General features: G+C 62.4%; 104 protein-coding genes and 4 pseudogenes. 77 read left to right on the top strand and 31 right to left on the bottom strand.

The features are described from left to right. Window positions 1–79: 79 nt before the first annotated feature. Window positions 80–589 (top strand): annotated as a pseudogene (locus tag CRO48_RS02900) (ABC transporter permease subunit); the annotation flags it as partial. 69 nt (window positions 590–658) lie between these two features. Further along, window positions 659–1,342: an ABC transporter ATP-binding protein gene (locus tag CRO48_RS02895; RefSeq protein WP_342588231.1), complete on the top strand. Its 684-nt coding sequence runs from the start codon at window positions 659–661 to the stop codon at window positions 1,340–1,342. Window positions 1,343–1,401: 59 nt separating this feature from the next. On the opposite strand, the gene CRO48_RS02890 is transcribed toward CRO48_RS02895, so the two are convergent. Next, on the bottom strand, window positions 1,402–3,204 hold the full coding sequence (locus tag CRO48_RS02890) for a monovalent cation:proton antiporter-2 (CPA2) family protein (protein WP_097136236.1): 1,803 nt from the start codon (window positions 3,202–3,204) through the stop codon (window positions 1,402–1,404). Between the two features lie 3 nt (window positions 3,205–3,207). Beyond that, window positions 3,208–3,477 (bottom strand): hypothetical protein, encoded by a 270-nt coding sequence (locus CRO48_RS02885; RefSeq protein WP_097136235.1) that lies wholly within the window; start codon window positions 3,475–3,477, stop codon window positions 3,208–3,210. Window positions 3,478–3,721: 244 nt separating this feature from the next. Here CRO48_RS02885 and CRO48_RS02880 point away from each other — a divergent pair, with 244 nt between their 5' ends. After that, window positions 3,722–4,195, top strand: a complete 474-nt coding sequence (locus CRO48_RS02880) for a MarR family winged helix-turn-helix transcriptional regulator (RefSeq protein ID WP_097136234.1) — start codon at window positions 3,722–3,724, stop codon at window positions 4,193–4,195. 107 nt (window positions 4,196–4,302) lie between these two features. Further along, on the top strand, window positions 4,303–5,367 hold the full coding sequence (locus CRO48_RS02875) for an FUSC family protein (RefSeq protein ID WP_245423402.1): 1,065 nt from the start codon (window positions 4,303–4,305) through the stop codon (window positions 5,365–5,367). Here CRO48_RS02875 and CRO48_RS02870 read toward each other — a convergent pair. The 3 genes from CRO48_RS02870 to CRO48_RS02860 form a co-directional block, all read right to left on the bottom strand. After that, window positions 5,360–6,415, bottom strand: a complete 1,056-nt coding sequence (locus tag CRO48_RS02870) for an aldo/keto reductase (RefSeq protein WP_097136232.1) — start codon at window positions 6,413–6,415, stop codon at window positions 5,360–5,362. The two genes, CRO48_RS02875 and CRO48_RS02870, sit on opposite strands and share 8 nt — an antisense overlap. A 134-nt stretch (window positions 6,416–6,549) precedes the next feature. Continuing rightward, window positions 6,550–7,272 carry a GntR family transcriptional regulator gene (locus tag CRO48_RS02865; RefSeq protein ID WP_176526638.1) on the bottom strand — a complete coding sequence of 241 codons (723 nt, stop codon included), beginning with the start codon at window positions 7,270–7,272 and terminating at the stop codon, window positions 6,550–6,552. A 93-nt stretch (window positions 7,273–7,365) separates the two neighbouring features. Next, on the bottom strand, window positions 7,366–8,403 hold the full coding sequence (locus tag CRO48_RS02860) for a zinc-dependent alcohol dehydrogenase (RefSeq protein WP_245423401.1): 1,038 nt from the start codon (window positions 8,401–8,403) through the stop codon (window positions 7,366–7,368). A 166-nt stretch (window positions 8,404–8,569) separates the two neighbouring features. Between CRO48_RS02860 and CRO48_RS02855 the strand changes: the two genes are divergently transcribed. Beyond that, window positions 8,570–9,748 (top strand): M24 family metallopeptidase, encoded by a 1,179-nt coding sequence (locus CRO48_RS02855; RefSeq protein WP_097136228.1) that lies wholly within the window; start codon window positions 8,570–8,572, stop codon window positions 9,746–9,748. 21 nt (window positions 9,749–9,769) lie between these two features. Here the strand turns inward: CRO48_RS02855 and CRO48_RS02850 are convergent, their stop codons facing one another. The 3 genes from CRO48_RS02850 to CRO48_RS02840 all read right to left on the bottom strand — a co-directional run bounded on the left by CRO48_RS02850 (window position 9,770) and on the right by CRO48_RS02840 (window position 12,205). Next, entirely contained in the window at window positions 9,770–10,492 is a 723-nt protein-coding gene (locus CRO48_RS02850) for a GntR family transcriptional regulator (RefSeq protein ID WP_176526637.1), read from the bottom strand. A gap of 138 nt (window positions 10,493–10,630) precedes the next feature. Then, window positions 10,631–11,455: a sugar phosphate isomerase/epimerase family protein gene (locus CRO48_RS02845; protein ID WP_097136226.1), complete on the bottom strand. Its 825-nt coding sequence runs from the start codon at window positions 11,453–11,455 to the stop codon at window positions 10,631–10,633. Window positions 11,456–11,464: 9 nt separating this feature from the next. After that, window positions 11,465–12,205 carry an SDR family NAD(P)-dependent oxidoreductase gene (locus CRO48_RS02840; protein WP_097136225.1) on the bottom strand — a complete coding sequence of 247 codons (741 nt, stop codon included), beginning with the start codon at window positions 12,203–12,205 and terminating at the stop codon, window positions 11,465–11,467. Window positions 12,206–12,359: 154 nt separating this feature from the next. Here CRO48_RS02840 and CRO48_RS02835 point away from each other — a divergent pair, with 154 nt between their 5' ends. After that, a complete protein-coding gene (locus CRO48_RS02835) occupies window positions 12,360–13,058 on the top strand; it encodes a hypothetical protein (protein ID WP_097136224.1) in 699 nt (232 codons plus the stop codon). Beyond that, window positions 13,055–13,960 (top strand): NAD-dependent epimerase/dehydratase family protein, encoded by a 906-nt coding sequence (locus CRO48_RS02830; protein ID WP_097136222.1) that lies wholly within the window; start codon window positions 13,055–13,057, stop codon window positions 13,958–13,960. The genes CRO48_RS02835 and CRO48_RS02830 overlap by 4 nt, the downstream gene beginning before the upstream one ends. Here CRO48_RS02830 and CRO48_RS02825 read toward each other — a convergent pair. Then, window positions 13,933–14,625, bottom strand: a complete 693-nt coding sequence (locus tag CRO48_RS02825; protein ID WP_176526636.1) for a TetR/AcrR family transcriptional regulator — start codon at window positions 14,623–14,625, stop codon at window positions 13,933–13,935. The genes CRO48_RS02830 and CRO48_RS02825 overlap by 28 nt on opposite strands. A 233-nt stretch (window positions 14,626–14,858) precedes the next feature. Between CRO48_RS02825 and CRO48_RS02820 the strand changes: the two genes are divergently transcribed. The 12 genes from CRO48_RS02820 (at window position 14,859) to CRO48_RS02765 (ending at window position 25,317) form a co-directional block, all read left to right on the top strand. After that, on the top strand, window positions 14,859–15,680 hold the full coding sequence (locus CRO48_RS02820; protein WP_176526635.1) for a transporter substrate-binding domain-containing protein: 822 nt from the start codon (window positions 14,859–14,861) through the stop codon (window positions 15,678–15,680). Window positions 15,681–15,770: 90 nt separating this feature from the next. Continuing rightward, window positions 15,771–16,205: a type II 3-dehydroquinate dehydratase gene (aroQ, locus tag CRO48_RS02815; protein WP_097136219.1), complete on the top strand. Its 435-nt coding sequence runs from the start codon at window positions 15,771–15,773 to the stop codon at window positions 16,203–16,205. Continuing rightward, window positions 16,202–17,263 (top strand): Gfo/Idh/MocA family protein, encoded by a 1,062-nt coding sequence (locus CRO48_RS02810; protein ID WP_097136218.1) that lies wholly within the window; start codon window positions 16,202–16,204, stop codon window positions 17,261–17,263. Before aroQ ends, CRO48_RS02810 begins: the two co-directional genes overlap by 4 nt. After that, on the top strand, window positions 17,260–18,087 hold the full coding sequence (locus tag CRO48_RS02805; RefSeq protein ID WP_097136217.1) for a sugar phosphate isomerase/epimerase family protein: 828 nt from the start codon (window positions 17,260–17,262) through the stop codon (window positions 18,085–18,087). Before CRO48_RS02810 ends, CRO48_RS02805 begins: the two co-directional genes overlap by 4 nt. Further along, window positions 18,084–18,914: an aldo/keto reductase gene (locus tag CRO48_RS02800; protein WP_097136216.1), complete on the top strand. Its 831-nt coding sequence runs from the start codon at window positions 18,084–18,086 to the stop codon at window positions 18,912–18,914. The genes CRO48_RS02805 and CRO48_RS02800 overlap by 4 nt, the downstream gene beginning before the upstream one ends. 28 nt (window positions 18,915–18,942) lie before the next feature. Continuing rightward, a complete protein-coding gene (locus CRO48_RS02795) occupies window positions 18,943–19,605 on the top strand; it encodes an amino acid ABC transporter permease (protein ID WP_097136214.1) in 663 nt (220 codons plus the stop codon). Window positions 19,606–19,615: 10 nt separating this feature from the next. Continuing rightward, window positions 19,616–20,260 (top strand): amino acid ABC transporter permease, encoded by a 645-nt coding sequence (locus CRO48_RS02790; RefSeq protein WP_097136213.1) that lies wholly within the window; start codon window positions 19,616–19,618, stop codon window positions 20,258–20,260. A gap of 24 nt (window positions 20,261–20,284) precedes the next feature. After that, window positions 20,285–21,016: an amino acid ABC transporter ATP-binding protein gene (locus tag CRO48_RS02785; protein WP_097136212.1), complete on the top strand. Its 732-nt coding sequence runs from the start codon at window positions 20,285–20,287 to the stop codon at window positions 21,014–21,016. 268 nt (window positions 21,017–21,284) lie between these two features. After that, window positions 21,285–22,253 carry an NAD-dependent epimerase/dehydratase family protein gene (locus CRO48_RS02780; RefSeq protein WP_097136211.1) on the top strand — a complete coding sequence of 323 codons (969 nt, stop codon included), beginning with the start codon at window positions 21,285–21,287 and terminating at the stop codon, window positions 22,251–22,253. Next, complete coding sequence (locus tag CRO48_RS02775) at window positions 22,250–23,239, top strand: SDR family NAD(P)-dependent oxidoreductase (protein WP_097136209.1); 990 nt, start codon at window positions 22,250–22,252, stop codon at window positions 23,237–23,239. The genes CRO48_RS02780 and CRO48_RS02775 overlap by 4 nt, the downstream gene beginning before the upstream one ends. A gap of 14 nt (window positions 23,240–23,253) precedes the next feature. Then, window positions 23,254–23,976, top strand: a complete 723-nt coding sequence (locus CRO48_RS02770; protein WP_097136208.1) for a sugar phosphate nucleotidyltransferase — start codon at window positions 23,254–23,256, stop codon at window positions 23,974–23,976. A 312-nt stretch (window positions 23,977–24,288) separates the two neighbouring features. Then, window positions 24,289–25,317 carry an NAD-dependent epimerase/dehydratase family protein gene (locus CRO48_RS02765; protein ID WP_097136207.1) on the top strand — a complete coding sequence of 343 codons (1,029 nt, stop codon included), beginning with the start codon at window positions 24,289–24,291 and terminating at the stop codon, window positions 25,315–25,317. Window positions 25,318–25,384: 67 nt separating this feature from the next. Here the strand turns inward: CRO48_RS02765 and CRO48_RS02760 are convergent, their stop codons facing one another. Then, a complete protein-coding gene (locus CRO48_RS02760; protein ID WP_176526634.1) occupies window positions 25,385–26,371 on the bottom strand; it encodes a polysaccharide deacetylase family protein in 987 nt (328 codons plus the stop codon). A 91-nt stretch (window positions 26,372–26,462) separates the two neighbouring features. Between CRO48_RS02760 and CRO48_RS02755 the strand changes: the two genes are divergently transcribed. From CRO48_RS02755 to CRO48_RS02745, 3 genes are read left to right on the top strand one after another with little or no spacing between them, the layout of a single operon-like run. Further along, on the top strand, window positions 26,463–27,452 hold the full coding sequence (locus tag CRO48_RS02755) for a glycosyltransferase family 2 protein (protein WP_176526633.1): 990 nt from the start codon (window positions 26,463–26,465) through the stop codon (window positions 27,450–27,452). Next, window positions 27,449–28,726: a lipopolysaccharide biosynthesis protein gene (locus tag CRO48_RS02750; RefSeq protein WP_097136203.1), complete on the top strand. Its 1,278-nt coding sequence runs from the start codon at window positions 27,449–27,451 to the stop codon at window positions 28,724–28,726. Before CRO48_RS02755 ends, CRO48_RS02750 begins: the two co-directional genes overlap by 4 nt. A 4-nt stretch (window positions 28,727–28,730) precedes the next feature. Then, window positions 28,731–29,855, top strand: a complete 1,125-nt coding sequence (locus CRO48_RS02745) for a glycosyltransferase family 4 protein (protein WP_097136201.1) — start codon at window positions 28,731–28,733, stop codon at window positions 29,853–29,855. Here CRO48_RS02745 and CRO48_RS02740 read toward each other — a convergent pair. Then, window positions 29,821–31,002, bottom strand: coding sequence for a glycosyltransferase family 4 protein (locus CRO48_RS02740; protein WP_097136199.1), 1,182 nt, complete (start codon window positions 31,000–31,002; stop codon window positions 29,821–29,823). The two genes, CRO48_RS02745 and CRO48_RS02740, sit on opposite strands and share 35 nt — an antisense overlap. Further along, entirely contained in the window at window positions 30,999–32,504 is a 1,506-nt protein-coding gene (locus CRO48_RS02735) for an O-antigen ligase family protein (RefSeq protein ID WP_097136198.1), read from the bottom strand. Before CRO48_RS02735 ends, CRO48_RS02740 begins: the two co-directional genes overlap by 4 nt. 627 nt (window positions 32,505–33,131) lie before the next feature. On the opposite strand from CRO48_RS02735, the gene CRO48_RS02730 reads away from it, so the two are divergent. The 3 genes from CRO48_RS02730 to CRO48_RS02720 are packed head-to-tail and all read left to right on the top strand — an operon-like array spanning window position 33,132 to window position 36,534. After that, a complete protein-coding gene (locus tag CRO48_RS02730; protein WP_141402004.1) occupies window positions 33,132–34,256 on the top strand; it encodes a hypothetical protein in 1,125 nt (374 codons plus the stop codon). Further along, window positions 34,253–35,908: a GumC family protein gene (locus CRO48_RS02725; protein WP_097136196.1), complete on the top strand. Its 1,656-nt coding sequence runs from the start codon at window positions 34,253–34,255 to the stop codon at window positions 35,906–35,908. The genes CRO48_RS02730 and CRO48_RS02725 overlap by 4 nt, the downstream gene beginning before the upstream one ends. Continuing rightward, window positions 35,905–36,534 carry a cellulose synthase operon protein YhjQ/BcsQ gene (locus CRO48_RS02720; RefSeq protein ID WP_097136195.1) on the top strand — a complete coding sequence of 210 codons (630 nt, stop codon included), beginning with the start codon at window positions 35,905–35,907 and terminating at the stop codon, window positions 36,532–36,534. The genes CRO48_RS02725 and CRO48_RS02720 overlap by 4 nt, the downstream gene beginning before the upstream one ends. On the opposite strand, the gene rfbG is transcribed toward CRO48_RS02720, so the two are convergent. The 3 genes from rfbG to CRO48_RS02705 are packed head-to-tail and all read right to left on the bottom strand — an operon-like array spanning window position 36,518 to window position 39,383. Continuing rightward, the gene (gene rfbG, locus CRO48_RS02715) at window positions 36,518–37,642 is read right to left on the bottom strand and encodes a CDP-glucose 4,6-dehydratase (RefSeq protein WP_097136193.1); all 1,125 of its coding nucleotides are present in this window, start codon (window positions 37,640–37,642) and stop codon (window positions 36,518–36,520) included. The genes CRO48_RS02720 and rfbG overlap by 17 nt on opposite strands. A 2-nt stretch (window positions 37,643–37,644) precedes the next feature. Next, entirely contained in the window at window positions 37,645–38,574 is a 930-nt protein-coding gene (locus CRO48_RS02710) for an NAD-dependent epimerase/dehydratase family protein (RefSeq protein WP_097136192.1), read from the bottom strand. Continuing rightward, window positions 38,571–39,383 carry a sugar phosphate nucleotidyltransferase gene (locus CRO48_RS02705; RefSeq protein WP_097136191.1) on the bottom strand — a complete coding sequence of 271 codons (813 nt, stop codon included), beginning with the start codon at window positions 39,381–39,383 and terminating at the stop codon, window positions 38,571–38,573. The genes CRO48_RS02710 and CRO48_RS02705 overlap by 4 nt, the downstream gene beginning before the upstream one ends. Window positions 39,384–39,402: 19 nt before the next feature. Between CRO48_RS02705 and CRO48_RS02700 the strand changes: the two genes are divergently transcribed. The 12 genes and pseudogenes from CRO48_RS02700 (at window position 39,403) to CRO48_RS02645 (ending at window position 54,301) form a co-directional block, all read left to right on the top strand. Continuing rightward, window positions 39,403–40,635, top strand: coding sequence for a glycoside hydrolase family protein (locus CRO48_RS02700; RefSeq protein ID WP_176526632.1), 1,233 nt, complete (start codon window positions 39,403–39,405; stop codon window positions 40,633–40,635). A 152-nt stretch (window positions 40,636–40,787) separates the two neighbouring features. Then, complete coding sequence (locus CRO48_RS02695) at window positions 40,788–41,603, top strand: class I SAM-dependent methyltransferase (protein WP_176526631.1); 816 nt, start codon at window positions 40,788–40,790, stop codon at window positions 41,601–41,603. Then, entirely contained in the window at window positions 41,597–42,832 is a 1,236-nt protein-coding gene (locus CRO48_RS02690; protein ID WP_097136187.1) for a glycosyltransferase, read from the top strand. Before CRO48_RS02695 ends, CRO48_RS02690 begins: the two co-directional genes overlap by 7 nt. Next, the gene (locus CRO48_RS02685) at window positions 42,829–45,060 is read left to right on the top strand and encodes a sugar transferase (protein WP_097136186.1); all 2,232 of its coding nucleotides are present in this window, start codon (window positions 42,829–42,831) and stop codon (window positions 45,058–45,060) included. The genes CRO48_RS02690 and CRO48_RS02685 overlap by 4 nt, the downstream gene beginning before the upstream one ends. Window positions 45,061–45,555: 495 nt before the next feature. Further along, the gene (locus tag CRO48_RS02680) at window positions 45,556–46,701 is read left to right on the top strand and encodes an MHYT domain-containing protein (RefSeq protein ID WP_097136185.1); all 1,146 of its coding nucleotides are present in this window, start codon (window positions 45,556–45,558) and stop codon (window positions 46,699–46,701) included. A 164-nt stretch (window positions 46,702–46,865) separates the two neighbouring features. Then, entirely contained in the window at window positions 46,866–47,720 is an 855-nt protein-coding gene (locus tag CRO48_RS02675; protein ID WP_097136184.1) for an FAD binding domain-containing protein, read from the top strand. Window positions 47,721–47,732: 12 nt separating this feature from the next. Next, window positions 47,733–48,224 (top strand): (2Fe-2S)-binding protein, encoded by a 492-nt coding sequence (locus CRO48_RS02670; RefSeq protein ID WP_097136183.1) that lies wholly within the window; start codon window positions 47,733–47,735, stop codon window positions 48,222–48,224. Then, window positions 48,221–50,641, top strand: coding sequence for an aerobic carbon-monoxide dehydrogenase large subunit (locus tag CRO48_RS02665; protein ID WP_097136181.1), 2,421 nt, complete (start codon window positions 48,221–48,223; stop codon window positions 50,639–50,641). Before CRO48_RS02670 ends, CRO48_RS02665 begins: the two co-directional genes overlap by 4 nt. A 49-nt stretch (window positions 50,642–50,690) precedes the next feature. Next, window positions 50,691–51,575, top strand: a complete 885-nt coding sequence (locus CRO48_RS02660) for an AAA family ATPase (RefSeq protein WP_455363834.1) — start codon at window positions 50,691–50,693, stop codon at window positions 51,573–51,575. After that, complete coding sequence (locus CRO48_RS02655) at window positions 51,575–52,753, top strand: vWA domain-containing protein (protein ID WP_097136180.1); 1,179 nt, start codon at window positions 51,575–51,577, stop codon at window positions 52,751–52,753. Before CRO48_RS02660 ends, CRO48_RS02655 begins: the two co-directional genes overlap by 1 nt. Before the next feature lie 15 nt (window positions 52,754–52,768). After that, window positions 52,769–53,581 (top strand): annotated as a pseudogene (locus CRO48_RS02650) (XdhC family protein); the annotation flags it as partial. 264 nt (window positions 53,582–53,845) lie between these two features. Beyond that, window positions 53,846–54,301, top strand: coding sequence for a CoxG family protein (locus CRO48_RS02645; protein ID WP_097136179.1), 456 nt, complete (start codon window positions 53,846–53,848; stop codon window positions 54,299–54,301). A 308-nt stretch (window positions 54,302–54,609) separates the two neighbouring features. Here CRO48_RS02645 and CRO48_RS02640 read toward each other — a convergent pair whose 3' ends face one another. Next, the gene (locus CRO48_RS02640) at window positions 54,610–55,518 is read right to left on the bottom strand and encodes a GntR family transcriptional regulator (RefSeq protein WP_097136178.1); all 909 of its coding nucleotides are present in this window, start codon (window positions 55,516–55,518) and stop codon (window positions 54,610–54,612) included. A 178-nt stretch (window positions 55,519–55,696) separates the two neighbouring features. On the opposite strand from CRO48_RS02640, the gene CRO48_RS02635 reads away from it, so the two are divergent. Genes CRO48_RS02635 through CRO48_RS02595 form a run of 9 tightly spaced genes read left to right on the top strand, consistent with a single transcriptional unit; the run spans window position 55,697 to window position 65,758 of the window. Next, the gene (locus CRO48_RS02635; protein WP_097136177.1) at window positions 55,697–56,866 is read left to right on the top strand and encodes a C45 family autoproteolytic acyltransferase/hydolase; all 1,170 of its coding nucleotides are present in this window, start codon (window positions 55,697–55,699) and stop codon (window positions 56,864–56,866) included. 2 nt (window positions 56,867–56,868) lie between these two features. Continuing rightward, window positions 56,869–57,813: an ABC transporter permease gene (locus CRO48_RS02630; protein ID WP_097136176.1), complete on the top strand. Its 945-nt coding sequence runs from the start codon at window positions 56,869–56,871 to the stop codon at window positions 57,811–57,813. Beyond that, window positions 57,810–58,628: an ABC transporter permease gene (locus CRO48_RS02625; protein WP_097136175.1), complete on the top strand. Its 819-nt coding sequence runs from the start codon at window positions 57,810–57,812 to the stop codon at window positions 58,626–58,628. Before CRO48_RS02630 ends, CRO48_RS02625 begins: the two co-directional genes overlap by 4 nt. After that, window positions 58,625–60,286 (top strand): dipeptide ABC transporter ATP-binding protein, encoded by a 1,662-nt coding sequence (locus tag CRO48_RS02620; protein WP_097136173.1) that lies wholly within the window; start codon window positions 58,625–58,627, stop codon window positions 60,284–60,286. The genes CRO48_RS02625 and CRO48_RS02620 overlap by 4 nt, the downstream gene beginning before the upstream one ends. Window positions 60,287–60,300: 14 nt before the next feature. Next, entirely contained in the window at window positions 60,301–61,158 is an 858-nt protein-coding gene (locus CRO48_RS02615; protein ID WP_097136172.1) for a hydrolase, read from the top strand. Between the two features lie 30 nt (window positions 61,159–61,188). Next, window positions 61,189–62,748 (top strand): ABC transporter substrate-binding protein, encoded by a 1,560-nt coding sequence (locus tag CRO48_RS02610; RefSeq protein ID WP_097136171.1) that lies wholly within the window; start codon window positions 61,189–61,191, stop codon window positions 62,746–62,748. Window positions 62,749–62,766: 18 nt separating this feature from the next. Continuing rightward, window positions 62,767–64,203, top strand: a complete 1,437-nt coding sequence (locus tag CRO48_RS02605) for an amidase (protein ID WP_097136170.1) — start codon at window positions 62,767–62,769, stop codon at window positions 64,201–64,203. A gap of 11 nt (window positions 64,204–64,214) precedes the next feature. Continuing rightward, window positions 64,215–64,835, top strand: coding sequence for an FMN-binding negative transcriptional regulator (locus CRO48_RS02600; protein WP_097136168.1), 621 nt, complete (start codon window positions 64,215–64,217; stop codon window positions 64,833–64,835). Window positions 64,836–64,840: 5 nt separating this feature from the next. Next, window positions 64,841–65,758: a peptidoglycan DD-metalloendopeptidase family protein gene (locus tag CRO48_RS02595; RefSeq protein ID WP_097136167.1), complete on the top strand. Its 918-nt coding sequence runs from the start codon at window positions 64,841–64,843 to the stop codon at window positions 65,756–65,758. A gap of 163 nt (window positions 65,759–65,921) precedes the next feature. On the opposite strand, the pseudogene CRO48_RS02590 reads toward CRO48_RS02595, so the two are convergent. Further along, window positions 65,922–66,251, bottom strand: a pseudogene (locus CRO48_RS02590) (ATP-binding cassette domain-containing protein); the annotation flags it as partial. 18 nt (window positions 66,252–66,269) lie between these two features. Here CRO48_RS02590 and CRO48_RS32790 point away from each other — a divergent pair. The 10 genes and pseudogenes from CRO48_RS32790 to CRO48_RS02545 all read left to right on the top strand — a co-directional run. Continuing rightward, a pseudogene (locus CRO48_RS32790) lies at window positions 66,270–66,449 on the top strand (D-amino-acid oxidase); the annotation flags it as partial. Between the two features lie 152 nt (window positions 66,450–66,601). After that, window positions 66,602–67,594 carry a LacI family DNA-binding transcriptional regulator gene (locus CRO48_RS02580; protein WP_245423400.1) on the top strand — a complete coding sequence of 331 codons (993 nt, stop codon included), beginning with the start codon at window positions 66,602–66,604 and terminating at the stop codon, window positions 67,592–67,594. 169 nt (window positions 67,595–67,763) lie between these two features. Further along, a complete protein-coding gene (locus tag CRO48_RS02575) occupies window positions 67,764–68,777 on the top strand; it encodes an SIS domain-containing protein (RefSeq protein ID WP_097136165.1) in 1,014 nt (337 codons plus the stop codon). Window positions 68,778–68,865: 88 nt separating this feature from the next. Next, entirely contained in the window at window positions 68,866–70,191 is a 1,326-nt protein-coding gene (locus tag CRO48_RS02570; RefSeq protein ID WP_097136164.1) for an ABC transporter substrate-binding protein, read from the top strand. 10 nt (window positions 70,192–70,201) lie between these two features. Next, window positions 70,202–71,170 carry a carbohydrate ABC transporter permease gene (locus CRO48_RS02565; protein ID WP_245423399.1) on the top strand — a complete coding sequence of 323 codons (969 nt, stop codon included), beginning with the start codon at window positions 70,202–70,204 and terminating at the stop codon, window positions 71,168–71,170. Continuing rightward, window positions 71,167–72,027: a carbohydrate ABC transporter permease gene (locus CRO48_RS02560; RefSeq protein ID WP_097136162.1), complete on the top strand. Its 861-nt coding sequence runs from the start codon at window positions 71,167–71,169 to the stop codon at window positions 72,025–72,027. The genes CRO48_RS02565 and CRO48_RS02560 overlap by 4 nt, the downstream gene beginning before the upstream one ends. Before the next feature lie 14 nt (window positions 72,028–72,041). After that, entirely contained in the window at window positions 72,042–72,188 is a 147-nt protein-coding gene (locus CRO48_RS32040; protein ID WP_176526630.1) for a hypothetical protein, read from the top strand. Beyond that, window positions 72,185–73,048 carry a PfkB family carbohydrate kinase gene (locus CRO48_RS02555; protein ID WP_097136160.1) on the top strand — a complete coding sequence of 288 codons (864 nt, stop codon included), beginning with the start codon at window positions 72,185–72,187 and terminating at the stop codon, window positions 73,046–73,048. Before CRO48_RS32040 ends, CRO48_RS02555 begins: the two co-directional genes overlap by 4 nt. A gap of 2 nt (window positions 73,049–73,050) precedes the next feature. Then, a complete protein-coding gene (locus tag CRO48_RS02550; protein WP_097136157.1) occupies window positions 73,051–74,454 on the top strand; it encodes an NAD(P)/FAD-dependent oxidoreductase in 1,404 nt (467 codons plus the stop codon). 47 nt (window positions 74,455–74,501) lie between these two features. Beyond that, window positions 74,502–75,719, top strand: coding sequence for an ABC transporter ATP-binding protein (locus CRO48_RS02545; RefSeq protein WP_097136155.1), 1,218 nt, complete (start codon window positions 74,502–74,504; stop codon window positions 75,717–75,719). Window positions 75,720–75,774: 55 nt separating this feature from the next. On the opposite strand, the gene CRO48_RS02540 is transcribed toward CRO48_RS02545, so the two are convergent. Continuing rightward, entirely contained in the window at window positions 75,775–77,151 is a 1,377-nt protein-coding gene (locus tag CRO48_RS02540; RefSeq protein WP_097136153.1) for an NAD(P)-dependent oxidoreductase, read from the bottom strand. Window positions 77,152–77,240: 89 nt separating this feature from the next. Then, entirely contained in the window at window positions 77,241–78,155 is a 915-nt protein-coding gene (locus CRO48_RS02535) for a hydroxymethylglutaryl-CoA lyase (RefSeq protein WP_097136151.1), read from the bottom strand. Window positions 78,156–78,348: 193 nt separating this feature from the next. On the opposite strand from CRO48_RS02535, the gene CRO48_RS02530 reads away from it, so the two are divergent. The 6 genes from CRO48_RS02530 (at window position 78,349) to CRO48_RS02505 (ending at window position 84,671) form a co-directional block, all read left to right on the top strand. Continuing rightward, on the top strand, window positions 78,349–79,767 hold the full coding sequence (locus CRO48_RS02530; RefSeq protein WP_097136149.1) for an aldehyde dehydrogenase family protein: 1,419 nt from the start codon (window positions 78,349–78,351) through the stop codon (window positions 79,765–79,767). Between the two features lie 6 nt (window positions 79,768–79,773). After that, on the top strand, window positions 79,774–80,883 hold the full coding sequence (locus tag CRO48_RS02525; protein ID WP_097136147.1) for an iron-containing alcohol dehydrogenase: 1,110 nt from the start codon (window positions 79,774–79,776) through the stop codon (window positions 80,881–80,883). A 30-nt stretch (window positions 80,884–80,913) separates the two neighbouring features. Beyond that, a complete protein-coding gene (locus CRO48_RS02520; RefSeq protein WP_097136145.1) occupies window positions 80,914–81,573 on the top strand; it encodes a GntR family transcriptional regulator in 660 nt (219 codons plus the stop codon). 298 nt (window positions 81,574–81,871) lie between these two features. Further along, window positions 81,872–82,849 carry a TRAP transporter substrate-binding protein gene (locus tag CRO48_RS02515; protein ID WP_097136143.1) on the top strand — a complete coding sequence of 326 codons (978 nt, stop codon included), beginning with the start codon at window positions 81,872–81,874 and terminating at the stop codon, window positions 82,847–82,849. Next, window positions 82,849–83,415 (top strand): TRAP transporter small permease, encoded by a 567-nt coding sequence (locus tag CRO48_RS02510; RefSeq protein ID WP_097136141.1) that lies wholly within the window; start codon window positions 82,849–82,851, stop codon window positions 83,413–83,415. The genes CRO48_RS02515 and CRO48_RS02510 overlap by 1 nt, the downstream gene beginning before the upstream one ends. Then, window positions 83,412–84,671: a TRAP transporter large permease gene (locus CRO48_RS02505; RefSeq protein WP_097136139.1), complete on the top strand. Its 1,260-nt coding sequence runs from the start codon at window positions 83,412–83,414 to the stop codon at window positions 84,669–84,671. Before CRO48_RS02510 ends, CRO48_RS02505 begins: the two co-directional genes overlap by 4 nt. A gap of 51 nt (window positions 84,672–84,722) precedes the next feature. Here CRO48_RS02505 and CRO48_RS02500 read toward each other — a convergent pair whose 3' ends face one another. From CRO48_RS02500 to CRO48_RS02480, 5 genes are all read right to left on the bottom strand, one after another. Beyond that, entirely contained in the window at window positions 84,723–85,697 is a 975-nt protein-coding gene (locus CRO48_RS02500; RefSeq protein ID WP_097136707.1) for a LysR substrate-binding domain-containing protein, read from the bottom strand. An 80-nt stretch (window positions 85,698–85,777) separates the two neighbouring features. Next, window positions 85,778–86,659 (bottom strand): NAD(P)-dependent oxidoreductase, encoded by an 882-nt coding sequence (locus CRO48_RS02495; protein WP_097136137.1) that lies wholly within the window; start codon window positions 86,657–86,659, stop codon window positions 85,778–85,780. Between the two features lie 7 nt (window positions 86,660–86,666). Next, on the bottom strand, window positions 86,667–87,926 hold the full coding sequence (locus CRO48_RS02490) for a TRAP transporter large permease (RefSeq protein WP_097136134.1): 1,260 nt from the start codon (window positions 87,924–87,926) through the stop codon (window positions 86,667–86,669). Beyond that, entirely contained in the window at window positions 87,923–88,489 is a 567-nt protein-coding gene (locus CRO48_RS02485) for a TRAP transporter small permease (protein ID WP_097136133.1), read from the bottom strand. The genes CRO48_RS02490 and CRO48_RS02485 overlap by 4 nt, the downstream gene beginning before the upstream one ends. After that, window positions 88,489–89,463: a TRAP transporter substrate-binding protein gene (locus CRO48_RS02480; protein ID WP_097136131.1), complete on the bottom strand. Its 975-nt coding sequence runs from the start codon at window positions 89,461–89,463 to the stop codon at window positions 88,489–88,491. Before CRO48_RS02480 ends, CRO48_RS02485 begins: the two co-directional genes overlap by 1 nt. A 285-nt stretch (window positions 89,464–89,748) precedes the next feature. Between CRO48_RS02480 and CRO48_RS02475 the strand changes: the two genes are divergently transcribed. From CRO48_RS02475 to dhaL, 5 genes are all read left to right on the top strand, one after another. Continuing rightward, window positions 89,749–90,603: a transketolase gene (locus tag CRO48_RS02475; RefSeq protein WP_097136129.1), complete on the top strand. Its 855-nt coding sequence runs from the start codon at window positions 89,749–89,751 to the stop codon at window positions 90,601–90,603. A 14-nt stretch (window positions 90,604–90,617) separates the two neighbouring features. Beyond that, complete coding sequence (locus tag CRO48_RS02470) at window positions 90,618–91,664, top strand: transketolase family protein (RefSeq protein WP_097136127.1); 1,047 nt, start codon at window positions 90,618–90,620, stop codon at window positions 91,662–91,664. A gap of 63 nt (window positions 91,665–91,727) precedes the next feature. Then, on the top strand, window positions 91,728–92,486 hold the full coding sequence (locus CRO48_RS02465; RefSeq protein WP_097136125.1) for an SDR family NAD(P)-dependent oxidoreductase: 759 nt from the start codon (window positions 91,728–91,730) through the stop codon (window positions 92,484–92,486). 53 nt (window positions 92,487–92,539) lie between these two features. After that, complete coding sequence (locus CRO48_RS02460) at window positions 92,540–93,364, top strand: sugar phosphate isomerase/epimerase family protein (protein WP_097136123.1); 825 nt, start codon at window positions 92,540–92,542, stop codon at window positions 93,362–93,364. Window positions 93,365–93,444: 80 nt separating this feature from the next. Continuing rightward, on the top strand, window positions 93,445–95,181 hold the full coding sequence (dhaL, locus tag CRO48_RS02455) for a dihydroxyacetone kinase subunit DhaL (RefSeq protein ID WP_097136121.1): 1,737 nt from the start codon (window positions 93,445–93,447) through the stop codon (window positions 95,179–95,181). A 625-nt stretch (window positions 95,182–95,806) separates the two neighbouring features. On the opposite strand, the gene CRO48_RS02450 is transcribed toward dhaL, so the two are convergent. Then, the gene (locus CRO48_RS02450; protein ID WP_097136119.1) at window positions 95,807–96,847 is read right to left on the bottom strand and encodes a GlxA family transcriptional regulator; all 1,041 of its coding nucleotides are present in this window, start codon (window positions 96,845–96,847) and stop codon (window positions 95,807–95,809) included. 142 nt (window positions 96,848–96,989) lie between these two features. Between CRO48_RS02450 and CRO48_RS02445 the strand changes: the two genes are divergently transcribed. Genes CRO48_RS02445 through CRO48_RS02425 form a run of 5 tightly spaced genes read left to right on the top strand, consistent with a single transcriptional unit; the run spans window position 96,990 to window position 101,725 of the window. Next, window positions 96,990–98,030, top strand: coding sequence for an ABC transporter substrate-binding protein (locus tag CRO48_RS02445; RefSeq protein WP_097136117.1), 1,041 nt, complete (start codon window positions 96,990–96,992; stop codon window positions 98,028–98,030). Between the two features lie 4 nt (window positions 98,031–98,034). Further along, window positions 98,035–99,048, top strand: coding sequence for an ABC transporter ATP-binding protein (locus tag CRO48_RS02440; protein WP_097136115.1), 1,014 nt, complete (start codon window positions 98,035–98,037; stop codon window positions 99,046–99,048). Between the two features lie 3 nt (window positions 99,049–99,051). Next, window positions 99,052–99,900: an ABC transporter permease gene (locus CRO48_RS02435; protein WP_097136113.1), complete on the top strand. Its 849-nt coding sequence runs from the start codon at window positions 99,052–99,054 to the stop codon at window positions 99,898–99,900. 1 nt (window position 99,901) lies between these two features. Beyond that, window positions 99,902–100,675 (top strand): ABC transporter permease, encoded by a 774-nt coding sequence (locus CRO48_RS02430; protein ID WP_097136111.1) that lies wholly within the window; start codon window positions 99,902–99,904, stop codon window positions 100,673–100,675. Window positions 100,676–100,711: 36 nt separating this feature from the next. Continuing rightward, window positions 100,712–101,725: a proline racemase family protein gene (locus CRO48_RS02425; RefSeq protein ID WP_097136109.1), complete on the top strand. Its 1,014-nt coding sequence runs from the start codon at window positions 100,712–100,714 to the stop codon at window positions 101,723–101,725. A gap of 131 nt (window positions 101,726–101,856) precedes the next feature. Here CRO48_RS02425 and hydA read toward each other — a convergent pair whose 3' ends face one another. From hydA to CRO48_RS02395, 6 genes are all read right to left on the bottom strand, one after another. Then, on the bottom strand, window positions 101,857–103,311 hold the full coding sequence (gene hydA / locus CRO48_RS02420) for a dihydropyrimidinase (protein WP_176526629.1): 1,455 nt from the start codon (window positions 103,309–103,311) through the stop codon (window positions 101,857–101,859). A 13-nt stretch (window positions 103,312–103,324) separates the two neighbouring features. After that, window positions 103,325–103,993, bottom strand: a complete 669-nt coding sequence (locus tag CRO48_RS02415) for an aspartate/glutamate racemase family protein (protein WP_097136107.1) — start codon at window positions 103,991–103,993, stop codon at window positions 103,325–103,327. A gap of 17 nt (window positions 103,994–104,010) precedes the next feature. Continuing rightward, complete coding sequence (locus CRO48_RS02410; RefSeq protein ID WP_097136105.1) at window positions 104,011–104,802, bottom strand: aspartate/glutamate racemase family protein; 792 nt, start codon at window positions 104,800–104,802, stop codon at window positions 104,011–104,013. Window positions 104,803–105,317: 515 nt separating this feature from the next. Continuing rightward, on the bottom strand, window positions 105,318–108,503 hold the full coding sequence (locus tag CRO48_RS02405) for an efflux RND transporter permease subunit (RefSeq protein ID WP_097136103.1): 3,186 nt from the start codon (window positions 108,501–108,503) through the stop codon (window positions 105,318–105,320). 124 nt (window positions 108,504–108,627) lie between these two features. Continuing rightward, window positions 108,628–109,821: an efflux RND transporter periplasmic adaptor subunit gene (locus CRO48_RS02400; RefSeq protein WP_097136101.1), complete on the bottom strand. Its 1,194-nt coding sequence runs from the start codon at window positions 109,819–109,821 to the stop codon at window positions 108,628–108,630. 34 nt (window positions 109,822–109,855) lie between these two features. Continuing rightward, on the bottom strand, window positions 109,856–110,674 hold the full coding sequence (locus CRO48_RS02395; RefSeq protein WP_097136099.1) for an alpha/beta hydrolase fold domain-containing protein: 819 nt from the start codon (window positions 110,672–110,674) through the stop codon (window positions 109,856–109,858). A gap of 162 nt (window positions 110,675–110,836) precedes the next feature. Between CRO48_RS02395 and CRO48_RS02390 the strand changes: the two genes are divergently transcribed. The 5 genes from CRO48_RS02390 to CRO48_RS02370 all read left to right on the top strand — a co-directional run. After that, window positions 110,837–111,742: a LysR family transcriptional regulator gene (locus CRO48_RS02390; RefSeq protein ID WP_097136097.1), complete on the top strand. Its 906-nt coding sequence runs from the start codon at window positions 110,837–110,839 to the stop codon at window positions 111,740–111,742. Window positions 111,743–112,038: 296 nt separating this feature from the next. Beyond that, a complete protein-coding gene (locus CRO48_RS02385) occupies window positions 112,039–112,245 on the top strand; it encodes a helix-turn-helix domain-containing protein (protein WP_097136095.1) in 207 nt (68 codons plus the stop codon). 115 nt (window positions 112,246–112,360) lie between these two features. Next, on the top strand, window positions 112,361–113,005 hold the full coding sequence (locus CRO48_RS02380) for a DUF47 domain-containing protein (protein WP_097136093.1): 645 nt from the start codon (window positions 112,361–112,363) through the stop codon (window positions 113,003–113,005). Next, window positions 113,005–114,015: an inorganic phosphate transporter gene (locus CRO48_RS02375; RefSeq protein ID WP_097136091.1), complete on the top strand. Its 1,011-nt coding sequence runs from the start codon at window positions 113,005–113,007 to the stop codon at window positions 114,013–114,015. The genes CRO48_RS02380 and CRO48_RS02375 overlap by 1 nt, the downstream gene beginning before the upstream one ends. A gap of 110 nt (window positions 114,016–114,125) precedes the next feature. Further along, window positions 114,126–114,958: hypothetical protein (locus CRO48_RS02370; protein ID WP_245423397.1), on the top strand; the 833-nt coding region annotated here is incomplete at its 3' end.

Genomic DNA, 114,958 nt, shown 5'->3' with positions numbered 1-114,958 from the left:
CGGGCATTTCCCACTGATTTCTAGGAGAAAAATCTAATCATCGCAGAGAGGTTGAAAAGCGCGTTCTCGATTTTCTATAGTTACAATAGAAACGCTGCAGATGGTGCGGAACATTCCGCATCTTGCGCTGATCCCGCTGGTGATCCTGTGGTTCGGGATTGACGAGACGGCGAAGATCTTCCTCGTTGCGATCGGCGTGTTCTTCCCGATCTACATCAACACCTTCCACGGCGTGCGCACCATCGATCCGCAACTCGTTGAAATGGCTTCCGTCTTCGGGCTGGACCGCAAGGCTTTGATCCGGCGCATCATCCTGCCGGGTGCGCTTCCCCCGATCCTCGTCGGACTTCGTTACGCGCTCGGCTTCATGTGGCTGACGCTCATCGCTGCTGAGACGATTTTCGCCACCAGCGGCATCGGCTACATGACGATGAACGCGCGGGAGTTCCTGCAGACTGATGTTGTGCTGCTGGGCATCATCGTCTATGCGCTGCTCGGCAAGGCCGCTGACGTGGCCACCCGCGCGATCGAGAAGCGCATGCTCGTCTGGCACCCCGCCTACCAGGCAGATACAGGAGCAAGACGGTGAGCCTCGCTGAAATTTCCACGCTGCCCGATCAACAGGAAGGGAACGGCGGACTGCCGATCTCGCTCAACCGTGTCGAAAAATCCTTCGGCAAGCTCAGCGTTCTCAGCAGCTTCAACCCTGGAAGTTCCCACAGGACAGTTTTTCGCGGTCGATGGGCGCTCCGGGGGCGGCAAGTCGACGCTGATGCGGCTGATCGCCGGCCTCGATGCGGCGAGCGGCGGTCGCGTCTCCATCGCGGGAGAGACGGTCGAGCGCCTCCATCCCGCCGTCCGCCTGCTCTTTCAGGAAGCACGGCTGGTGCCCTGGCAGCGCGTCGTCGAAAATGTCGGCATCGCGCGCGGTTCGAACTGGCGGGAGACGGCGCAGCTTACCCTTGCGGATGTCGGGCTGGGAGGTCGCGAGCAGGATTGGCCGAGTGTCCTGTCCGGCGGCCAGCGTCAACGCGTGGCGCTCGCCCGCGCGCTTGTCAGTCGGCCGCAGATCCTGTTGCTCGACGAGCCCTTCGGTGCGCTTGACGCATTGACGCGCATCGAAATGCACCGCCTGCTCGAGCGCATCTGGGCCCAGCGTGGCTTTACGACGGTCCTGATCACCCACGACGTCGCCGAAGCCGTCGCCTTGGCCGACCGTGTGGTCGTCTTGCGCGAGGGGGCAATTGCGCTCGACATCGACATCGATCTCGATCGCCCGCGCCAGGAACTGGCCGATCCGCAGGCCGTCGATCTGCAACGCCGCATTCTCGACGCTGTATAGCATTGAAGGGGAGCCGCTGGTTCCCCTCAGATCATCCGCTGGAAATCGCCGCGCCGGGACTACGCGCTCCCGGGGCCTGCCGGCACCTTCTTCTGTGGGGCGTTTCCGTGGATCAGGTCGCGCCCGGCATAGATGCCCTCGGCTGTTTCGATGGCGAGGCGTTCGCTGTCGCGGCGGCGAACGTCCTCCATAACGCGCTGCCGCTCCGCGTCGTCGACATCCATCACCGCAAGCGCCTTCTCTCCCAGCGCCAGGGCGGATTCGAAGGTTTCGCGGATCTGCCATTCCACGCCGGCCTGGATGAGTTCCATGGCGTGCTCGCGGTCAAAGGACCGCGCGAGCACCGGAACCATGGGAAATTCTGAACGAAGAAGTTCGGCGATCTTCAGGCTCAGCGCCCGATCATTGACGGCGATGATGACCATGCGTGCGTCATGCGCTCCGGCCGCGTGGAGGATGTCGAGGCGGGAGCCGTCGCCGTAGTGGACCTTGAAGCCGAAGTCGCGCGCATTGCGGATCGCGTCCGTGTCCGTTTCGATGATCGAGATCGAGCAGCCGTTGGAGAGAAGCGGCTGGCTGACGATCTGGCCAAAACGGCCGAAGCCGATCAGAAGCACGCTTGCCGAGAGGCCGTCGGCGGTTTCGACCCCCTCCATCGACGGTCGGGTTTTAGGGACGAGGCGATCATGCAGGATCATCATGATGGGGGTAAGCGCCATGGAGACGATGATCGTCGCGGTCAGCATGGCGTTGGCCTGCCTGTCGATGATCCCCACCGCGGTGGCGGCGGCATAGAGCACGAAGGCGAACTCGCCCCCCTGGGCCATCAGCACCGCACGCTCGATCGCCTCCCGCCTGCCGGCTCTGAAGAGGCGGGCAACCGTATAGATGCCGAATATCTTCAATGCCATGTAGGCCACGACGGCAATGGCGATCAGGTGCCAGTTGGCGGCGATGGTCGCGAGGTCGAGCGACATCCCGACACCCAGGAAGAAGAGGCCCAGCAGGATGCCGCGGAAGGGCTCCACGTCGGCCTCGAGTTGATGCCGGAACGAGGATTCCGACAGAAGCACGCCGGCCAGAAAGGCGCCCATCGCCATCGAGAGGCCGCCGAGTTGCATGGCCAGCGCCGCGCCGAGCACGACGAACAGCGCGGCTGCCGTCATCACCTCGCGCGCCTTCGCCTTGCCGAGAAGACGAAACAGCGGATCGAGAAGATAGCGCCCGGCAAGGACCAGGCCGATGATGGAAGCAAGGCCGATCGCGACGCCGGTCATCCGGTCGGCGAGCGTGGCGTCTGCCCCTCCGGGTGCAAGGAACGCGACCAGCGCCAGCAGCGGCACGATAGCGAGATCCTCCAGCAACAGGATCGCTACGATCCTGCGTCCCTTGGGCAGGCCCATCGCCCGGCGCTCCTCGAGCATCTGCATGACGATGGCGGTCGAGGTCAGCACGAAACCGGTGCCCGCGACGAAACTCTGTGCCACCGGATAGCCAAGTGCCAGGCCGACGCAGGTGAGCAAGCCGATGCAGAGGGCAACCTGGGCGAGGCCAAGGCCGAAGATTTCTCCGCGCATCGACCACAGCCGCGATGGCTGCATCTCAAGGCCGATGACAAACAGAAACATCACGACGCCGAGTTCCGCGACGTGCAGGATCGATTGTGGATCGGAAAACAGCCCTATGCCGAACGGACCGATGACCAGTCCGGCGGCGAGATAGCCGAGCACGGAGCCGAGCCCCAGGCGCTTGAACAGCGGGACAGCGATGACGGCCGCCCCCAGCAGGATGACGATGGGTGCGAGAGCAAAGCCGTGATGGGAGGCCGCTTCGGCGGCATGAGCAAGGGGTTCCGTCGCCATGGATCAGTTCTTTTCCAGCTGCCAAGCCAGCGCCGCCGCAAGCGCTGCCGGAACCGCGAAGACCACGAGCAGGATCGGCAACTCCTGAGCGACCGTGTATCCGGCTTTCGTCACGCCCACCCACATGTTGGTTAAGGACACGGCCAGCCATGCGGGTACGAAGATCTTCGCCGCGGTTGCCGCTCCGACGGCGTCGCCGCCCCAGAGCTTTCCGAATAGAGCGAAGACGCAGAGCATTGCGGCGCCCCCGATGATGACAAGCAACATATGCATGGTCGTTCCCCTGATCTCTGCGTTCCCCGCGGCATGCCGTCGCCGGCAAGAATTGCCGGAGTGGCAGCCTCGCTCAACCGTCGTCGGCCGGAACGGTCTGGCGGTCCATTGTTCGTCCTCCGATAGCACAAAGCAAATGTCAGGGGCGATAGCTGCGAAGATCGCGAGAGCGGTAGCCGCGAAAGTCTCCGCCGGCAATTTAGTTTGAATTGCAAATCAAACTAAATTGTGCTTCACTGCTTTCATGATCAAAGATGACCCCTCTCTGCGGTCCCGCTTCGGGATACGGTTCTCACTGCTTGCCCGCCGCTGGCGGCGGGCCCTTGATGTACGCCTTGCCGAATCGGGTCTTTCGGACGCCACTTGGGCGCCTCTGATCCACCTGCAGGAAACCGGCGGCGGCGTTTCGCAGAAGGAACTGGCAGCGCTTGTCGGAATTGACGGTTCCAGCCTCGTGCGCCTGCTCGATATCCTCTGCAGGCAGGAACTGGCCGAGCGTCGCATCGATGATAACGACAGTCGTGCGCGGCTGATCTATCTCACGGCGAAGGGCGAGGAACGGGTTGCCGAAATCCGGCGGGAGCTGGCCAAAGGCGAGGAGGAGATGCTGGCGGATATCTCCGACAGCGAGATCGCCGAAATGCTCCAGCACTTCGACAAGATCGAACAACGGCTGTCCGACATACAGACGCGGCGCCGAAGAGAAGCTTCCGAATGAACACCAGAATATCTTTGGCCACCGAAGCTGAGTCATCTGCTGTGTCTAGGGCTCGCCGGGTAGATGCAGCGCGGCACGTTCTCCACACGCATCAGGTCCGCGAGAGCATGAGGCTGGCACAGCAGCCTTCCCTGCGCAATGCAGCGCTGGCCGGTTTCCAGGCGGCGGCGACCGCGGCGCTCGCACTGCCGATCGTCCTTCTCTCGCCCTGGCCGCATCTGATCGGCTTTGCTTCGCTCGGAGCGCTCGTCGCGCTGTTCGGTCGGTTCGCGCCGCGCGCGAGCCGGGGCAGGGTCCTTATTCTTTGTGCGTTCTGGCAGACCTTCGCGGTCGTCGTCATGTCGCTGGCGACCTGGCTCGGCGCATCTCCCGCCATCCAGTTGCTGGTGCTTGCCGTTTGCTCCGGCCTGTTTTCCTTCGTCTGTGTGTCCGGGCAGTTCGGCCCGCCGGGCCCGCTCATCTTTGTGTTCGCTGCCGGCGCGTCGATGGGGCCGGTGGCTTCCGGCTCGGCTGTCGTCGAGCGTGCGATTGCAACTGCGTCGGTCGCCCTCATTGCCTTTGCCGTCTGCGCATTGACGGAAGCCCTGCGCAAGCTTCCGGAGGAGGGCAATTCCCTTGTTGGCGAGCCGCGCCGGCCGGTCGCTCACCGGGTCATCGCGGCCATCCGTGTTGCTCTCGGGGCAGCGGTCGCAGCCCTTTCGGCGCATGCGCTGGGTGCGGCTCATCCCGCTTGGGCAGCCATCGGGGCAGTTGCCGTCATCCAGGGAACCCATCTGCACATCAGCATGAACCGCGCGTTGCAACGGACGGCCGGCACGATCATCGGTGCCGTCGTCGTATGGATGGTTCTGGTCCAGCAGCCGTCTGTCTGGACGATCGTCGCGTTACTTGCTGCCCTGCAATTCGCAACCGAAATCGTCATCGGTTTCAACTATGCGCTGGGCCAGATCTTCGTCACTCCGATGGCCTTGCTCATGAGCCAACTGGCGGCACCGCACGCTGCAGGCCCGGGGATGGTGCCCGAGCGCGTGCTGGACACCCTCCTCGGCGCCGCTATCGGCGTCGTGCTCGCCATCCTATGCTCGACGCTTGATGACAGACGGTATCTTGCCGAGCATCACGCCGCCCGTGCTTCAAGGAACTCCGTCGCGAGAGCCCCCACTTCTACTTGAGGTGTGGACCGAGGAGGACCCGATCCGCCTCGCCCAACCGGTCGCTGGCGGTATTGAGCTGGTGCCAGTAGGGGTACAGGACGGGCGGCGCGCTGACGGCATCAAGCCGACCACGCTCCTCATCCGACAGGGTCAGCTCGGCTGCTGCCAGATTGTCGCTGAACTGCTCGGGCGTGCGCCCGCCGATGATGACCGAGGTGACACCCGGCCGGCCCAACAGCCAAGATAGTGCGACGCGGGCCGCGGAGACGTTGCGCTCGTTGCCGATTGCCACCAGCGTGTCGACGATGTTCCACAGGCGGTCCTCGTCCCGGATCGGCGGCTCCGTCCACCCGGCGAACTGCCGTGTCCCTTCCGGCGCGGACTGGTTTCGGCGGTGCTTGCCCGAGAGCAGGCCGCCGGCGATCGGGCTCCAGACAAGGACGCCGAGGCCCTGATCGACGGAGATCGGAAGGAGCTCGTATTCTGCTTCGCGCGCTTCGAGCGTGTAATGGATCTGCTGGCTTACGAAGCGCGATCGCCGGTCTCTGTCGCTCACCCCCAGCGCCTTCATGATGTGCCAGCCGGAGAAGTTGGAGCAGCCGACATAACGCACCTTGCCCTGGCGGACGAGTTGATCCAGTGCCTCCATCGTTTCTTCAAGCGGGGTGACGCCGTCCCATTCGTGCAACTGGTAGAGGTCGATGACGTCGGTCTTCAATCGCCGCAGGCTTGCCTCGCAGGCACGGATGAGATGGTAGCGCGAGGAACCGACATCGTTGGGATCCGGCGACATCGCAAAGCGCGCCTTGGTGGCGATGAGCAGGCCATTGCGGCGCGGACCGCCGATGATTTCCCCCAACACTTCCTCGCAGGCGCCTTCGGAGTAGACATCCGCCGTGTCGATGAAATTGACGCCTGCATCGAGGCACATGTCGACCAGTCGCCGGGCGTCGGAGACGCCGAGGTCGCCAACCGTCTTTGCCCAACCCTTGCCACCAAAGGTCATGGTTCCCATCGTGATGGTCGAGACCTTCAGGCCCGAACGACCGAGGAGGCGGTATTCCATGTTTTCGTTCCTTGTGTTCGATTGCAGTGCGCTGGCTGCATATGTGCATCAGGGTGGCATAGAAACGTCAAGTCGAGATATTTCGCTTGTCGCAGTCGCTGAGCGACGCCCGGCCGGCCGGTGCCGGCCGGGCGTCAGCCGGATCGCATGTCCAACAGGGCCAACGCATTGGCGTAGTTGGGCTCCATCGCCTCTATATGCTGCTTCAGGAGAAGGCGCAGCTGATCGGCATCTCTTGCCTCAACGGCGCGGGCGATCTGGTGGTGTTCTTGCAGGGTCTTTTGCCGGTGCAGGCCCAGTTGTTCGGCAAGATGCGATCGGATCGCCGCCAGCCGGCCGGCGGCGATCCCGTAGGCTTCAATGACCAGCGGATTGCCGCAATGGGCGATGAATGCCTCATGGAACTGCGTGTCCGCCGTGGCATAGGCAAATGAATCGTCTTCGTCGCGCGCCTTTTCCATGAGCGCCAGCGCCTGTCGAAGCGCCGAATGCAGGGCTTCCGGCGCCCGCTGCGTCGCCCAGTCCGCAGCCAGCAGTTCGAGCTGGAGGCGATACTCGACCAGCGAATGCAAGGTCGCCTGATCCGGCTTGAAGACAAAGCTGCCTCGGCGCGGCAGGATGGTGATGAGCCCCTGCAATTGCAGCATGGTCAATGCTTCGCGCACGGGCGTGCGGCTGACTTCCATGGCGGCCGCGATCTTTTCCTCCGAAAGCGCCTCGCCCAGCGCCAGTTCCCGGCGAAGAATTGCGGCCTTCAAGCGATCGGCGACAATTTCCGCAAGGGACTGCGGCCTGATGGGACTTATTTTCATCGGATTGATGTTCCTGTCGGCTTTCAGGCTCTCATGTTCGTTCATGGGACGCGTCATTTCCTATGACCGGCTGGGACGGCCAATCGTTACAGACATTCCTTTGCAGCGATAAGGGGGAGGACCTGTTTACGGTGCAGGTCAATTGACCAGGACGAGCTTTGCCGCATCTGCGAGCCCCCGATCGAGAGCGGCGAACGCTGCTGCGCCATCGGACATTTTCCTTGTCTCGACCCAGTTCAACGGGCCCAGACCTCCGGATGCGAGCAGGGCCACGGTCTCGCGGAAATCGATCGTGGAATAACAGTAGGATCCGACGAAGGCGATTTCTGCGAGCGTCAGGCGGCGAACGTCGACGCCGTCGCCACCCGGCAAAAGGCCGAGATGTACGATGGTGCCGCCGCGCCGCGTCATGCGAAAGGCGGCCTCCCGCGTGGCCTGCGCGCCTACGGCGTCAAAGACAAGGTCCACGCTGGCGATGGCAGGTTCGTCCGCGCCGCCGGGCTCGTAGGCGACGATATCGCCATTTGCAGAGCGTGCGGTCGCTCGTCTGTTCGCGTTCGTCTCGCCCAGAAAAACTTGCCGCGCTCCCTGGGACAAGGCCACAAGGGCCGTGGCCAACCCGATGGCGCCGCCACCCAGAACCGCGATGCGCCGAGCAGAAAGAGGGCGGTCTGACAGGCGAGTTGCGATCCGGACGGCGTGGTAGGCGACCGCGACCGGTTCGCTGAGTGCGGCGGTAACGAAATCCATCTCATCGGGGATCGGCACCAGATTGGCTTCGCGGACCACCACCTTGTCGGCGAAAGCCCCCGCATGCGGAGGCAGTCCTATATTGCGCTGTTCCTCGCAAAGCTGCGGCGCACCAGAGATACAGGCGTTGCAGCGGCCGCAGGTCAGCAACGGATTTACCGTGACGCGCTTGCCCGTCATCGGCCCGGTTTCCACCACGCCGGCAAATTCGTGCCCCATAATCATCGGCGGTATGCGCCGCGGGTCGTAGCCGTGATAACCATGCATGTCGGAACCGCAGATGCCGCAGGCTGCCACGCGCACCACCGCTTCACCCGGACCAGGGCGAGGGTCGTCGAGCTCCCGGTACTCCATGTTTTCTTTCCCGAGATAGACGAGCGCCTGCATTCCTTTCTCCTCCCCTTTTTCATGGGCGTCGCCGCCCATTCCAGCCGCACGCCCTTGCCTCCGACGAAGCGTCAACTTGCAAGCTGAGGTACTGTATGTCAACAATCGCTTGCGGCATCCGGGCGGGAGGGGCGCGGCCAATCGGCCGGTGACCGTGTGGTGAGTGTGCCGAGACTGCTTGCATGGCGCAGGAGGAGGATTTGGAATGAAAGCCGAACATGGTGCTTCCGGTGTCGCGCCGTTTGATACCGGCCTGCTCGATCGGTTGATGGAGGAGCGGGGCCTCGATCTGCTCCTTGTGACATCCAAGCACAATGTGCAGCACCTGTTGGGCGGCTACCGCTTCTTCATGTTCGATTACATGGATGCAACGGGTCTAAGCCGCTACCTGCCCATCTTTATCTATCGGCGCGGCCATCCTGAGTTCACCGGCTATGTCGGCAATCCCAATGAGGCCTATGAACGGGATCTCGGAAGTCTCTGGCCCAGCCATCTCGATCTGCGCGCGCGCGGATCGGTCGATGCGATGCGTTATGCGATGGAATACGTCACCTCCGCCGGGATCGGACTATCGTCCATCGGCGTCGAGGCAGGGTTCCTCCCGGCGGATGCGATGAAGGCTCTGCAGGACGGCTTGCCCGCCGTGCGGCTTACGGATTGCGTCGAAGTGCTGGAGGAATTGCGGGCGATCAAGTCGCCTGCGGAACTGGAGTGTCTCAGGATTGCCTCCGAGGGGGTCGTCGATTCGATGCTGGCCACGTTTGCGCGTATCGAGCCCGGACTTGCCAAGCGCGATGTCGTCGAAATCCTGCGGCAGGAGGAGGTGCGGCGCGGACTCAACTTCGAATATTGCCTGATCACGGCGGGCAAAGATCTGAACCGCGCGCCCTCCGACCAGCGGATCCGGGAGGGCGATATCCTGTCGCTCGATTCCGGCGGAAATTATCGTGGCTATATCGGCGATCTCTGCCGCATGGGCATATTGGGGCGACCCTCGCCGGAGCTCGAAGACGCGCTTGCCGCGATCGAGGAGATACAACAGCTTGCGCGCCGGCCGATCCGGCAGGGTGCGATGGGCGCGGAGATCTTCGAGGCCGTTGCCGGGCGCATGTCGCGCCCATGCGAGGGAAAGCTGAGTTTCGTCGCGCACGGCATGGGGCTGATTTCCCACGAGGCACCGCGCCTTCTCGATGACGGCCCGATTCCCTACCCGGCGGCCCACCGCAATCGGCCGCTGCGTGCCGGCATGGTCCTGTCCATCGAGACGACACTGCAGCATCCGCATCTCGGTTTCATCAAGCTGGAGGACACCGTTGCCGTGACCGATGACGGGTGCATCGGCTTCGGCGATGCCGCGCGCGGCTGGAATTCGCTGGGGCGCTAGAGCATGCTCTAGAAGGCCGGCTCAGTCGGGGAGCGGGCCGATATGGTCGAACGAGGCGTTGCGCGTCGCCTTGCCCGATCGTCCGGTCGCGCCAGGCACCGCGATCGGTTCCAGGCTGTAGCGCTTGGCCATCATGAGAATGTGGGTTCCGAGTGCTTCCATGGCGCCGTTCATGTCGTTGGCCTCGAGCATCGACAGGATCGTGAAGTGCTCCTCGCTCGCCTGCCGGCGCGTAGGCAACGTCGACCGGTGCGATCTCAATGCGCCCACTTTTGCGGCCACGAGCCGGTAGGCGTTGATAAGGTAAGGGTTTCCGCAATTCTCGATCGCAACGCTATGGAAGCGCGTATCGGCGCTGGAACTGCGAAGATTGTCCTCGGCGAGGATGGCCTCCCGCATCTCTTCCGCCGCGGCCGTCATCGCCGCAAGCGTTTCGCTACGCTTTTTCTGCATGGCCAGCCGCATTGCCTCAAGCTCGATCATCCGGCGGAACTCGCAAAGGTTTTCCGTATCTTCCCTGCTTGGGAGGAACACGAAGCTGCCCCGCTGGGGCCGGATGTCGATCAAGCCCTCCTGCTCGAGCGCCGTGAACGCTTCGCGCACCGGGCTGCGGCTCACGCCGAGTATGGTTGCCAGCTTGTCCTCGGAAAGCGCGTCACCAAGCTCCAGTTCTCCGTCGAGAATGGCGCTGCGCAGGCGCTCCGTGACGCGGGCGGTCAATGAGCCACGTGTTCTACGTTCCACTTCGCGATGCCTCCCCGACCTCTCGCGTGCACACTCATCCAATTCGTCCACACCATCATTTCGAAACGGGCCACCCTGCCGGCGTTGGGGCCGCGGAGGACGTCCGTTCCTCGCGGTCGTTCAACTGGCGGCCGATGCTCATGATCGGCCCGGCAGTCCGTCGAGAAACGCGCGCGTGGCAGCCATGCCCCTGCGTGCCCTCTCAAGAAAGTCGAGTTCCGTATCGCCTTTGTGCGGCGTTTCCACGCTGATGGCAATGCTTGCCGGAAGCAGCGCCATCAATTCCTCAAGCCACAATCCGCCGTCGCCCGGCAGCATTCGCGCACTGCGCGCTTCCGCGATACAGGCCGCATTGTCGGCGGGCTGCTCGGCCGGTGCGTCGCAAAGCTGGAGATAGAGGATATGGTCCTGCGGCAGGGCGGCGACGGCGGCTGGATTGCCACCGGAGCGTGACAGATGCAGAGTATCGAGCAGGATGCCGACATTGCCGCGACCTGAAGCCAAGGCCAGTGCTTCCGCATCCTCGATGGTTGCCGCGTTGCGCCAGCGCATGAATTCGATGGCCATCTTCATCCCTTGATCGGCCGCAGCATCGGCGATGCGCGCCAGATTGTCCGCCGCGCGCGATAGCTCCGGGTCCTCGCAGGTGATCTGCATGATCGGCATGCCGAATTCGCCGGCGGTCTCGATGACGGGCAGCCATGCCTCCACGTCCGTGTCCGGCAGCAAGGTGAAAACTTCGCCGTCGAGGAAGGAGATGCCGAGATCGGCTGCGACGGTGCGGATCTCGCGGATCAACGGCCGATCGCCGACGATCGGGTGGGCGAGCGACAGGCCGTGCGGGGCGATGAGTCGCAGCCCCGCGGCGTCATAACCTGCGGCGGCTGCGCATTTTACGTGTTCGATCGGCGGGCATCCCTGGACGGTCAGGAAGGCGAGGGAAAGCAGGTGTTGTCCGTGCATCGGCCCGCCTCAATAGGTCGCGCGGCCGCCGGAAACGTCGAAAACAGCGCCGGTGGAGAACGAGCATTCTTCGGACGTGAGCCAGCACACGAGTGCGGCCACTTCTTCCGCGCGGCCGAGACGCCCGACGGGGATCTTGGATGTGACGTAAGCCTTGAATTCGGGGGTCAGCTGCTCGAGCATCTCCGTCTCGATCGCAGCCGGCGTCACGCAGTTAACGCGAATAGAGGTTGTCGCCAGCTCTCTGCCGATCGATTTGGTGAGGCCGATCACGCCCGCCTTCGAAGCCGAATAGGCCACCGCGTTCGGGTTGCCTTCCTTGCCCGCTATCGAGGCCATGTTGACGATGCGTCCGTATCCGGTCTTCAGCATTTCCCGGACGGCTGCCTGGCAGCAGTGGAAAACCGCGTCGAGGTTGAGCGACATGACGAAGCGCCAGCCGTCGAGGGGATACTCGGCGAATTCCCTGAGCGGCCCGTTATGGCCGGCGCAGGTGACCAGAATGCCGAGCGGCCCGAGATCGCTGACGACCCGTGCGGTTGCCTCGTGCACCGCGTCGGGGTCGGTCACGTCGACCTCGTAGCCCTTCGCATTGGGAAGCTTTGCTGCGGCCGCCTGCGCACGCTCGCCGTTGATGTCCCAGATCGCGACCTTGTGCCCCTGGGCTGCCAGCCGCTCGGCGATGGGATACCCAAGGCCGCCCGCGCCTCCGGTGATGATCGCAACCCGTGACGTCTCGCTCTGCTGCATACGTTCCTCCTCCCGTCAGCGCTCGCGCATCGAAAACTCGCGGCTTGACAATTGCAACATACTAACATTCTAGTAGTCTACATGAAGCGGAAGCGGCCTGATTGTCAAGTTGGTCGATCAAGCCGGCCGGTTGGAGGACTGGGAGGAGCATGAAATGGCATTGAAGGGGTCTGCCTTTCTGGCGATCTGGCACGATATTGCCGAAGGCGAGCATGGCGAATACATCGAGTGGCACACGCGTGAGCATATGCCCGAGCGGCTTTCGATACCCGGCTTCCGGACGGGAAAGCGGCTGCACGACCCCCAGGCCGTCCGCCACGTCTACGGCACCATCTATGCGGCCGATACGGTCGAGGTGTTCCGGTCGGCGGACTATCTCCAGCGGCTGAACAATCCCACGCCATGGACGGCCGCCGTGGCGCCGAGCTTCCAGAATTTTCTGCGCGTCGCCTGCGAGCGCATCGCTGAGGCCGGCCGAGGGAACGGCGGCAGCATGGCGACGATCCGTTTCGACTTGACCGATGCGGGTGCCCGCGCGGCGATAGAGGGGGAGGCGCAGGCTCTGGCCGATGCGATACTGGCTCTTCCCGGCATCTGCTGTGTTCACGTGGGGCTGGCGCGCAGCGAAGTCTCCGGGGTGCGCACTCGCGAGACGGAACTTCGCAGCACCATGTCCGAGCGGGAGTTCGATGTCGTCATTCTCGCCGAGGGGGCTTCGCGGGCCGGTCTGGAGGCTGCGGTCCCGGCGATCGAGGGTCTGGCCGCGACGACCGGGCTGCTGGTCGCGCCGGTCACGACGATTTATGAAACGGCCTATACGCTGACCGACGACGACATGCGGGTGAAGCCATGAAGCCGGTTCTGATCACCGGCGGCGGCGGCTTCCTTGGCGGCTGGATCGTCCGGGCGCTTGCGCAGTCGGGTCATCCGGCGCGGATATTCGACCGCTCTTCGGACCGGCGCGTCCTGCGCGAAATCGCCGGTGACGAAGCGGACCGGGTCGAGTGGGTCGAGGGCGACGTCACGGATGCCGCCGCCGTCAGTGAAGCGGCGCGCGGGTGCTCTTCCATCATCCATCTGGCCGCATTGCTGACGCCGGCCTGCAAGGCCGATCCGGCGCGGGGGGCAACGGTCAACGTCATCGGTACGCTGAACGTCTTCGAGGCGGCAAAGGCTCGCGGAATTGCCCGCGTCGCCTATGCGAGCAGTGCTGCGGTGTTCGGCCCGGACGATGGGGCCAATCCGTTGCCGGTCACGCTCTATGGCGCCTTCAAGCTGGCGTGCGAGGGTGTGGCCCGCGCCTATTGGCTGGACGAGGGGATCGCAAGCGTCGGGCTGCGTCCCACGGTCGTCTACGGTCCCGGACGCGAGGTCGGCCTGACCGCCGGCCCGACCATCGCCTGCCGCGAGGCGGTTGCAGGCCGTCCCTACACGATCGGCTATTCCGGCCGGCAGGACCTGGTCTTCGTCGCCGATGCCGCCGCCGTTTTCGCTGCAGCCGCCACCAGACCATTCGACGGTGCGCACGCCTTCTCACTCATTGGGGGCACCGCAGACGTTTCCGAGGTCATCGAGGCCATCCGCAGCGAGATACCGTCGGCTTCCATCGACTTCGTCGGTCCGAACATTCCCATGGCCGCGGAGATCGCCGAGACGCCCTATGACGGCCTTCTCGGGCCGATGCCGCGGACGCCGTTGCAGGACGGCATTGCCCGGACGGTCGAACACTATCGCGCGCTGTCGGAGGCCGCCTGATGTCGATCCGACCGGACGAACCGCAGAATCATATCGGTTATCGATTCGAGGCGCTTTTCTATGGCTTCGTCGGTCGTGAGGTCGCGGCCGAACAGGACCGCCAGCGTGTGCTGGTTGGAGATGTAGGTGAAGCCGAGCGCAGAAATCGAGATGTAGAGGTCGAGCGGATCGATGCCCTCGCGGAAGATGCCTTCCGCGACGCCCCGGTCCAGAATCGCCTTGATCCTGTCGAGGATCGACCGGTTGAGCGCGGCCATGTCTCCGGCTGCCCGAAGATGGACGGCGCGATGGAGGTTTTCGGTGTTGATCATCCGCACGAAGGCGGGATTGTCGACGTAGTAGCGGAAGGTGAAGGCGACGAGCGTGCGGATGGCGGCTTCGGGGGCCGAGAGGTCGAGCTCCAGTTCGTTCTCCGCTCCGCGGATGCCGGCATAGATATCCTGCAGGGCGGCGAGGTAGAGGTCGTCCTTGTTCCCGAAGTAATGGTAGAGCATGGCCTTGTTGGTGTTGGCGCGCTCGGCGATCCTGTCGACCCGCGCGCCTCCTATACCATAGGTGGAAAACTCGACGATGGCCGAATCGAGCAGCGCGCTCCGGCGACGCTTCGGCGCGCGCTCGCCGCTGCCCGGTGTGCCCGTGCCGTTTTCACTGTCGTCGCTCGCCATCGTCGCCATTCTCCACGTCGCCGGGTTCTGTCCACTGTTGTTCATAACGCCAATCAGGGCGGCATGAACCATCTGTCGACGACTTATAGAGCATTAATTGACATCAACCAACTGGTTGGTTAATTGTAATCGAGTTGTTTGGAATGGGCTGGCGATGGTGGAGTTGCCGTCCTTTCAGAGGCTTGGTCGGAGGAAGTGAATTAGGTCAGCAACCCAGCGGAGGAGTTATGGGTATGTTTTCAGTTCGTGCAGCAGCTTTCGCCTTGATGGCGGGTTTGGGTCTCGCAGGCATCTCGTCTACGGCGAATGCTCAGGCCCTGGAAAGCATCAAGGAAGCCGGCGTCGTGCGCATCGGCGTCATGGGCGAGCAGGCGCCTTGGGGATCCATCGATGCCAGCGGCCAGAACATCGGCTATGACGTCGATGTCGGGCGCCTGATTGGCGAGGAGCTCGGGGTCAAGGTCGAGTTCGTGCCGAACGCGGTCGCCGCGCGCATTCCGAATCTGGTGACCGGGAAGGTCGACCTTCAGATGGCCGTGATGGGCATGTATCCCGATCGCGCCAAGGTGGTGCAGTTCTCCAAGCCCTACGCCGGCCTGAAGATCATTCTTCTGTCGAGCCAGAAGAACAAGATCGAGACGATCGAGGACGCACGCAATCTCCAGATCGGCGTGCCGCGCGGCGCCGCTCAGGACAAGGCGATCACCACGCTTCTCGGCGACCTTCCCAATATCCGCCGCTTCGACGACGACAGTTCGACGATCCAGGCGCTTGTCTCGGGGCAGGTCGATGCAATCGGTGGCAACACCACCTACAAGATCAACCTCGACAAGGCCGCCCCGGGCAACGACTTCGAGCAGAAGCTGGTGTTCAACGAACAGTGGATGGGTATCTGCTCGAAGCTTGGCGACAAGGAAATGAACGAATGGCTGAACAGCTTCATCGACAAGATCAAGGCCGATGGCCGGCTGGAAGCCATCAATAAGAAGTATCTCGACGCGTCTATGCCGCAGTTCCCCGAGAAACTCGAAGGCGTGCCCTTCACGGTGCAGTAAGCGCGAAGCGCCCACCCACATCAATCAGAGGAATAGGCGCGGCCGCACATTGCGGCCGACGCTCCACAATTGCCCTTGGGAGGAAAGGCATTGCGAACAATATTCATCCTGAACGGCCCCAATCTCAATCTGCTGGGACAGCGCGAGCCTGAAATCTACGGCAGCACGACGCTCGACGAAATCCGCGGCTGGTGCGAGGGCGATGCGAAGGAACTGAACGTCGCCATCGACTTCAGGCAGTCGAATTTCGAAGGCGAGATCATCGAATCCATTCACGCGGCGCGGACGCAAGCGGCCGGCATTATCATCAATCCGGCAGGCTACACGTTCACGTCGATCGCCATTCTGGACGCGTTGAAGATGTTCAATGGCCCGAAGATCGAACTGCACATATCGAACGTGCACCAGCGGGAGGAAATCTATCACAAGTCGCTCGTCTCGAAGACCGCGACGGCCGTCATGGCTGGCTTTGGCGCCTACGGCTACAGGATTGCCCTCAGGGCGATGGCGGAGATGACGAAATGACAAGAATTGCATTGTTGGGCGCCGGCCTGATCGGTCGGGAACATGCCGAGCTCCTTGCGTCCCACCCCGAGGTTGAAATTGCGGCTGTCTGCGATCCGTCGCCCGAGGCTGCGTCCCTGGCCGAGCGCCTTTCGGTGCCGCATCGCACGGATTATCTTGCGATGCTGGACGAAATCAGACCTGACGGGGCGATCGTCGCCCTGCCGAACCAGCTTCATGCGCCGGCTGCGATTGCCTGCATCGAACGCGGCGTCGCCTGCCTGATCGAGAAGCCCATCGCCGAGAGCGTTGGCGCGGCCGCGCAGATCTGCGCGGCGGCAGAACGCTATGACGTGCCGGTTCTGGTGGGGCATCAGCGTCGCCACAGTCCGGATATTCGTGCGGCCAAGCAGGCGATCGAGAGCGGTGCCCTGGGCAGGCTCGTAGGCGTCAACGGCATGACGATGTTCGACAAGCCCACCGACTATTTCAACATGGAGTGGCGTCGCAAGGCGGGTGGGGGCGTGCTCCTCATCAATCTCATCCACGACATCGACGTGCTGCGTTACCTCGTCGGCGAGATCGAGAGCATCCGTGCCTTCACCTCGAACGCGCAGCGTGGCTTCGAGGTCGAAGATACCGCCAGCATCTCGATCCGCTTCGTCAACGGTGCGCTGGGCACCTTTCTGATCTCCGACAACGCCGTCAGCCCCTGGGCATGGGAGTATACGTCGGGCCAGGCCCTCTATCACCCCGCCCAGCCCGGCCCGTCATTGTTTCTGGCGGGCAGCAAGGCCGCCCTTTCGGTCTCGGACCTCTACCTCTGGCGGCACGCCAACGAGGGCGAGCACTGGCAGCATCCGCTCGTGCGGGAATATCGCGGCGCCCCCGGATTGCCGACCTATCTGGCCCAGCTCAATCACTTCCTCGCCGTGATCCGGCGCGAGGAGCAACCCCTGATCTCGGCAAGAGATGGCAGGGCGACGCTGGCCGCCACGCTGGCCGTTGCGCGCGCGGCAAGGGAGGACCGAACCGTCACGCTTTCGGAAATGCTCGAAGAGGACGGGACGGAGGAATGACGAGAGAGCTTTCCCTGTCCTTCCTGACGTGCCTCGGGATCGGCCCGGAAGAGGCGGTACGGGTCGCTGCCGAAGCAGGATACGACCATGTGGGGCTTCGCATGCTGCCAGCAGCGCCCGGCGGCATCGCGTTTCCCCTTATGGACGACCCGGCACGGGTTCGCGACCTTCGCACGCTGATGACCGACCTCGGCATGAGCGTGTTCGATGTCGAGATGATCCGCATCGCGCCTGATTTCCGAGCGACGGATTATCTGTCGTTCCTCGACTGCGCCGGGCGGCTCGGAGCCCGCGCCATACTCGTCGCTGGCGACGATCCGGACGAAGGGCGGCTGACCGCCTCCTTTGCCGCGCTGTGCGAAGCCGCTTCACCGTTCGGCCTGGCGATGGATCTCGAATTCATGCCGCAGTCGGAGTTGCACGACCTGGCCGCAGCGCTACGCGTGCTGAAGGCGGCGGGCCAGCCCAACCAGGGCGTCATCGTAGACGCGTTGCACGTCTCGCGGTCGCGGACGCCTGCGGCTCTGATCGCAGAGATTCCTGAGAAATGGATGCACTATGCGCAGATCTGCGACGGGCCGGCGGAAATTCCGGATACCCGCGAGGCGCTGAATTTCGCGGCGCGCCATGAGCGGTTCCTTCCCGGTGACGGGGCGATCGATCTGGCGGCCATATTCGGGGCTCTACCGGGTGGACTGCCGGTCGCCGTGGAGGTTCCCAATGACCGGCAGACAGCCGGTCTCTCGCCCGCAGAATGGGCACGGCGCGCCAGGCAGGCGAGCCTCGCACTGCTTGGAACAGTTCATGGAAGGAGCCAGCGATGAGTTCACCGGCCAGAAAGATCATCCGCGGCGAAGCCATCCCCGCGCTCGGGCTCGGGACGTTCGAACTGACCGGACCGGACGGCGAGGCGGCCATTCGAACCGCCATCGAACTCGGCTACCGGCAGATTGACACCGCTATCCGCTACGGCAACGAGGCCGAGGTCGGCCGGGCGATCCGTGCCTCGGGTGTGCCGCGCAACGAGCTGTTCGTCACAACGAAGATCTGGTTCAACGACCTTTCGCCCGAGAACGTCGCCAGCCGCGTCGGGGAAAGTCTCGAGCGGCTGGGCCTTGATCAGGTGGATCTCCTGTTGGTGCACTGGCCGACGCGCGAGGTTCCACTCGGCGAGACGCTTGCCGCTTTCGCCGAGGAGAAGAAAAAGGGGCGTACGCGCCTGATCGGCGTCAGCAACTTCACCGTCGCCCTGCTCGACGAGGCGCTGGATGTCCACAAGGCGGACCTGTTCTGCAACCAGGTGGAATATCACCCCTTCCTGTCGCAGCAAAAGCTCCTGGCGCGCATGCGTCGGGCGGACATGCTCCTGAACGCATACCAGCCGATCGCCCGCGGTAAGGTATTCAAGTCCGAACTGCTCAACGAGATCGGCCGCAAATGTGGCAAGAGCGCCGGCCAGGTCACGCTGCGCTGGCTCGTGCAGCAGGACAATGTCGGAGCAATCCCGCGCTCCTCGCGTCCTGAAAACATGCGCGCCAACCTGGACATCTTCGATTTCGAACTCTCGGGCGAGGACATGGTTGCGATCCACGGGCTTGCCCGCGGCGAGCGCTATTCCAGCTTCGACTGGGCACCGGATTGGGACCAATGAGGATATCCAACATTAACGGGGGGAGCCCATGACACTCGATTTCAGTGTGGTGACCGACGCCTGGCAGTCCCTGCTCTTCGGAACGCTCGGCACCTTGTTCCTTGCCTTTTCCGGCATGATTATCGCCATGGTGATCGGCATCGCGGGTGTCGTCATCCTCAGAATGCAGATGTGGCTGCCGTCCCTGCTTGTGACGGCCTTTGTGGAAGTCGTGCGCAATACGCCGTTCCTGGTGCAGATCTTCTTCGTCTTCTTCGCATTGCCGCTCGCCGGCATCCGGCTCAACCCGACGATGACAGCTGTGATCGCACTCGGCGTCAATGGCGGCGCCTATGCGATCGAGATCATCCGCGGCGGTGTGGAAAGCATTCCGAAAGGCCAGACGGAAGCCGGACTGGCGCTCGGCCTGCACAAGCACGAGGTCTTCCGGCTGATCGTGCTGACGCCGGCATTGCGTGCGATCTATCCTTCGCTGTCCAGCCAGTTCATCCTGCTGACGCTGACGACGGCCATCTGCACTTCGATCTCGGCCTATGAGTTGACGTCGGTCGGGCAGCGGATCGAAGCCGAAACGTTCCGCAGCTTCGAGGTCTACTTCACGCTGACCGGCATCTATCTGGTGATTTCGCTGGTCACCATGTGGTGCCTTGCCGCCATAGGCCGCTGGGCCTTCAGCTATCCGCAACGGTAAGGAGGGCGACATGGGAATTCAGGAATTCACCTATCTGCTGCAGGGTCTGGCCTGGACGCTGTTTCTGACCGCCATCGGATTTGCGGGCGGAATCTTCTTCGGCCTCGTCGTCGCACTGATGCGTGTTTCGCCGTCGGCCTGGCTGCGTGTGCCGGCGATCTGCTGGATCGGCCTCTTTCAGGGAACGCCGCTTCTCATGCAGCTTTTCGTCGCCTATTTCGGACTGCCATTGATCGGCTTCGACCTGCCGGCCTGGGGTGCTGTATCCGTCGCCCTGACGGCTCATGCTTCGGCGTTTCTGGGCGAAATCTGGCGCGGCGCCATCCAGGCCGTTCCAAAGGGGCAGAGCGAGGCTGCCCAGGCGCTGGGCCTTCACGGGGTCAGCCGCATGTTCGACGTCGTCCTGCCGCAGGCCTTCAAGCTTTCGCTGCCGGCGACGGTCGGTTTTCTGGTGCAACTGCTGAAGGGGACGTCGCTGGCCGCGATCGTCGGCTTTATCGAGCTCGCCCGCGCTGGCACAATCGTATCCAATCAGATCTACAGGCCGCTGCTCGTGTTCGGCGTGGTCGGCGCGATGTATTTCGCGATGTGCTGGCCGCTGTCGTTGTGGGGGCGGACGCTCGAACGCCGCATGGCGGCCGGGCAGGCAAAGTAAAAGGAGGAGAAACACGTGGCATCCATGATCGAAATGCAGCACATCGAAAAATATTACGGCGCCTTCCACGCGCTCAAGAATATAAATCTGACTGTTGCGAAGGGCGAAAAGATCGTGCTGTGCGGCCCTTCGGGATCCGGCAAGTCAACGCTGATCCGCTGCATCAACCATCTGGAGACGATCAAGAGCGGCGAGATTGTCGTGGCCGGGCATCGTCTGAACGACAGCCAGAAGGCCGTCGATGCGGTCCGTCGCGAAGTCGGCATGGTCTTCCAGCAGTTCAATCTCTTTCCGCACAAGACCGTGTTGGAAAACTGCATTCTAGCGCCGATGCGCGTTCGCAAGCTTTCCCGTAGCGAGGCGGAAGCGACAGCACGCAAGTATCTCGAGCGGGTGAGGATCGGCGATCAGGCTGAAAAATACCCCGCCCAGCTTTCCGGTGGCCAGCAACAGCGTGTCGCCATTGCGCGTGCACTTTGCATGGAGCCGAAGGCGATGCTGTTCGACGAGCCGACCTCGGCGCTCGATCCGGAAATGGTCAAGGAAGTTCTCGACACCATGGTCTCGCTGGCGCGCGACGGCATGACGATGATCTGCGTGACGCATGAAATGGGCTTCGCACGTCAGGTCGCAGACCGGGTGATCTTCATGGCCGACGGGCAGATCGTCGAGGAAAATGACCCCGAATCCTTCTTCAGCGCCCCGAAGCACGAGCGTACACGCGCATTTCTCGGCGAAATCCTCGCGCATCACTGAACAGCGGTCGCTGAGGGAGATTCACGCGAGGATGTTATTGCCTGATGGTTCGATCGCACTTACACTCCTGCCGTGTATGGGTTGAGTTGCGCGCATTTTGATCGCGAGGCACCGGAGCTATATCGATCCGGATACGGCCGCGGCGCGGGCGGCCAGCAGACTCGCACAATCGACGAAAGGATGCTTTGGCCGGTCTGGTTGCGGTTGAAAGTTAGTCTGTTTTCGACGCCTGGATGTCGGTTTGGTCCCAATTGTCACGGAGCGTGGCATGGCGATTTCGGGGCAAATTGTTCTCGTTACCGGCGCGAACGGCTTCGTGGGCCGACACGTCGTCGCGCGACTGGCGGCCGGCGGCGCTGAAGTGGTCGCGGTCTCGCGTCGCCCCACAGCACATGTGATGCCTCCCGGCGTGCGAAGGATCGTTGTCTCTCTCTCGAAGCCCTCTGAACTGGCGAGGCTTATCGAATGCTGCCGGCCGCAGCTGGTCGTTCATGCGGCAGGTCGCGTTCCCTCGCCGGGACAAGACGACGAGCAGCTTCTTTTCGAAGACAATCTCGGTTCGACCCTGTCCCTGCTGGAGGCGATCAGGATTGCGGCCCTGCCTTTGCGGCTGGTGACGATCGGCTCCGCCGCGCAGTACGGGCTCGGAATGCCCTCGCATCGGGCCACGCGCGAGGACGATCCGCTCCGCCCGGTTACGCTCTACGGGGTGAGCAAGGCGGCCGCCCTGCTTGCCGCAATGGCGGCAGGGGCGAGGGACGGGCTCGATGTCGTGTGCGCGGTGCCCTTCAACCTGACCGGGGCAGGGCAACCGGCACATCTCGTTCCCGCGGCATTCCTGCGGCACGCGCTCGACAGTCCGGGGGAAGTCCTCAAGGTGGGCAATGTCACCTCGAAGCGGGATTTCATCGACATTCGCGACGTTGCTGCGGCGATCGAGGCGGTGGCGTTGCGCGGGAAAACGCAATCCGTCTACAATATCGGATCCGGCAAAGCGCTTGCCATCGCCGATATTCTTTCCATAATTGGGGATCGTATGGGGCCGTCCTTCCATTGGGAGGCGGACGAACATCGGTTTGGCCCTGAACGGGTGCCGGTCAGCTATGCCGATATTGCCCGTATCGAAGCAGATACGGGATGGAGACCGCAAATTCGCATCGAGCGGTCGATCGCCGACATGATCGAAGACATGCTGTCGCGAGGTCCACAGGCGGAAGACAGGGAAGTGCTCCGATGACGTTCTGGTCAGACAGGCCCGTACTCGTAACCGGTGGCGCCGGCTTTATCGGCAGCCATCTTTGCGAGGCGCTGGTCGCGGCCGGCGCACGGGTCACGGTCTTCACCCGCTATTCCTCGCGCGGCATCCGCGGCGCGGTCGATTCCATGCCGCCCGATCTCCGGTCGCGCATTCGCTTCATCATGGGTGATCTCAAGGATCCCTCCGGCGTGAACGAGGCGGTACGCGGGGCGGACACCGTTTTTCACCTCGCCGCGCATATCGGTATACCTTATTCCTATGTGCACCCGGTCGATGTCGTCCAGACCAACGTCAACGGCACGATGCACGTGCTGGAGGCCTGCAGGCAGAATGATGTCGCCAAGCTTGTCGTCTTTTCGACCAGCGAGGTCTACGGCTCGGCGCTGAAGGTGCCGATCGACGAGGATCATCCGCTGCAGGGCCAATCCCCCTATTCGGCAAGCAAGATCGGCGCGGACCAGCTGGCGCTCAGCTATTTCCGCGCCTTTGGCGTTCCGGTCGCGATCTGCCGCCCCTTCAATACCTATGGGCCGCGCCAGCCCGCGCGCGCGATCATACCAACGATTATTTCTCAGGCGCTGCGCTCCGATACGGTTCGCCTGGGCTCGCTCCTGCCGACGCGTGACCTCGTCTATGTCGGCGATACGGTTGCCGGGGCGATGATGATCGCGGAGTCTGGGGAGGCACCCGGCCAGGTCATCCAGCTCGGCACGGGTGTGGAGGTGAGCATCGGAAACCTGTTCGACACCATATGCCGTGTGCTGGGAAGAACGCCGCGGATTATGGTGGAAGACAGCCGGCTGCGCCCGGACAAGAGCGAGGTCATGCGCCTCGTCGCGGATCCTTCCCGGGCGAGGACGGTGCTTGGCTGGGCGCCGCAGGTGCCGTTGGAGGAAGGCATCGCGCGCACGGCCGAGTGGGTGCGTTCCAATATCGATTTCTTTGAGACGGAGTATCAGATCTAGACGGGGAGCAAGCGATGAAGGCTGTCATTCTAGCCGGGGGTAAAGGCACCCGATTACGGCCATATACATCGATTTTGCCTAAGCCGCTGATGCCGATCGGCGAACTGCCCATTCTGGAGATCATCCTGCGCCAGTTGGTTCACCATGGGGTTACCGAGGTGGTGATCGCGATCGGCTATCTCGGTGCGCTGATCCAGACCTATCTCGAGCAAAGTCCCATCTCGAAAAGGCTGAAAGTGCGCTACCACATCGAGCACGAGCCGCTCGGCACGGCCGGCGCGATCGGCACGATACCCGGCCTTGACGAGCCGTTTCTCGTGATGAACGGGGATATCCTGTCCAATGTCGACTATGCCGACATGATGCGGGTCCACAAAGCGCGGGCCGCGGACCTGACCGTGGGCGTCGTCGAGACGACGGTTCAGATCCAACTCGGCGTGCTCGATGTCACATCGGATCGCCGGATTGTCGGCTATGACGAGAAGCCGACCAAGTCATACTCCGCCTCCATGGGCGTCTATGTCTACTCTCCCGCCATTCTCGAACTGATCGAGCCGGGCCAGTACCTCGATGCGCCATCGCTCGTCCTGAAACTGATCGCCGCGGAGCGCAACGTCATTGGCTACAGGGAGGATTTTCACTGGATCGACATCGGTAACCTAGGCGAGTACGAGCGGGCGCAGGTTGAGTTCGAAGCGAATCCGGCGCTCTTCCTTCCTCCGCCGCTATCGACATGATGGCAATCCCGGGCGCGAAGCCGGCGAATTTTGCGTGCGATTCCGACGCGGACCACCTGGTGAGATCAAGCCGGGAGCCGCATTCCGGCATGGTGCATTGATCGATGGGCATTTTTGGTATATTAACGACGAGTGAAATACAGATGTGGGGTTCCGGCTCATAATTTGTTTTATAGCCGAGGCGGGGCGACTTGCAGGCCTCAGCCAAGAATAAAAATTCCGTTAGTGCTTTATATGTTTAGTGTCCGTTCAGCAATACGGACCTCGTTCTTCGTCTTTCGTGCCCGATCAATTCGGTTACTGGAGTTGTAGATGCAGCGAGTATGTATTACTGGCGGAGCGGGATTTGTTGCTTCGCATCTTGCGGATAGCTTCTGCAGCCAGTTCCCGTTGGCCGAAATTATAGTCGTCGACAAGATCGGCTATGCTTCCCGCCGCGATCATCTGGCGGCCGCCTTGGGTTCCGGCCAGGTCCGCCTCATCGAAGCGTCCATTTGCGATCTGCCGCTGATGCGCAGTCTGCTGAAGGGGGTCGACCTCGTCGTTCACGCCGCAGCGGAATCGCATGTCGACAACTCCTATCGCAACGTCCTGCCATTTCTGGAAAGCAACATCGCGGGCACGGTGGCGCTGCTGCAGGCGGCGATCGACAACAATGTCGGGCTGTTCCTGCATCTCAGCACCGACGAGGTCTACGGCGGTGCGGACGACCACCTGTTTCTCGACAACGACGCGCTGGCGCCCACCAATCCCTATGCCGCTTCCAAGGCAAGCGCCGAGATGTTCGTTCACTGCTATTCGAAGTCCTACATGCTGCCAACGATCATCTCGCGCGCAAACAACATTTTCGGACCGCGCCAATATCCCGAAAAGCTCGTTCCCAAGCTGATCTGCGATGCCCTGCGCGGGGAGAAGTTCAAGATTCACGGAAATGGAAGCGCCAGGCGCTCCTTCCTGCATGTCCGGGATTTTTGTGGAGCGGTCGTGACCCTTGTGACGAAGGGCGAGCACGGTCAGGTGTACAACGTACCGGGTGCTTGTGAGCACTCGGTGATGGAAGTGGTGGAGCTCGTCGGACGGCACACGGGAAGGAGCTGCGAACAGCTGGCCGAGCGCGGGCTCGACAGGCCCTTCAACGATAGCCGCTACGGCGTCGTGGCCGACAAGCTGCTGGCGCTTGGGTGGCACCCGGAATCAACCCTCGAGGCGGAACTGCCGGGCCTGATCGACTGGTATGCCGAAAACCTCCACCTCTATTTCGATGCCGTATCGGATGGCGCCGTTCTGGCCGCAGAACGCGGCCGACCGACAACAAAATATGTAACCGGGCTGCCGCGCTAGGTGGCGGGGAGGGAGGCGATTGCGCGTCATGGGTTGGCTACACCCACATCGCCCGAGGCAGTCCGCGTCAACCGCGACAACGCTCCGCGTTGAGGCGCCTGTCTCGTTCCGCCCGAAGCTGGCCAAAACCCGTGCGGGCCGTGGCGAGCGCGACTTCACGCTCGATGCGTCCGTGACGGATTGAAGCGAAGCGACCGATGGTCAACCTGTCGTTGACGGTCTGGAACGATGCCGGATGGGTCTGCCGGGGGAGGCAGGTGACGCCGAACCGAAGGCCGAGTTCGGCTGCGGCGGCGAGAGTCCCTCGGTCGAAGGCGCCGTTGGGGAAGGCGATCGATATGGGAAGGCGGCCGGTCAGGCGGTGGAGTTCTTCCTGGCACCGGCGAATGTCTGACAGCTGTGTACCGCTGTCGACAACGGTCAGGATCGTGTGGGAATGCGTGTGATTGCCAATCTCTACAAGCGGCTCGCGCGAGAGCGCTGCGACCTCTGCAGGCGTCATCGGGCGGTCGATGTCGGCGACGGGGCGCATGGCACCTTCGCCGTAGCTTGTCACGATGGCCGCCCGGATTTCGTCGGGAGGGCAGGCTTTAAGCCTTTCGCGCCGGGCAGCGATTGCCGCCGCAGGCGTGCCACGTTTCGATTCTTCGCGAAACAGGACGTCCCACCAGAAGGCTTCTCCGCTCGCAACGTTGCCAGAAGATATGAAGACCGTAAGAGGCATGTCGTTGCGACGAGCAAGTGGCAGAAGCTTCAGGTTGTTGGCGTAACCATCGTCGAAGGTGAGCCATGCGGCAGGTCCGCGGACGTTTCCCGCATCGAGATCGTTTCCGGTCACGAGGCGAAATCCTCGCCGGCGCAGCAGCGTCGCGACGAATTCGACATCCTGGACCGTCATAGGCTGAAATGGGTCGAGCAGGCCGGTCTGCAGGTCTTCCATGCTGTCGATCACGCTGTGAAAGGCGAGAACGACCAGGGTGTCTTCTTCATTCCGGCGTACCGCAAGAAACTTGGCAATGGCCAGATCGAGCGCTTTGATCAGCTTTTCCTTCATGAGTGCCTCGGAATGTCCAATCAGGGGCTGCGTTCGAGGGGCGGTGAAAAAAGCTGCCCTGACGGGCGCCTGCCAACGACGGAAGAGTAACATGCAGGATGATCCGCGCGCGACAATTGTAATCCCGACATATAACTCGGCCCGATGGCTCGCTCAGGCGGTCGACAGCGCGCTTGCACAGACCTTCGACGATATCGAGGTTCTCGTGCTCGACAATGCCTCGACGGACGGCACGGCGAAACTGATGGCGCGCTATTCGGATCCAAGGCTGCTCTACCGCCGTTTCGACAAAAACGTGGGCTTTGCCGGCAATGTCACGCGCGGGATCAAGGCTGCGCGGGGCGACTACTTCATAGTGCTCGGCGCCGACGACATTCTGGATCCGCGCTTCGTTGCAACCGCCGTGGCCCGACTGGAAGCGGATCCGACTGCCAAGATGGTGCATGGCGGCGCGATCTGGATCGATGACGATGGCGTCCCGATCGGGCGTTTCACCGGTCGGTGGCCCCCGAAGTCCGGCGGCAGTGATGCATTCGTCCGCGCCTTCACCGAGGGGTTTTGCTACTCGTGTGTCTTGTCGCGAATGGCGCCGGTGAAGGCGCTGGGGGGCATGGACGAGGAATGGGGGATGATCTCCGACAGCTGGCTTTTCCTGAAGCTGTGTCTGGCGGGCGATGTCCTTTTCATTGAAGAACCGCTCGCGCGCTATCGCGTTCGCGAAAGCAGCCTTTCCTTCGAGCTCTATGCCGACGGCAAGATGTTCGATGACCATATGGCAGGTCTTGAGACAGCATTCGCCTGGCCGGAGGCAAGCCCGTTGATGAAACGGCGGCACGAGGCCCGGACCGCGGTGGCGCGGCAGGCGTTCGAGACGATGCATCTGACGCGGATGGGCGCGGGCCTGCGAGGCGTGGGCCGCAAGACGTGGCAGATCGTGCGGGCGGAGCCGCGGGTCCTGTTGGTGCCGGCGAGTTGGTTGCGCCTTGGGATGGCGCTGATGCCACCGGTGGTCATCAGGGCGCTGCGGAACCATCGACGCCGTCGAGGCATCGCGCATTTCAGTGAGCCCGCACGCTCATGAGCCCGCTGCTGGGCCGAACCGCTGTGGTGTCAGGTATCCGTATTTTCTACCTCGGACTATGGTTCGTCGCGATTACCGTCGCATACCGCCACCTCGGCACCCTCCCTGACGGGGTTGCCCAGGTCGGGCTTCTCACTTTCGCACTGGCATCGATCAAGATGGTGACGACCGCGCTTGGCGATCCGCTCGATCTCGATGTCGTTCGCCGCGTGCCGCCGATACTTGCCGCCGATCCTCACCGCGCCGCTCAGGCATGGCGTGCTGCCCAGCAGATCCGCACCGGATTGGCGGCAGCAGTATTTGCACTTTCCCTATTGCTGGCGGTGCCGATCGCGAGGTTCTTTCTGCACGATCGCGCATGGGCCACGGCCGTCGTTCTGGCCGGTGGTGCGGCGGCCTTCGAGTTCGTTTATCGCGGCTACCTGGCTGACTGCCAGTCCCGCGAACGGTTCGACAGGCTGTTGCTGCTGGAGGGTGCCCTGCAAGGCTTCCGCGTTGTCTCCGTGGCGGCCCTGCTGGTTGGCGGAGCGTTGACGGCGTCCAGCTTTCTGGCGGCCTACCTCCTGTCTGCGCTCTGTGTCTGCCTGATGGCCTTTGTCCTGTCGGACGCGGCGCGGCGCAGGCTTTTCACTTTCTCCGCGGAGGCAAGCCTTGAAACATGGCGCTATGTGCGATGGGTGGCGCCGGCCCTCATGGTCAGTGCCGTCGTAGAGCGGCTGGACATCTTCCTGCTCACCAGCCTGCGCGGGCCCGCGGAGGCGGGTTTCTATGGCGCCTTGCTGCCGCTGCTGCTCGTTCCGGAGATGGTCATGGGTTTTGCGATGGTCGTATTGCAGCCCCGCGTCGCAGACCTCGCAAAGCATGGCGGCGCGCTGGAGCTCTGGTCTTCCGTCTGCCGGCTAACCGTGCCTCTGGCCGCCATCGCCAGTCTCGTGGTGTTCCTGTTTGCAGAGCCTTTGATCCGCATGACCATCGGTCCCGCCTACCTCCAGTCCGTGCCGGTGTTCAAGCTGCTTTTCGTCGCCGTCATGTGCTGGGTTGCCTTCGTGCCCGTTGCGTTGTCTTTTGTCGTTATGACGCAGCCGCGTGCGACGCTGGCGATCTGCCTGTTCCAGGCGGTTATTGTCGGGACCGCCGGCTTCCTGCTGATCCCCGCATATGGGGCGACAGGAGCGGCCGTCTCCGTTTTCGTGATGCGGCTTTTGACGGGTGTCGTCATCTGTGGTGCCGCCTATCATCGGCTGCGAGGCGGCTTTCTCGAAGGGAGGGCCTAGGCAGTTGCGGGTCGCCCACATCAAGAGCCGGTATGGCCGGATCGGCGGGATCGAGTCTCTGCTGGAGGGGCTGATGCCGGAGCTGGCCCGTCAGCCGGATGCAGAGCCGTTGCTGGTGTTTGTGGCTGACAGGCGCGACCGGGAACTGGAGGCCAGGCTTACGGGAAACGGAACGGTGCCGCTTGTCTGGCTGCCGTGGAACGGACTGGCGTCGTCTCCGCTGAGCGCGATGCGTCTCACACGGATCCTGCGCGAGCAAAAGATCGATGTGATCCATACCCATGACATGCGTGCCAACCTGCTGGTCGCCATGAGCCGGCCAATCCTGGGAATACCATGGCTTTGCCACATGCACGGCTGGCTCGGCCATACACACAAGGGTGTTCACCGCTTCTACGAGGCCGTGGATCGCCGGCTGGTTGGGCTGGCTGACCACGTTCTCGTCGGGTCCTATGCCGCGCTTGAAGAGGTGCGGAGGGGCGGTGCGCGGTCTTCCTCGGTTGCATGGAACGCAGCGGCCATCGCTGCGCCCGCAATGACGTCGCGCAGAGATCTCGGGCTGCCGCCGGAGGTGGTGGTCTGCACCGTGCTGGGACGGCTTCACCCGGGCAAGGGTCAGGATATATTTCTCAAGGCGCTGGGCAATCTGGCCACTCACGCCGGATGGCATGCGGTTTTGGTCGGCGTCGGCGAGACGGAGGCGGAACTGAAACAGATGGCGGCGACGCTTGGCATCGCCGATCGGGTTACGTTCACCGGCTTTGTGGACAGGCCGACAGACTGGATCGACGCAAGTGACGTCATCGTGGTTCCATCGCGCAAGGACAGCCTGCCAATGACCTGCCTGGAGGGCATGGCGCGGGCGAAAGCGCTTATCGTGAGTGCGGCAGGCGACATGCCGCGCGTCATTGCGGACGGAGAGGCAGGGCTTGTCGTTGCGATTGACGACGTCGACGGACTGCGAGCCGCACTCGTCGCGCTTCTCGACGCACCCGTCCGGCGTGAAGTTCTGGGGCAGGCTGCAAGAGCCCGGTTCCTCGCACACCACACCGCTGCGGCCCTTGCCCGTCAGATGACCGATAGCGCCATGCAACTCACCCAGGCGAAAGGCAGGCCCGTTCGTAGATAGCCGAAAGGCGCTCCACGAACATCGGCACGGAATATTCCTGCTCCTGCCGTAGGCGCCCGGCAACGCCGATCGCCGCTGCGCGGTCCGGAAACCTGAGCAAGCTGGAGACCTGCTCGGCGAGTGCCTGCGCGTCGCCCGGCGGCAGCAGGATGCCGGATACGCCATCCTCCACGATCGCAAGAGGTCCTCCCGCTTTCACGGAAATGACCGGCGTTCCCACGGACATGGCTTCGAGCAGGACCAGCCCGAAGGGCTCCGGCGTGATGGATGTATGGCAAAAGACGTCAAGGCCGTCCATCAGGTCGACCATGCTGTCCAGCCGGTAGCGCCAGCCAAGGAACTTCAGCCTTTCGCCAAGGCCGAGCGCGGCGGCCTTGCGCTTCAATTCCCGTTCATATCCTTCAAGGCCTGGCGGAGAGCCGCCGCTGACGACGAAGATCGCCTCGGGATGCCGCGCCGCCACAAGTGCACAGGCGTCGAGAAAGACATGGCAGCCCTTCCAGGGGTCTAGACGGGCGGCGAAGCCGACAATCGGTGTGTCGACGGCTACGCCGAGATCGGTGCGCAAACGGCCCGGCTGAAGCGATTTGCGGAAGGCGTCGCCATCCAGTGCGTCGGGCATCACGACGACCTGCCTCGGCCAGACGCCGTAAAGCGCATCCACGCACGGGGCCGACATCGCCAGAATGATCGTCGAAAGGCGGCGCACCATGGCGGCAAACAATGGCGTCAGGACGGGGACGGACGGGGCCATTTCCCGGACATGCCATATGTGAGGCTTGCCGGCGAGTTTGGCCGCCCATGCCCCGTACAGGCAGTAGAGTGAATTGGAGTGGACCAGATCCGGATCGATATGCCGGATCTTGTCGCGCAGCCGCAGCACGGTCGGAAGGAATTTCAGCAGGTAGCCAAGCTGGTAGCTGACGGACGGCAGCGTCCGCAGTTGCTGCATCGGCAGGAAGTGAACCTCGGCGCCGGCTGCGCGCAGTCGTTCCACAATCGGACCGTCGCATGGCAGGATGACCGAACTGCGTTGGCCGGTCGATCGCATGGCTTCCAGCGTACGGGCGAGGGCGATGTCGGAGCCGCCGACCTCGGAGTTGGGGTGAACGTAGAGCACATGCCGGCTGCCGGAGGGAGTTTTCATCTGGCGCTTCTTGGCGCAAACAGACTACGGACGGGGCTGTCGCCGACGACGGAGATGCGCCGTGCGGCCATCACCAGGCCCAGGATAATCCAGAGCAACTTCAGGAATTTTGCATGGCCGAAAAGGCTGCAGACCAGAAACGCGAGCAGGCTGGCCTCAAGGGCGACGGCGAGCAGCCGCAGTCGCGGCGGACCGGTCTTCTCCATCCTCCGGAGTTCGCGGAACGCTGCGACGAAGATTGCGGAGAAGAGAACCAGGCCAACTGCGCCATATTCCACCAGAATCTCGAGTTGTAGGTTATGCGCGCCGATATTGGAGACCAGTTCTCGCCCTTCATTGACGGCAAGTTCCATATCGTCGATCCACGCCCGGAGGCGGATGTCGTCTGGCAGATGCTCGCGGACGTCGTCGTAGAACTTGAAGCCGAAAGCCTTGTACCCATGCCCCACTATCGGGCTGTCGAGCCAGATATCGGCGGCTCGGGTCACGAGCAGACTTCGTAGCGGGGTGCTGCCCTCGCTGAGATACTTTTGGGAGAACATTCGGTCCAGAAAACCGGGTGGAAGATAGATCAGCAGCCCCACCAGCATCGTCGTGCCTGCGGCAAGCGCGAGGCGAAGCGGTATGACGCCACGGATGCACAGAAACAGACCGGCGATCCCGAGCCCGAAAAAGCCGGTGCGCGTGTAGCTCAACGTCAGCGCGATCATTTGCAGCAGGCCGAAGGCTGCGACGACGGAGCGGGTCCAGAAGTCCGTCCAGCGCTGCCAGGCGTAGAAAATGAGCGGTATCGACATCGCGATCGAATAAGACAGCCAGTTGGCGTCGCCGATGCCGCCGGTAATACGCTTGATGATGACGCCATCGAGCGACTCGCTGTCGATCACGCCCCCGAGAGCGCCGAGCGCGAGACGTGGGTCATCGGATTCGATAGCGAGCGAAGGCAGGAAGTGTTCCATCAGGCCGATGATCCCCGTAAGGGCCATGGCCGCCGACAGGATCATTATGGTCGCGTCGAGAGCCCGCTGCGACTGCCCGGCGATCGTGGCAGCCAGCGCGGTCAGCAACATCGTCAGCAGCAGTCGGCTTGTTCCTTCCAGCATGCCCGTTTCGGGATAGCGCCGGGCGAGGTCCCAGCCGACCACAACGACCAGAAAAAGGAAGATCGGTTTGTAGATCGCAGATGCTGTCAGCTTCCAGCCGGCGAACACCATGTGGAGGATGACGGAGCCGAGGGCGATGGCTCCGAAGATCTTGGACAGGCTGCTCGGGAGGCCGATGATGTGGCTGCTGCCGACGACCTGAAGGGACGTATTGGCGAAGATCACGACCGCAAGCGCGACGAGAGGCTGTGAAATGCTTACGAAGACGCCGATGAGGCCGAGCGCGGCAAGCATTCCCTTGAAGGGCCCGAGCGAGAGTATCGCCGCGATCCCAAGGCCGAGGCAAAGGATGGCGTATGAAGCTGACCAGGAACGAAGGCCGATTGCTTGCGGTTTCACATCAGCGCTCCGCTCACAACTCCGGGCGCGACAGCGACCTTGGGAAAAGACTATACGGAGAGCGTCAACAACTCCGCAAGTAACATTTAAATACTGTGCACCTGGTTATTTCGGCGGACGCAATAGCGTAGATAAGGTTTTTCGCTGTCTGCAAACGCTTGCCAAAGAGTGCTTTTCGATCGACCGTTTTTGCCGGACGGGTTGACCTGCGGCGCAATCCGTTCGACAGTTTGCGCAGCAGAGTGCGAGGCACATCTGTACAGACGCATCAGCGGCGAGATGGCCCGGCTTGATGGTAGGCTTCCAGGTGAGGCGGCAAAGGCCGGGCGCAGGCCAATTCGGTAGCGGAATGCCGACAGCGTTGATTTCAGAAGCTTGAGTTTCGGTGGGCTGGGCTGCGGGAGCGTCGTGCGTATTCAGGTCTTTGCATTCGGGGATGGGGATCCAGATCACGTGATGGCGAAATGTAAGCCTGGTTGGTGACAATGCACTGAAGCGACTGAAGGAGGCGTAGTGAGCCGTCTGTCGCAGGTCTTTTGCCCTATCTTTCTTGTGTTCGCGGTCCTCGCGAATGCGTCGTCGCGCGCCCAAGACATGGAGCCACTCCCGATCGGGGAAGGCGATCGCGTGAGGCTGAAGGTCATCGGCCAACCTGACCTGTCCGATGTCTTCGAGATCGGCCGCGGCGGCCAGCTGTCGCTGCCGGGACTTGGAACCCTTACGGGCTTGCGCGACCTGGAGCAGACCCGCAAGGAGATCGGTGTGCTGATCGACCGGAAGTTCGGTCTCTCAGAGACGGCGTTCTCGCTGACGATCGATCGGCTGCGGCCGGTCATCGTCGGCGGCAACGTTTCCCGACCGGGCGAGGTCGCCTTCACGCCGGGCATGCGTGTGGCGCACGCGCTGGCGCTGGCAGGCCAGGGCCGTCGCGCGAACGACGACCTCTCGATAGAACTGCAGATCAACGAGGGCAGGGAACGCCTGATCAGCGCGAAGGCCAGGCTTGCGCGCGCGCTCGTCAAGGAGCAGCGGCTTGTCGCCGAGATGCGGCGCTCGCAGGCGGTCGATTTGCCCGCCGAGGCGAAGGAACTGATCGGCGAGAAAGAAGCGGGGCTGCTGTTTGCGACCGAGCGGCGCACGCTGGCTGCGCGGCTCGAAAATCGTGCGATCGCACTTCGGCGGATCGACGCTTCTGCGCAGATCAATCGCGAGGACATCAGTTCGCAGGAGGCCGTATCGCAGTCCCTGCGAACGCAACTGGAACTGGTTCAGGGCGATCTGAAGCGCCTGGAACCCCTGTTTGCCGATGGCAGCATAACCTCCAGCCGCATTCTCGAACTTCGCCGCGACTATGTCGAGATACAGGGACAGGTGGGCCAGACGGTCGCCTCGCTGGCCCAGGCGAGGGCGCGCCAGGCCGTGCTCTCCGAGGAAAGTGCCGCATACGATCTTCAGCTTCGCCTCGAGCTTCTAGGCGAGGTGGCCGGCGTACAGTTCGAGATTCTCGATGCCCGGGCTTCGATCAAGACCATATCGAGCTCGCTCGAGGCGGCGGGGGCGGAATTACCCGCTACCGATATGGCATCGCCAGCTTCCTGCCGGCTTACACTGCTGCGAGACACAGGAGCACCCACGCCGACCTTGATGGCGGCCGACCCGCTGACCAGGCTTCAACCCGGCGATCTCGTCTTCGTCGGACGGACAAGCACCAGGTGCCCGACATTGGCAGAGGTGCGGGGGGCGGTCCAATGAACCAGTACCGCGCCAGCGAGATCGGCCGGCGGGCCGAAACGGACGCTCACCGGACGCCACAGCAGGAGGACGGCCGGACAGTCACCAATGCCCGTTCAAGCGTCGTATGGACGCCGCCGGATGTGCTCAAGCTTTTGACCGCGCTGGCCCACAACTGGATATGGATCGCCATTGCGCCAGTGATCGCGGTACTGGCCAGCATCATCTATCTGTTATTGATCAACCCCACCTACGACGTGGGCGCACAGCTGATGCTTCGCTTCGGCAACGAGCTGTCAGCGCCGCCGACCGTCTCGACGCAGACGACGCAGCAGGTCATCCCGATCTCCAAGCGCATCGAGGACATCACTGCCGAGGTCCAGATCATGAAGGATCCGGGCATTGTCCGAGCGGTGGTAGAGGGGCTGGGGGAAGATTTCTTCTACGGGGAAGACCAGGCGGTGACGTTCGTCCAGAAGGTCAAGCGGTTCGTCAAGCATACGGTCAACTATGTCAAGGAGCAGGTTCGCGGCCTTCTGGTGAGGATCGGTATCCTGCCAGAGTTGAGCAAGCTCGACATGGTGACCGTCGCCCTGCAGCGCTATCTGTCGATTTCCCACGTTACGCGTTCAGACGTCATCGAATTGCAGTTGTCCTATCCCGATCCGCGAAGAGGAGAGGAGCTGCTGCGCCGCTTCATCGCCACCTACATGGCCAAGCGAGAGGATATCTACACCGACGACCGTGTCCCGCACTTTTTTGCAAGCGAGCTTGCAAAGCTGGACAAGGCGCTGCTGGTGGCGGAAGACAGCTACAGCACGGAACGACAGAAACTGTCGGCGTGGTCGATTGACGACCAGAGGAGCCTGGCGGTGCAGCGGCGCGAACAGCTTATACGCGCGCTGCAGGATGCAGGATCGACGGTGGAGGCGGCCAATGCCCGCATCGGAGAGATCAATCGGCAGCTTGCGGCTCTGCCCGAACGGATACCCTCTTCCACCTCTCAACGACCGAACGCATTGCGTGAGGCTCTGGAACTCAAGCAGTTCGACATCAGGTTGCAGGTCCAGTCGGAGAGCCGGCGTGCGGGACCGCGCTCGCCGCAGGTCGAAGGACTGTCGGAGCAGATCAAGGATCTCGACAGCTATCTTTCGGATCAACCCGCCCGTGTCCCTGGCGAAGCGGTGACGGTGCCGAATCCGTTACGCGAGGCTCTTCTCAAGGATCGTGCCGAGGCCCTTCTCCAATCGGCTTCGACGGAGCGAAAGGCTGCTTCCCTCGCGCGCGATCTGGCAAAGGCGGAAGATGAGCTGAAGTCGATCGAGGAAGCGGCTTTGTTACTCAGCCGGAAGCTGCGCGACGTCGAACGCCTCCGCCTGACGCAGCAGCGGTTCCAGCAAGGGAGCGACGATGCGCGCATCGCGCAGGAGATCGCAGCCGCGCAAATCTCCAATGTTGTCGTCATCGCTGAGCCGCAGGCTGGCGTCACGCCGGCCTCGTCCCGGATGCGGCTGCTGATGCTGGCGGCCGGTCTTTCCGTGCTTGCCGCCTGCGGCGTCGTCCTGCTGCTCGATGCGCTGAGACCAAAGGTGAGAACCGACCAGGATGTTTCCGGCCTTGTCGACGGTCACACGATTGTCCGCGCGATCGGCGAGCGCGGGGCCGGTCGATGACGCCGCTTGTCCGTTCCGAGCTTATCGTCAACGACGCAGCGCGTCTGCTGGCCGATCTGGGGCGCGGCGAAGGGCGGCAGAGCTTTCTCGTAACAGGCTGCGTGGGTGGAGAAGGCGCGACAACGCTTGCGATCGCACTTGCGCGCGCCGCCCGCAAACTCAATGGCGCAAAGGCACTTTTGATCGATGCCGATCTAGCAACGTCCGACCTGACCCGCTTGGCCGGATCAGTCGACAAGTCCGGCTTGAGGCAGCTTCGGGACAAACCCGATCTCTATCCGCAAGCGGTGGTCCAGGTCGGCAGTGATCTCGACATACTGCCAGCCGGCAGCAGGCCGGGCGCCGGTATGAGCGAACTGGTTGCCGCCGGCGTGCTCGAGACAATGATGTCGGCGGCACTCAGGGAGTATCGCTATGTCTTCTGGGACACCCATGCCCTCGGTCGCTCCGCCGATACGGGACTTTTGATGACTGTCGTACCGAGCGTCATTCTCGTCACGGAATCAGACGTGACACGGATGGACCACTTGAGCAGTCGCTTGGCCGAAATCGCGAATGGGCGCGCGCATGCCGTCGCTGTACTGCGCAACCGGGCGGGGCGCCGGCCTTTCAGTGCTGGCCCATAGGCGCTGAGGCGCGGAGAGCCAGGACGGGGCTCGACCGCCGGTAGCTCTCCAGTTGCTCCAGCGAGAAACGCCGCATGTCGGTGCCTTGCTCAAGCCAGGCGCGGTACCAGTCGGCCGTCCTGGCGATCGCTTCGCGGGTGTTCCAGCCTGGCCGCCAGGATAGCTGCCTCAGGGCGAGGCCTGAATCGACCCGCAACGTCGAGGCCTCTCCCGCAGTCTTCTCCCTGATCAGCAGGCGGGTCCGGTGCGAGGGCATGGCGTCGAGGAACAGGGTGGCGATCTGCGCCACATCCGGCGGTTCCATTTCGTCCGGGCCGAAGTTTACCGCCCCAGGAGATGAGGCGGGGTCGTCGACCAGCGCGCCGGCGAGACAGAGATACCCGCCAATAGGTTCCAGAACGTGCTGCCACGGCCTGATCGCGCTTGGCTGGCGGATTTCCTGATCGCGCCCATCGGCGATCGCGCGGACGAGATCCGGAATGAGACGGTCCGCGGCCCAGTCGCCCCCGCCGATAACGTTTCCGGCACGCGCTGCGGCGATCGCCGGCCGGTTCGGCGATTGAGCGCCTTCGTGAAACGCCTCGGACCGGTAGGCCATCGTCACGATCTCTGCTGCGGCTTTGCTTGCGCCATAGGGTTCGTGTCCGCCGAGCGCGTCGGTTTCGCGGAACCGCCGCACGGCGCCGTTGTTGTGGTAGACCTTGTCGCTGGTGACGACGACCACCGCCCGGACGGACGGAACCTTCCGCGCCGCCTCCAGCACCGACACGGTGCCGAGCACGTTGGCTGCGAACGTCTCGTAGGGCTGCCTGAAGCCCTGCCGGACGATCGGCTGTGCCGCGAGATGGAATATGACGCTTGGCCGGGCGGTCGTGATGACCGACAGGACCTTCTCAGCGTCAACGATATCGCCACGCTTGTCAGTCAGTTCAGCGCCGAGCGCCATCAGTTCGAACGCGCCCGGCGCCGTCGGAACGCGATCGCTGAAGCCAGTGACCTTTGCCCCCATTGCCAGCAGCCAGAGACACAGCCAGGAGCCCTTGAAGCCCGTATGTCCGGTGACGAGGACGGATCGGTCGCGAAACAACTGCTCGATGGTCTGGCCCATGCCTATTCCGCCTCCATCGCCTTCTTGATCCTCGACAGTCCTTCCGTCATCGATATCTTCTGATTCCAGCCGAGCGTTTCCCGGAGGCGGGCGGAACTGGAGAACCGCCGTGAGGTTTCGCCGGGTGCGTCGTCGGAGATTTCCGGTTCTAGGTCGTCTCTGCCGAACACGTCGAGCGTCAGCCGGGCAATCGCATGTGTGGTCATCGCCGGCTCGCCGGACACGTTGAACGCCTCGCCCCGTACGCCCGGCTCGGCGGCGTGTTCAGCCAGCAGTCGAAGGGCTGCGATGCAGTCGTCGACATGAAGGAGGCTGCGAACGGCGCGGCCGCCACCACGCAGGCGCGGGGCGCGGCCGTGGCGGATGGCGTCAAGCGTTCCGGGGAGGATGCGCGCCTGATTTTCGTCGCCGTAACCATAGACGTTGCCCAGGCGCGCGACGACGACCGGCAGGCCGAATTGCGCATAGGCGCGTGCCGCGGCGTCCGCCATCAGCTTGGAGACTTCGTACGGTCCGAGCGCATCGAGGGCATGCGCTTCAGTCGCTGGCGCGTGACCGGTTTCGCCGTAGAGGGCGTCGGTGGAGGCCACCACGGTTCTTGGCGAAACCGGCATGTTGCGCACAACGTCCAGCAGCTGCCACGTCTGCCGGGCATTCGTTTCAAAGGCCAGAAGCGGGTTTTCCCGCGCGTAGCCAACCTGGCTCATGCCGGCCAGATGAAACAGGGTCTCGGGCCGGCACCTCCTTGCAACTTCGGCGATGTCGTGATCGATAACGACCTCGACGAGAGGCTGGGCATCCAGGCCGAGCCTGTTGAACAGTGTCGACGGCGGCCGGCGCATCTGGGCGACGACGCGATAGCCATCATCGGCAAGGGCCCTCGTCAGCCAGCTGCCGACAAAGCCCGATGCACCGGTGACGAGCACACTCATGGCGCTGGTCCCGACGCAGTCCTCGTCCAGGGTGCGCCGCCGCGTTCGAACATTTCATTAAGCGCGCGGTAGTCCTTGAACGTATCCATGCACTGCCAGAAGCCGCTATGCTCGAACACCTTCAGTTCGCCGTCGCCCGCAAGCCGGCGAAGCGGTTGCTGCTCCAGAATGCAATCGGTTTCCGCCGACAGGTATTCCAGGAATCGCCGCTCGAAGATGAAGAAGCCGCCGTTGATCATGGCGCTGACCTGGGGCTTCTCGATGAACGAACGCACCGTATCGCCTTCCAGCACCATTTCGCCGAACTGAGAGTGTGCCCGTACGCCTGTGACAGTGCCAATCTTCCCGTGCGAGCGATGGAACGCCAGCAGCCTTCCGAGGTCAATGTCGGCAAGTCCGTCGCCGTAAGTCAGCAGGAAGGTTGGTGTATCGATATACTGGGAGACGCGTTGTATGCGCGCGCCTGTCTCGGTCTTGTGTCCGGTCTCGGCGAAGGTTATGTCCCAGTCGAGCGGTGTCGCTCCTCCCAGGAGTGTTTGTGTTCCATGCTCGAGGTCGAGCCTCAGGTCGGACTCGCGAATGTCCCGGCCGAGAAAATAGTCCTTGATCATTGCCCCGCGGTAGCCGAGGCACAGAATGAAGCGCCGGAACCCATGACGGGCGTAGATGCGCATGATGTGGAGGAGCATCGGTTCGCCGCCGATCTCCAGAAGCGGCTTCGGCACGTTCTGCGTTGCCTGTCCGAAGCGGGTGCCTTCGCCGCCGCAAAGGATGACGACTGGATAATCTCTGACCTCTCGTTCGCTCACGGGCTGGCTCCCCCGGCTCTTGGAGTCGTTTTGTTCGTACAGAGATGCAGGATATGCTAATTTAGCTTATGTTGACCATTCGGGATGCATGGGGCACTCTATAACAATATCTATTCCCCGTGTAGTAGATCCAGAATACGAGCACTCCGCATTTTTCGTCTCCGGAAAGAGATACGAGATGCTGAAGAAAGTTCTTGTTTGGACGGGCGTAGCATTCGCCGGCATCTTCGCAGGTGCCGGCCTTCAATCTATGCTTGAAGGCCATGCGCCGCTGTTCAAGAACGAAGTGGCGGCCGAAGAAAATTTCGCAGGCCTGGCGAAGTCCGAATGGTATTACAGGGGAAGCGTGATCGCTTCCGATCCCTCGATCGTGAAGACAAATGACGGATACGTCATGTTTTATACCGATCTCGATGCCGGCAAGGGCCGCACTGTCATTGCAAAGGCATCCTCGCCGGACGGGCAGGACTGGAAGACGTCAGGTTCCTTCGACGGTGTCAACGGTGTGGTTATGGCCGGGCGAAGCGGCCAGTGGGACGAGAACGTCGAGTCTGCTGCAGTTGTCCGGCAGGACGACCGGTGGTTGCTCTATTTTTCCGGATATCGGGACAACGGCAATCCCACCCGCGGCTTCCCGGCCGCTTTATGGCTTGCCACCTCCAAGGACGGAGGTGCCTTCGAACGTTTGTCTAGCGACCCGATCATGACGCCTACGAAAGGATGGTATGACAACGACGCCATCTATAGTCCGACTGTACTTCTGGATGATGGCGTATTCCATATGGTGTATGTCGGCCATTCATATACAGACTTTTCCGCCATAGGTGCCGGCGGGGTATACTTGCTGAGCGCGACGTCGACGGACGGCGTCAGTTGGACGAAAGGGGAAAAGCCGATTGCGGGTCCCGGCCAGTTCAACGACTGGCGCAAGGACGGGATCGCTGAACCCTATCTCGTCAAGCGGGGACCTGACGAGTATCTCCTTTTCTATACCGGGCTGAGCGGAGAAGAACGGGAGATCGGCGTTGCGACGGGCAGTTCGCCGGAGGGGCCGTGGGATTTCGGCTCCGGCCCTATCGTCAAGCGGGGGCCGCCGGGCGCTCCTGACGAGCATCAGGTGCTCGCGCCTGCGGCCTTGGTGGAAAACGGACGCCTCAGGCTGTGGTATCTGGCTGCAAACAAGAGCGAAGCTCTTTCGATCGGCCAGGCCGACGGATCGCTCAACGAAGCCCTGTCCGCCAGCGGACACTAGACCATTTTCGAGACTGCGCGGCAGATTGACCGCGAAGACAGCCGGACAACCGGAGACGCGAAGCCCTTTCGCTTTCAGGAAAAAAACGAAGCGCGTCAGCGCAGCACTAGCCATTGGCATTTTCGAGTCCGAGGCCACATCGGAGGCGCAAAGTGACGATACCGGATCGCGAAGCTGACTTCTGGGACAAAGTGGTCGAACGATCGGCTGCCGATGAGCAGGCGTTGCGGATATTACCCGACGATCTGTGCGATCCCGCTGTTCCCTGGTTCAAGCATCTAGATCTCGACTGCTTCGTGGCAGCGGTTTTGGCCCACATCGATCCGAAGCCCGGGATGCGCATCCTGGATCTTGGATGCGGCAGGGGATTCTTGTCGGTCGCGCTCGCGCATCGTGGTGCGGTGGTGGAGGGGGTCGACATCTCGCCGCGCTCCATTGGCTACAGCATTCGGCGCGCCGAGACATCCGGCGTTTCCGATCGCACCACCTTCACCGTGATGGACTGCAAGGATCTGACCTTCGAAGACGAGAGCTTCGACGCTGTCTGCGGAGGGTTTGTCCTGCATCACCTGGACCTCGAAAATGCGGCACGCGGCGTCGGACGCGTTCTCAAGCCGGGCGGCAAGGCCGCCTTCATCGAGACAATGGGCCTCAACCCGCTGCTGATGCTCGCACGCGCGACGCTTCCGGGACGTCTGAGCATACAGAAGGAATCCAGCGACGACGAATATCCCCTCGACCATGCCCGACTTGCGAAACTGCAAGCCAGTTTTCCCGGCCGTGTGCGGACGTCCTTTCCCCAGATCGTATTTCTCCGGATGGGGGGCTATCTGCCTTTCCTGGACAATCGGTGGGGCATCGGCCTCATGACGGGACTGGATCACCTGATCGCGCGTGCACCCGCGCTCGGGTCGTTGAGCTACTACGGTCTTGTCACGATGGATCGCGGGAGCAAGACGGAATGCTGATCCCGGAAGCCGAAACAGAGCGCGGTCCGAAAAGCGGCCGGGCTGCCAGGATATGCGGTGCCGACGGCATGCCGCTCGATATCGTTTGTATCGCGACATCGAATTGGGGGGTCGTGAAGTCCAATCCCGACTACACCATCCTCGGCCTGGCCGCACGCGGTCACAGGGTGCTGGTGGTGGAGCCGTTCGAATCCGTGTCATCGGTCTTTCGCATGGCGCGCATTCAAAGCCGCGGAGTCGGCGGGGAATGGGGTTTGCGGCCGGTGGCGGACGGAATATGGGCATATCGGCCGAGGCCCTTCGCAATGCCCGGTCAGTCGCGAACCCCTGTCGCCGCGCATCTCAGCGGGCGCCTGCTCGCAGCGCTTGCACGACGCGAGGCGCGGCGGCTCGGCTTTCGCAAGATCTGCCTGTGGACCTTCATGTACAATTCCGGGGCGTTGCTGGAGGCCTTTCCGGCCGGACTGAAGATCTATGAAAACGGCGACGACGACGCCGCCCTTGCCAGTACGGACGCGCAGAGGCGGACGGTGCGGCAGCTGGATGCGGAAACCTGCCGCGCATCGGATCTGGTCTTTGCCGTTACCGAGGAACTGTGCAAGCCCCGCCGCTTAAGCAATCCCGCGACGTTTGAGGTCAACTGCGCCGCCGATGTCGGATTCTTCGGCTCCGCCCTCAACCCGGCAACGCCGGTGCCGGAATCGATCGCCCACTTGCCGAGGCCGGTGATCGGTTACGTCGGCGGCCTCGACCCGTGGAAGATCGACGTCCCGCTGCTCGTCTCCATGGCAAGGCTGCGTCCGACATGGTCCATCGTGCTCGTCGGCTATGTCTGGTTCGGCTTTGACCGCTCGGTGTTCGACGACGTGCCCAACATCCATGTCCTCGGCCCGCAGGCCTATGCCGACCTGCCAGGCTTCATGAAGGGAATGGATGTCGGCATCATGCCGTTTCCCCTCAACGACATCACGCGCAACGGCGATGCGCTAAAGTGCTACGAGTATCTCGCCGCCGGGCTGCCCGTCGTCGGTCGCGACGTTCCCGTCGCTAGGCGCCATTCGGAGCTGGTCGCCATTGCGGATACGCCGGACGCCTTCGTCGCCGCCTGCGAGGCGGTGCTTGCCGACGCGACGACGAGCCCGGCCGGTCGCCATGAAGCGATGCTGGCGCACGACTGGTCGCGCCGTGTCGAGCAAAAGATCGAGATCATAAGCGAGTTCATGCGATGACAGCTGTCGACGTATCGATACTGATCGTCAGCCACGGCCACGGGGCGCTTGTGCGTGATTGCCTGTCGACGATCGGAGCCGGCATGGTGGGGATGACCTACGAGGTCATCCTGGTAGACAATCTCAACGAGGCCGACTTCCTCACAAAGGTCGGGGGAAACCGGCCGGAGATGACGGTGGTGCAGAATGCCGAACGGCTCGGTTTCGGCGCGAACGTCAACAAGGCTGCGCGCATTGCGGACGGGCGCGTCCTGCTTATCCTCAATCCCGACACGAAATATCACGCGGGCCGCGTCGCCGATGCGGTCCGGTTCCTTGAGGATGACATATCGATCGGTGTCGTCGCCGCCCGCCTCCTCAACGTCGACCTTACCGATCAGCGCAACTTCCGCTCCTTTCCGTCGATGTGGATCGCCGTCTTGCGCGGTTTCGGAGCCGACGACTGGCGTCGCCGGCCGGCATTCTATCGCCGGAGCCTGCTGGAGGGCGTTCCCCTCGATGGCCCCACGAAGGTCGACTGGGTCTACGGCTCCTTCATGCTCATCCGCAAGTCGGTGTTCGAGGCCTTCGGTGGTTTCGACGAGGGCTTCTACATGTACTACGAGGACGTGAACCTGTGCTTCCGGCTGCGGAAGGCGGGGCTTTCCACCTTCGTCTATCCGGGCCTTGAGTTCGTCCACCACCATCTGCGCACGAGTTCGGAATCTGCGACCGGAAGCCATCGCAAGTACCACGTCAACAGCCTGGCGCGCTACTTATGGAAATCGAACGGGTTTCTCACCAGTCCCCGCATGCCTTGCGATGCAGGAGTGCCGAGCAGACGAGCGGCGATGGCAGGCGGTGTGCCGGAGGCTGCAGCCAATCCGCTGGCGCTCGTTGTGTCACCCTCTTCGATGCGTCCGTTTGTGCAACTGGCCTTCCTGGCCGCAGTCGCGGGCAGCACAGTCGTCGCGTCGGCACTGGCCTGGAACCTTGTAGTTGCAGGCGGCATGGCGGCCGGCGCGATGGACCGTGTGACATGGCTGATCGCTGCCAGCTACATCGCCTGCATCATCATCGCCGAATTCATGCTGAAGGAATTCGATCCGACCCGGTTGGGAGACGCCCATGCCCGCGTCATAGGTGTCGTCGAATCGAGCATCATTGCCGCTTTCCCGGTGGCCCTGTTCGTCGTCGCATCCGGCAATCTCACCGATCGAAAGCATGAACTGTTTCTCATGATGCTGGTTGGCGTTGCGCTTCTGTTCAACGCTGCGACCGCCCTCGTTTTCGCCAGGCTGATCTCGTCGGAAGGGGCGCGGATAGGTCTGGTCGTCGATCAGGCATCGGCTGCCCCGCCCAAGGCGCCTGAATTGCCGATCGGGCTTCAGATCGTCTCCCTCATCATCCCGATGGGCGGAGTGGGGATGGCGAGCGTTCGCAACAGGATCGCCGATGCGATCCGGTCCCAAGCGATTGATCACCTCCTTCTCGTGACCGGCAGGACAAGCGGTGCGGACGCGCTCCAGCTGGTGCACGACCTGTCGATGTTCGACATACCGATGTGGCATGCCCAGGTCGGCGAAGACAACTCCGTCGATCTCGTCCAGTTGAAGGCGCAGCTGCGCAGTCGCACGCGCGAAGGGCTCAAGCGCGGCTTCGACCTCATCTTTGCCATTGCCGCCCTCACCGTTCTCTTCATCCCGATGCTTGTCATCGCCGCCGCGATCAAGCTGGAGGATTCAGGCCCGATCTTCTTCGGTCAGCCGCGCCTCGGACGCAACCAGGTGCCCTTCATGATGCTGAAATTCCGCTCGATGTATGTTTCACAGGCAGACGTGCGTGGTGACCAGCTGACGGCGCGCGGCGACGCGCGCATCACGCGTGTGGGCGCATTCCTGCGGCGGACCTCGCTGGACGAACTGCCTCAATTTATCAACGTGATCAACGGCGACATGTCGATCGTCGGCCCGCGGCCGCTGCCGATCGGCTTTCATTTCAAGGGCAAGCCGTTCGAACACATGATCCCGAACTGGCATCACCGCCACCGGGTCCGACCGGGTATCACCGGCCTCTCACAGCTGAAGGGATTGCGCGGCACGCCCGAGGAAATCTTCGAGGCCTGCGAAATGATGAAACTACGGGCCAAATACGACAATCTTTACATCGATCACTGGTCGATCTGGATGGATTTCCGGATCGTTATCATGACCGTCGTCAGCGGCGCATTCATGTCCAGTGCCTATTGACGCTGTCGCCGGACTGGTCCGTCTCCGGTTGACGTCGAAGCGTTAGCGGTAGGGCCGCGGGCACTGCCGGAGGCCGCGGCTGGCCGAGAAATCCTCGGGGATTTTTGCCTGGGGCGGGTGGCACGAGATCTTCTCGGTTACTGGACGTCCCCGTACATCCCTACCGATCGCGGTCGTTCCTGAACCGGCAACTGCTCTCGGTCCGTGGGCAAAATCCGGGTTCCTTTGCCGACGTGCCGCAGCTTGCAGGTCACCACGTCCTGTCCGACGGTAGCACAGCGTGGAATGTTACGACGGCAGCTCTCTTGTCGGGACCACACGGATGAGAGAGCCCGACTGGCTTCGACCAGCCGGCGCCAACCATTCGCGCGGCCCGAACCGCCCAGGATCATCGGGAAATGACCGGACTGAGATATTTGTCCGGCAGATGACGCTACCGGTAAAGCTTGCTAGTTTGGCTGGCACATTGTCTCTTAAATAGGCGATACTCGCTTCATGCTGGCACCTACCTACGATCTTGTTCTGGTGTTTGCGTCCATCGCGGTCTCCATCATGGCCTCGTTCACGGGACTGACATTGACGCGGGGAATCAATGCGCTGCCCGACTTCAGGCGAAAGTTCATGATCGTGATGGCGTCGATGGCGCTTGGCGGCGGCATCTGGTCGATGCATTTCGTCGCCATGCTGGCCATGCGCCTGCCGGTGCCGATCAGCTACGACGCGATCAACACGCTCGGCTCGGCGCTGATCGCCGTCCTGATGTGCGGGATCGCCTTTCTGGTCATGCACTATGCCGGACGGACCTGGACACACACCGCGATTGCCGGCGCCATCCTCGGCAACGGCATCGTTGCCATGCACTATGTCGGCATGTCCGGCATCCGCGGCTGCCTGCCGACCTTCGATCCACAGGGGGTGGTGCTCGCCATCACCGGCGCGACGATCATGGGGATCCTGGCGCTGCGCATCTCCTATTCCAGGCGGACGACCGGCGGCATCTTCATCGGCGCCGTCACGTTTGGACTGTCGGTAGTGCTCGTCCATTTCGTCGCCGTCGGCTGGACCGGGTTCCGCATCGGCGGCGGTTCGGGGGACGTGGCGCCGATCATCGACAACGGCGTGCTGGCGCTGCTCGTGATGCTGTCGGCCTTCGTGATCTGCGGCACCTTCCTGCTGACGGCGACCAACTTCGTTCTGACCGGGGAGAAAGCGCCAGCCGCGACGGCGACCGCGCCGCCTCCGGCCGTTGCCGCAGCAGCGGTCGTTCCCACTCACTTCAAGGCTCCGGCGGACGGCCATCTGCCGGAAAACAGCCGCCTGCCTTACGAGCGCGACAAGCGCATCCATTTCATCGAGCCCTCGAAGATCGCCGCGATCCGCGCCGAGGGGCATTATTCGATCATCTACACCGCCGACGAAAAGCTGTTCTGTCCTTTGTCCATATCGGCCGTCGAGAAAAGGCTCGACCCGCAGCACTTCGTCCGCACCCACCGCAGCTATCTCGTCAACATCGAACAGGTGGCTGCCTTCGAACGCGCCAAGGACAACGGCCGATGTCTTTTCGAGGGCGTCGCCGCCCTCAAGTCCGCGCCCGTCAGCCGCGCCTTCGTGCCGCGCGTCCGCAGCGCGCTCAGCATCTAGGGCAGGACTGAATTCAAGTGCTTTCGCGTTTCGTGCAGCTATTTCGCATTTCGTGCAGAACCGTTCGCGCCCAGGGCGTTTGACGTTGCGGCAGGCCGAACGGGGTTCATCATTTCTTTTCAGAGGCGTGCCTGCCGGCGCGCTTCGTTTCTGGGAGGAAATCGATGATACCGGCACCTTTTGACTATCACCGCCCGGACACCGTCGAGGCGGCGGTGAAACTGATGGCCGATCTCGGCGACAGCGCCCGCGTGATTGCCGGCGGCCACAGCCTCATTCCCCTGATGAAGATGCGCATGACCGATATCGCGCATCTGGTGGACCTGCAAAAGATCGGCGCGCTGAAGGGGATCGCCATCGACGGCGACACCGTGACGATCGGCGCGATGACCACCCAGCAAGAACTGATCGGGAATGCCGCGCTCGCCGGTGCCGCCCCGATTATCCGCGAGGCGGCGCTGCAGATCGCCGACCCGCAGGTGCGCTACGTCGGCACGATCGGGGGCAATGTCGCAAACGGCGACCCCGGCAACGACATGCCAGGCCTCATGCAGTGTCTCGACGCCACCTACCATCTGCAGGGACCGGACGGCGCGCGCGAGATCAAGGCGCGTGACTTCTACGAGGCCGCCTATTTCACGGCCCGTGCGGACGACGAGATCCTGACGGCGATAAGCTTCCAGGCGCCGGCCGGCGGCCAGGCCTATGTCAAGCAGAAGCGCAAGACGGGCGACTATGCCACCGCGGCGGCATCGGTCATAATCGCGAAATCGGACGGCAACTGTTCCGCCGCGTCGATCGCGATGACCAATCTTTCCGATACGCCCGTCTGGTGCGAGGCGGCCGGGCAAGCGCTGGCCGGCTCCCCGCTCGGGGAGGCCGACGTCGAGAACGCGGTCAGGGCGATGCTGGCCGTCATCAATCCTCAGGACGACAACAAGGGACCGGCGGAATTCAAGCGCCATACCGCTGCCGTCATCCTGCGCCGCGCGATCGAACGTGCGGCGTCGCGCGCCTGAAAGGAGGATCTCATGGGCAAGATGCATATCAAGCTGACCGTCAACGGCAAGCCGGTCGAACTTCTCGCCGAGCCGCGCGAACTGCTGATCCACGTGCTCCGAGAGGAGCTTTCGATCACCGGACCGCACATAGGCTGCGAGACCACCCATTGCGGCGCCTGCACGGTCGACATGGACGGCAGGTCGGTGAAATCCTGCACGGTCTTTGCCGCTCAGGCTGACGGCGCCAACGTCACCACGATCGAGGGTCTCGGAACGCCGGACGGGCTGCATGTGCTGCAGACGATGTTCAAGGAACACCACGGTCTGCAATGCGGCTTCTGCACGCCGGGAATGATCACCCGCGCCTATCGCTTCCTCCAGGAAAATCCCGATCCGACCGAAGAGGAGGTCCGTTTCGGCATGTCCGGAAATCTCTGTCGCTGCACCGGCTACCAGAACATCGTCAAGGCGATCCTCGCTGCGGCGGCCGAGCTCAACGCGGTCAAGGAGGCGGCGCAATGAACGAGATGACACCCCCGAAAACCGAGCGCACAGCAGCCCTCAAGGGGCTTGGATCCGCCCGCAAGCGCGTCGAGGACGCGCGCTTCACCCAGGGCAAGGGTAATTATGTCGACGACATCAAGCTGCCCGGCATGCTGTTCGGCGATTTCGTTCGCAGCCCCTATGCCCACGCCCGCATCAAGTCGATCGATGCCGAAAAGGCAAAGGCGCTTCCCGGCGTGATAGCGGTTCTGACCGCCGCCGACCTGGCGCCGCTGAAGCTGCACTGGATGCCGACGCTCGCCGGCGACGTCCAGATGGTGCTCGCCGACGGCAAGGTGCTGTTCCAGGGGCAGGAGGTAGCCTTCGTCGTGGCCGAGAACCGCTATATCGCGGCAGACGCGGTGGAACTGGTCGAGGTCGACTACGAGGAACTTCCCGTCGTCGTCGATCCCTTCAAGGCGGAGGCGCCCGATGCGCCGGTATTGCGCGAGGATCTGGCCGGAAAGTCGGAGGGTGCGCACGGGCCACGGCGGCACCACAACCACATCTTTACATGGGAACAGGGCGACAGGGACGCGACCGAAAAGGTGCTCGCCTCTGCCGACGTCGTGGCGGAAGAGATGGTTTACTACCACCGCACCCATCCCTGTCCGCTGGAGACCTGCGGCTGCGTCGCCTCGATGGACAAGGTAAACGGCAAGCTGACCGTGTGGGGCACGTTCCAGGCGCCGCATGCGGTGCGCACCGTCGCCTCGCTGATTTCGGGCATCGCCGAGCACAATATCCGCATCATCTCGCCCGATATCGGCGGCGGTTTCGGCAACAAGGTCGGCGTCTATCCCGGCTATATCTGCTCCATCGTAGCGTCCATCGTCACCGGCGTTCCGGTGAAGTGGGTTGAGGACCGCATGGAAAACCTCATGGCGACCGCCTTTGCCCGCGACTACTGGATGAAGGGCAAGATCTCTGCGACCAAGGACGGCAGGATAACGGGGCTCTGGTGCCATGTGACTGCGGATCACGGCGCCTTCGACGCCTGCGCCGACCCGACCAAATTCCCGGCCGGGTTCTTCAACATCTGCACGGGCTCCTACGACATCCCGGTCGCCTATCTGGCGGTCGACGGCGTCTACACCAACAAGGCGCCGGGCGGGGTGGCCTATCGCTGCTCGTTCCGCGTGACGGAAGCGGCCTATTTCATCGAGCGGATGATCGAGGTGCTGGCCATCAGGCTCGGCATGGACTCAGCCGAACTGCGGGCGAAGAACTTCATCCGCAAGGACCAGTTTCCCTATCACTCGGCGCTGGGCTGGGAATATGATTCCGGCGACTACCACACCGCCTGGGACAAGGCCTTGAAGGCCGTCGACTATGAAGGATTGCGACGGGAGCAGGCCCAGAGGCTTGAGGATTTCAAGGCGGGCAAGACCCGGAAGCTGATCGGCATCGGGCTCACGCACTTCACCGAAATCGTCGGCGCCGGACCGGTCAAGAACTGCGACATCCTCGGTCTCGGAATGTTCGACAGTTGCGAGATCCGCATTCATCCGACGGGGTCGGCGATCGCGAGGCTCGGCACGATCAGCCAGGGCCAGGGACACGCCACGACGTTTGCGCAGATCCTCGCCTCGGAAATCGGTATTCCCGCCGACGACATCACGGTGGAGGAGGGCGACACGGATACCGCGCCCTACGGTCTCGGCACTTACGGCTCGCGCTCGACCCCAGTCGCGGGGGCTGCGACCGCCATGGCCGGCCGGAAGATCCGCGCGAAGGCGCAGATGATCGCGGCCTACCTGCTGGAGGTCCATGACGACGACGTGGAATGGGACATCGACCGTTTCGCGGTCAAGGGCGCGCCCGAACGGTTCAAGACCATGAAGGAGATCGCTTTTGCCGCCTACAACCAGGCGATCCCGGGCATCGAGCCGGGCCTGGAGGCTGTGAGCTACTACGATCCGCCGAACATGACCTATCCCTTCGGCGCCTATATCTGCGTGATGGAGATCGACGTCGATACCGGCGAGCACGAGATCCGGCAGTTCTACGCGCTGGACGATTGCGGCACCCGCATCAACCCCATGATCATCGAGGGCCAGGTGCACGGCGGCGCGACCGAGGGTTATGCCATCGCCATGGGCCAGGAGATCGCCTACGACGAGATGGGCAACGTGAAGACGGCCACGCTGATGGATTTCTTCCTGCCGACGGCCTGGGAGACGCCGCATTACACGACCGATTTCACCGTCACGCCTTCGCCGCATCATCCGATCGGCGCCAAGGGCGTGGGCGAGAGCCCGAATGTCGGTTCGGTGCCGGCCTTCTCCAATGCGGTGCACGACGCCTTCCGGGCCTTCGGGTTGACGCAGACGCACATGCCCCACGATCACTGGCGGATCTGGAGGACGGCGCACGAACTCGGCCTTCACGGCTGAGGACGCGGGAGGGCGGGTCGGTACGAGGCCGGCCCGCCTTCTTGCCGGGATGATCACGATGAGCTGGAAGACGCTGAAGGACGAACTCGCAAAGCATGGCTATGTCGCCGCAGACGACCTTGCCATGGCGCTGCATCTCGCCGTGACGATCGGCAAGCCGCTGCTGCTCGAAGGAGCGGCGGGCGTCGGCAAGACCCAGTTGGCGAAGACGCTCGCCGAACTGTTCGACACGCGCCTCATCCGCCTGCAATGCTACGAGGGGCTGGATGCGGCCTCTGCTATCTACGAGTGGAACTACCAGCGGCAGCTCCTTTCCATCCGGGCGGCGACCGCGAGCGGCGCGCCCGGCGAGGACATCGAAGACCGGATTTTCTCCGAGAAATACCTGCTCGCCCGGCCGCTGCTCGAAGCGATCCTGCAGGACAAGGCGCCTGTGCTTCTGCTCGACGAGGTGGACCGCGCGGACGAAGAGTTCGAGGCCTATCTGCTGGAGCTCCTGTCGGATTTCCAGGTGACGATCCCCGAACTCGGCACGATCACGGCAAGGACCAGGCCACACGTGATCCTGACGTCGAACGGCACGCGGGACCTCTCCGACGCGCTCCGTCGCCGCTGCCTCTATTCCTATGTCGACTATCCCGACCGCGCGACGGAACTTTCGATCCTCGCCGCCCGCCAGCCGGGGATCGAGGCGCGGCTCTGCGAGCAGATCGTCGGCGTCGTCCAGGCGTTGCGCAAGGAGGACCTCGAGAAGAAGCCGGGCGTGGCGGAAATGCTGGATTGGGCGGCGGCAATCGCCGGCCTCGGCATCAACGATCTTACGGACGATCCCGTCGAGCTGCAGGCAACGCTGGTCTGCCTGCTGAAGACCCAGGCGGACCGCGCCGCCGTACCGATCGAGGTGCAGCAGCGTCTGGTCGGAAAGGCTGCCTGATGCGCACGACCCGCTTTCCGGATCGTCAGACCATGTCGGAGCGCATGGCCGGCTTCATGGCGCATCTGCGGCTGAACGGGCTCGATGCCGGCATGCCGGAGAACGAGACCGCGCTTGCCGCGCTCGGCGCCATCGATGCGACGGATCGCAACGAGGTCAGGCTGGCGCTGAAGTCGGTCTGCGCCCATGGGTCTGAAGGCTTCCGCGCCTTCGATGATCTCTTCGATGGCTATTGGCTCAATCATGGCCGACGGCGCGAGAGGGCGGTGCACAGGCATGATGGCGAACGCCGCCCGCCCCGCGCGACCTCCAAAATCCGCGAAATGATGCAGGGCCGCACCGGTGGCGGTATTCCGGACATGCCGGACAATGACAGCGAGGGCGAAAGCGAGGGGGGCAGCGGACGGTTGCTCGCCTCGCGCATCGAGGCCGTTCGCCGCGCCGATCTGCGCGGTCTCACCACGCCGGAGGAACTGGCGGAGGCGGAAGCGGTCGCCCGACAGATTGCGCGTTCGCTGCGGGACCGCCGGTCTCGGCGCCGCAGGGCCGCTCGCCGCGGCGCCCTGCTCGATCTGCGCCGGATCGCCCGGCGCTCTGTCGCCCATGGCGGCGATCCGGTGGAACTGCTGCGCCGGCGCCGTCCGGATCGGCCGGTCAATATTGTCGCCATCTGTGACGTCTCCGGCTCCATGACGGTCTATGCGCGCGTCTTTCTCGCCTTCCTGCAGGGCCTCGTCAGCGCCGACAGCCGCACCGATGCCTTCCTGCTGCACACACGGCTCGTGCGGATCTCCGATGCGCTGCGTGACAACGATACGCTTCGGGCCGTCGAGCGCCTGTCGCTGATGGCGAACGGTTTCGGCGGCGGCACGAGGATCGGCGCCAATCTCAAGGCGTTCAACGACCAGTATGCACGCGGCATGGTGACCGGCAGGACCGTGGTGGTGATCCTGTCCGACGGCTACGATACCGATCCCCCCGAACTGATCGGCGGCGAGCTCGCGCGGCTGAAACGGCGGGGCTGCAAGATCGTCTGGCTGAACCCGTTGAAGGGCTGGAACGGCTACGAGCCAGTGGCGCGCGGCATGGCCGCGGCGCTGCCGCATCTCGATCTCTTTGCGGCGGCCAATACGTTGGATTCGCTCGCAGCACTTAGACCGCATCTTCAAGGGATGTGAGCGGAGGAGGCTCGCATGATGAGGAAACCGAACATCGACCAGATCGCGGAAGGCCTGAAGCGTGCCGGCACGCCGTATGTCATGGCGACCGTGGTGCGCACCGTTGCGGCTACTGCGGCGAAGGCCGGCGCCAAGGCCGTGATCCTTGAGGACGGCACGATTGCGGAGGGCTGGATCGGTGGCGGCTGCGCCCGCGGCGCGGTGCTGCGGGCAGCGCGGGAGGCGATCGCCGACGGCGAGCCGCGGCTCGTCTCCGTGCAGCCGGAGGATCTGCTCGCCGAACTCGGCGTTTCTCCGGGAGAGATGCGCGACGGCGTCCGCTTCGCCCGCAACATGTGCCCGTCAAAGGGGAGTATGGACGTCTTCGTCGAACCGGTGCTGCCGGTTCCGCATCTCTACGTGCTGGGGGCGAGCCCGGTGGGCGTGGCTCTGGCCGATCTCGCGCGGCGGTTCGGCTTTCACACGGTCGCCTGTGCGCCTGCCTCCGACCAGCAAGCCTTCCCCGAGGTCGACGACCGGATCGAGGGCTATCTCCTGCCGGCGGACGCGCCGGGCGAGCGTTACCTGGTGGTGGCGACGCAGGGGCGGGGCGACGAGGCGGCGCTGCGCGCCGCACTCGGCTCTCCCGCCGCCCACATCGCCTTCGTCGGCAGCCGCGCAAAGGCAGCGTCGCTGAAGCAGAAGCTTCGGTCGAGCGGCGTACGTACGGAAGACCTCGATCGGGTGAAGGCGCCCGCTGGGCTCGACATCGGCGCGGTGACGCCCGAGGAGATTGCGCTCTCGATCGTCGCCGAGCTGGTGGAGGTCCGGCGCCGCCACCACCGAGGGATCCTGCGGGCAGGGACGGAGGCTAGGGGGACCGTCGCCCACAACGCACCAGCCGAAGCCGGTGATGTCGCGGTGCCGGTTTCGTCCGCCGGCGCGGGAGGGCCCGGCACATTGCGCCGGGCACTGGCCTTTGTTGGCGAGAGGCTGCTTGGCGCGAGGAAGAAACCGAGCGAAATGCCGGATGCTGAGAACGGGCAGGACGAGGCCTTCTACCTCGGCCTGCTGCTGCAGCGTCGTTTTTGTTGCATGTGAGGGTGGAGACCAATGGAACTGCATGACGAAATCCGCATAGAGGCGCCCAAGCACGAAGTCTATGCGGCACTCAACGACCCCGAGGTGCTGAAAGCCGCAATACCCGGCTGCCAGGAGCTCAACAAGGTCTCTGACACCGAACTCGAAGCCAAGGTTGCGCTGAAGGTCGGCCCGGTCAAGGCGACTTTCGGCGGCAAGGTGACGCTGGATACTGCCGGCGCGCCGGACCGGTTTTCACTGACCGGGGAGGGGAGTGGCGGCGTTGCAGGTTTCGCCAAGGGCGGAGCTGATGTCGAATTGCGCGAGGACGGCAACGCCACAATCTTGCGCTATGCGGCGAAGGCCGATGTCGGCGGCAAACTCGCCATGCTCGGAGGCCGGCTCATCGCCAGCACGGCGCAGAAACTTGCAGCCCAGTTCTTCGAGAATTTTTCTGCGCAGGTCTCGGCGGGCCGGGAGTTTTCCTGACGCTATCTACTGACGTGGGAGGTGCGATGGTTCGCTTTGGCGATCGAACTGCGCCGCGGTCCACCGCGACACTCGCAAAGGCAGACTGGAAACGTCGATGCGTTCTGTGTGGGTGCTCGACTGCGGTTCTCGCGGGGCGCGGCGTTGCGTCGCAGGTAGGCGATGTCACGTTGTTCGCTTAATGCCCGACAAGGCTTTTGTCCGTGGCGCAGACTTTTGCGCCGGCCACGGGCTTTCCACTGCTACGCGCGGATCCGGTTCTGACTGCTGAGTAGACTGAGATGAAACGAAATCGGACATCTACACCTTCAGCTATCGAAGGAGGTCGCACCGGCACCGGTCAAATGCCTGCGAACGAGTGCGGAAGCAAAGGTGTAATCCTTGGCTTCGATAGCGCGTAGGATCATCAGATGTTCGCGCGCGGATTCGCGAAGCCTTGGTTCACTGAGGTGGGAGAAGTCGCTGAGTTCGGTCATGCGCCGCAGACTGTTCTGGCGTTCCAGGCTCTCGGTCAGAAAGCGGTTGTTGGCCCAGGCAACGATCGTTTCATGGAACTTGGCGTTGATCGAGAACCATTCGATACGGCTGATTTCCTGGATGGGTCGCGTCAGCATCGCTTCCTGTTCACGAATTAGCGCATGCAGTTGATCTTTTTTTGGTGTGTAGCGTGGCACGAGCAGGGCGTTGCATTCGATGATCAGGCGGAACTCGTAACTTTCGTCGACCGCTTCCTTGCTGACCAAACACTCGGCGAACTGCCAGCCATGTCCGGCCCGGCGATTAACGAGACCCTCCTTGGCCATCCGCATTAACGTGCGCCGTACCGCGCCGCGGGTCGTTGAAAACTGCTCCAGCAGTTCCGTCTCGGAGACTTCCTCGCCGATTTTGCCGGAGGCGCGGGCCTCCATGAACCGGTTATAGAGCGTATCGGTTTCGGATTCGCCTATCACGTCTGCCATCGGCATGTCGCCCGGATCGCGCGCCAGCTGGAAGCCGCGCGTCGGAGAATGTTCGATCAGCCCTTCGGCGAGGAAAATCTGCAGCGCCTGCCGTACCGGTGTGCGTGATACGCCGAGTTCGCGCGCAAGCGCCGTCTCTGAGATGCGCTCCTTCACCGCCCATCGGCCCTGGTTGATCAGGCCTAAGACCTTCCTGGCCACCTCGGCCTGGAGATTGCTGAGCCCTGATGTCTGTTCGAGTGTTGCGGTTTCCGCCAAGGGGCGCCTCCATCAGCGCCGTTGTCCGGCGCATCGTCCTGTCACGCACGAATATAGGCAAATCGTAGCTGCTACGCAATCGATCATCATTTGCTCAAAAACCTAAAACAGCGGACAAAGTAATGGACATTGGTTTTTTATGCATATACAGAACCAAAAAAGTTCAAACGGAGCCGACATGCAGACCCAACCTTTTCCGCTCGTGACTCTGACAGGCGCTCCCCACGAGCGTGGACGGCAATACGGCACGCTTCTCTCGGATCGAATCGCGCTCAGCGCGCGCCTCTATGGTGGCGCCCTAGAAAAGCTGGGTTATCCGGAAGACCGCAGGGTAGCTCTTATCCGTTCCTATGCTGACCGGATCGGCGAGTTCGACGCCGCCTATGTCGACGAGATGCATGGCATTGCCGAAGGCTCCGGCGTTTCGTTCGAAGACATCGTGATGATTAATGCGCGTACGGAGATCGTCGCGGTCGCGCGGGCAGAACTCGGTGCGGCCGAGGAGGATGATCCGGATGACGGCTGCACCTGCGCGCTCGTCATGCCGGAGCGCAGCGAGACCGGAACGCTGCTGCATGCGCAGAACTGGGACTGGCGGGCCGAGTGTGCCGAAACGGGTGTGGTCCTGCGTGTCCGTCGTGGCGATGACGGTCCCGATTTTGTCACCTTCGTCGAGGCGGGCGGTCTGGCACGCAGCGGCTTCAATGCCGTCGGTACCTCGATCACCGCCAACTACCTGGAATGCGAGCGTGATTTCATCCAACAGGGCGTGCCGCTCGGCGCGATCCGTCGGAAGGTGCTGGAAGGCAGCCATTTCGCCATGGCGATCAAGGCAGTGGCGACCACGCCAAAATCCTGTTCGAACAACATCATGGTCGCATCGGCCGCCGGATTCGGCATCGACCTGGAATGCGCTCCGGACGAAGCCTTCCCGCTCTATCCGGAAAACGGGCTGCTGGTGCACGCAAACCACTGGGTGAGCCCGGTCGCGTTGTCGAAACTGCGCGATACCGGCATACCCTATGTTCCAGAGAGCTATTACCGCGATTGGCGCGTGCGCCGTATTCTTCAGCAACGCGGCGAGAAGCTGGGACGCGAGGACCTGAAGGCCGCGCTGTTCGACGATTTTCTTATGCCCTATTCCGTCTGCCGTCCGCCCCGCGAGAGCGAGACCAACAGCATTTCGACAACGGTGGCAATGATCGTCATTGATGCGGCCAAGGGCTTTATGGAGATTGCTCCGCTGCCTGCGCTCAACCGGACGTTCCGTTCCTATGCCCTGGATGATTGGCGACCGCTGCCGCAGGATGCGGCCCTGCGGGAGCCATCTCGGCAGATCGGAGACTAGCAATGTTTCGCTTCGTGCTCGGCCGCCTCACAATGGCAATACCGACGCTCGTGCTGGTCGCGATCACGGTTTTTGTTCTGATCCGTCTCATTCCTGGCGATCCTGCAGCGCTGATGTTGGGCGATGCTTCGGATGCGCAGGGGTTGGCGGCCCTAAGAGAACGGTTCGGGCTCGACAGGAGCATTCCCGAACAGTTTGCTATATGGGTCTCGCTGTTGTTTCAGGGGGATCTCGGCAGATCGATTGCGACGGGCCATGAGGTTCTGCCTTCGATCATCGACCGCTTTCTCGTCAGCCTGCGGATCGTGGTGCCGGCCATCGTGCTGGGGACGTTGGTCGCCGTGCCGCTCGGCATGTTCGCGGCCTGGAAGCAGAATGGCCTGCGCGACGTAACACTTGTCAGCTGTGCAACGCTGCTTCTGTCCATCCCGACATTCTGGATGGGCATGCTGCTGCTGCTGCTGTTCGGGCTGCATCTGCGCTGGGTGCCGATCGTCGGCTACGCGGATTTTTCCGAGGATCCCAAGAGGGCCTTCGTTTATCTGGTCCTGCCGGTGCTGACGCTGTTTCTGCACGAACTCGGGGTGATCCTGCGCATGGCGCGAGCTTCGACCCTCGAGGTGCTGAGCCTCGACTACATCACCCATGCTCGCGCCAAGGGGCTGCCGGAACACGTGGTGATGTGGAAGCACGCATTCCGCAATGCATTCGGACCGACATGGACGCTGCTTGGGCTGATCCTCGGCAATCTTCTCGCCGGCGTCGCCGTTATCGAAACGGTCTTCACAATCCCCGGGCTGGGCCGGCTTCTGGTCGATGCCATCTTCGCCCGGGATTACCCGGTCATCCAAGGCTGCCTACTGTTCATCGCTGCCATCTACATCCTGGTCAATCTGATGGTGGATCTCCTTTATCCCTTCTTCGACCCTAGGATTGCCGCGCGATGAACAAGTCCGGGATCAATCTCTACATTGGCGGATTGCTGGTCGGCGTGTTGCTGGTCGTGGCCCTGATCGGCATGGTCTGGACGCCGCACGATCCGCTGGCGATGAATTTTGCCGCGCGGCTTGCTGCGCCCGGCGCCGCGCATTGGTTGGGTACGGACGAGTTTGGCCGCGACCAGCTGAGCCGTCTGATGCAGGGGGCTGCGACCAGTGTCAAGATCAGTGCGCTGACCGTGATTTTTGCCGTCGTCAGCGGCACGGTTTTCGGTGTGACCAGCGGCTTCTTGCGCGGCTGGGTCGATCGCGTGATCATGGCTGTCAACGACGTGCTGCTCGCCTTTCCCGGGCTGCTGTTCGCGCTCGGCCTGCTTGCCGTGATTGGCGCGACGGAGTACGGCATCATCCTCTCTCTCGGCCTCATCTACATGTCGTCGGTCGTGCGGGTGGTCCGCGGCACGGTGCTTGGTCTCAGGACACGAGAATTCGTGGAAGCTTCGGCGGTCATGGGCAATGCCAGCCTCTTTACCATGTGGCGGCACATCCTGCCGAACTGCGTAGCCCCGCTGACCGTTCTTGCCACGTCGATCTGTGGCTGGAGCATTCTGGCGGAAAGTTCGCTCAGCTTCCTGGGGCTCGGCGTCGCCCCGCCGGCGCCGACCTGGGGCAATATGCTGGCTAGCAGCCGTGGCTTCCTCGATCAGGCCGTCTGGCTTGTCGTGTTTCCGGGCCTATCCATTTCCCTCTCCCTGTTGGGCATCAATCTCCTGGGCGATGCCCTGCGCGACTTGCTCGACCCCCGCATGAGGAAACGCGCATGACGAAGGCTCCGCTTCTCGAAATCGCGAATGTAACGCTTGGCGTTCCGGCGCTCCACGTGACGATCGTACGCAATGCCAGCCTTCATGTTGCACCCGGGGAAGTGGTCGGCATCGTCGGCGAGTCCGGGTCGGGAAAAACCATGCTCGGTCGTGCCGTGATCGGCCTCTCGCCGCAGCCGGTTCGCTTGATCGATGGCGATATCCGCTTTCGCGGCCGCGCCTTTCGGGACATGAACGCGGAAGAAATGCGCGCGATCCGTGGTCCCGGCGTGTCGATGATCTTTCAGGAGCCAATGACCTCGCTCAATCCGTCGATGTCCGTCGGCCGGCAGATGGAGGAAGGGCTGGCGCTGCATGGGGGTATCGATGCCGCCGAACGGCGCCGGCGCATTCTTGCCATGCTGGAACGCGTCGGCATCGGCGATGGTGCACGGATGCTGAAGGCCTTTCCCCACGAATTCTCCGGCGGCATGCGGCAGCGTATCATGATTGCCAGCGCGATGCTGCTGCGCCCGGCACTGTTGATCGCCGACGAGCCGACGACGGCACTCGATGCCGTCGTCCAGCGCGACATCATGGATATGCTCGCCGAACTCACCCGGGAGTACAGGACGGCGGTCATGCTCATCAGCCACGATCTGTCGATGGTGGCCCGCTATGCCGACCGCATCGTTGTGATGCAGCATGGCGATATCGTAGAAGCCGGCGACAAGGAGGTTGTGCTCTCCGCGCCGAAGCACGACTATACCCGCAAGTTGTTATCCTCCTTGCCTGCGCGTGCACCATCAAGACCCGAGATTGGCGACGATCCGCTGATATCTGTCGAGAAACTCGGCGTGTCCTTCGTCCGGCGCGGCGGGCTGTTCAGCCGCGACACTGTCAAAAATGCGGTGCGCAATGTCAGCATGGATATCCGCCCCGGCGAAGTAGTCGCTGTGGTCGGCGGTTCCGGCTCCGGCAAAACGACGCTTGCGCGGGCGATTGCCGGCCTGACGGATTACCAGGCCGGTACGATCCGGTTCTGCGGCCTTGACCTCTCGGATCCGAAGGGCGAGGCGCGGGCGCGCTATCGCAAACAATGCCATATGGTCTTTCAGGATCCGTTCTCGTCGCTCGATCCGCGGATGAAGGTGGGTGCCCTAATCGCCGAGAGCCTGCGCATACTGCCGCAAATCCCGAAGTCGGATCACGCTCGCCTTGTCACCGAAGCGCTGCTGGATGTCTCGCTCGATCCGAAGCTCGTGGAGCGTTATCCTCATCAGTTGTCCGGCGGCCAACGGCAGCGTGTGGCGATTGCCCGGGCGCTCGTCCGGCGGCCTTCCTTTGTGATCGCCGATGAAGCTGTCTCGGCACTCGATGTTACCGTTCGGGCGCAAGTGCTTTCCCTGCTAGCGGACCTACAACGAAAATACGGCTTTGCCTGCCTGTTCATTACTCACGATTTCGCCGTGGTGGAGCAAATTGCCGACCGCGTAGTCGTAATGCAGGACGGGATGATCGTTGAGCAGGGAACGCGCGACGCAATTCTCGACACGCCGCAGCATCCTTACACGCTGAAACTTCTCAGCGCGATCCCGATGCTCGAACCGACCGAAACCGGTGGCCTCAGGCTGAAATGGCGGCATGCGCCTGAAACCGCCGCTGTATTGCAGAGTTGAGAGGGAGAGACGAGATGGCCGACACACAAGAAAGGCAGCGGCAGGGGCACGGGATAAAGCTGAGCTTTTACGATTTCGGTGCGACGCCGTTCTTCGCCAGCCAGATGGACCAGCGCTTCAGCTACTGCCTCTATGTGCCGCAGGACTACAGCGAAACCGCCGAAAAGCGCTACGACCTTGCGGTCATCGTCCACGGTACGGGACGCACCGCTACCTGGTACCGCGATCGTTTCGCCGGCTTTTCCGAGAAGAACGACTGCATCGTGCTGGCGCCGCTATTCCCCGTCGGCATCATCGAGCCGGGCGAACTGTCCAACTATAAGCGCATCGAATTCCACGGCATCCGCTACGATCTTATCTTGCTCTCGATGGTCGACGAGGTGGCGGCCAAGTACCGTTTGCGCGATCGCCGTTTCCTCATGTACGGCTATTCGGGCGGCGGCCAGTTCTGCCAGCGTTTCTATATGCTGCATCCACTGCGACTGCGAGCCGTCTCCATTGGCGCGCCCGGCGTCGTGACGCTTCTCAACGCTGACTACGACTGGTGGGTCGGCGTGCGCGACATCCAGCATCGGTTCGATCGGAAGATCGACATCGAGGCTATGCGGAACGTTGCGGTGCAAACCCTGGTCGGCAGCGAGGATACCCAGACCTGGGAAATCACGATTCCGCGTCACAGCAAGCTCTGGATGGACGGGGCCGATCTGCAGGGCGCCAACCGCCTCGACCGCATCGAGGCGCTGGCGCAATCCTTCGAAACTGCTGGCATTCGCGTACGCCGCGATGTCGTGCCGGGCGTGGCGCATTCGCCCTTCGACATGGCCGATCCGGCCGAAGACTTCTTCAGCACCATCCTCAAGCAACAACAATAAGTTTCACCTCCAGAAAACGGGAACAACGACATGGGACTGAATTTGCGATACTCACTGGCCTCGGCGCTCGCGGGGCTGTCGGTGATCGCTGCGCCGGCTCTGGCGGCCGATGCCGACACCCTGCGGGTGGCCGTGCATGCGGACGTCGCCAGCCTCAACCCCGGAATCAACCGCGATGCCAATTCCGACGTCGTGCTTTCCCATGTCGTGGAAGGTCTCGTTGCTTTTGGCGACGATCTTTCGGTCAAGCCGATGCTTGCCGAAAGGTGGACCGTGAATGACGACAGTACCGTCTATGATTTCCATCTGCGGAGCGGTGTCGCCTTCCACGACGGCAAGCCGCTGACCGCCGACGATGTGGTCTGGAATTTCCAGCGCTATCTCGATCCGGCCACAGCCTTCCAATGCGTGGGCCGTTACAACGGTCAGATCGGTCCGAAGCTGACGAAGATCGAGGCCGTCGATGCGGCTACGGTTCGCTTCACCTTCGACGCCTCCGCACCGAATTTCCCGACGACGCTTGCGACGATACAATGCACGCCCTGGATCATCGGCAAATCCTCGGTCGATGCGCAGGGCGCCTTCATTAAACCCGTCGGCACAGGCCCTTATGCCTTCGGTTCAATGCAGCCCGGTCGCTATCTAGATCTCGTCCGCTATGCTGGCTACGCGGCGCTTCCCGGCAATAGAGATGGTCTAGCGGGAAATAAGACCGCATCCATCGAGAATATCCGTTTCATGACGGTGCCGGACGCGAGCACCCGCTCCAATGGGCTGCAGGCCGGGGAAATCGATGTGATCGATGAGGTCGAACCAACCTTGTTCGATAGCCTGAAGGCCAACAAGATCACGGTTAACATCCAGCCGACGCCGGCCTGGATGACGCTGCAACTGCAGACCGAAGCTCCGGCCCTTTCCGACCCGCGCATGCGCCAGGCGATAGCCCACGCGATCGACCTGAAGCAGCTCTCCGAAGCGCTGGGCAACGGGCTCTACAAGCCAAACCCCTCTGTGCTTTCCGAGGGGACCTATTACTACGACAACGCCGCAGCCGCATGGCCGGCCTATGATCCCCAGGCGGCGCGCAAGCTGGCGGCCGAGGCCGGATATAAGGGTGAGGCGATCAGCATCCTCGTTGCAAACAGGCAGAACCGCGTGCAGGTGGCGACCATCGTTCAGGCGATGCTGCTCAGCGCGGGCATCAATTCGCGTCTGGATGTCAGGGATTGGGCGACCCAACTCGACCAGTATCGATCCGGCAAATATGAGCTGGCAATCTTCGCCTATTCCGCCCGTCTCGATCCGCTGTTGAGCTTCCAGTCGTTGATCGGCGACAAGAAGGCCGAACCGACACGTATGTGGGACGAAAAGACGGCCGCAGCGCTCCTGGAGAAGGTTGAAGCCCTGAGCGAGCCTGCCGACCGCAAGGCAGTGTTCTCCGAGTTGAATGCCGAGATGGGCAAGCAGGTGCCGATCCTCGGCCTCTACAATATCCCCAGCGTCACCGCGCTTGCGCCTGCGGTGGAAGGCTATCTCGGTTGGCAGGGCGGCACACACCGGTTCTGGGGCGTTTCCAAAACCGCGAACTGACGAAGAGGCGAAGACGCAATGACAATACGGGATTTCGATTATGTCACTGCCGATGCCGTTGGCGTGGCCGAGGCCGTTGCCGCCGGTGTCCTCACGCCAAACGAGGCTGTCGATGAGGCGTTCGCTGCCATTCGCCGGGTCAATCCAGCGTTAAATGCCGTTATCCTCGAAATGCGGGAAGCGGCGCAGGCACAGCTTGCGTCGCTTCCGGCGGAGGCCCCGCTTCGGGGTGTTCCAATGCTCCTGAAGGACGACTGCCCGTCCTATGCCGGAGTGGAAATGTCCTATGGCTGCCGGGCGGCCGTCGGCAACGTGTCGAAGGCGGATCATGCCATCGTCAGCCGCTACCGAGCGGCTGGTCTGGTGGTTGTCGGCAAGACCAATATGCCGGAGATGTCCTGCAACATTGCGACAGAACCCACGCTGCATGGTCCGACACTCAATCCGTGGAATGTCGAGGCGAGCGTCGGCGGCTCTTCGGGCGGTTCGGCGGCGGCCGTGGCTTCGGGTATGGTGCCGCTGGCCTATGGCAATGACGGTGCTGGCTCCATCCGCATCCCTGCGTCCAATACCGGCCTTTTCGGTCTTAAGCCTTCGCGTGGCCGTACACCTTGCGGCCCGATTTCGTCGGAAAACTGGGGCGGCCTGGTCTGCCATCATGTGCTGACGCGCAGCGTGCGCGATTCCGCGCTGATGCTCGACCTGACATCCGGGCCGGAACCTGGGCCGCTTTATGTCGCTCCCACGCCTGAGGGGCCCTTTCTCTCCGCAATCGAACGCGGGCAGGCGCCGCTTCGCATCGGTCTTGTCAGCGAGACCGCCCTGGGCATGTCGGTCGATCTCGAAGTGGGGGCGGCCCTGGAACGGGCGGTGGCGAAGGTTGAAGCGCTGGGCAATCACGTCGTCCCGATCTCGTTGTCCCATGACGGCGAGGCGTTGGCCGAGGCGTTGCGAAAGCTGATCGCCACCTATACCGCAATCGAGGTCGAAGACATTGCGCAGGATACAGGTTACCCTGCGGATGACCGGCATTTCGAGCCGGTGAATGTCGCCCTTGCCGAATACGGTCGCAGTCTTTCGGCATCGGAGGTTATTCGCGCACGCAATCGGGTTAATGCGACAGCGCGCTGTTTTGCGCGGAGTTTCGCCGAGGTCGATCTGATCATGTCGCCGGTGATGCCCTGCCTGCCGCAGCCGCTCGACACGTTTAACGTACGCAGCACCGATTGGCGTCGCTTTACCGATCTGTTCCTGTCAGCGAGTGTCTTCACGCATCCCGCCAATGCTGCGGGTATTCCCGCCATGAGCGTGCCGCTGGAGATGAGTGCAGGCGGACTCCCCATCGGTATCCAGTTCCTGGCTCCCTACGGTGAGGAAGCAAGGCTCTTGACGCTCGCTGGCCATCTCGAACGCCATTATCCCTGGTCGGTGCGCCGGCCGGCCATTCACGCTTGAGGCTTTTCCGCATGCTTTATACAAAACCCTATTTCGCGCCCCATGCTGACGACGAAATCTTCGATGTCGTAGGCCGGGTGGTGATGGGAACCCTAATCACGCCGCATCAGCAGGGCGTGGCGATTTCCCACCCGATCTTCATGGCCGACAGGAAGCGCAATCGCCTCATATCCCATGTCGCTGTCGGCAATGATCACGCCGCGCTGATCCGACGCGGCATGCCCTCCGTCGCCGTGCTGATGGATACGGGCAGCTACATTTCCTCTTCATGGTATCCCGCCGCACCGATGCGCGACAGCGCTCCCACCTGGAATTTCATTGTCGTTCATTTTCATGGCAGGCCCGAGGTGATCTCGGCCGCGGCGACGGCCAAGCATCTCAGTGACCTGGTGACCCATATGGAGAAAGATCGGGAAAAGGCCTGGGAGATGGGCGAACTCGGACCGGAAGGGCTTGAACGACGCCTGCCGAACATACTGGGCTACGAATTGCCGATCGAAAAGGTCGAGAGCCGTTTCAAGCTCGGGCAGGATGAACGTCGGCGCGACATGCTGGCGGCTGAGGAGAAGCTGCGCGGGGAGGGGAAAGCGGAATTGGCCCAACGCATGGCACAATACCGTCCCGAAGAGTGAACGCCATGAACCAACACGCTGATACTGCCGATCTGCTTGCGCAGCCCGTTTACGATTTCAATCGCCTTGGCCAGCATCTGGCGACTTTTGCCGGCGCAAATGGCGGCAGTTATTTCGCATGGGTGAAGGCGTGCAACAAAGACCCGGCCGTGGCTGCCCGGCTGGATGCGATGGATCCCGTCGTGGCGGAAGCCGCATTGCGTCTTGGCGCTGGGCTCGAGATCGTGCCGGATGCGGCGGATTTTCGAGCATGGCTTGACGCCAATGCCGGCAGCTGGAGCGATCTACTTTCGCCGGCTCTTGAACAGTCGCGGCTGACCGTTCTCGATCTGGGTAGTGCCGGCTCGGGGTTGGCCAATGCCTTGGCCGCACAAGACCGCGAGACGGCACAATCCCTTTACGATGCGCTGATGCAGGCAAGCGGCCATGAGGTCGCAATCGGCCCCTGGCTGGAAAAGCGCACGATCTACAGCACCGACAATTACATCTCCGCCTTCGATCGAAATGCGCGCCGAAATCTTCATCTGGGGCTCGACGTGTTCGTACCGGCCGGAACGGTTCTTTCTCTGCCGCTGGCCGGAACGGTCGTGCAGACCATGATCATGAACGACAGCCTCGACTACGGTGGCGTGCTCGTGCTTGAACACGAATGGCAGCCGGGAAAGCACTTTTGGTCGCTTTGGGGGCATCTGACCCACCGATCGGCCCGAGGCTGGAAGATCGGCGACCGGATCGCCGCCGCTACGGCCTTTGCCACCGTTGGGGATTTCGAGGAGAACGGCTGGTGGATTCCACACCTGCACCTGCAGCTCTTGCGGAAACCTTATTCAAATTATGCTACAGCGCCGGGTGTAGGCGAAGAAATGTTCGCCGCCATGTGGCCGGACCTATTTCCGGATCCGAGCATCCTCGTGGTCGGTTAAAGTCTGGGTAGTGCGCATTTAACACGAGGGGACACCTGATCTATTGTGTGCTGCCAAGCCAAGCGCGAAGTTGCACAAGTAACATAGTTCCATAATTGTGCTTTACGCCAAGAACCGGAGGTCGAAGCCTTCGGCACCTATCGCGACGGCTGCGCGATCATGGATCGATGCCATCGACGGTGATCGTACCGGACATGGTCTCGTAGAGGCGCGGCAGCAACGAGCAGATTGTCGTCCTGCCTGCACCCGGGGGGGCGACGAGGGCGATCGTTTCTCCTGCCCTGATCGTCAATTCCAGACCCTCAAGGATCGGCCTGTCGGGCCGGTAGCCGAAGCAGACGGCTCGATAGGCGATATCGCCGTGCAGCCGCCCGGCGTCCCGTGCACCCTCGTGATCTTTGATGTCGGGCTGGGTATCGAGAAACCGTGTATAGCGCTCGAAGCCGGCAATACCCTTGGGCTAGGTTTCGATGATCGAATTGATCTTGTCGATCGATGCAATTTCACCAGCGGCAAACCCATCCCGGGCGATGGCGAGCCGGTGGTCGGTGCCCGCAAGGCCGTTCCCGGCGCCTATGTCGTCTTCAGCCACAGCGGAGCGACGCTCGGTCTCATCCTTGGCGAGGTATCGGGTTTCGAGATTGCGACCGGAGCGGAACATCCGATGCTCTCAACGTTCCGCCCGTACAGGGGCAGGATCGGCGGTTGCAGACACCATGCCGCTTTCCGCGGTGGCATGCCTATGCGAACCGTCGACCCGACGCTACAAGGAGGATCGTCTTGGATCCTGCTTGTGCGATGGCGAAGGGTGAAATGGTTCGGAAACCGGCGACTTTGAAGGATGTGGCGGCGCTGGCGAATGTGTCGCGGGCAACGGCTGCCCGCGCCCTTAACAGTTATGGCTATGTTGGCAACGAAACCGCCCAGAAGGTTCAGGCCGCTGCGGAAAAGCTCGGCTATCGCGGCAACCGGCTGGCGCAGGCGTTGCGTAGCGGGCAGTTGCCGATCGTCGGCTGCATCCTTGGCGATATACAGAACCCGTTCTTCGCGCGCATCGCGCACGACATCGAGGTTCTCGCCCGCGAGTGCGGACACAATCTGGTCATCGGCAGCAGCGAAGAGGAACTTGGACAGGAAATCTCTCTGCTGGCGAGCCTCCAGTCGCTCAGTATCCGCGGCTTCATCGTGGCGCCGACGTCGGCCGACAACAACGCCCATCTCAAGGGTCTGATCGCAGAAAACGTACCGCTGGTGCTGATCGACCGCGTAGCGGAGGGCATCGATTGCGACAGCGTCGTCGTGGACAACGAGGGGGGCGCGCGCAAGGCCGTCGAGTACCTGATCGGGATGGGCCATCGCCGAATCGGACTGTTGCAGGACGACATGCGCATCTTCACCTCGCGTGAGCGCATGAGCGGCTACCGGGCCGCCCTTGCCGCAGGCGGTATTGCGCCGGACGATCGGATGGTTTCCGTTTCACAATCAACGGTTGAGCATGCCGTCGACGCGACCATACGCCTCTTCAGCCAGAAGAGCCCACCGACCGCGCTTTTCACGGTCGACAGCTTGATGACGCAGGGCGCGCTTTTGGCTTTCCGTTCCATGGGCATTTCGATTCCCCATGACGTCTCACTGATCGGTTTCGACGACTTCAATCTGGCGACATTTACCGATCCGCAGATCACGGTCGTCTCTCAGCCAGTGGCTGAAATCGGTCGCGCGGCAGCTCGGTTGCTGTTCGATCGGCTCTCCGGAAAATGCGGTAAACCGCAGAAATTACGCTTTGAAACCAAGATGATAGTTCGTGGTTCCGTCAGCCGCCGAAGAGACGCCTGAACAGCTAGCACCCCCATCGGAAAATTTTTGGACTGCCCACTTGCCACCGCAAAATTCTTGTGCGCTAAATATGTGTGAGATCGATCTCACACAGTCTCAAAGATCATTTGCGCAAGACGCGGTCTCGCTACGACAGCGATCTGGCGACGCGCAAAACGGGAAGGTTCTAATGCTCAACTTCGATAGAGATCGCTTTGTAAAGATCCAAAGCGGCGCAGTTGCAATCGCTCAGGACGTGCGTCACCTGATGCGTGAACTGCTCAATGACGGTCTGGAACGCATTTTCTTCATTGGGACCGGCGGTGTGCAGTTTCTCACCCAGCCGGCCATCGAACTTGCTCGGAACTCGACGCTTTTCCCGGTTTCCGCGGCCTATTCCGCGCAGGTCGTTCTGGAGCCGCCGGCCGGTCTGAACGAGAAGGCGCTGGTCATCCTGCCCTCGCTGTCGGGCACGACCAAGGAAAGCGTCCAGCTTCTGTCCTTCCTCAAGGAACGCGGCGTGAAGACGCTGTCTTTGACCGGGCACAAGGACACCCCGCTCGGTCGCGACGCCGACTACAACTTCACCAACTTCGCCGAGGACGATACCTCCTCGGAATCGTTTTACCTGCAGAGCTTGATCATCGTCCTCGCGCTGCTCGCAGAGCGCGGCGAATATGCCGACTTCGACGCAACCGTGGCCGAACTGAAGCTGCTGCCAGAACTGCTGGTCTCGGTGAAGGAAAGCTACGAGACCGAGGCTGCCGCACTCGCCAAGGACATCAAGGACGAGACTTATCACATCTTCACCGGTGCGGGATCGGTCTGGCCGGAAGCTCACTACTACGGCATGTGCATCCTCGAGGAGATGCAGTGGATCCGCACCCGTCCGGTGCATGCATCCGACTTCTTCCACGGCACGCTCGAACTGGTGGAGCCGGGCGTCAGCCTCTTCATCTTCAAGGGCGAGGACGCCTGCCGGCCGCTGACTGACCGGGTGGAGAACTTCGCCAAGCGCTACACCGACAAGGTGCGCATCCTCGATGCGGCTGCGGCCAGCCTTCCGGGCCTGTCCACCGAGACGCGCGGTCTCATTTCGCCTGTCATCCTGGCAACCATGCTGGAGCGCCTGAGCGCGCATCTGGAAGTGCTGCGCGATCACCCACTGACCACGCGCCGCTACTACAAGCGCGTCGAATACTGAGCGTTTCCCTGTCCGTCGGTGACGCCGGACAGGGTTACGGACCTTGGCATGCCCTGAGAAGCGAACGACAACAGAGAGGAACTGCGAAATGAAAGCCAACACGTTTTTGAGCACGACGAGCCTCGGATCGCTCGTTGCAGCCGCGTTCGTCATTGGCGGCGCCAGCGGCGCGGCTGCGGCGGAGCCGGTCGTCGCCGATCCCAGCGCTGCAGTCGAACACTCCGGCACGATCAGCGTTCTGACGAAATTCGGCCTGCAGCAACTCTCCCCCTTCTTTGTCGATGCGGCAAAGGCATACGAGAAACTGCACCCCGACGTGAAGGTCGAGCTGATCCAGGAGAGCGACGACAGCGTGAAGGGCAAGACGAAAGCCCTGGTTGCATCCAACTCGCTGCCCGACATCTACTTCACATGGACAGGCAGCTGGGGCGAGAACTTCGTGCGCGGCAATCGCGCCGTCGACCTCACCCCCGTCATCGGCCCGGAGACCGAATGGGGCAAGGAACTCGCACACGCCGCCGTTTCCGCCTTCCAGTACAATGGCAAGCTCTTTGGTATTCCGCTTTATCTCGACGCCAAGTTCATGGGCTATAACAAGGGTCTTTTCGAAAAGGCGGGCGTTTCCGAACCGGCGAGCTTCGAGGAGTTCTTGAGCGCTTGCGCGACGCTCCGCAAATCCGGCGTCACGCCGATTTCGTTCGGCAACAAGGAAGGCTGGCCGGGCGTTCACTATGCGGGGCAGTTGCTTGCCTACAACGTGCCGCAGGCGACGCTTGAAAAGGACTTCGTCCCGGCCACGGCCGAATATAGCGATCCGGGCTACGTCGTCAGCCTGACGCAGTTCAAGCAGTTGATCGACGAATGCTCTGATGGAGCCGGCACCAATGGCTCCTCCTACGCATCGGCCTTGCAACAGTTCAGCAACGGCAAGTCAGCGATGTACTATCAGGAGATCATAGAATTCGATCAGGCGACGGCCGAGGGCGCTCTGAAGCGCGAGGATTTCGGCTTCTTCAAGCTGCCGGCTCCGAAGGATGCCAAGGGCGACGTCAAGGCCATCGAGGGCGCGCCGGAAGGCTACATGATCAACGCAGCCTCGAAGAACATTCCGCTCGCGATCGATTTCATGCGGTTCGTCACCTCAGCTGAAAACGGCAAGATCCTGTCGGCGCCGCCTTACGGCCAACCGAGCGCGACGGTCGGCGGCTATTCGGCCGAAACCATGAACCCGGCCGTCGTCGATGGTCTGAAGGTGATCGCGGACTCCTCCTATCTCATGCCCTGGCTCGACACGGCCAACCCGCCGCGCGTGGCGGCTGCCTGGCTTTCGGGGCTGCAGGCCCTGATCGGCGGCTCGATGACGCCCGAAGAGGTGGTGGAGCGCGTAAAGGAAGCGGCGGCTTCGTCCAAATAAGGATCGGCCAGTGATTACTGCGGTGAAGCATGACTACAAGGGTGAAGCCGTCAAAATCGGCTTCACCGGGTCGCGCCGGCCTGAAAGGGCCAGGCTCGGCCCGATAACCGGTATCCTTTCGTTCCGCTGGATCGTGATCGCATTCGTGCTGATCCTCTGGTTCGTCTACTATCCGATCATCGACAACTTCGTCGTCAGCACGAAGAACCAGGACATCTTCACGGGCGAAACGGCCTACGTCGGACTGGATAACTACCGGCGCCTGCAAAGCGATCCCGTGGTTGGGACGGCAATCCTCAACAACACGCTCTATGCCGTTATTTCCGTCGTTTTCCAGGTTTTCGGCGCGTTCGTTCTGGCTGCCCTCATTGAGGGGCTGAGCGAGGAGAGGTGGCGCCGTTTCTGGCGCGCCGTTTACTTCGTGCCTTCGGCCATTTCCATCACTGTCACCGGCCTTCTCTTCTATTTCATCTATCAACCCGACATCGGCCTTCTGGATTCGGCGCTGACGCAGATCGGCCTGGCGGACTGGTCGCGCGCCTGGCTCGGCGAGGAACAGACCGCGATATATGCCATCATCGCCATGAGCCAATGGCAAGGTTTCGGCTATTCGACGCTGCTGTTTGCCATCGCGATCCAGAAGATCCCACGCGAACTCTACGAAGCGGCGATCATGGACGGGGCAGGGACCTGGCGGCGTCTTTGGAACATCACCTTTCCGCTGACCCGCGAGATGACCGGCCTGATGGTGATCGTCACGATCACTGGAGCATTCCAGGTCTTCAACGAGGTCATGGTCATGACCGGTGGCGGGCCCAACAACAGCAGCCAGGTGCTCGGGACATGGCTCTACCAGCAGGGGTTCATCGAAAATGACTTCGGCTATGGCGCGGCCATCGCATCGGTCATTTTCGTCATCACGCTATTAACCGGCTTTGCGCAGCTCTGGTACACGAAGAGACGGAGGGTCGACCTGTGAGCGTCTCCCATCAATCGCGGGAAACCGAGCGCACCGACTTCGTCGCCGTGCTGGCGAAGGTCTGCCTCGTGGCCTTTCTGATCAGCCTTGGCGTGGTCGTCCTCTATCCGCTGTTCTGGATGGCGCTGAACGGCTTCAAGACCAATGCCGAAATCTTCGGAAACCCGTTCGCCCTGCCGGGCGGCTTCAGCGTCGCAAACTACATTGCGGCATGGAACCAGGGCATCCGCAACTATATCGCGACGAGCGTCATCGTCACGCTCGGATCGGCTGTCTGCACCGTGCTGGTCAGTGCGTGGACCGCCTACGGCCTGACCCGCTCGAAACTGCCGGGAAAGCCGTTCTTCGTCGGCATCGTCCTCGGTGGCCTCATGCTCAGCCCGACGGTCGCGGTCATCCCACTGGTGCGCATGATGCAGGATCTCGGCCTCTACAACACCTATTGGGCGCTGATCATCCTCTACACCGCTTTCCGCATTCCCTTCACGACCTTCCTCATCCGCGCCTACATGCTCGGCCTGCCGCGCGACCTGGATGAGGCCGCCATCATGGACGGCGCCAGCGAAGGCCAGATCTTCTGGAAAGTGACGCTGCCCTTGTGCAAACCGATCCTGGTGTCGTGCGTAATCCTGCACGTGCTCTTCGCGTGGAACGAATATCTGTTCGCGATGATCTTCACCAGCGGCGCGGACCTGCAGACACTGCCCGTCGGCCTGACGTCCATCATGGCAAAGCACGGCACGAACTATGCCGTCGTCTTCGCCGCCATGACGCTCTCGGCACTTCCCATCGTCATGACCTTCTTCGCGGCCCAGCGCTTCTTCATCCGCGGGCTTGCGGAAGGCATCGGGAAATAGGAGCGGAATCCATCTTGAAACGCGAAAAACTCATCGGTGCGAGTTTCTCCTTTCAGCAATTTGCCTTCCGCTGGGCTGCCGAACATCTCGGCGAGATCGTCCTCCGGCGGACGGAACCGTGGGGCATCGCTCCAGCATTCGATCAAGTGGAAGAACTATGAAGAACGCCAATCCCAATCTGATTGCCGTCGGCGACAATTGCCTCGACGCCTACCTGACCAAGGGGTTTGTCACCGTGGGCGGGAATGCCCTCAATGTCGCCGTGCAATGGCGCCGGCTGGGCCTGAATACCCGCTACTTCGGTGCACTGGGACCGGACGAGGAAGCGGAAATCATGTTCGGCGCCATCGAGGAGGCTGGCCTCGATCGGGGCGATGTGGAGATACGCCCCGGCTCTTCTGCCGTGACTCTGCTTGCCGACGATGCGGGCGAGCGGCGCTTTCTTCTCGAATCCCTCGGCGTCGGGGAGGGCTATGTCCCGAGCACGGAGCGCTACGAGGCGCTGCGGCAGGCCGATTGGGTCCATCTCGGCACGAACTCCAGCGAAGCCTTGGTCCGTTGCCTGGTTGCGGATGGCGTGCCGTTCAGCGTCGACGTATCCACACGCCACTTCGAGCTTTCGCTCGACGGCGTTCCGCTGGTCTTCGCCTCCGGCCCGGACGATCCGGCCGTGCCTGTCGAGCCGCTGATCGCGCGGCTCAAGGCGGAGGGCGCGCGTCAGGTCGTGGTCACCTGCGGCAAGCGCGGCTCCTTCTACGACAATGGCGACAAGGTGTTTGCCGCAGGCTCCGTCCCGGTGACCGTGGTAGATACCTGCGGCGCGGGGGACAGCTTCATCGCAACCTTCCTCCTGTCGCGCTTCTTCGAGGGCTGCTCGGAGCGGGCCGCCCTTGATCGTTCCGCGGCCAATGCCGCGGAAACCTGCACGCATCTCGGTGGATTTCCCCAGCCGATCCGGGCGATTCCCCAATGGTTGCTGGACAAGTACGCCAGCGTCATCCGCACGACACAGAGGGCCTGAGCATGAACTCCATCAAGATGAGGCCTCCTGTTGCTGCAGCAAAGGCGGACCGCTCCTTCTGGCTGCAGAGCATCGATGCGGACGCCGTTACCGCTCCGTTGCATGGCAGCGAGGACTGTGACGTGGCGATCGTCGGCGGCGGATATGCCGGTCTCTGGACGGCTCTACGCATAAAGGAGCAAGCCCCGCTGACGCGCGTGACCGTTCTCGAGGCGGACTTCTGCGGGTCAGGTGCTTCGGGCCGCAATGGCGGCCAGGTTCATAGCTGGTTTGCGGAAATCGACATGCTGCGCGCGCTCGTGGGTGAGGATGACGCGCTCATGCTGTGCCGGGCGACCACCGATGCCATCGAGGAACTGAGCAGCTTGCAGGCCGCAGGCACCATCGAGATGGATCTGCGCCTCGACGGCTGGCTATGGACGGCAAGCTCGACTGCGCAGGAAGGCGCCTGGGCGCAAGCTTGCAACGTGTGCCGTACGATTGGAGAAGAGCGCTTCCGGCCGCTCCAACGCGCAGAAATCCTGCTCCGCACGGGCTCCGCCGCCTCCTACGTCGGCATCGTCGAGGAGAGGGCAGGGACCGTCCAGCCCGCAAAGCTCGCCCTCGGCCTGCGCCGGCTCGCCCTTTCCAGGGGCGTCATCATTCACGAACATAGTCCGGTTCTCGAAATCGTGCCGGGCGACAGGCCGCAATTACGCACGGCGAAGGGCGTCCTGTCTGCCGGCAAGGTGATCCTTGCCGCAAACGCCTGGCTGTCGGCCATTCCCGAACTGCACCCCTATCTCTACGTTGTCAGCAGCCAGGTCATCGCCACCGCACCTGTACCTGATATCCTCGACGAAATCGGATGGACCGATGGCGCCTCGATCTGCGATGCGCAGCATCACGTGCTCTATTATCAGCGAACGCCAGGCGGAGAGGTCATCTTCGGGCGTGGCACCGGCGGCATTGCCTTTGGGGACCGCATCGACCATCGATTCAACCGCAGCGGGGATGCGGGGGTGGACAATATCCGGGAAATGCATCGGGTCTATCCGCTACTCAAGGGGGTGCCGGTTCTCTACGACTGGACCGGACCGATCGACTGCACGGCGCAGCACCTGCCGGTTTTTGATCGTCTCAGGGACCACCCGAACATCTTCTATGCCATGGGCTTCAACGGCACGGGCATCGCGCAAGCCCCTGTCGCCGGGAAGATCATGGCAAGCCTTGTTCTCGGCCGCGACGATGTGTGGAGCCGTTGCGGACTGGTCGGCATCGGCAGACGGACGCGGCTGCCGCCAGAGCCCCTGCGCTACGCAGGCGCCAGGGTCGTCCGTCGGGCCATTCGCCGGAAGAATGACCTCGAAATCCAAAACAGGAAGCCGGATCGGATAACGCGGTTCCTGGCTGGGCTCGCGCCCTGACGGCGCGGTGTGCTCGCGGGTGAAATCAAGAAAATGGAGCGGGAACGATGGCTGATCTCACGCTGAGAAATATACGCAAGTCTTATGCCGATTTTGAAGTCCTGCATGGGATCGACCTCGACATAAAGTCGGGGGAATTCATTGTCTTCGTCGGGCCCTCCGGCTGCGGAAAGTCGACGCTGCTGCGTTCGATCGCGGGTCTCGAGACGATAACGTCTGGCGACCTCGTCATCGACGGGGAGCGGATGAACACCGTGGCGCCTTCCAAGCGCGGCATTTCCATGGTGTTCCAGTCCTATGCGCTCTATCCGCACATGACGGTCTACGAAAATATGGCATTCGGATTGCGTATTGCCGGCGTCTCTAAGGCCGAGATCGACGAGCGGGTTCAAAAGGCGGGGGAAATCCTGCAACTTAGCAAGTATCTGCAGAGGTTGCCGAAAGCGCTGTCCGGCGGACAGCGGCAGCGCGTCGCCATCGGCCGCGCCATCGTGCGCAATCCGCGGGTCTTCCTCTTCGACGAACCGCTTTCCAATCTCGACGCGGCGCTGCGTGTGGCGACACGGATCGAGATCGCCAAATTGAAGCAAAGCATGCCGGATGTGACCATGATCTATGTGACCCACGATCAGGTCGAGGCAATGACTTTGGCCGATCGCATTGTCGTGTTCAAGGACGGGAACATCGAGCAGGTTGGAACGCCCCTCGAACTCTACAAGCGGCCGGCCAACCTTTTCGTTGCCCAGTTCATCGGTTCGCCGGCGATGAACATTCTCGAAGGCACGGTCGTGGGGAAGTCGCAGGGCGTCACACATCTCATGCTTGAGTGCGGTGCTGAGCTGAACGTGTCTGCCGATCGCGGGGTACTGCCAGTGGGCGAAAGGCTCAGCATCGGTATTCGCCCTGAAAACACGCAGATTATCCCAGCCGGGGAACACGGTCCAGTGCTCACCGGCACAGTCGATTTCGTCGAGCATCTTGGCGAAGTCCAGATTCTTTACGTGGATATGGTCGGTTCTGCTCAAAAATACCTGATCAAGACAGCGGACGACGAAGCATACGCAAGGATGGACACTATCCGCTTCACTGCGCGGACGAATGACATCCACCTATTCGACGCGAAAGGTCGCTCTATCGCGGGGCGGATTTTGGAGGATCATGCGCTGACGCATGTTAGCCGCAGCCGGTTCCGCGGTGATGCTCCCGGAGGAGGTGGTACAGCGCAACGATCTGCGGGACTTCGGACGGGCGCTCTTGATCCGTGAGACCTGCTTCAACTCCGCTGCAAGCCCGATTGAACCCATACAAGCTGACCTGTCGTCAACCCTTGTAGGGGCCTTCCAAGCTCTCCGCGCGCAACAGCGTGGCAAGAAGGTTGCTGTCGAGCAGGAGTTGTTCGCCGGCCGTCGCAGCGCCGTCTTCCACCAGGCTGTTGAGCGCCAGCAAGAAGGCGCGTCCGGCGGTTCTTAGCGCTTCGACCCGCGCGGCGTCCGAACGAAGCTCTTCCAGCCGGCCTTCACCAGCGCCGGTCGGCGAAGTCGCACCACCATCGCTGTATCCTGCCGGCAGGTCGCCTTTCAGGTTGCGCGTGACACCCGTCTGAATGGCATCGAGGATCTGATCCACGGCTTGGATGGCGCCGGAAACGCGGGTCGGATGATCGGTGTCGGCGGCGGCATGCGGCAGGAGCGACAGTTTTTCCGCGTGCGACGGCAGGAGCGACAAATAGGGGGCCATCGGACCCGACAGGGTGCCCTGCGCAGGGTCCTGGAAAAGGTCCGCGTCGATGGCGGCGTGGGCGACACGGCCAGACGAAAGCGCCGCAGAAAGTGCCCGCACATCAATCAGCTCGCCGCGATCATAGTTAATCACGACAGCGCCCATAGCGAGCGCCGACAGCACCTCCTCGCCAACGAGACCGGCATTTGCGTAGCCGTTCGCACCGAGCGGACCGAGGCCGATATGCACGGAAAGCACGTCGGCGCCATCTGCCGCGTCACGGGGCGTCGCGGCATAGTGGAAACCTTCGCTCTCGACCCACTTACGGTGTCGGGATCGGGCATGGATGCGCACCGTCATGCGGAAAGCGCGCGCAAGCTTCGCCACTTCGCGTCCGATATTGCCATAGCCAATGACCGCAAAGACCCGGCCCTCCAGCTTGCACGTCGGGAAACGCACAAGATCGCGGCCCGTATCTATGCGGCCGGCCGCCACAAGAGCGTTCATCTCGTCGACCGGCAGGTCGGGCCGAACACGCAGAAGCGCCTTCATGACCATCTGTGCAGTGGCATGGGCGTTGATACCGGGCGTGTTCATCAGCGGGGCGATGCCGCCGCGTCCGTCGCCGCCGCCCCAACTGGCGGAGCCCATATTGCCGGTCCCGGAGCCGATCCGCACTCCGCCGAGATCGAAGCGCGTGTCCTTCGGCAGGAAGGTCGCTGCCGCGATCACGGCGTCGTAGAGTCCGTCCCCGGCTTCGGCTAGAAGCTCTGCCTCGGTCGACAGCATGGGCAGGTAATAGAAATGTGGCCGTCCGGCTTCCGGGGCAGGCCGGCCACGTGCGGAGCCTTCGTGGAAGGCACCACCACGGGCCTCGATATGCGCCTTGACATCGGAATGGCCGGGGCGGCCGTCCGGTCCGGGGGCAAGGCCTACCAGGTCGACGATCAGGATCTTCGGCGTGGTTTTGTCGGTCATATTTTCTTGGCCCCGTTGCGATGTCGGAACAGGTTAGAGACGAAATTGGCGAGCTCCGGGCTGGCGGGCGCGGCGAAAACCGCCAGCGTCTAAGCGTAAACGCGATCGCTGGTGCCGGCCTTCACGACATAGCCGGGCGTCCCGTGACCCAGAAGGACGGGAAGCTCGCCTGAAAGCCCGATCAGCGCTGAAAGATCGACGCCGGTGTCGATGCCGCAATTGTGGAACATGTGCACGAGATCCTCGGTGCAGACATTGCCCGTCGCGCCGGGTGCGTAGGGGCAGCCGCCGATGCCGCCAAGTGCGGAATCGAAGCTTCGGATGCCGGCATCATAGGCGGCAAGTGCGTTGGCGAGGCCCAGGTCCCTCGTGTTGTGCAGATGCAGCGTCAACGGCAGGTCGGGGTGATGCCGGAAGATCGTTGTCGTGAGTTCGTCGACCTGACGGGGATTGGCGACGCCGATCGTATCGGCGATGGTGATTCCCTCGATGCCCATTTCGCGATAGCTATCGATGGCCCACAGCACCCGTTCCACCGGCTGGCGACCCTCGAAGGGGCAGCCAAACGTCGTGGCGATCGTGCCGTTCACGAAGATGCCGCTACCCGCAATCACGGTCATGATCTCCCGGAACTGGGCCAGCGACTGGTCGCAGGTCATGCGCATATTCGCAAGATTGTGTTTTTCTCCAATGGACATGACGAGGTTCACCTCGTCCACGACGCCTTCCAGGGCCCGCTCGGCGCCGCGCACATTCGGCACGAGTGCGGTGTAGCGCACGCCCGGTACGCGCTCGATGCCCCGCAAAACATCGGCCGCGTCGCGCAGGTTCGGTATCGCTTTTGGCGAGACGAAGGACGACACCTCCAGACGCCGGATACCCGTGCGGGATAGACCATCCGCAAGGCGGATCTTGTCTTCGGTGGGAACGAAATCCGGCTCGTTCTGGAAGCCGTCCCGCAGGACCACTTCATTGATCTCCACCCGATCCTGCTGGTGCATCATCGTTAGTCCTCCGTTATCGCTCGTGATGCCGCCTAGCATGGACTATTGAATGTATCAATAAAAATACAAACTGATGCATCAGAGAAAATATTTTGGTTGAATTGGCCTCTTGATCAACGTATAGGACTCGTGATGCCTTACCTGATGCATCACGGCGTGCAGCAAGTGGCCGTAGCCGCGGCCCGGAGGAACAATGTCTCAGTCCGCAGATCATCTTCACATCGCAGAACTCGTTGACCGCGCGCGCAGGGCGCAGGCAATCCTGAACGGATACAGCCAGGAGCAGGTCGACCTGATCGCCGGTGCCATCGTCTACCATCTGTCGCGCCCCCAGTTGGCGGAGACGATTGCCGAAATGGCTTATGACGAGACGAAGATGGGCCTTGTCGAAAGCAAGCGCGCCAAGCTGACCCACAAGATGCCGGCGATCTTCCATGATATCCGCACGGAAAAGACCGTCGGCGTCATCGACCGGGACGAGGAAAACGGGATCATCACGATCGCCAAGCCCTATGGGGTTATCGCGGCGCTCGTGCCGAGCACCAATTGCGAGGCGACGCCGATCTTCAAATCCGTTCTGGGCATTCGCGCCCGCAACGCCGTGATCTGCGCGCCGCATCCGGCGAGCAAGAAGACCACCATCTTCGTCGTGGATGTCATTCGTCAGGTGCTTCGCGCACTCGATGCCCCGGAAGATCTGGTTCAATGCATCGCTGCGCCGTCCAAGGCGCTCGCCGCCGAACTCATGGCTCAGTGCGACGTCACTATGGCGACGGGCTCTGGCGATATGGTGGCGGCGGCCTATTCTTCAGGTAAGCCGGCCTACGGCGTCGGCGTCGGGAATGCCGCCGTGATCATCGATGAGACGGTCGATCTCACGGAAACCGCATCCAAGATCAGGATCGGCAAGACCGGCGACAACGCCTCCGGCTGCTCGGCCGAAAACGCCATCATCGTCCAGGCATCCATCTATGACGACTTCCTCCGCGCGCTGGAAAAAGAAGGCGCCTATATCGCGACGGCCGAAGAGAAGGCGAAGTTTCAGGCCGTGCTTTGGGAAAACGGTCATGTCTCGCGTAAGGTGGTGGCCCGCCCCGTCGGCGAAATCGCAGCCCTTGCCGGTATCGCCGTGCCGGCGGACCGCAAGTTCATTGTGGTGGAAGAGCAGGGAGCCGGTGCCGACTTTCCGTTCTCCGGCGAAAAGCTCAGCCTCGTCCTGACCTGCTACAAGTATGATGCCTTCGACGACGCCATCGCGCGGGTCAATGCCATCACCGGCTATTCCGGCTCGGGCCATTCCTGCGGCATCCATTCCAACGATCCAGAGCGCATCCTGAGGCTCGGCCTCGAAACGAAGACGTCGCGGGTCATCGTGCGCCAGCCGCATGGTGTCGCGAATTCGGGCAGCTGGTCCAATGGGCTGGCCAAGACCTTCTCGCTCGGCTGCGGCAGCTGGGGCGGCAACTCAGTGTCCGAAAACGTCACCCAGAAGCACTACTACAACACAACGCGCATCGCCGAGCCGCTTGACCGGTCAGCGCCGGATGATCAGGCCATCTATGGTCCCCTGTTGGGGAAGATCGCCGCCGTGCGCATCGCTGCGGGAGCCTGAACGACGATGAAGTTCGCTGTTCGCCCACAGCTTCATGGCTATGACACATTCGCCGCCTTCACCGAAGCCCATGCCGTCACGGAACGGGACCTGATCTTCACGCAACGCGTCCTGCACGATGCCTTCATGCGGGATACGCCGGCGCAGACCCTGTTTTACGATGACTTCTGCGGCGGCGAGCCGACGGATGTCGCCGTCGACGAGATGCTACGCGTCGTTCGCAAGCTCGGTTTCGATCGTCTCATCGCGATCGGCGGCGGCTCCATCCTGGACTGTGCGAAGGTTCTGGCCTTGGATGCGGATGAGACAGTGGCAGGGCTTTTTGCGGCGGGCGTACAGCCGGGCCGCAAGGCCGGCCTCGTGCTGATCCCGACGACATGCGGTACAGGCTGCGAAGTCACCTGTGTCTCGGTCTTCGACTTCCCGTCCATCGGCAGCAAGATCGGCAAGGGTTTCGATGCGGGTTTTGCGGACCATGCCGTCCTGATCGACGAACTCCTGTCGAAAATCCCTTATCACGTCTTCGCGACGTCTTCGGCCGATGCGCTCGTGCATGCGCTGGAGATCTACCTGGCGCCGCGGGCCAGCGCTTATACGGACATGTTTTGCATGGCGGCCATCCGGGCCATCCTGCAGGGCTACATGCGCATCGTGCAACATGGCCGCTCGGTCATACAGCAGGATGCCAAGGCCTACCTGACAGCCAGCAACATGGCAGGCATCGCACTGGCAAACGTGCTCGCCGGCGGCGTTCACGCCATCGCGATGCATTTCGGCAGCGCGCATCACGTGCCGCACGGCGAGGCGACACGCCTATTCCTGCCGCCGGTCTTCAAAATCTACTACGAGAAGGCTCCGGATGGAAAGATCGCCGACATCGCACGCCTAATCGAGGATGTCGTGGGCGTGAGCGATGGTGGCAATCCGTTTGATGCGCTTGATGCGCTTCTTGCCGCGGTGGTGCCGACAAGGCGGCTTGGCGAATATGGCATGACTGCCGGCGATGCCGGCCGATACGCCGACAAGGTGATCGAAACGCAGCAGCGATTGCTGGTGAACAACTATGTTCCGCTGTCGGCGCAGGATATAGCGAGGGTATATAGCGAACTGATGTGAAGAGGCCCTGCGGTGCCCAGAGGGAAGGCGATGACGCGAAACTATTCCGACAAGGCGTATGAAACGCTGCGGGACAGGATCATCAATGGTGGTCTGCGTCCGTCGGCTCCCCTCGACATTCACCGCATCGCCAGTGAATTCGAGATGAGCATCACGCCGGTGCGCGACGCCATCAAGCGGCTGGAGGCGGACGGGTTGGTGGAGGTCATTCCGCGCTCTGGGACGTTCGTGCGCCATTTCACGATGCAAGACCTCATCAAGGGTTACGAACTGGTCGAGGCGCTGGACGGCATGGCGGGATATCTGCTGGCAGAACGTGTTGCCGCCGGCGATGTCGACGGACAGGAGCTGGAAGCGCTGCTGACGCCGCTGGTCGACAGGATGGAGGAGAACCTGGACCGCGACCAGGCGCGGATATGGGCGGAACTGGACGGGCAGTTTCACCAGATCATCTTCGACATGTCCGAGAATGGGCTGATCTCCAGCAGTTATTACTCGGTTCGCGACCAGATGAAATCGGTGCTTTCATTCGTCAGCCCGATTCATGTCGACCGGGCAAATTCCGTCCGGGAGCACCGGCTGATCATCGCTGCCATTGCCGCCGGTGACAGTGAGAAGGCGCGCAAGCTTTGCCAGGATCACCGCCATCTCGTGCGAGAGATCCTGAAGAAGCTGCTGCTTCAGATGTAGAAACGGTAGGAGAGGTGTTCATGATCAATATTCAGTGGCCGGTACGGAAACAGGCGGCCGCGCCGCAGATGGAAACTGCAATCTGAATGCAGCAAGGATCGGTTCGTTCCCAGGAGGAGAGCGATCTGATCGGCGTTCCCTGAAACAGGAGCGTCTGTTCAACCAAGCCAGATTGGTATCACGCCAGCGACACCTGTCGATCAGGTGCGCGAGGGTCTGTGTTGCCGTTGCTTGGCCCAATGTTCGGGTGGGGAGCCCGAAACGCTGTACCGTTCGTGACAACAAGTGGAGGATAGTCATGAAAGTTCGCAATATCGTCGCAGCTCTGGTCGTCTCGTTGTGCGCCAGTTCCGCTGCCGCGCAGCAATTCCAGATTTCACACAGTGCGGCCACCGGCAATCCCAAGGACACCGCGTCCCTGAAATTCGCCGAACTTGTCAAGGAGCGCACGGACGGGCGCATCACCGTCGATGTCGGTACCAGCTCGCAGTTCGGTGACGATGCGGAAAGCGTGACGAACATTCGCCTCGGCACCATAGCCTTCTCGGCCAATGCGCAGGGTGCAACGTCTGGAGCGGTGCCGGAGATCGGTCTTCTGGGCCTTCCGTTTCTGTTTCAAAGCCTCGAGCAGGCGGAGGCCGTGATGGATGGCCCGGTAGGCGAGAAGATCGCCGCAGCCGCCGAAAAGCAGGGCATCTACATTCTCGCGTGGTGGAACAATGGCATCCGCGAGACGTCGAACTCCATCAAGCCTATCGTCGCCCCGGGGGATCTAGCCGGTATGAAGATCCGCACGCCGCCGGACCCGATAACCATCGACATCTTCGAGGCGCTCGGCGCATCGCCGACCCCCATGGCCTTCTCCGAGCTTTATATCGCGCTCCAGCAGAAGGTGGTCGACGGTCAGGAGAACCCGCTGATCAACATCTATTCCTCGAAGCTCTACGAGGTTCAGCCCTTTATCAGCCGCACCAACCACAAGTTTGAATCCGTGCCGTTCCTGGCCTCGAAGATCGTTTTCGCTTCGCTCTCGCCGGCGGATCAGGACATCATTCGCAAAGCCGCTGTCGAAGCGGGTCAGCTGAACCGTCAGATGGTTCGCCAGCAGAGCGAGGAACTCTATGGAAAGCTGCAGGAAGCCGGCGTGACTTTCAACGACGTCGATCCTGCACCATTCGTTGCGGCAACGCAGCCCGTGTATGAGAAGTGGCGGGCGCAGTATCCGGAGCTCGTCGACGAGCTGGTGTCGGCTGCCAAGCAGGCAGCGGCGAAGTAATGGGACGGCCCAGTTCCCCCCTCTATGACGTCAAGGCGGGTCCGCCCGCCTTGCGCGTCTCCAACATGGCCGGTCTCTTCATCGACTACGCCGCCATCGTGATCTCCGTCGGCTCCATCGTTGCCATCTTTATGGCGCTGATGGCCGAGGTCGTCGTGCGCTATTTCACCTCCGCCGGCCTTGGGTGGCCCAACGAGGTGCCGAACCTACTCTTCCCTTGGCTCGTCATGGGCGGCATCGTCATCGGTGCACAGCGCGGAACCCATATCGCCGCCGAGGCCATCCGTAGCTTTCTAAGCACCGAGCAACTGCGCAAGCTTCTCGTGCTGCTGCATGTGCTCGTCGCCTTCGCCTTCGCTTACCTCGCTTGGCTCTCGCTCCAGGTCATCGCCATCACCAAGGCCCAGGTTTTCCCGATGACGGGGCTGGGCCAGGCCTGGGCCTATTCCGCCCTGCTCTTCGGCTTCGGCGGCATCGCGCTCGCCTCGCTGGTCAACACCGTGCGGGTCGCCTTCGCGCAGGACCCGCAATTCTTGAACCAATCCGATCCGGAGCACGCATTATGACTGCGATCATGCTCGCCATCTTCGCGGTCCTTCTGGCACTCTCCATGCCGGTCGGATACGCCCTCATCATCGCCTCCGGCGGTGCCATCCTGTGGCATGGCGGAACGCCGACGGTGCTTGCGGTCGTCAAGCTGTTTCAGCCGACCCAGAGCTTCCCTCTGCTTGCCATCCCCTTCTTCATCCTCGCCGGCTCGCTGATGATGTCCGGCACGCTCGGCAAGAGGCTTGTCCAGCTCGCCGCTGCCCTCGTCGGACGCTTCCATGGCGGCATGGGTCAGGTGACTGTCGTCGGCTCGACCATCTTCGGCGGCGTCTCCGGCTCGGCCGTGGCGGAAGCCTCGGCGCTCGGTTCCATGCTGATCCCCTGGCAGAAGCGCGAGGGCTATCCGGCCGGTTTTGCCGCCGCCGTCACCGCCTCCTCGGCGACGATCGCCGGTCTTATCCCGCCATCGATCCCACTCATTCTCTATTCAACCGTCGCCAACGTCTCCATCGCAGCGCTGTTCACGGCCGGCATCCTGCCCGGCCTGATGCTCGCCGCCGGCATGATGGTGGCCTGCTACCTGTCGGGTCGTATCCGCAATTTCCCGCGGCTCACCGATCGCTCGCATTTCCCGCCCTTCGGCAAGCTGCTCGTTTCGGCTCTCCCAGCGCTCGCCATGCCGCTGTTCATCGTTCTTCTGCTTCGCGCCGGCATCGCCACTCCGACCGAGGTCAGCGTCATCGCGGTGTTCTATGCGCTTGTCGTCAGCGCCGTCGTCTACCGTGATCTGACCTTCAAGAGCATCTATGCCGCGCTGGTCGGAACGGTCGTCACGACGGGCATCGTCATGCTTGTCATCACCGCCTCCAGCCTGGTCGGCCATGTGCTCATCACCGAGCGGGTCCCCACCATGGTGGCGCAATGGGCGCAACAGACGCTGGGCACGATGATCCTGATCATCCTCATGATGAACGTCATCATGCTGGTTGTCGGCATGTTCCTCGATCTGCCGGCAGCGATCCTTTTGCTGGGACCGACCTTCGTGGCCATCGGGCAGGCGATCGGCCTGGATCCAATCCAGCTTGGCATCATGATCTGTATCAATCTGTCGATAGGACTGTTCACGCCGCCCATCGGCACCACGCTGTTCATCGGTGCGGCCATCGCCCGCGTGCCCATCGGCGTGGTGGCCAAAGAGCTCTGGCCCTTCTATCTTGTCGCTGCGGCCGTACTCGGCTTGATATCCTACGTCCCGGCTTTCACGATGTACTGAGGTGCAAATATTGCTTTTCGCGTTGTGAGCGTAGGAAAGAGAGCAGCCCTCTTATCGAAGGACCGGTTCGTCGTCGGTGGCGAACCGGATCCGGCAGCCTAGCTCTGTCAGCAAGGAGCGGGCCTGCCGGTCGAAACTGCGGCCCTGTTCGCGGATCCAGTCGGAGAAGATCCGAACGGTGCGCCGGTTGACGTGGCGAGGCGGGCAGGCGATCCAGTAGGCCGGAAATTCGACGACTTCGAAGGTGGTCGACAGCGGCACGAGCGTTCCTCGCTCAAGGTCCTCTTGGGCTAACGTTGCGGAATCGAGCACGACGCCGGCGCCGTCGCGCGCCAGCTGGATCGCCATCGAGGATCGGTCGAACCGCAGCGGTGCCTGTTCCAGTGGCGGATCAATTCCGTGAACCAGCAGCCAGGCATCCCATTGGTAAAGCGTTTTGACCGAGTGGATCAGCCGCGCATTGGCGAGCAGGCCGGCCGGATCGCTGTTGAGGGCGGCGAGCGCATCGCGATAGGCCGGGCTGCACATCGGCAGGAAGAAGTCGTTGATGATGCATTCGGTGTGCAGGCCCTCCCACGCGCCAGCGCCGTAGCGCATGTCGAGATCGATCGCCTCCGTTTCGAAGTCGGAGAAATCCGGTGTTGCATCGACACGCACGCCCCAGTCGGGATTGGCATCCAGAAAATGTTTCAGGCGGGGCGTCAGCCATCGAACGGCGAAACTCGGGCTGGAGCGCACGGTCAGTTGCCAGCTGTTGCGCTGGCGCAGGACAACGGCGCGCGCGCCCCGGATCATGCGGAAGGCATTCGTGGTCGCCTGGAAGAGCATCTCGCCATCGAGCGTGAGCGTCAGACGTCGGTCCTTGCGGCGAAAGAGGCGCACACCCCATTGCTCCTCAAGCTGCTTGAGCTGCTGGCTGACGGCGGCAGCGGAGACGCCGAGTTCTGCGGCGGCCAGCGACACGCGCCCGGTGCGGGCCACGGCCTCGAAATAGGCAAGCGAGTTCAGATTGGGATTGATGGCCACGCCGGTCTCCGCACGATAGGGGGCGTGCCGGGGAAGATCCGGCACGCCGTTCGCCAATGGGCGGCGGCGTGCCGTCGATGTCAAGAGATGCCGTTGAGGCGCCGGTAGGCAGCGACGACCTGGCTGTCGTCGGCCAGACCGTTTCCGCTACCGCTTTCTGCCAGGAACATCTGATGCGCGGCGGCTGCCAGCGGCAGTCCCATGCCCGCGGAACGCCCGGCGGAAAGTGCGATGCCGAGATCCTTGACGAAGATGTCGACAGCGCTCGTTACCGGCGGTGTTTCCATCAGCATGCGCGGGCCCCGGTCCTTCAGCATCCAGCTCGAGGCCGCCGAGCCGGAGACGATCTCGAGAAGAGTTGCAACATCGACGCCGGCCTTTTCGCCCAGCGCCATGGCTTCACCCGCCGCGGCCAGGTGAACACCGCAGAGAAGCTGGTTGATCGCCTTGACGACCGCGCCCTGTCCGACCTTCTGGCCGCAATGGTAGAGCTTGTCGCCCATGGCGCGAAGGATCGGCGCGACGGCGTCGAAGTCCTCCTTCGCCGCGCCGACCATGATGGTCAGGGTCGCGGCCTTCGCGCCGACGACTCCGCCGGAGACGGGGCAGTCGACGAGGCGCTTGCCAGCTGCCCGGACCTCGGTTTCCAGCGCCGTGACCTCGTCCGGCGGGCATGTTGCCATGAGGCAGACATGCGCGCCGGCGGGAAGCGCGGCGAGCGCTCCGGCCTCGATTAGCACGGTCCGCGCCTGGGCGGCGTTGACCACCATGAGGATCAGAGCATCGGCATGCTGGCAGGCCGATGCGACGCTTTCGGGGCGGACCCCGCCAGCTGCGGCAAGCGCGTCCATGGCTTGCGGCCGCGTGTCGAAGCCATGGACGGCGTATCCGGTCTTGGCCAGGTTGGTGGCCATGGGCAGGCCCATGGAGCCCAGCCCGACGAAGGCGATGGTCTTGGTCATGCTGTCCTCAATAGATTGTGAGTGCCGGAACGTATGACATCAGTATCAGCACCATGAAGGCGACGAGATAGAAGGGCCAGAGCTCCTTGACGACGGCGCCGATCGGCACGCGCGCTATGGCCGCGCCGATGAACAGCGTGGTGCCGATGGGCGGCGTGAAGAGGCCGATCGACAGATTGATGCAGATCATGATGCCAAGCTGGATTGGATCCAAGCCGATCGCCTGCCCGATAGCCACGAAGGTCGGCCCCAGCAACAGGATCGCTGCCGGCAGGTCGAGGAACATGCCGACCACGAGCATGATGACGTTCATCATGAGGATGATCAGAATGGCATTGACCAGCGTGTCCTGCGCCCACTGCGCCACAATCGTTGGAACACGCTCGGTGATGAGGACGTGGCCGACCAGGCTGGAGGCGGTAATGACCAGCATGACGATGCCGGTGGTAATCACGGTGCCCACCAGGGCCTCATGGAGGCGTGCCCAGGTCAGGTCGCGGTAGACAACGAGGCTGACGACAAGCGCATAGAACACTGCGATGACGCTGACCTCGGTCGGCGTTGCTATGCCGGCGCGCAGCAGCACGACGATGAAGAACGGCATCAGCAGCGCGGGTAGGGCGGAAAGTATCGATTTGCCGACGGAGCGCAGATGCGTCTGGTCGGTGAGCCGCGGAAAATTGCGGATACGACCCGACAGGTAGCAGACCAGCATCATGCCGGCGGCGAGCATCAGGCCGGGCAGAACAGCGGCTGAGAACAGTGCTGCGATGGAGGCATTGGAGACGGTGGAATAGAGGATGAGCGGAATCGACGGCGGAATGAGACCCGCGATCGTCGAGGACGAGGCTGTGACGGCGGCGGCAAAACCGGCCGGATAGCCCTCACGCTTCTGCCAGGGGATCAGCATGGAACCGAGCGCTGATGCTTCCGCCACCGCGGACCCGGAGACGCCACCGAAAATGGTGGAGCCGACGACGGTGACCTGGCCCATACCGCCATGGAAGCGGCCGACGAGAGCGGCTGCGAACTGCACGAGCTTCTGGCCGAGCGTGCCCGACATCATCAGCGAGCCGGACAAAATGAAGAAGGGAATGGCCAGCAGCGGGAAGCTCTGAGTGGGCTGGAACAGCTTGACAACGGCGAGCACCGTGGGCGTTCCGCCATGGAATAGAATGGCCGTGCCGGCGGCGATGATCAGCGCATAGCCGACAGGGACGGACAGGGCCAGAAGGACGGCGAAAATGCCGGTCATGACGGCTGTCATGTCATATGCTCCGTTTCCGTCTGGTGGATAAGCCGCGGATCCGCTGCGTAGGCCACCCGAATGAGATTGACGACGGCCGCCAGCGCGATGCCGCCGAAGCCGAAGAGAAGAGAACTGTACGCCCAGGCTTGGCCAAGACCGGTCATGGGAAAGACCTGGACCTTGGTGATCTGGATTACCTGCAGGGAAAGCCAGGCGAGGTAGGCGAACGAAATGGCTACGAGCAGATTGATGGCCATCAGCAGAAGGCGCAGCTTCGCCGCGTCCAGCATGGAGCGTAGCGCTTCGGCCGCGATGTGGGCACCGCGCTGGGCGCCGACGACGATGCCGCCCATGATCAACCACGGGAAGAGCAGGTTGGGCACTTCGTTCGGCCAGCCTAGTCCGGCAGAGGTGAAATAGCGAACGACGACTTCCGCCATCAGGGCCAGGAAGATGACGACGACGGAGGAGACGGCGATGACGATTGCAATCTGATCGAGCGCGCGCCCGGCCAGATTGGCGATGTGCAAGACGGGAGAACCCGCCTTGCCATCCGTTGCCCGAACAGGAGCCGCCGTCATCACTGGGCGGCTTCCTTGGCCGCTGCGATGAGTTCATCGACGAGTTCCGGATACTGGGCACGCCACTTTTCGTAGACCGGCTGCGTGGCCGCAACGAAAGGTGCGGGATCGACCTCGTTGAACTTGATGCCGGCTGCCTCAAGCGTGGCGCGCAGTTCGTTCGACTGGTCGCGTACCATCTTTCGGTTCAGCTCACCGGCTTCCTTGGCGGCAGCGCGGACGATTTCCTGGTCTTCGGCGGAGAGGCCATCAAAGACGATCTTCGAAGCCAGGAAGGGGGTCGCCTCGTACTTGTGGTTGCTCATCGAGATGAAGGGCTGCACTTCATGCAGCTTCGACGAATAAATGTTGATCAGCGGGTTTTCCTGACCATCGACCACGCCCTGCTGGAGCGCGATGTAAAGCTCGGAGAAGGCCATGGGAGTCGGCGAGGCGCCGAGCGCTTCGAAAATGTCGATCGTCATCGGATCCGGCGGCGTGCGGATTTTCATGCCCTTCAGGTCTTCCGGCGTCACGATCGGCTTCTTGGAATTGGACACTTCACGAATGCCGTTGTTCCACCATCCAAGGACGACCAGCCCCTGCGCTTCGGCGGCGGCTGCAATCTTGTCGCCGACCGGGCCGTCCATTACGGCTTCGGCCTGCTCGAGGTTCTGGAACAGGAAGGGCAGGCCCAGAAGTGCAATCTCAGGCACGACCGCAGAGGTGGTGCCCTGCGAGTTTGCCGAAAAGGCAATCGTGCCAAGGCGCATGTTTGTGATGGTCTCGGCGTCGTCGCCGAACTGCGCGGCACCGCCGACGTCAACCTGAAGGCGGCCGCCCGACTTTTCTTTGACGATCTCGGAGAACTTCAGCGAGGCGACATCCTTCGGATTGCCGGCGCCTGCATTGTGAGACAGCTGGAATGTCTGGGCATTTGCCGTGCTGGCGCAGAACGCAAAGGCAACGGCTGTCAGTAGATGGCGAAATTTCATGTCACTCCTCCCTAAGGCGTGGGTTGTATACGCGAAAGGGAAGCCTCCGACACTGCGTGATCCTGCGACAGTCGATATGCCGCAAGAGTGGCGGCGGCGACTGAGCAGATCATGCAGCGGAACGTCCTCCTCGCCCGCTTCCATGAAGCTCGCCTATCTTGAGGGGTGCGTCATCTAAGTTTTTCTAAACAACATGTTCGAATAACTTAATTGAAGGTTGTTTTTTTCCGCGGCAGTACTGTCGGCCGTTGGCGCCGGGATGCGCCGGACGAGACGGGAGGAATCATGACCACTCAGGCCACGACGGCGACGCTGTCGAACATGAGCCTTGCGCGACGCGCTTGGGAAATCCGCCGCAAGGCCGTTCGCATGGGCGAGGTGCAGGGTCAGGGCTATGTCGGGCAGGCGCTCGGTATTGCCGATGTTCTCTCCGTTTCCTACTTCCACGCGCTTGCCTATCGGCCGGATGAACCGGAATGGGAAGGACGCGACCGCTTTCTGCTTTCCATCGGCCATTATGCCATCGCGCTTTATTCAGCGTTGATAGAGGCCGGCATCCTGCCGGAGCAGGAGCTGGAAACCTACGGGACCGATGACAGCCGCCTGCCGATGTCCGGTATGGCAGCCTACACGCCCGGCATGGAAATTACCGGCGGATCGCTTGGCCAGGGGCTGGGCATCGGCGTCGGCATGGCGCTCGGCCTCAAGGCCAAGAAGAACCCGGCCTTCGTCTACAATCTGATGTCGGATGGCGAACTCGGTGAGGGCTCTACCTGGGAAGCCGCGATGTCGGCAGCCCATCACAAGCTCGACAATCTCGTCTGCATCGTCGATTTCAACGATCAGCAGGCCGATGGCAAGTCGACGGACATGCTGTGCTCCGAGCCACTCGCGGATAAGTGGGCCTCCTTCGGCTGGCATGTCCAGCGCGTGGACGGCAACGATATCGCCGCGCTCGTCGCGGCCTTCGATGTGGCCCGCAACCTCAAGGGAGCCAAGCCCCGCGTCATCATCTGCGACACGATCATGTGCAAGGGCGTACCCTTTCTCGAAGAGCGCGAGATCACGCATTTCGTGCGGGTCGAGGCGGACGAGTGGCAGAAAGCGCTCGCCGTTCTCGATGCGAACCGGCCGGAATGAGGGAGGATCACGCAATGACTGCCACGCACAAATACGACCCGCACCGGAAATGGGAAGCCCGCATGCCGCCGAAGCCCGGCGAAGGCGGACGCACATCCGCGATGATCGCCTCATTGGCGGCCGAAGGCTATGATACGGTTTCAGCACCCTTCGGCCACGCGCTGGTGGAGGAAGCGAAAAAGAACGACCGCGTCGTCGGCTTCACCGCCGATCTTTCGAAATACACCGACCTTCATATCTTTGCCCAGGCTTTTCCCGAACGGTTCTACCAGATGGGCATGGCCGAGCAGGTGATGATATCGGCCGCCGCCGGCATGGCGCGCGAGGGCTTCATTCCCTTCGCCACCACCTATGCCGTCTTCGCCTCGCGACGCGCCTATGATTTCATCGCCATGGCGATCGCGGAGGAATATCTGCCCGTCAAGATCGTCTGCGCCCTGCCGGGCCTGACGACCGGCTACGGGCCAAGCCACCAGGCGACAGAGGACCTCGCGATCTTCCGCGGCCTACCCAACCTGACGATCGTCGATCCGTGCGACGCCATCGACGTGATGGAAGCCGTTCCCGCCATCACGGCGCATGAAGGGCCGGTCTATATGCGCCTGCCGCGCGGCAAGGTGCCGTCCGTCATCCGCAAGCATTGCCCGGATTACAAATTCGAACTCGGCAAGGCCAAGCTTCTGCGAGACGGCAAGGACGTGCTCGTGATTGCTTCTGGCTTCATGACGATGCGGGCGCTTGATGCCGCCGTCGAACTGGAAGCGCAGGGCATTTCCGCCGCCGTGCTGCATTGCCCGACAATCAAGCCGCTCGATACGGCAACGATCCTTGCCGAAGCCGGCAAAGGTAATCGTCTCGTCGTCACGGCGGAAAACCATACGAAGGTGGGCGGTCTCGGCGAGGCGGTTGCCTCCACGCTGCTGACGAATGGCGTAACGCCCACCTTCCGCATGATCGGTCTGCCGGACCAGTTCCTCGATGCGGGCGCACTTCCGACACTGCACGATCGTTATGGCATCTCGACTGCCGCAATGATCACGCAGATCCGCGGCTGGCTCTGACCATTTTTCAACGAATTTGCGCCGCGGCAGAAGGCCGGGCGCGGCTATCAAGGGAGAAACCTCATGGCTACTGCTCTGCTTCAGGGCAAATTCGCCGTCGTCACCGGCGCGGCATCCAAGCGCGGTCTCGGCAAGGCGACGGCAAAGCTTTTCGCCGAACACGGCGCGACCGTCGCGATCCTCGACCTCGATGAGGGCGCCGCGAAGGAGGCTGCCGCCGATCTCGGTCCGCAGCATATCGGCATGGCGTGCGACGTCACCGATCTCGAAGGCGTAAAGAAGGTTTTCGACGCGCTGGCCGCCAAGTGGGGTCAGATCGATATCCTCGTCAACAATGCCGGCATCACCCAGCCGCTAAAGATCATGGAAATCGCGCCGAAGAATTACGATGCCGTGCTCGATGTGAACCTGCGCGGCACGCTGTATTGCAGCCAGGCGGTCATTCCGCACATGCGCTCGCGCAAGGAAGGCAAGATCGTGAACCTTTCCTCGGTCTCCGCCCAACGCGGCGGCGGCATCTTCGGCGGCCCGCACTACTCCGCCGCCAAGGCCGGCGTGCTGGGCCTCACCAAGGCGATGGCGCGTGAACTGGCACCCGACAATGTCCGCGTCAACGCGATCTGCCCCGGCTTCATCGCCACCGACATCACCGGCGGCATGCTGACGCCGGAAAAGCTGGAAGAGATCAAGCTCGGCATCCCGATGGGCCGCGCCGGTACAGCGGATGACGTCGCCGGCTGCGCGCTGTTCCTCGCTTCGGATCTTTCGGCCTATGTCACGGGCTCTGAAGTCGATGTGAACGGCGGCTCGCTCATTCACTGATCTTGCCGGCCGGTGCGTTTTGATGTGCCGGCCCCGCATCCGGGGAGGAATGCATGAAACTGGGATTGGGAAGCTACGCCTTCCGCTGGTCGATCGGCATCAAGGATCTGCAGCCGGCAAAGCCGATGACGGCGATGGAGGTCCTGGAGATCGCCCACCAGCACGGCCTGTCGCTTGTGCAATATGCCGATAACCTGCCGCTCGATCGGCTGACCGCTGAAGAACACCTCGCCCTCAAGGCGCGCGCCGACGGTTACGGCATGGCGTTGGAGGTCGGCACGCAGTCCTTCGATGCGGAAGAACTCGCGCGCTATATTCCCATCGGCGAGCGCATCGGTTCGAAAATCCTGCGGGTCGCGCTCGATGCGGAGGATGCGCAGATCCCCGTGCCGGAACTGGCCGCGCAAATCCGAGAACTTCTTCCGGACGGCAAGCGCGCCGGCCTGCGTTTCGCCATCGAAAACCACTTCAACTATCCGTCGCCCCGCATGGTCGAGCTTCTCGATGCTGTGGCCGACGACGCGCTCGGCGTCTGCCTCGACGTTGCCAATTCCATCTGCGCCGGCGAGTGGCCGATGACCACGGTGAAGATGCTGGCACCCTACACGATCAACCTGCATCTCAAGGACTACGAAATCACGCCGGATCCCTATGGTGTCGGTTTCCGCATCCACGGCACGCCCTTGTCGGAGGGGAGGGCCGAGATCGAGGAAATTCTCGGAACGCTCGCCCATTGCCCTGACGACATGAGCGTCATCCTCGAACATTGGTTGCCGCAGTCCGACGATATGGAAGCCACGCGGCAACTGGAACATGTCTGGCTTGGCCGCACCGTTGCCGCCGCCAAGCGGTTGGTGCCGGGCAAACATCAGGCCTGAGGGCCCTTTCGGGCAAGAATTGAGGGGGCGGCCATAAATGGCCGTCAGGGACGAAGTGCGTCCGGCAGGAGGAGAACGCCATGACGATAAAGACCAAGAAGCTCATCAATGCACCCGACGATATCATCGCGGAATTCATCGAAGGGCTTGTTGGCGCGTGGCCGGATCTCCTGACGGTGGAGGGCCCGACGGGTCGGGCCGTGGTGGCGCGGCACGGACCGCGCGACGGCAAGGTTGGCATCGTCATCGGGGGCGGATCAGGCCACGAGCCGGCTTTCGCGGGCTATGTCGGCCGCGGCCTTGCCGACGCGGCGGCCGTCGGCAATGTCTTTGCCTCTCCCTCGCCGCAGCAGATCCTCGATGCCGGACGCGCGGCCGATGGCGGCGCTGGCGTCGTATTCCTCTACGGCAATTACACGGGCGACGTTCTGAACTTCACCATGGCGGCGGAGGAACTGGCCGGCGAGGGAACGCCGGTTCGCCATGTCGCCGTAACCGATGACATTGCATCCGCGCCCTTCGCGCGGCGGGAAGAGCGTCGCGGTGTCGCCGGCGATTTCTTCGTCTTCAAATGCGCGGGGGCCGCTGCCGACCTGGGCGAGCCGCTTGAGCAGGTCGAAGCGCTGGCACGACTTGCCAATGAGAAGTGCCGCTCCATGGGCGTTGCTCTAGGAGCGTGCTCATTGCCTCAGACGGGCACGCCGAACTTTGAGATCGGGCCGGAGGATATGGAGATCGGCATGGGGATCCATGGCGAGCCGGGTATGCGCCGCGTGCCGCTTGCCAGCGCCGATGCCGTCGTTGATATTCTGATGGAACCGATCCTTGCGGAACTGGAACTTCACAACGGCGACAGTGTCGCCGTATTGGTCAACGGGCTTGGCGCAACGACGCAGCTCGAACTGTTCGTGCTGTTCCGCCGCGTGCACCATATTCTTCAGAACAAGGGAATTCACATCCACGCCCGCTGGGTCGGCGAATACGCGACCTCGCTGGAAATGGCGGGCGCTTCGGTTACGATCCTCAAGCTTGACGATACGCTGACACGCCTTCTCGATCATCCGTGCCGTACGCCCGCGCTGACGGTCGCGATGGAGCCAGCCCCGCTGGCGAGTGCAAAACGCAGTGTGCGTCAGGTGCAGGTCAAGAATCCCGTCGTCAAGCGCGACGCTGTGCTTTTGCGGACGACGGGAAGCATAACGCCGGCGCGGTTCCGCGTGATGATGGCCAATGTCGCGGCCACCATCCGCGAGAAGCGCGACTGGCTTTCCGAGCTTGACGGGATCATCGGCGACGGCGACCACGGCGTCACCATGGATATTGGCTGGACGGCCGTGAGCGCCGCTCTTTCCGAACTGGAAGCGAATGCGACGATCTCCGAGACATGCGACGTGATCGCCCAGGCCTTCCTGACGGCGGTCGGCGCATCGTCGGGACCGCTTTACGCCAGTGCGTTTCAAAGCGCCGGTGCGGCCGTTTCCGACCGGCTCAATCTCGACGGCCCGGCCATGGCCGCCTGGGTCAAGGGTATGGGCGACGGGATACTGTCGCGCGGCGGTGCCAAGCCGGGTGACAAGACCATGCTCGACGCGTGGGTGCCGGCCGGGGACGCTGCGGTCACTGCCGCTGGCAACGGTGCGGATGAATGCGCTGTCTTGCAGGCGGCCACGGACGCTGCACGCGCCGGTAGGGATGAGACCGCCACCATTGAGAGCCGCAGGGGCCGTTCGGCGAAACTGGGCGCGCGATCGCTCGGGCATATAGACCCCGGCGCGGCGTCCGCTGCGCTCATGCTCGCAGCGATGCTTGAAACCTGAAACACCTGTGACATCGGAGTGTGGGGGCTTTAGTCAGCTTCCGCGCTCACCGGCAACCAGGGTTGCAGACTGGCGATTATCTTGATGAGCGCTGCGGCGGAAACTGCGCCGGGATGCGCGTGCGGCGCTGGCCCCCGGGGGCACTGATCGTCGTGATAGCGCGCGGCTTCGCCTGATGTGGCTCCTTTTATTACAGAGCCGACGGTGCAGAGATCGACTGGGTGTTCGAGCAGGCTGGCGAGATGTGGCTGTCGAGGTCAAGCGCGCTAGTGCTCCGCAAGCCGAGCGCGGGTTCTTTTCACCTTAGACGATCTTGAAATGGACAACAGACTTGGTGTTGGAGCAGGTGCGGAGGATTGTCCGGCGAAGGGGGCAAGGTGCGCACCCTCCCGTCGGCGGTCAAAGAGGTCAGCGAAATTCTGAAATCACCGTGTGCCGCGTAACCATGGATTTATCGGCATCCTTTTTTCCAATCGGCTGGCAACGTTTGCAAACGGCGCGCTGTGTCCGTCATCACTACCCATGGCGCTGATCGGGTGTGTCTTGTCCGAAAGCGTAATTGCGCCGAGATCCGAGAGAGGGACGGCAGTGTCGGGCGCCGGCCCTCGGCTGCCTGTCGCGTTGATCATATGGCGGCCTCGCGGACTGCGCCGCGCTCTTCACTGCCGATCTCGGCGCTGGGTCGACGGGAGAGGGCGCGAAAGGCACTTGGCGTTTCTCCGAATGCCTTCCGAAACTCCCGCGAGAAATGCGCTGTATCGGCAAAACCGGTGATGTGAGCAATCTCCATCACCGAGAGCGACCCGCCTAAAAGCAGATAGCGCCCGTAGTTCAGCCGCATGCTGCGAAAGGCCTGTCCAAGTGTCTGGTTCAGGTTGGCCCGGAACAGCCGCTCCAATTGGCGGAGCGAAATGGAGCAATAGCGGGCTATAGCAAGGTTATTGGGCGGCTGGTCGAGTTGTTGCTCCATGAAATGCAGTGCCTTGCGCACGCGCGTATCGGTGCCGTCGGGGGGCAATTGGAAAAAATGCGCTTGGGGTACGCTGGCAGGACGCATCGACGTCATCATCATGTGTCGCATCACCTGCCTTGCCCGTTCGGAGCCGCAGTGGCGCACGATGATGTACAGGGCAAGATCGATCGCCGCTGTCGATCCAGCGCAGGTGATGACATCGCCCTCGTCGATGAAGATCCGGTCCAGCGAAATCTGCGCACGTGGGAACCGGCTCTTGAATGCCTCCATGACGTTCCAGTGGATGCAGTATCTCCGCTCGTCCACCAGCCCGGCCCGCGCCAGCGCGAAGCTGCCGGTGCAGATGCCGAGTAACCCGACCCCTTGCGTATGCGCTAGTTTGATCAGTTGCATCAGAGCCGGAGCCGGCGTGTCGTCGGCATAGCTGTTGCCACCACAGATGGCGACATAGTCATAACCCTTTGGATCGGGCAGTCCCGGCATTGTGGCGACCGCGACGCCGCAACTGGCTGCCACCTGCCCTCCGGTGAGCGAATAGACATCCCAGCCGACGCGGATCTGTCGGCTCTTTGCGGCATCGTCGGCCGCAAGCCGGAGTGCGTCGATGAAACCCGAAAACGCGGCCAACGTGAACTTGTTCTGCAATATGAAGGCGATACGCAGCTCAAAGCTGCTTTCCGGCGCGGTCCCCATGGCGATCCTAAGGTGTTAACTTGTCGCCTATGTTCAATCATGTGTCAGAATTGTTCAATATGGAAGTTGCGGTTGTTGCTATGGTGGTGTCCGGAAAAAGTTCCCAATCGCACAAAGCGAACCCCAGAGACGGAGATATCACATGATGAAACGCTTATTGCTTGCCTCAGTTGCCGGCCTTATCGGCATGCCGCAGGCAGTGCTTGCCCAGTCCGCTTCGCAGTCGATCACCGTTGCCTATTACGGTGGAAACTGGGGTGAGGCGTTCGACGCATGTGTCGCTCAGCCGTTCTCGAAGGCCACCGGAATCAAAGTCGTCGCCGAAATCGGCAATTCAACCACCACCCTGTCCAAGCTGCAGCAGCAGACTGGAAATGCGGTCATCGACGTCGCCTACATGGATGGCGGCATTAGCGAGATCGCCGAGGCCGCCGGCGTGCTGGCACCGATCGATCTTGCCCAGCTTCCCCATGCAACTGCGCTTCAGCCGCAGGCGGCCTACAAGAACGGTGGCCACGTCTTCGCCGTCAGCGCCGGCTATTATTCGCTCGGCCTCATCTACAACACCAATGAAGTCTCTGAGGCGCCGTCCAGCTGGGAAGAGTTGTGGAACGACGCCTATGCCGGCGCCGTGGCGGTCCCGTCGCCCAACAACTCCGCCGGCGTGCCTTTCGTGATCTTCCTCGCCGGTGCCTTCGGCGACGCCTCGGAAAGCATGGATGCGACGTTCGCCAAACTGAAGTCCCTGGATTCGGGGCTGCTCTATGACACCTCGGGTGCCGCTTCGAACGCGTTCCAGAGCAACGAAGTCATCATCGGCGCGCATTTCAACGTCGGCGCCTGGGACCTGATCGACGCCGGTCTGCCGATCGGCTTTACCGTGCCCAAGGAAGGCGTGTGGGCAACCGATGCGCGGATGCATATTGTGAAGGGCACCAAGAATGCCGAGGCTGCGGCCAAGTTCATCGACACAGCGTTGACGCCTGAGGCGGCCACCTGTCTGGCTGAAAAGCTCTATCTCGGGCCGGCCATCACCGGCGTGGCGCTCTCTGCCGATATCGAGCGGAAGCTGCCTTGGGGCAGCGGCGGTTCGATCGAGGACCTGCGTCTCTTTGACTGGTCCGAAGTCAACGCCAAGCGCCCGGCCATAACCGACCGCTGGAACCGCGAAATCGCGAACTGAGCCAATGACCCTGCTTGCCATCACTGACGTTACCAAGTCCTTCGCCAACCACCGCGCGCTCGATCGTGTGTCATTGGATGTCAGGCAGGGCGAACTCATCTCGCTGCTCGGACCCTCCGGCTGCGGCAAGACCACGCTTCTGCGCATCATCGGCGGCTTCATGTCCGCCAACAGCGGCCGCATCACAATCGAGGGCGAGGACGTTTCGGCCCTGCCGCCCAACAAGCGGCCGCTGAACACCGTGTTCCAGAACTATGCGCTGTTTCCGCACATGACCGTGTTGCAGAACGTCGCCTATGGGCCACTGCGAGCCGGCGCTTCACGAAAGGAGTCCGAAACCCGCGCTCATGAGGCGCTGGAAATGGTGGGCCTTGCGGCAATGGCGCCTCGCAGCCCCCGTGCAATGTCGGGGGGGCAGCAACAGCGCGTGGCGCTGGCCCGCGCTATCGTCAACCGGCCCAAGCTTCTGCTTCTGGATGAGCCGTTGTCAGCACTCGATTTGCAATTGCGCAAGCGCATGCAGATCGAACTGAAGCAATTGCAGGTCCAACTGGGCATCACGTTCATTTTCGTCACCCACGACCAGGACGAGGCAATGGCCATGTCCGATCGCATCGCGGTCATGTCGGCAGGCCATATCGAGCAGATCGACGCACCCGAGAACATCTACCGCCGCCCGCGGACCCGCTTCGTCGCCGATTTCATCGGAGAGGCTAACATCCTGCCGATGCAGGCCGATGGTCGCGCGCTCGGCGCCGAAGGTGCATCCGAGGGCGTTTTACGTCCAGAGAACCTGCGTGTCTTCACCCGTGCGGACGATGTGCCGGCCGGATGGTTGTCGCTGCCCGGCCGCGTCACTGCCATCACCTACGTTGGCGGCACTTCGAACATCTACCTGGCTTCCGGAGCGCGGGAGCTGCATGCGCGGCGCTACAGTGCCCTGCCGGAGGGGGTGCGCGAGGGTCTCGACGTCATCGCCGGTTTCGATCCGGCCGATGTGCACGTTCTGAAAGGATAGGCGATGTTCACGTCTCGCCTGACCCTCCTCTGGCTGCTGGCTCTGCCGGTCTGCGTGTTCACGGCCTTCTTCCTGATGCCCCTGGGCGTAGTGCTAATCTCGTCGCTGAGCACGCAGGACGGCCAGTTCACCTTCGCCCAATACGGCCGGATCCTGATGGACGGCTATCACTGGCAGGTCATCGGCGTCACCTTCCGGCTGGCGATACTGTCCACGTTGATCTGCGTGGTCCTCGGCTATCCGCTTGCCTGGTATCTCGTTCGCATCGTCAAATGGCGCAACTGGCGCCGGACCTGCGTCATCCTGCTGATCCTGCCGCTCTTTACATCCAACATCGTCCGCTCTTTCGGCTGGATGGTTCTTCTGGGGCGTACCGGCCTTGTCAACGACGCCCTTCTGGGGGCCGGACTGATCGATCGCCCGGTCCGCTTCCTGGGCACGGAAACCGGTATCCTGATCGGCCTGGTCTATATCCTGCTCCCGTTCACAGTTCTGACGATCGGCAATGCGCTCGCAAGGGTCGAGCCCGCACTGGAGGAGGCATCGCGCGATCTGGGCGCAGGGGCAGCCCGCACCTTCTTCAGCGTCACGTTCCCGCTGACGATGCATGGTGTGATGGCGGGTGGTATCATCGTCTTCTCGATGGCGATCAGCGCCTACGTGACGCCTGCGCTTTTGTCTGGCGGCAAGGTCACGGTCCTCGCGATGCTGGCGTTCCAGCAATATTCGACGGTCTTCGACTTCAACTATGGCGGGGCGCTGTCGATCACGCTCCTGGTCTTCACCATGGCCCTCATCGGCTTCTCGTCCTGGCTGGCGCGGCTCGGCGCCCAGGACATGAAGGGAAACTGACATGATCATCCGCATGATCGCGCTTACGACGCTGGCCTATCTCGTACTGCCGCTTGTGGTGGTGATCGGCGTGTCGCTGACCGAGACGAAGTTTCTTGTCTTTCCGCCACAGGGTCTGACGCTTTCCTGGTACAGGGTGATCCTCGAGGATCCGACCTATGTGCGCTCGTTCCTCGTCAGCGCCGTTCTTGCCGCCCTGGCGACGCTCGCCGCGATCGTCGTCGCGCTGCCGGCCGCGATTGCGATGGCGCGCTATTCGTTTCGCGGAAAGGCTGCGCTTTCTGCCCTGCTGCTGTCGCCACTTGTCCTGCCGCATATCGTCATCGGTGCAGCGCTGCTTCAGTACGGCGCATCGATCGGCCTGGTGCGCAATTTCCCGGCGCTTCTGGTGGGCCACCTGGTAATCGTGACGCCCTTCGTGCTGCGAACGCTCATGCCGCTATTCTCGCCGGAGCAGTTGTCTCTGGAGGAGGCGTCGCGCGATCTAGGCGCCTCCGCGTGGGCGACGTTCTTTCTCGTCACCTTGCCGCAGATCCGGGCTGGGCTTGTATCGGGCGCCATCTTCGCCTTCATCACCTCGTTCATCAATGTCGAGCTGTCGATCTTCAATACCACATCGACGCTGAACACCATTCCGGTGCAGTTGTTCAACTATGTGCAGTATTCGGTCGATCCATCGATTGCGGCGGTCTCGTCGCTCACCATCTTGGCCGCGGCCATAGCGATCATACTGATCGATTGGCTGATCGGTCTGGACTTCCTGTCCGGAAGATAGACCCCAACATCCCATACCATCCTCAGGAGGCATGCAATGCGCGTTCAGGACGTGTATAACGTAATCTATACCCATACCGAAGGTGAGCCGCTGTGCATCATCTATAGCGGCATCCCCTATCCGGCGAACTCGAGTATCCTCGACAAGCGCGCCTTTCTCGAAGAAAACTACGACTGGCTGCGCAAGGCGCTGATGCGCGAGCCCCGCGGCCATGCCGATATGTTCGGCGTATTCCTGACGCCGCCGTCCTCGCCCGACTACGATGCCGGCCTCATCTACATCGACGGCAAGGAATACTCGCACATGTGCGGCCACGGCACGATCGCCGTTGCCATGGCGATGGTGGCAAACGGGCTGGTGCGCCGCTCGCCGGGCGGGTTGACGAAAATCCGCTTCGAGACGACCGCCGGCCTTGTTGTCGCCGAAGTCGCCCATGAGGGCGACCGCGTGTTGTGGACCCGCTTCGAGAACGTCCCCGCCTACGTAGCCGAGCAGAACATCGAGTTCGAGCTGCCAGGCTACGGCCCGCTTAAGGCGGACCTCGTCTGGGGCGGCAACTATTTCGGCATCATCGACCTGCGCGGCACCAAGCTGCGCATCGGACCGGAGAACGGTTCGGAACTGTCGCGCATGGGCCTGATCGCCCGCGAGGCCATCCGCGCGAAGGTAAAGGTCCAGCACCCGACCGAAGCGCACATCAACAACCTGAACTTCATCACCTTCTGGCACGAGCCGACGATCGAGGGCTGCCTCTACAAGAACGTACACGTGTTCTCCGCCGGCCAGCTCGACCGTTCGCCGGGTGGAACGGGCACCTCGGCGATGATGGCCTATTTCGAAAAGCGCGACGTGATCAAGCTGAACCAGACGATCACATCCGAAGGTCTTCTAGGCTCGGGCGTGTTCGAAGGCTGCCTGATCGGCGAAACGAAACTCGGCTCGGTCCGCGCCGTGCGCCCGACGGTGAAGGGCACCGCCGGCATGCTCGGCACCGCGGCCTGGACGATCAATCGCGACGACCCGGTGGATGCCGGCTTCCTCGTTCTCTGATCACCAAACGGTGCGGCAGCGGAGAACCTGTCGCCGCACCAATCTGGCGGTACGCTTGTGGCGCACTTCATCGGGGGCACTTCACAAAACCGCTGGAGCGAACTCGCAATTGGCTAAGACTTGGGGCAAGGTCAGTTTGGGTCCTTTCGCGACTGTTGAATTGCTTGCCGGGCAATGGGCCGTAGGGGGGGCCTCATCAAGTAGCGTCCGCTACCCGGGCGATTCAGTACTTGACCATTTTCCATGACCATCAAACCCCGCAGCATGGTGGCGATCGGCCAGCCGGTGACCTCGAAGCCTTCCCAGGGCGTGTAGTCGCTGCCGTGGTGCAGGTTCTCCTGACGGATGGTTTCCTTTCGATGTGGATCCCACAGGACGAGATCGGCGTCGCTGCCTACCGCGATCGTGCCCTTGCGGGGATAGAGGCCGTAGGTTCGCGCATGATTGGTCGCCGTCAGGGCCACAAATTTCTCAGGAGAGATGCGGCCCTTGCTCACTCCTTCGGAGAACAGGATGGGAAGCCGTGTCTCGACGCCCGGAATTCCGTTGGGCACCCAGCGGAACGACGTTCTGGCCTTCGGCGTATCCTTCCCACGGCCGTCTTCGTCCTGGAAGAAGAAGGGGCAATGATCCGAGGAAAAGAGTTCCAGCGTGCCGTCCACGAGACCCTGCCAGATGGCCGCCTGGCTTTCGGCGTCCCTCGGCGGTGGCGAGCAGACATATTTGGCGCCTTCGAAGTCCATGTTGAGGTCGCGCAGGTCGTCTGCCGTCAGGGTGATGTATTGCGGGCACGTCTCTGCCGTCACCTTGAGGCCGCGCGCCCGTGCCCAGCGGATCTGCTCCAGCGCTTCACGGCCCGAAACATGGACGATAACGATCGGGATGCCGGTGATCTCGGCATGGCTGATCGCCCGATGCGTGGCTTCCCGCTCCACGATCTCAGGCCGCGAGAGCGCGTGATAATAAGGCGCGACATGGCCCTCGCGTTCCAGCTTTTCGGAGAGGAAGCGGATGGCGTCGTAGCCTTCGGCGTGTACCATGACGGTCGCGCCATGCGTGCCGGCGACCGCGAAGACCTCGAGCAATTGCCGGTCGTTCAACACAAGGTCCTCATAGGTCATGAACACCTTGAAGGAACTGTATCCGGCCTCGATCAGCGCGGGCAGTTCCTGCCCGAGAACCTGCGGTGTCGGGTCCGAGATGATCAGGTGGAAACTCACGTCGACATGGCACTTTCCGTCGGCCTGCGCGTGATATTCGGCGACGGCCTCGCGCAGCGACTGGCCCTTCTTCTGGAGCGCGAAGGCAAGCACGGTCGTCGTTCCGCCGGCCGCCGCCGACCGCGTGCCGCTCTCGAAATCGTCCGCCATCACCGAGGCGTCGGAAGACGGCTGCGACAGATGCACGTGGCTGTCGATGCCGCCTGGCAGGACCAGCAGTCCGGATGCATCTATCAGTTCCCCGGCGCCGGAAAGCTCGGCGGCGAGCGCGGTGATGCGTCCGTCCTTGATGCCGATATCGGCAGCGTACCGATCCGCCGCGGTCACGATGATCCCGCCCTTGACGATTGTATCGAATGCCATCATTGCGAAACTCCTCTCAGTGCGCAGTACGCAGCAACAATCCTAGACGCTTCAGCGCCGTCGTCACCGGGTCGATGATCGGCAGGGCGAAACGATGGTCGAGGCGGCGCGCGGCCGCCGAAAGCGGGCCGCCGGCAACCAAAACGGCGTTTGCGCCGTCCTCGGCCATCACCCGGCTGATCAGCCGGCCGAGTTCCCGGTCGAGCCTGCAGGCATCCGCCATGACTTCGGCGGGCACGCCGGGCGTCAATCGGATCGACCGCAACTGACCGCGGACACCGAGCCCTTCGACCTGCCGCCTGATCGAGGTTTCAAGCTCCGGCGTCGTGGTGACGATAGAGAAGGGGCGACCGCCGGCGGAGGCTTCTGCGATCGCGGATTCGCCGATTCCGACCACGGGGACGGGAGCGCGCAGCCTGAGGGCGGCGAGACCAGGATCCCCGAAAGCACCAATCACGATGGCGTCGGCCGGCCAGCCCGTCTCCGCCATCGTGTCAGCGAAGGCATTGACAGCGAGGCTGGCCTTATCGAGGTCCGGCGGATTGACAATGATCGGCGCGCCGAAGTCGGCTGTGCGGCCTTCGACGTCCGCCCAGTTCCTGGCGGTTTCGTGCGCGACGGCGACCATTTCGGCAGTCGTGGCGGAACTCGTATTCGGGTTGAACAGAACAACAAGGCTTTTCATAGGGTATGGCGCATGGTTCAGGAAGTCAGTCCCGCAGGCACCGCGGTCAGGCTGCCGCCGATGGCCGGCCTGTGTTCGATCCAGGCGGCCAGCGGCGGAAAGAGCCCCTCGGCGGGTTTTGGACCTGGCCGGGCGAAACGTCCGGCACTTGCGGCACGGGGTTTCAGCCGGGCGAGGGTCTGGGCCTGGCTCACGGCTGCGGCGAGCGGATCGACGAGAGGCACGGAGACGCGGTGCGCGATACGCTGCGCGAGGCCGGTCAGCGGCGCGCCCGCGAGGATCAGCACGTCTGCGCCGTGTTCCCTGACCGTATTTTCGGCAAGCGCGACGATCTCGTTCTCAAGTTCGTACTGCACTGTAGAGACGGACTGGAAGCTGACATCCGGCACGCGAATGGCGGCGCAGCGATGGTTCAGCCCGGTCACGGCGACTGCGTCCTCATACCAGGCGACAAGCGTTCGGGAGAAGGTGAGCATGGCGAAGCGCTCACCCAGCATGCAGGAGGTCAACATGGCAGATTCTGCCATGGCAGTGATCGGCAGTTCGAAGAGTTCGCGCGCTGCGATCAGGCTCGGATCGCCGAATGCTGCAATAACGGCCGCGTCGCAGCCGTGATGATGCTCGGCCAGCATCTCAAGCGTAATGCCGCCGGCGATCATGGCTTCGGCCCGGCTGGCGATATAGGGAAAGCCGCGCGTCGCGGTGAACGCGACGAGCTCGGTATCGGGTGCCAAAACCGACTGGGCGGTGGCAACCATGCGTTCGGTCATTTCCACCGAGGTGTTCGGATTGATCAGCAATATCTTCAAGGTCGTCTCCTCCCGGTCAGGCTGCCGGTTCTGAAAGAATTCTCTCGACGCGCAGGGCCGCCGCCAGCACGGCCGTATCCGCCCCGCGTGGACCGACGATCTGCATGCCGACAGGAAGGCCGTTCTGCCTACCTACATCGGAAGGCGGTCGTTGACCATCCGTCATTGTCGCCGCAGTTTTGGTCGGGAGGGACGAGACGCCGTTCAGGGCGCGTGCGAGGATCGCTGATCCGCGACGGCATTGGGCCAGTGCCAGATGCGCCGGCTCCGCCCGGAAATCGAGCGGACAATTTCTCGTCTGCCGCTATGGTGGGGCGGCTCCAGTACGGTCAAGGCGTCATGATCGCGGTGCGCGAGAGCAGCGTGATGGCCTCTATGATGTTTCCGCCGCTTTCGTGTCGGTCGATGGCGATGGGCACGCCATCCGGCGTTGGTCAAATAGGCGAGCGAGTATGCGAAGTGAGTCCCGACAGCCCCGGCGCATGCCGGGGCTGTTTGTCGATAGGGCGGACGACCTATTCCGCCGGTGCAGGATGCGCCGTGACCGTCGCCTCTCCATGCTGGATCAGCGGACGATTGCCCGTCAGCTTGCGCACCAGCACATAGAACACCGGCGTCATGAAGATGCCGAAGAAGGTGACGCCGATCATGCCGGAGAACACCGCGACACCCATGGCAGCGCGCATCTCGGCACCGGCGCCGGTCGAGGTGACCAGCGGCACGACGCCCATGATGAAGGCGGCCGATGTCATCAGGATCGGGCGCAGGCGCAGGCGGCTTGCCTCGATCGCGGCCTGGACCGGCGAGCGCCCGGCAAATTCCAGCTCGCGGGCGAATTCGACGATCAGGATCGCGTTCTTCGCCGAAAGACCCACAAGGACGATGAGGCCGATCTGGGTGAAGATGTTGTTGTCTCCCCCGGTAAGCCACACGCCCGTCAGCGCCGCAAAGACACCCATCGGCACGATCATGATGATCGCAAGCGGCAGGGTCAGGCTCTCATACTGGGCAGCCAGCACGAGATAGACCAAGAGCAGCGCCAGCGGGAAGACCAGGAAGCCGGACGAACCCGCAAGGATCTGCTGGTAGGTCAGGTCCGTCCACTCGAAGCTGATGCCCTTGGGCAGGGTTTCAGCCGCGATGCGCTCGACCGCCGCCTGCGCCTGGCCCGACGAGAAGCCCGGCGCCGGGCCGCCGTTGATGTCGGCGGCAAGGAAGCCGTTGTAGCGCGTGGTGCGTTCCGGACCCGTCGTTGCCTCGACCTTCAGAAGCGTCGAAAGAGGAATCATCTCGCCCGTCTGCGAGCGAACCTTCAACGTGCCGATATCCTCCGCCCTTGCCCGGAACTTCGCATCCGCCTGGACGCGCACGCTGTATGTACGACCGAAGGCATTGAAGTCGTTGACATAGAGCGAACCCAGATAGATCTGCAGCGTGTCGAAGACATCGGTCACCGAGACACCCAGCTGTTCAGCCTTCTCGCGGTCGAGGTCGGCGTAGAGTTGGGGCACGTTGATCTGGAAGCTCGAGAACAGGCCCGCCAGCTCCGGCGCCTGATACGCCTGCGCCAGGAAGCCCTTGGTCGCTTCGTCCAGCGCCTGATAGCCAAGACCCGCCCTGTCCTCGATCTGCAGCTTGAACCCGCCGGTCGTGCCGAGGCCCTGGACGGGCGGCGGCGGGAACATGGCGATGAAGGCATCCTGGATGGCACCGAACTTCTGGTTCAGCTGCATGGCGATGGCGCCTGCCGAAAGCTCCGGCGTCGTACGCTCCTCGAACGGCGCAAGACCGACGAAGACGATGCCGGCGTTCGAGCCGTTGGTGAAGCCGTTGATCGACAGGCCGGGGAAGGCGATGGCGTGTTCGACGCCGGGCTGCGCCAGCGTGATCTCGCTCATGCGCTGGATGACATCCTCGGTGCGGTCGAGGGTTGCGGCATCCGGAAGCTGGGCGAAACCGATCAGATACTGCTTGTCCTGCGCCGGCACGAAGCCGCCGGGAACCGCCTGGAACAGCTGATAGGTGCCGCCGGCCAGAACCAGATAGACCAGCATGACAAGGCTCTTGCGCGACAGGATCCTGCCGACGCCGCGGCCGTAGGCGTTGGAACTTGCACCGAAGAACCGGTTGAAGCCGCGGAAGAACCAGCCGAAGGCGCGATCCATGAAGCGCGTCAGCCAGTCCTTCGGCGCATTGTGATCCTTCAGCAGAAGGGCCGAAAGAGCCGGAGACAGGGTGAGCGAGTTGATCGCCGAGATCACCGTCGAGATGGCGATGGTGAGTGCGAACTGGCGGTAGAACTGGCCGGAAAGACCGCTGATGAAGGCGAGCGGCACGAAGACCGCCACCAGCACCAGCGCGATCGCGATGATCGGGCCTGACACTTCCCGCATCGCCTGATAGGTCGCCTCGCGCGGAGACAGCCCGTTTTCGATGTTGCGTTCGACGTTTTCCACCACGACGATCGCGTCGTCGACGACGATACCGATCGCTAGCACCAGTCCGAAGAGACTGAGCGCGTTGATCGAGAAGCCGAACACATACATGACCGCAAAGGTACCGATGATCGAGACCGGGACGGCAAGCAGCGGAATGATCGAGGCGCGCCATGTCTGCAGGAACAGGATGACGACGAGAACGACGAGCGCAACGGCTTCCAGCAGCGTGTCTACGACCTTTTCGATCGAGGCACGCACGAACTGGGTGGTGTCATAGACGATGTCGTAGCGAACGCCTTCCGGCATGGCGAGCTGCAGCTCATCCATGGTCGCCTGCACCTGATCGGAAATCTCGATGGCGTTGGAGCCCGGCGCCTGGAAGACCGGGATGGCGACCGCCGCCTTGTTGTCGAGCAGCGAGCGCAGCGAGTAATCGGCAGCGCCCAGCTCGATGCGGGCGACGTCGTGCAGCCGGGTGATCGCGCCGTTCTCACCGCTCTTCACGATGATGCGGCCAAACTCTTCCGGCGATTGAAGCCGGCCCTGCGCGTTGACGGAGAGCTGCAGGTCGATGCCGGAGACGCTCGGCGAAGCACCGATCACGCCGGCGGCGGCCTGAACGTTCTGCTGGCGTATGGCGGCGACGACGTCGCTGGCGGCAAGCCCCCGCTCGGCAGCCTTCTGCGGATCGATCCAGATGCGCATCGAATAATCGCCGGAGCCGAAGATCTGTACTTGGCCGACACCATCGATACGCGCCAGCCGGTCCTTGATGTTGAGAACGGCATAGTTGCGCAGATAGGTGATGTCGTAGCGGTCGTCCGGCGAACTCAGATGGATCACCATCATCAGGTCCGGAGAGCTCTTGACGGTGGTCACGCCCAGCGTGCGCACCTCCGTCGGCAGGCGCGGCTCGGCCTGGCTGACGCGGTTCTGCACCAGCTGCTGCGCCTTGTCCGGGTCAGTGCCCAAAGCGAAGGTGACGGTCAGCGTCATCACGCCGTCCGCCGTCGCCTGGCTGGACATATAGAGCATGTCCTCGACGCCGTTGATCGACTCTTCGAGCGGCGTTGCCACCGTCTCGGCGATGACCTTCGGGTTTGCGCCCGGATACTGGGCCCGCACCACGACGGAGGGCGGAACGACTTCGGGATATTCCGAAATCGGAAGCGACCGCATGCCGATCAGGCCGGCGATGACGATCAGCAGCGACAGGACACCGGCAAAGACCGGCCGGTCGACAAAGAATCGTGAAATATTCATGGCGGCACCCTCTCCAAAGGGCTGACGTGGGGACGAACTGTCCCTGGCCTGCGGCCTAAGGCCGAAAGCGCGGGTTCATGGACAGGAAAAAGAGGCCGGCGGAAAAGCCCGCCGGCGATATCGATTACTGGGCGGCAGCGACTTCCGTCTGCGGATCGACCACGACACCGGGGCGAACGCGCTGCAGGCCGTTGACGACGATGCGGTCGCCGGCCGTCAGGCCTTTTTCGACGATACGCTGACCGTCGACCGAGGCCCCGAGCTCAACCTGGCGATAATTCACCGTGTTCTTGTCATCGACGACAAAGACGAACTTCTTGTCCTGGTCCGTACCGAGGGCGCGTTCGCTGATCATCAGGCGCTTTTCCGCCTTCGGCTCACCCATGCGGATACGCACGAACTGGCCGGGGATGAGGCGGTTACCTGGATTATCGAAGACGGCGCGCACGCGAATGGTGCCGCTTGCGGTATCGACCTCGTTGTCGATCAGCTGCAGCTTGCCCTTCAGCGGCGTCCCCTCATCGCTCAGCGTCCCGATCTGCACCGGCACCTGCTCGATAGCCGGCAGCGCGCCGGAGACCTGGGGAAGCTGCGCCAGCGTGCGGGCGATCAGTTCCTCGTTGGCGTTGAAGCTCGCATAGATTTCACCGGAGGAAACCAGCGTGGTCAGCGGGGTCGTCCCGGAGCCGGCAGCGACGAGATTGCCCTCGGTGATCTCCAGCCTGCCGACGCGGCCATCGATCGGCGCGCGGATTTCGGTATAACCGAGATTGAGCTTCGCCGTGGTCAGCGCCGCTTCGGCGGCCCTCACATTGGCGACGGCCTCGTTGCGGGTGCTCTGGCGCTGGCTGAAATCGCTGTCGGAGATGATGTTCTTGGCGATCAGCTTTTCCCCGCGGGCAAGCTCGGTATCGGCGAGTTCCAGCCGCGAGCGGGCCGACGCAAGCAGGCCCTCGGCCTGCGCGACGGCGGCTTCATATGGCGCTGGATCGATCTTCACCAGAAGGTCGTTGGCCTTGACCAGTGCGCCTTCGCGGAAGTGAACCGACTGGATTTCACCGGCGACGCGCGAACGGATTTCAACGCGGTCGATGGCTTCGAGCCGGCCGGAAAAATCCTGCCAGGTGGAAACATCGCGCGGCTCGACAGCCGCCACCGTGACCGGCACGGCGGGAACCTCTGCAGCCGGCGTTGCGGCGGAAGCGGGCGTCACATTGACCCCCGAGATATAATCGAAATGGAATGCTACGGCTGAAATGGACGCAGCAACGCCCAGGCCGGCGCCCCACAGGGCCCAGCGTCTCTTGCTCGACGACATCGGTATCTCCTTCGGTCCTAAGCCGGACCCTTTCTCAAAAACAGAAAGTCCTGTTTTCCAGTCCCTCTACAAAATTCTCAAATTCGGTGCGCAGTTCGGCCGGTGGAACGCAGCCCGCCGTCGCCTCCGCATCGTATATCTGCGTCCAGCCCTGACAGGCCGGAAGCACGCGTTTTCGAACCTTCACCCCCGCCGCTGTCAGACGCGCCGCATAGTCGGCAGCCTCGTCGCGCAGCGGGTCGTCCTGCGATGTCAGGATCAGTGCGGGAGCCACACCTGACAGTCGCGAACAATGGCTGGGCGCGGCATAGGGATGGCAATATCCCCCGCCGGAGCCGAGATAATGGCTCCAGCCTTCCGTCCAGCGGTCACGCATGCCGGTCTCCTGCGCTTCGCGGAAGGAAACCGTCGCCATCAGCGGGTCGATGAGCGGCGAGAGCAGGATCTGCCCGTCGATCTCGTTCGGCATCTGATCGCGTGCCTTGAGGGCCACGCCCGCCGCCACATTGCCGCCGGCCTCTTCGCCGGCAACAAGCAGCAGCGACCGGCGGCCGCCATAGACCTTGCGTTTTGCGCTCAGGCAACGCAGTGCGGCAAAGGCGAATTCAAGAGCCTTCGGAAAGACATTTTCCGAAGGCCCGGCATAGTCCGCCTCGATGACGACAGCACCGGAGTTCGCAAAAGCCCTTGCGATCGGGCTTTCTTCGTCCCGGCCCTTGTCGAGAAAGGCGCCGCCGCCAAAATAAAGAACGACCGGCGCTTTCTTGCTCTCGTTCGAGCCATCATAGATCCGGAAGGGCATGGTGCGCCTGTTGGCGCCATCCACTTCCGTCTCTTTCCATTCGCTGCCCATTGCCTGGCCTTTCGCATGCAACACACTGTCCGAAATGGATGGGTGCACGCTTTCACTTGTTTTAGATATCATTATTCCAAGCCAATTGGATAAGTGCTGGAAATTGGGTATCACTATTCCAAATTCCGAATAATACTGCGTCGCAACACAAAAGGGGTGCTTATGGACCAGCTTTCAGCGATGCGGGTTTTCGTACGCGTGGTGGAAACCGGCAATTTTTCCCGTGCGGCGATCGCCCTGAATATGCCCAAGACTACCGTTACCAATCTTATCCAGGGATTGGAGGCGCACCTGCGCACGACACTCCTCAACCGGACGACCCGCCGTGTGATGGTGACGACCGATGGGGCACTCTACTATGAACGTGCCAGCCAGATCATCTCCGAAATTGACGAACTCGATGGTAGCCTCTCGAATTCTCAGGCTCAGCCCTCCGGGCGGCTGCGGGTCGAAATGGCTGGCGCCTTCGCCGACCTTGTCGTCATCCCCTCCCTCTGCGACTTCCATTCGCGGCACCCGCAGATCCAGATCGATCTCGGCGTCGGTGACCGTCTCGTGGACTACATGGCGGAGAACGTCGATTGCGCGCTGCGCGCAGGCACGCCGACCGACCAATCGTTGATCGCGCGCAAGATTTCTGAAATCGCCATGGTCACCTGTGCCTCCCCCGTCTACCTCGAGAAAATGGGCATGCCGACCATGCCGGAGGAGATGGCCGAAGGGCACCACTTTGCCGTCGGCTACCTGCAGGCGCAGGCGGGCCGCATCCTGCCCATGGAGTTTTCGCGAGACGGCGAGACCCGGGATATCGTTCCCAACTATGTGATTTCCGCCAACGATGCCCGCTCTTATCTCACAGCCGCTCTGACAGGGCTCGGCGTTGCGCAGTTGCCGTTATTCATGGCCCGTGAAGCCCTTGCCGACGGACGCCTGATCCGCGTTCTTCCCATGTGGCAGCACGAACCGTTACCGCTGTACGTGGTCTATCCCCAAACCCGGCATCTCAGCAACAAGGTGCGTGTGTTCGTGAACTGGCTCGTTGGTTTGATGCGCGATATCGACAAATGAGCAGCGTAAGAGTTTTGGGGACAATGAAAAAGGTGAAACGACCGGCGCTACGCTTGCGACTGACGCAAGCGCTGCCGGCCGGTGAAACTCGCCACCTACAAATGTCAATGGCATCAACGGCTGCCTCCACGTGCTGTCGCGCTGGCTCGCCGAGGCGATGCTCTTTTTTGCAGCAGCACGCGCCGAGTGACCTGCGGGTTCCATAATTTACCTTATGCAAGTTTACATGTAGCCAGGGCAGGTTCCATTTTCAAATGCAACGAGGACAATAATGGCCATGGTTTCAGGAGGATGGAATGGCCCGCTCCTTTGCGCAGTTGAGTTTTAACGAACGCCGCATCGTTGCGCGCATGCATGAGAAGAAGTTCAGCCAGGCCGAGATCGCGCGCGCTCTGCAGCGGGATCGCTCGACGATGCAGCCAGTGCGATCATGCATGAGAATGGTCTCGAACAGCGCACGCCCAAGACCGCAGGCAATGACCCGAAACGCAAAATGGCGGTGAATTGAGACGGTGGATGCCGCGGAGGAAGCCGATTTCCGGCATTTCGCGTCTTTTCATGGCGACCGCATTCCGTTAAGGCGCTGTCACAAAACTGTCATAGATGGGAAAATGCCACGTGCTGAGTTGGTTTCGCGCCTTGATGCCCCGGGAAGACCGGTTCTTCGATATGTTCGACGCGCATGCGAAAACGGTGGTCGGCGCGGCGGAGGCGCTGGAGAAGGTTCTCGCCGGAGGTCCTGACTTAGAGAAGCACTGCGACCGCATCGTCGAACTTGAGGACAAGGCCGACCACATCACCGCCGAAGTGCTGCTGGCCGTTCGCAAGAGCTTCATCACGCCCTTTGACCGCGGCGACATCAAGGACCTCATCCAGTCGCTCGACGATGCCATCGACATGATGCACAAGACCGTCAAGACCATCCGGCTGTTCGAGCAGAAGAGCTTCGATCCCGGCATGCAGGAGATGGGCGCGATCATCGTCAAGGCAGCCCACCTGGTCAGCGAAGCGATACCTCAGCTCAACAAGATAGGCACGAATGCGCCGCGCCTCAATGCGATTGCCGAAGAGGTGATGCGTATTGAGGGACGGGCCGACGAACTGCACGAAAAAGGTCTGAAGGGCCTGTTCCAGCGCCATGGCGCGTCCAGCCCGATGGCCTACATGATCGGCAGCGAGCTCTACGGCGAGCTGGAAAAAGTCGTGGACCGTTTCGAAGACGTGGCCAATGAAATCAGCGGCATAGTGATCGAGAACGTCTGATGGACGCCACCCTCGCCCTGCCTCTGCTGGTGGCGCTCATCGGCATCGCCCTGCTGTTTGACTTCCTGAACGGGTTGCATGACGCGGCGAACTCGATCGCCACGATCGTCTCCACCCGGGTACTGCGGCCGCAATATGCGGTGATGTGGGCCGCATTCTTCAATTTCATCGCCTTTCTGTTCTTCGGCCTGCATGTCGCAGAGACGATCGGCCGGGGGATCATCGATCCCGCGATCGTCTCCCCTGCCGTTATCTTCTCGGCCCTGATCGGCGCGATCATCTGGAACGTCGTCACCTGGCTGTTCGGGATTCCGTCCAGTTCCTCGCATGCGCTGATCGGCGGGCTCGTCGGCGCGGGACTTGCCAGAAGCGGCTTCGACGCCATCGTCCTGTCCGGTGTGCTGAAGACGGTCGGCGCGATCTTCATGTCGCCTGCCATCGGTTTCCTCCTGGCGCTGATGCTTGTGCTGCTCGTCTCCTGGGTCTGTGTGCGCCAGACGCCGTTTGCGGTCGACAATAGCTTCCGTGGGCTGCAGTTCATTTCCGCCTCGCTCTATTCGCTCGGGCACGGCGGCAACGACGCGCAGAAGACGATGGGGATCATTGCGGTCCTGCTATATTCGCAAGGCCATCTGGGATCGGAATTCTATGTCCCCTTCTGGGTCGTGATTACCTGCCAGGCCGCGATTGCGCTCGGCACGCTGTTCGGGGGCTGGCGCATCGTCCACACCATGGGGTCGAAGATCACCAAGCTCAACCCGATGCAGGGCTTCTGCGCCGAGACCGGCGGCGCCATCACTCTCTTCGCCGCCACCTGGCTCGGTATTCCCGTTTCGACGACGCACACGATCACCGGCGCGATCATCGGCGTCGGTGCTGCACGCCGGGTCTCCGCCGTGCGCTGGGGCCTTGCCGGAAACATCGTCGTCGCCTGGTTCGTCACCCTGCCGGCTGCAGCCGTCGTATCCGCCCTCACCTACTGGATGGTCGGCCTCTTCGGCGGTCACTGAACCACGCCGGCGTCCATCACCTCCGCTCTCACGATGCCCTTGCCAGTCTGCACAGTTGAAGGCACGCTCTACCTCGGCTGATTCGCACGTGTGCTTCGGGGGAGACCGGCATGGTAGTGAGAACAGATGTGGCGGGCGCGGCGTTGTTTGCATGGGCGATAGCCTGTGGCACGGCGGTGGCGCAGGAAAGCAGCGCGGATCTGGCAAAAAAGCTCGCCAATCCCATCGCATCGATGATCAGCGTGCCGTTCCAGTTCAATTACGATCGCGGTTTCGGCCCAGAGGACGGCCACCGCGAAACGCTTAACATCCAGCCCGTCGTGCCGATCTCTATCAACGAGGACTGGAATGTCATTTCGCGCACGATCATGCCGGTGATCTGGCAGGACGACATCGCTGGTCCGTCCGGTCATCAGTTCGGCCTTGGCGATATCACCCAGAGCCTTTTCTTTTCCCCCAAGCAACCTGGGCCAGGCGGTCTGATATGGGGCCTCGGGCCGGTATTCCTCATCCCCACCGCGACCGACGAGCTGACCGGCAGCGGCAAATGGGGTGCCGGCCCGACGGGAGTGGCGCTGAAGCAGCAAGGGCCATGGTCCTACGGGATGCTTGCAAACCACATCTGGTCGTTCGCCGGCGAGGACGATCGGGTCGACGTCAATTCGACCTTCCTTCAGCCGTTTCTCTCCTACACCACCCCAGATGCCTGGACCTTCACTCTGAACACCGAGTCGACCTATGACTGGGAGGGCGACCAATGGTCGGTTCCCGTTATGTGTGGACGGCCCGTGGAATGCAAGACTCTGTATCGATGGGATCGGTCAGGTTCAGTCATGTGTCCGGCCTTTTATCGTGGCATTGTAGCCACTGGCCCTGATGAAGTCCGCGGATGGAGAGCCAATCAATTTGTCGAGCTCAAGGCTCTGGGGGAACCTAGGCTTTG

This window comes from Rhizobium subbaraonis, assembly GCF_900220975.1.
Lineage (GTDB): Bacteria > Pseudomonadota > Alphaproteobacteria > Rhizobiales > Rhizobiaceae > Mycoplana > Mycoplana subbaraonis.
Note: the sequence above shows the minus strand (reverse complement) of the source record. Positions and strands in the feature narration are given on the sequence as shown.

Excerpts from the sequence above, each read along its gene's own strand:
- CRO48_RS02885 (WP_097136235.1), bottom strand. The coding sequence starts at position 3,477 with ATGCATATGTTGCTTGTCATCATCGGGGGCGCCGCAATGCTCTGCGTC.
- CRO48_RS02710 (WP_097136192.1), bottom strand. The coding sequence starts at position 38,574 with ATGAGTGTGCTCGTCACCGGTGCATCGGGCTTTGTCGGCAGCTGGCTG.
- CRO48_RS02740 (WP_097136199.1), bottom strand. The coding sequence starts at position 31,002 with ATGAAAACTCCCTCCGGCAGCCGGCATGTGCTCTACGTTCACCCCAAC.
- CRO48_RS02510 (WP_097136141.1), top strand. The coding sequence starts at position 82,849 with ATGGGACGGCCCAGTTCCCCCCTCTATGACGTCAAGGCGGGTCCGCCC.
- CRO48_RS02635 (WP_097136177.1), top strand. The coding sequence starts at position 55,697 with ATGCAGACCCAACCTTTTCCGCTCGTGACTCTGACAGGCGCTCCCCAC.
- CRO48_RS02825 (WP_176526636.1), bottom strand. The coding sequence starts at position 14,625 with ATGGCGAGCGACGACAGTGAAAACGGCACGGGCACACCGGGCAGCGGC.
- CRO48_RS02860 (WP_245423401.1), bottom strand. The coding sequence starts at position 8,403 with ATGGGCGGCGACGCCCATGAAAAAGGGGAGGAGAAAGGAATGCAGGCG.
- CRO48_RS02670 (WP_097136183.1), top strand. The coding sequence starts at position 47,733 with ATGGGCAAGATGCATATCAAGCTGACCGTCAACGGCAAGCCGGTCGAA.
- CRO48_RS02820 (WP_176526635.1), top strand. The coding sequence starts at position 14,859 with ATGTTTTCAGTTCGTGCAGCAGCTTTCGCCTTGATGGCGGGTTTGGGT.
- CRO48_RS02375 (WP_097136091.1), top strand. The coding sequence starts at position 113,005 with ATGGACGCCACCCTCGCCCTGCCTCTGCTGGTGGCGCTCATCGGCATC.
- CRO48_RS02550 (WP_097136157.1), top strand. The coding sequence starts at position 73,051 with ATGAACTCCATCAAGATGAGGCCTCCTGTTGCTGCAGCAAAGGCGGAC.
- CRO48_RS02605 (WP_097136170.1), top strand. The coding sequence starts at position 62,767 with ATGACAATACGGGATTTCGATTATGTCACTGCCGATGCCGTTGGCGTG.
- CRO48_RS02615 (WP_097136172.1), top strand. The coding sequence starts at position 60,301 with ATGGCCGACACACAAGAAAGGCAGCGGCAGGGGCACGGGATAAAGCTG.
- CRO48_RS02865 (WP_176526638.1), bottom strand. The coding sequence starts at position 7,272 with ATGAACGAACATGAGAGCCTGAAAGCCGACAGGAACATCAATCCGATG.
- CRO48_RS02630 (WP_097136176.1), top strand. The coding sequence starts at position 56,869 with ATGTTTCGCTTCGTGCTCGGCCGCCTCACAATGGCAATACCGACGCTC.
- CRO48_RS02690 (WP_097136187.1), top strand. The coding sequence starts at position 41,597 with ATGCTGATCCCGGAAGCCGAAACAGAGCGCGGTCCGAAAAGCGGCCGG.
- CRO48_RS02540 (WP_097136153.1), bottom strand. The coding sequence starts at position 77,151 with ATGACCGACAAAACCACGCCGAAGATCCTGATCGTCGACCTGGTAGGC.
- CRO48_RS02470 (WP_097136127.1), top strand. The coding sequence starts at position 90,618 with ATGACTGCCACGCACAAATACGACCCGCACCGGAAATGGGAAGCCCGC.
- CRO48_RS02465 (WP_097136125.1), top strand. The coding sequence starts at position 91,728 with ATGGCTACTGCTCTGCTTCAGGGCAAATTCGCCGTCGTCACCGGCGCG.
- CRO48_RS02890 (WP_097136236.1), bottom strand. The coding sequence starts at position 3,204 with ATGGCGACGGAACCCCTTGCTCATGCCGCCGAAGCGGCCTCCCATCAC.
- CRO48_RS02845 (WP_097136226.1), bottom strand. The coding sequence starts at position 11,455 with ATGCACGGACAACACCTGCTTTCCCTCGCCTTCCTGACCGTCCAGGGA.
- CRO48_RS02810 (WP_097136218.1), top strand. The coding sequence starts at position 16,202 with ATGACAAGAATTGCATTGTTGGGCGCCGGCCTGATCGGTCGGGAACAT.
- CRO48_RS02870 (WP_097136232.1), bottom strand. The coding sequence starts at position 6,415 with ATGGAATACCGCCTCCTCGGTCGTTCGGGCCTGAAGGTCTCGACCATC.
- CRO48_RS02795 (WP_097136214.1), top strand. The coding sequence starts at position 18,943 with ATGACACTCGATTTCAGTGTGGTGACCGACGCCTGGCAGTCCCTGCTC.
- CRO48_RS02485 (WP_097136133.1), bottom strand. The coding sequence starts at position 88,489 with ATGACGGCGGCTCCTGTTCGGGCAACGGATGGCAAGGCGGGTTCTCCC.
- hydA (WP_176526629.1), bottom strand. The coding sequence starts at position 103,311 with ATGATGGCATTCGATACAATCGTCAAGGGCGGGATCATCGTGACCGCG.
- CRO48_RS02675 (WP_097136184.1), top strand. The coding sequence starts at position 46,866 with ATGATACCGGCACCTTTTGACTATCACCGCCCGGACACCGTCGAGGCG.
- CRO48_RS02600 (WP_097136168.1), top strand. The coding sequence starts at position 64,215 with ATGCTTTATACAAAACCCTATTTCGCGCCCCATGCTGACGACGAAATC.
- CRO48_RS02770 (WP_097136208.1), top strand. The coding sequence starts at position 23,254 with ATGAAGGCTGTCATTCTAGCCGGGGGTAAAGGCACCCGATTACGGCCA.
- CRO48_RS02720 (WP_097136195.1), top strand. The coding sequence starts at position 35,905 with ATGACGCCGCTTGTCCGTTCCGAGCTTATCGTCAACGACGCAGCGCGT.
- CRO48_RS02460 (WP_097136123.1), top strand. The coding sequence starts at position 92,540 with ATGAAACTGGGATTGGGAAGCTACGCCTTCCGCTGGTCGATCGGCATC.
- CRO48_RS02400 (WP_097136101.1), bottom strand. The coding sequence starts at position 109,821 with ATGTCGTCGAGCAAGAGACGCTGGGCCCTGTGGGGCGCCGGCCTGGGC.
- CRO48_RS02490 (WP_097136134.1), bottom strand. The coding sequence starts at position 87,926 with ATGACAGCCGTCATGACCGGCATTTTCGCCGTCCTTCTGGCCCTGTCC.
- CRO48_RS02425 (WP_097136109.1), top strand. The coding sequence starts at position 100,712 with ATGCGCGTTCAGGACGTGTATAACGTAATCTATACCCATACCGAAGGT.
- CRO48_RS02680 (WP_097136185.1), top strand. The coding sequence starts at position 45,556 with ATGCTGGCACCTACCTACGATCTTGTTCTGGTGTTTGCGTCCATCGCG.
- CRO48_RS02880 (WP_097136234.1), top strand. The coding sequence starts at position 3,722 with ATGATCAAAGATGACCCCTCTCTGCGGTCCCGCTTCGGGATACGGTTC.
- CRO48_RS02435 (WP_097136113.1), top strand. The coding sequence starts at position 99,052 with ATGTTCACGTCTCGCCTGACCCTCCTCTGGCTGCTGGCTCTGCCGGTC.
- CRO48_RS02515 (WP_097136143.1), top strand. The coding sequence starts at position 81,872 with ATGAAAGTTCGCAATATCGTCGCAGCTCTGGTCGTCTCGTTGTGCGCC.
- CRO48_RS02450 (WP_097136119.1), bottom strand. The coding sequence starts at position 96,847 with ATGGGGACCGCGCCGGAAAGCAGCTTTGAGCTGCGTATCGCCTTCATA.
- CRO48_RS02655 (WP_097136180.1), top strand. The coding sequence starts at position 51,575 with ATGCGCACGACCCGCTTTCCGGATCGTCAGACCATGTCGGAGCGCATG.
- CRO48_RS02785 (WP_097136212.1), top strand. The coding sequence starts at position 20,285 with ATGATCGAAATGCAGCACATCGAAAAATATTACGGCGCCTTCCACGCG.
- CRO48_RS02780 (WP_097136211.1), top strand. The coding sequence starts at position 21,285 with ATGGCGATTTCGGGGCAAATTGTTCTCGTTACCGGCGCGAACGGCTTC.
- CRO48_RS02535 (WP_097136151.1), bottom strand. The coding sequence starts at position 78,155 with ATGATGCACCAGCAGGATCGGGTGGAGATCAATGAAGTGGTCCTGCGG.
- CRO48_RS02765 (WP_097136207.1), top strand. The coding sequence starts at position 24,289 with ATGCAGCGAGTATGTATTACTGGCGGAGCGGGATTTGTTGCTTCGCAT.
- CRO48_RS02835 (WP_097136224.1), top strand. The coding sequence starts at position 12,360 with ATGGCATTGAAGGGGTCTGCCTTTCTGGCGATCTGGCACGATATTGCC.
- CRO48_RS02685 (WP_097136186.1), top strand. The coding sequence starts at position 42,829 with ATGACAGCTGTCGACGTATCGATACTGATCGTCAGCCACGGCCACGGG.
- CRO48_RS02775 (WP_097136209.1), top strand. The coding sequence starts at position 22,250 with ATGACGTTCTGGTCAGACAGGCCCGTACTCGTAACCGGTGGCGCCGGC.
- CRO48_RS02495 (WP_097136137.1), bottom strand. The coding sequence starts at position 86,659 with ATGACCAAGACCATCGCCTTCGTCGGGCTGGGCTCCATGGGCCTGCCC.
- CRO48_RS02645 (WP_097136179.1), top strand. The coding sequence starts at position 53,846 with ATGGAACTGCATGACGAAATCCGCATAGAGGCGCCCAAGCACGAAGTC.
- CRO48_RS02390 (WP_097136097.1), top strand. The coding sequence starts at position 110,837 with ATGGACCAGCTTTCAGCGATGCGGGTTTTCGTACGCGTGGTGGAAACC.
- CRO48_RS02480 (WP_097136131.1), bottom strand. The coding sequence starts at position 89,463 with ATGAAATTTCGCCATCTACTGACAGCCGTTGCCTTTGCGTTCTGCGCC.
- CRO48_RS02440 (WP_097136115.1), top strand. The coding sequence starts at position 98,035 with ATGACCCTGCTTGCCATCACTGACGTTACCAAGTCCTTCGCCAACCAC.
- dhaL (WP_097136121.1), top strand. The coding sequence starts at position 93,445 with ATGACGATAAAGACCAAGAAGCTCATCAATGCACCCGACGATATCATC.
- CRO48_RS02665 (WP_097136181.1), top strand. The coding sequence starts at position 48,221 with ATGAACGAGATGACACCCCCGAAAACCGAGCGCACAGCAGCCCTCAAG.
- CRO48_RS02755 (WP_176526633.1), top strand. The coding sequence starts at position 26,463 with ATGCAGGATGATCCGCGCGCGACAATTGTAATCCCGACATATAACTCG.
- CRO48_RS02395 (WP_097136099.1), bottom strand. The coding sequence starts at position 110,674 with ATGGGCAGCGAATGGAAAGAGACGGAAGTGGATGGCGCCAACAGGCGC.
- CRO48_RS02750 (WP_097136203.1), top strand. The coding sequence starts at position 27,449 with ATGAGCCCGCTGCTGGGCCGAACCGCTGTGGTGTCAGGTATCCGTATT.
- CRO48_RS02530 (WP_097136149.1), top strand. The coding sequence starts at position 78,349 with ATGTCTCAGTCCGCAGATCATCTTCACATCGCAGAACTCGTTGACCGC.
- CRO48_RS02545 (WP_097136155.1), top strand. The coding sequence starts at position 74,502 with ATGGCTGATCTCACGCTGAGAAATATACGCAAGTCTTATGCCGATTTT.
- CRO48_RS02840 (WP_097136225.1), bottom strand. The coding sequence starts at position 12,205 with ATGCAGCAGAGCGAGACGTCACGGGTTGCGATCATCACCGGAGGCGCG.
- CRO48_RS02505 (WP_097136139.1), top strand. The coding sequence starts at position 83,412 with ATGACTGCGATCATGCTCGCCATCTTCGCGGTCCTTCTGGCACTCTCC.
- CRO48_RS02830 (WP_097136222.1), top strand. The coding sequence starts at position 13,055 with ATGAAGCCGGTTCTGATCACCGGCGGCGGCGGCTTCCTTGGCGGCTGG.
- CRO48_RS02525 (WP_097136147.1), top strand. The coding sequence starts at position 79,774 with ATGAAGTTCGCTGTTCGCCCACAGCTTCATGGCTATGACACATTCGCC.
- CRO48_RS02620 (WP_097136173.1), top strand. The coding sequence starts at position 58,625 with ATGACGAAGGCTCCGCTTCTCGAAATCGCGAATGTAACGCTTGGCGTT.
- CRO48_RS02660 (WP_455363834.1), top strand. The coding sequence starts at position 50,691 with ATGATCACGATGAGCTGGAAGACGCTGAAGGACGAACTCGCAAAGCAT.
- CRO48_RS02405 (WP_097136103.1), bottom strand. The coding sequence starts at position 108,503 with ATGAATATTTCACGATTCTTTGTCGACCGGCCGGTCTTTGCCGGTGTC.
- CRO48_RS02800 (WP_097136216.1), top strand. The coding sequence starts at position 18,084 with ATGAGTTCACCGGCCAGAAAGATCATCCGCGGCGAAGCCATCCCCGCG.
- CRO48_RS02475 (WP_097136129.1), top strand. The coding sequence starts at position 89,749 with ATGACCACTCAGGCCACGACGGCGACGCTGTCGAACATGAGCCTTGCG.
- CRO48_RS02520 (WP_097136145.1), top strand. The coding sequence starts at position 80,914 with ATGACGCGAAACTATTCCGACAAGGCGTATGAAACGCTGCGGGACAGG.
- CRO48_RS02385 (WP_097136095.1), top strand. The coding sequence starts at position 112,039 with ATGGCCCGCTCCTTTGCGCAGTTGAGTTTTAACGAACGCCGCATCGTT.
- CRO48_RS02445 (WP_097136117.1), top strand. The coding sequence starts at position 96,990 with ATGATGAAACGCTTATTGCTTGCCTCAGTTGCCGGCCTTATCGGCATG.
- CRO48_RS02855 (WP_097136228.1), top strand. The coding sequence starts at position 8,570 with ATGAAAGCCGAACATGGTGCTTCCGGTGTCGCGCCGTTTGATACCGGC.
- CRO48_RS02555 (WP_097136160.1), top strand. The coding sequence starts at position 72,185 with ATGAAGAACGCCAATCCCAATCTGATTGCCGTCGGCGACAATTGCCTC.
- CRO48_RS02430 (WP_097136111.1), top strand. The coding sequence starts at position 99,902 with ATGATCATCCGCATGATCGCGCTTACGACGCTGGCCTATCTCGTACTG.
- CRO48_RS02595 (WP_097136167.1), top strand. The coding sequence starts at position 64,841 with ATGAACCAACACGCTGATACTGCCGATCTGCTTGCGCAGCCCGTTTAC.
- CRO48_RS02760 (WP_176526634.1), bottom strand. The coding sequence starts at position 26,371 with ATGAAGGAAAAGCTGATCAAAGCGCTCGATCTGGCCATTGCCAAGTTT.
- CRO48_RS02805 (WP_097136217.1), top strand. The coding sequence starts at position 17,260 with ATGACGAGAGAGCTTTCCCTGTCCTTCCTGACGTGCCTCGGGATCGGC.
- CRO48_RS02625 (WP_097136175.1), top strand. The coding sequence starts at position 57,810 with ATGAACAAGTCCGGGATCAATCTCTACATTGGCGGATTGCTGGTCGGC.
- CRO48_RS02415 (WP_097136107.1), bottom strand. The coding sequence starts at position 103,993 with ATGAAAAGCCTTGTTGTTCTGTTCAACCCGAATACGAGTTCCGCCACG.
- CRO48_RS02570 (WP_097136164.1), top strand. The coding sequence starts at position 68,866 with ATGAAAGCCAACACGTTTTTGAGCACGACGAGCCTCGGATCGCTCGTT.
- CRO48_RS02575 (WP_097136165.1), top strand. The coding sequence starts at position 67,764 with ATGCTCAACTTCGATAGAGATCGCTTTGTAAAGATCCAAAGCGGCGCA.
- CRO48_RS02790 (WP_097136213.1), top strand. The coding sequence starts at position 19,616 with ATGGGAATTCAGGAATTCACCTATCTGCTGCAGGGTCTGGCCTGGACG.
- rfbG (WP_097136193.1), bottom strand. The coding sequence starts at position 37,642 with ATGGGCCAGACCATCGAGCAGTTGTTTCGCGACCGATCCGTCCTCGTC.
- CRO48_RS02725 (WP_097136196.1), top strand. The coding sequence starts at position 34,253 with ATGAACCAGTACCGCGCCAGCGAGATCGGCCGGCGGGCCGAAACGGAC.
- CRO48_RS02610 (WP_097136171.1), top strand. The coding sequence starts at position 61,189 with ATGGGACTGAATTTGCGATACTCACTGGCCTCGGCGCTCGCGGGGCTG.
- CRO48_RS02875 (WP_245423402.1), top strand. The coding sequence starts at position 4,303 with ATGAGGCTGGCACAGCAGCCTTCCCTGCGCAATGCAGCGCTGGCCGGT.